Annotated in this window: 96 protein-coding genes, 1 tRNA gene and 1 pseudogene; 62 read left to right on the forward strand and 36 right to left on the reverse strand. The window is 70.0% G+C overall.

Features of this window, described 5'->3' with window-relative positions; all coding sequences use genetic code 11:
- Nucleotides 1-306 precede the first annotated feature (306 nt).
- Entirely contained in the window at nt 307-1,047 is a 741-nt protein-coding gene (locus N4G66_RS28700; protein ID WP_261707142.1) for a GntR family transcriptional regulator, read from the reverse strand.
- 202 nt (nt 1,048-1,249) lie between these two features.
- On the opposite strand from N4G66_RS28700, the gene N4G66_RS28705 reads away from it, so the two are divergent.
- From N4G66_RS28705 to N4G66_RS28735, 7 genes are all read left to right on the forward strand, one after another.
- A complete protein-coding gene (locus N4G66_RS28705) occupies nt 1,250-1,597 on the forward strand; it encodes an SCO3933 family regulatory protein (RefSeq protein WP_261707143.1) in 348 nt (115 codons plus the stop codon).
- Nucleotides 1,597-2,916 (forward strand): FtsK/SpoIIIE domain-containing protein, encoded by a 1,320-nt coding sequence (locus tag N4G66_RS28710; protein ID WP_261707144.1) that lies wholly within the window; start codon nt 1,597-1,599, stop codon nt 2,914-2,916. Before N4G66_RS28705 ends, N4G66_RS28710 begins: the two co-directional genes overlap by 1 nt.
- A gap of 12 nt (nt 2,917-2,928) precedes the next feature.
- Nucleotides 2,929-3,123: a hypothetical protein gene (locus tag N4G66_RS28715; protein ID WP_261707145.1), complete on the forward strand. Its 195-nt coding sequence runs from the start codon at nt 2,929-2,931 to the stop codon at nt 3,121-3,123.
- Between the two features lie 32 nt (nt 3,124-3,155).
- A complete protein-coding gene (locus N4G66_RS28720; RefSeq protein ID WP_261707146.1) occupies nt 3,156-3,446 on the forward strand; it encodes a hypothetical protein in 291 nt (96 codons plus the stop codon).
- Nucleotides 3,447-3,807: 361 nt separating this feature from the next.
- Entirely contained in the window at nt 3,808-5,178 is a 1,371-nt protein-coding gene (locus tag N4G66_RS28725; RefSeq protein ID WP_261707147.1) for a replication initiator, read from the forward strand.
- Complete coding sequence (locus N4G66_RS28730; RefSeq protein WP_261707148.1) at nt 5,168-5,380, forward strand: helix-turn-helix transcriptional regulator; 213 nt, start codon at nt 5,168-5,170, stop codon at nt 5,378-5,380. The genes N4G66_RS28725 and N4G66_RS28730 overlap by 11 nt, the downstream gene beginning before the upstream one ends.
- The gene (locus N4G66_RS28735; RefSeq protein WP_261707149.1) at nt 5,377-6,765 is read left to right on the forward strand and encodes a tyrosine-type recombinase/integrase; all 1,389 of its coding nucleotides are present in this window, start codon (nt 5,377-5,379) and stop codon (nt 6,763-6,765) included. Before N4G66_RS28730 ends, N4G66_RS28735 begins: the two co-directional genes overlap by 4 nt.
- A gap of 72 nt (nt 6,766-6,837) precedes the next feature.
- Here the strand turns inward: N4G66_RS28735 and N4G66_RS28740 are convergent, their stop codons facing one another.
- Together N4G66_RS28740 and N4G66_RS28745 are read right to left on the reverse strand one after the other, a co-directional pair.
- Nucleotides 6,838-7,581 carry a hypothetical protein gene (locus tag N4G66_RS28740; RefSeq protein WP_261707150.1) on the reverse strand — a complete coding sequence of 248 codons (744 nt, stop codon included), beginning with the start codon at nt 7,579-7,581 and terminating at the stop codon, nt 6,838-6,840.
- A gap of 222 nt (nt 7,582-7,803) precedes the next feature.
- A tRNA-Arg gene (locus tag N4G66_RS28745) sits at nt 7,804-7,875 on the reverse strand.
- Nucleotides 7,876-8,048: 173 nt separating this feature from the next.
- On the opposite strand from N4G66_RS28745, the gene N4G66_RS28750 reads away from it, so the two are divergent.
- The 26 genes from N4G66_RS28750 to N4G66_RS28875 all read left to right on the forward strand — a co-directional run bounded on the left by N4G66_RS28750 (nt 8,049) and on the right by N4G66_RS28875 (nt 37,342).
- Entirely contained in the window at nt 8,049-8,540 is a 492-nt protein-coding gene (locus N4G66_RS28750; RefSeq protein WP_261707151.1) for a response regulator, read from the forward strand.
- A 750-nt stretch (nt 8,541-9,290) separates the two neighbouring features.
- Complete coding sequence (nrtL, locus tag N4G66_RS28755; protein ID WP_261707152.1) at nt 9,291-10,505, forward strand: ArgS-related anticodon-binding protein NrtL; 1,215 nt, start codon at nt 9,291-9,293, stop codon at nt 10,503-10,505.
- Nucleotides 10,506-10,550: 45 nt separating this feature from the next.
- Nucleotides 10,551-11,942 (forward strand): diaminopimelate decarboxylase, encoded by a 1,392-nt coding sequence (lysA, locus tag N4G66_RS28760; protein ID WP_261707153.1) that lies wholly within the window; start codon nt 10,551-10,553, stop codon nt 11,940-11,942.
- 344 nt (nt 11,943-12,286) lie between these two features.
- Nucleotides 12,287-13,576: a homoserine dehydrogenase gene (locus tag N4G66_RS28765; RefSeq protein WP_261707224.1), complete on the forward strand. Its 1,290-nt coding sequence runs from the start codon at nt 12,287-12,289 to the stop codon at nt 13,574-13,576.
- Between the two features lie 6 nt (nt 13,577-13,582).
- Nucleotides 13,583-14,641 carry a threonine synthase gene (thrC, locus tag N4G66_RS28770; protein ID WP_261707154.1) on the forward strand — a complete coding sequence of 353 codons (1,059 nt, stop codon included), beginning with the start codon at nt 13,583-13,585 and terminating at the stop codon, nt 14,639-14,641.
- Between the two features lie 492 nt (nt 14,642-15,133).
- Nucleotides 15,134-16,063: a homoserine kinase gene (thrB, locus tag N4G66_RS28775; protein ID WP_261707155.1), complete on the forward strand. Its 930-nt coding sequence runs from the start codon at nt 15,134-15,136 to the stop codon at nt 16,061-16,063.
- 388 nt (nt 16,064-16,451) lie between these two features.
- Nucleotides 16,452-18,506, forward strand: coding sequence for a transcription termination factor Rho (gene rho / locus N4G66_RS28780; protein ID WP_261707156.1), 2,055 nt, complete (start codon nt 16,452-16,454; stop codon nt 18,504-18,506).
- A 189-nt stretch (nt 18,507-18,695) separates the two neighbouring features.
- A complete protein-coding gene (locus N4G66_RS28785; RefSeq protein ID WP_261707157.1) occupies nt 18,696-20,537 on the forward strand; it encodes a trypsin-like serine protease in 1,842 nt (613 codons plus the stop codon).
- A gap of 209 nt (nt 20,538-20,746) precedes the next feature.
- Nucleotides 20,747-21,883 (forward strand): LCP family protein, encoded by a 1,137-nt coding sequence (locus N4G66_RS28790; protein ID WP_261707158.1) that lies wholly within the window; start codon nt 20,747-20,749, stop codon nt 21,881-21,883.
- Nucleotides 21,884-22,031: 148 nt separating this feature from the next.
- Nucleotides 22,032-22,253, forward strand: coding sequence for a 50S ribosomal protein L31 (gene rpmE / locus N4G66_RS28795; protein ID WP_261707159.1), 222 nt, complete (start codon nt 22,032-22,034; stop codon nt 22,251-22,253).
- 169 nt (nt 22,254-22,422) lie between these two features.
- Nucleotides 22,423-23,499: a peptide chain release factor 1 gene (gene prfA / locus N4G66_RS28800; RefSeq protein ID WP_261707160.1), complete on the forward strand. Its 1,077-nt coding sequence runs from the start codon at nt 22,423-22,425 to the stop codon at nt 23,497-23,499.
- Nucleotides 23,500-23,577: 78 nt separating this feature from the next.
- Nucleotides 23,578-24,417, forward strand: a complete 840-nt coding sequence (gene prmC / locus N4G66_RS28805; protein ID WP_261707161.1) for a peptide chain release factor N(5)-glutamine methyltransferase — start codon at nt 23,578-23,580, stop codon at nt 24,415-24,417.
- Nucleotides 24,418-24,533: 116 nt separating this feature from the next.
- Entirely contained in the window at nt 24,534-25,181 is a 648-nt protein-coding gene (locus N4G66_RS28810) for an L-threonylcarbamoyladenylate synthase (protein WP_261707162.1), read from the forward strand.
- Complete coding sequence (locus N4G66_RS28815; RefSeq protein WP_261707163.1) at nt 25,178-25,846, forward strand: arsenate reductase/protein-tyrosine-phosphatase family protein; 669 nt, start codon at nt 25,178-25,180, stop codon at nt 25,844-25,846. The genes N4G66_RS28810 and N4G66_RS28815 overlap by 4 nt, the downstream gene beginning before the upstream one ends.
- A gap of 70 nt (nt 25,847-25,916) precedes the next feature.
- Nucleotides 25,917-27,155: a serine hydroxymethyltransferase gene (locus N4G66_RS28820; RefSeq protein ID WP_261707164.1), complete on the forward strand. Its 1,239-nt coding sequence runs from the start codon at nt 25,917-25,919 to the stop codon at nt 27,153-27,155.
- Nucleotides 27,156-27,284: 129 nt separating this feature from the next.
- Nucleotides 27,285-28,652: an MraY family glycosyltransferase gene (locus N4G66_RS28825; RefSeq protein ID WP_261707165.1), complete on the forward strand. Its 1,368-nt coding sequence runs from the start codon at nt 27,285-27,287 to the stop codon at nt 28,650-28,652.
- A 294-nt stretch (nt 28,653-28,946) separates the two neighbouring features.
- Entirely contained in the window at nt 28,947-29,384 is a 438-nt protein-coding gene (locus N4G66_RS28830) for a hypothetical protein (RefSeq protein ID WP_261707166.1), read from the forward strand.
- A 225-nt stretch (nt 29,385-29,609) separates the two neighbouring features.
- Nucleotides 29,610-30,437, forward strand: coding sequence for a F0F1 ATP synthase subunit A (gene atpB / locus N4G66_RS28835; RefSeq protein WP_261707167.1), 828 nt, complete (start codon nt 29,610-29,612; stop codon nt 30,435-30,437).
- A 74-nt stretch (nt 30,438-30,511) separates the two neighbouring features.
- Nucleotides 30,512-30,739, forward strand: a complete 228-nt coding sequence (gene atpE, locus N4G66_RS28840; RefSeq protein ID WP_391858896.1) for an ATP synthase F0 subunit C — start codon at nt 30,512-30,514, stop codon at nt 30,737-30,739.
- Nucleotides 30,740-30,781: 42 nt separating this feature from the next.
- Nucleotides 30,782-31,327 carry a F0F1 ATP synthase subunit B gene (locus N4G66_RS28845; protein ID WP_261707168.1) on the forward strand — a complete coding sequence of 182 codons (546 nt, stop codon included), beginning with the start codon at nt 30,782-30,784 and terminating at the stop codon, nt 31,325-31,327.
- The gene (locus N4G66_RS28850) at nt 31,324-32,145 is read left to right on the forward strand and encodes a F0F1 ATP synthase subunit delta (protein ID WP_261707169.1); all 822 of its coding nucleotides are present in this window, start codon (nt 31,324-31,326) and stop codon (nt 32,143-32,145) included. The genes N4G66_RS28845 and N4G66_RS28850 overlap by 4 nt, the downstream gene beginning before the upstream one ends.
- 126 nt (nt 32,146-32,271) lie before the next feature.
- Nucleotides 32,272-33,861, forward strand: a complete 1,590-nt coding sequence (gene atpA / locus N4G66_RS28855) for a F0F1 ATP synthase subunit alpha (RefSeq protein ID WP_261707170.1) — start codon at nt 32,272-32,274, stop codon at nt 33,859-33,861.
- A 21-nt stretch (nt 33,862-33,882) separates the two neighbouring features.
- Complete coding sequence (locus N4G66_RS28860; protein ID WP_261707171.1) at nt 33,883-34,797, forward strand: F0F1 ATP synthase subunit gamma; 915 nt, start codon at nt 33,883-33,885, stop codon at nt 34,795-34,797.
- Nucleotides 34,797-36,233 carry a F0F1 ATP synthase subunit beta gene (gene atpD / locus N4G66_RS28865; RefSeq protein ID WP_261707172.1) on the forward strand — a complete coding sequence of 479 codons (1,437 nt, stop codon included), beginning with the start codon at nt 34,797-34,799 and terminating at the stop codon, nt 36,231-36,233. The genes N4G66_RS28860 and atpD overlap by 1 nt, the downstream gene beginning before the upstream one ends.
- 127 nt (nt 36,234-36,360) lie before the next feature.
- Entirely contained in the window at nt 36,361-36,735 is a 375-nt protein-coding gene (locus N4G66_RS28870; protein ID WP_261707173.1) for a F0F1 ATP synthase subunit epsilon, read from the forward strand.
- A 160-nt stretch (nt 36,736-36,895) separates the two neighbouring features.
- On the forward strand, nt 36,896-37,342 hold the full coding sequence (locus N4G66_RS28875; protein WP_261707174.1) for a DUF2550 domain-containing protein: 447 nt from the start codon (nt 36,896-36,898) through the stop codon (nt 37,340-37,342).
- Nucleotides 37,343-37,982: 640 nt separating this feature from the next.
- Here N4G66_RS28875 and N4G66_RS28880 read toward each other — a convergent pair.
- Both N4G66_RS28880 and N4G66_RS28885 read right to left on the reverse strand, forming a co-directional pair.
- Nucleotides 37,983-39,809 carry a glycoside hydrolase family 18 chitinase gene (locus N4G66_RS28880; protein ID WP_261707175.1) on the reverse strand — a complete coding sequence of 609 codons (1,827 nt, stop codon included), beginning with the start codon at nt 39,807-39,809 and terminating at the stop codon, nt 37,983-37,985.
- Between the two features lie 356 nt (nt 39,810-40,165).
- On the reverse strand, nt 40,166-40,738 hold the full coding sequence (locus N4G66_RS28885; protein WP_261707176.1) for a cob(I)yrinic acid a,c-diamide adenosyltransferase: 573 nt from the start codon (nt 40,736-40,738) through the stop codon (nt 40,166-40,168).
- Nucleotides 40,739-41,070: 332 nt separating this feature from the next.
- On the opposite strand from N4G66_RS28885, the gene N4G66_RS28890 reads away from it, so the two are divergent.
- The 3 genes from N4G66_RS28890 (at nt 41,071) to N4G66_RS28900 (ending at nt 45,308) form a co-directional block, all read left to right on the forward strand.
- Complete coding sequence (locus tag N4G66_RS28890) at nt 41,071-41,919, forward strand: 3-hydroxyacyl-CoA dehydrogenase family protein (protein WP_261707177.1); 849 nt, start codon at nt 41,071-41,073, stop codon at nt 41,917-41,919.
- 214 nt (nt 41,920-42,133) lie between these two features.
- Complete coding sequence (locus tag N4G66_RS28895) at nt 42,134-42,457, forward strand: STAS domain-containing protein (protein ID WP_261707178.1); 324 nt, start codon at nt 42,134-42,136, stop codon at nt 42,455-42,457.
- 304 nt (nt 42,458-42,761) lie between these two features.
- Nucleotides 42,762-45,308 (forward strand): ATP-binding protein, encoded by a 2,547-nt coding sequence (locus tag N4G66_RS28900; protein WP_261707179.1) that lies wholly within the window; start codon nt 42,762-42,764, stop codon nt 45,306-45,308.
- Nucleotides 45,309-45,377: 69 nt separating this feature from the next.
- On the opposite strand, the gene nucS is transcribed toward N4G66_RS28900, so the two are convergent.
- A complete protein-coding gene (nucS, locus tag N4G66_RS28905) occupies nt 45,378-46,049 on the reverse strand; it encodes an endonuclease NucS (RefSeq protein WP_261707180.1) in 672 nt (223 codons plus the stop codon).
- A gap of 353 nt (nt 46,050-46,402) precedes the next feature.
- On the opposite strand from nucS, the gene N4G66_RS28910 reads away from it, so the two are divergent.
- Complete coding sequence (locus tag N4G66_RS28910; RefSeq protein ID WP_261707181.1) at nt 46,403-46,795, forward strand: SCO5389 family protein; 393 nt, start codon at nt 46,403-46,405, stop codon at nt 46,793-46,795.
- A 103-nt stretch (nt 46,796-46,898) separates the two neighbouring features.
- Here N4G66_RS28910 and N4G66_RS28915 read toward each other — a convergent pair whose 3' ends face one another.
- On the reverse strand, nt 46,899-47,927 hold the full coding sequence (locus tag N4G66_RS28915) for an LLM class flavin-dependent oxidoreductase (RefSeq protein ID WP_261707182.1): 1,029 nt from the start codon (nt 47,925-47,927) through the stop codon (nt 46,899-46,901).
- 221 nt (nt 47,928-48,148) lie between these two features.
- Between N4G66_RS28915 and N4G66_RS28920 the strand changes: the two genes are divergently transcribed.
- The gene (locus N4G66_RS28920; RefSeq protein WP_261707183.1) at nt 48,149-48,481 is read left to right on the forward strand and encodes an ATP/GTP-binding protein; all 333 of its coding nucleotides are present in this window, start codon (nt 48,149-48,151) and stop codon (nt 48,479-48,481) included.
- 106 nt (nt 48,482-48,587) lie between these two features.
- Here N4G66_RS28920 and N4G66_RS28925 read toward each other — a convergent pair whose 3' ends face one another.
- The 3 genes from N4G66_RS28925 to N4G66_RS28935 all read right to left on the reverse strand — a co-directional run bounded on the left by N4G66_RS28925 (nt 48,588) and on the right by N4G66_RS28935 (nt 51,852).
- Entirely contained in the window at nt 48,588-49,433 is an 846-nt protein-coding gene (locus N4G66_RS28925) for an ABC transporter permease (RefSeq protein ID WP_391858897.1), read from the reverse strand.
- Nucleotides 49,430-50,701: an ABC transporter ATP-binding protein gene (locus tag N4G66_RS28930; protein ID WP_261707184.1), complete on the reverse strand. Its 1,272-nt coding sequence runs from the start codon at nt 50,699-50,701 to the stop codon at nt 49,430-49,432. The genes N4G66_RS28925 and N4G66_RS28930 overlap by 4 nt, the downstream gene beginning before the upstream one ends.
- A gap of 227 nt (nt 50,702-50,928) precedes the next feature.
- A complete protein-coding gene (locus N4G66_RS28935) occupies nt 50,929-51,852 on the reverse strand; it encodes a hypothetical protein (RefSeq protein WP_261707185.1) in 924 nt (307 codons plus the stop codon).
- Nucleotides 51,853-52,139: 287 nt separating this feature from the next.
- Here N4G66_RS28935 and N4G66_RS28940 point away from each other — a divergent pair, with 287 nt between their 5' ends.
- Nucleotides 52,140-53,018 (forward strand): hypothetical protein, encoded by an 879-nt coding sequence (locus tag N4G66_RS28940; RefSeq protein WP_261707186.1) that lies wholly within the window; start codon nt 52,140-52,142, stop codon nt 53,016-53,018.
- A gap of 123 nt (nt 53,019-53,141) precedes the next feature.
- Here N4G66_RS28940 and N4G66_RS28945 read toward each other — a convergent pair whose 3' ends face one another.
- The 5 genes from N4G66_RS28945 to mce all read right to left on the reverse strand — a co-directional run bounded on the left by N4G66_RS28945 (nt 53,142) and on the right by mce (nt 60,703).
- The gene (locus N4G66_RS28945; protein WP_261707187.1) at nt 53,142-53,909 is read right to left on the reverse strand and encodes an ABC transporter permease; all 768 of its coding nucleotides are present in this window, start codon (nt 53,907-53,909) and stop codon (nt 53,142-53,144) included.
- A 2-nt stretch (nt 53,910-53,911) separates the two neighbouring features.
- Nucleotides 53,912-54,916, reverse strand: a complete 1,005-nt coding sequence (locus N4G66_RS28950; protein WP_261707188.1) for an ABC transporter ATP-binding protein — start codon at nt 54,914-54,916, stop codon at nt 53,912-53,914.
- 136 nt (nt 54,917-55,052) lie between these two features.
- Nucleotides 55,053-55,988, reverse strand: coding sequence for a cellulose-binding protein (locus N4G66_RS28955; protein WP_261707189.1), 936 nt, complete (start codon nt 55,986-55,988; stop codon nt 55,053-55,055).
- Nucleotides 55,989-56,170: 182 nt separating this feature from the next.
- On the reverse strand, nt 56,171-60,019 hold the full coding sequence (scy, locus tag N4G66_RS28960; RefSeq protein ID WP_261707190.1) for a polarized growth protein Scy: 3,849 nt from the start codon (nt 60,017-60,019) through the stop codon (nt 56,171-56,173).
- Between the two features lie 243 nt (nt 60,020-60,262).
- Nucleotides 60,263-60,703, reverse strand: coding sequence for a methylmalonyl-CoA epimerase (gene mce, locus N4G66_RS28965; protein ID WP_261707191.1), 441 nt, complete (start codon nt 60,701-60,703; stop codon nt 60,263-60,265).
- Nucleotides 60,704-60,851: 148 nt separating this feature from the next.
- Here mce and N4G66_RS28970 point away from each other — a divergent pair, with 148 nt between their 5' ends.
- From N4G66_RS28970 to N4G66_RS28980, 3 genes are all read left to right on the forward strand, one after another.
- Nucleotides 60,852-62,054 (forward strand): acetyl-CoA C-acetyltransferase, encoded by a 1,203-nt coding sequence (locus N4G66_RS28970; protein ID WP_261707192.1) that lies wholly within the window; start codon nt 60,852-60,854, stop codon nt 62,052-62,054.
- Between the two features lie 40 nt (nt 62,055-62,094).
- Entirely contained in the window at nt 62,095-63,051 is a 957-nt protein-coding gene (gene meaB, locus N4G66_RS28975; RefSeq protein WP_261707227.1) for a methylmalonyl Co-A mutase-associated GTPase MeaB, read from the forward strand.
- A 379-nt stretch (nt 63,052-63,430) separates the two neighbouring features.
- On the forward strand, nt 63,431-64,708 hold the full coding sequence (locus N4G66_RS28980) for an MFS transporter (protein WP_261707193.1): 1,278 nt from the start codon (nt 63,431-63,433) through the stop codon (nt 64,706-64,708).
- 2 nt (nt 64,709-64,710) lie between these two features.
- Here N4G66_RS28980 and N4G66_RS28985 read toward each other — a convergent pair whose 3' ends face one another.
- The 4 genes from N4G66_RS28985 to N4G66_RS29000 all read right to left on the reverse strand — a co-directional run bounded on the left by N4G66_RS28985 (nt 64,711) and on the right by N4G66_RS29000 (nt 67,373).
- Nucleotides 64,711-65,187, reverse strand: coding sequence for a MarR family winged helix-turn-helix transcriptional regulator (locus N4G66_RS28985; protein ID WP_261707194.1), 477 nt, complete (start codon nt 65,185-65,187; stop codon nt 64,711-64,713).
- A 104-nt stretch (nt 65,188-65,291) separates the two neighbouring features.
- Nucleotides 65,292-66,092 carry an AIM24 family protein gene (locus N4G66_RS28990; RefSeq protein ID WP_261707195.1) on the reverse strand — a complete coding sequence of 267 codons (801 nt, stop codon included), beginning with the start codon at nt 66,090-66,092 and terminating at the stop codon, nt 65,292-65,294.
- Nucleotides 66,089-66,739, reverse strand: coding sequence for an AIM24 family protein (locus N4G66_RS28995; protein WP_261707228.1), 651 nt, complete (start codon nt 66,737-66,739; stop codon nt 66,089-66,091). Before N4G66_RS28995 ends, N4G66_RS28990 begins: the two co-directional genes overlap by 4 nt.
- 1 nt (nt 66,740) lies before the next feature.
- Nucleotides 66,741-67,373: an AIM24 family protein gene (locus tag N4G66_RS29000; protein WP_261707229.1), complete on the reverse strand. Its 633-nt coding sequence runs from the start codon at nt 67,371-67,373 to the stop codon at nt 66,741-66,743.
- Nucleotides 67,374-67,565: 192 nt separating this feature from the next.
- On the opposite strand from N4G66_RS29000, the gene N4G66_RS29005 reads away from it, so the two are divergent.
- On the forward strand, nt 67,566-67,910 hold the full coding sequence (locus N4G66_RS29005) for a DUF3817 domain-containing protein (protein ID WP_261707196.1): 345 nt from the start codon (nt 67,566-67,568) through the stop codon (nt 67,908-67,910).
- Nucleotides 67,907-68,200 (forward strand): MTH1187 family thiamine-binding protein, encoded by a 294-nt coding sequence (locus tag N4G66_RS29010; RefSeq protein ID WP_261707197.1) that lies wholly within the window; start codon nt 67,907-67,909, stop codon nt 68,198-68,200. Before N4G66_RS29005 ends, N4G66_RS29010 begins: the two co-directional genes overlap by 4 nt.
- A 118-nt stretch (nt 68,201-68,318) precedes the next feature.
- On the opposite strand, the gene N4G66_RS29015 is transcribed toward N4G66_RS29010, so the two are convergent.
- Complete coding sequence (locus N4G66_RS29015) at nt 68,319-68,447, reverse strand: hypothetical protein (protein ID WP_261707198.1); 129 nt, start codon at nt 68,445-68,447, stop codon at nt 68,319-68,321.
- 120 nt (nt 68,448-68,567) lie between these two features.
- Between N4G66_RS29015 and N4G66_RS29020 the strand changes: the two genes are divergently transcribed.
- Nucleotides 68,568-70,352 carry a glycosyltransferase family 2 protein gene (locus N4G66_RS29020; RefSeq protein ID WP_261707230.1) on the forward strand — a complete coding sequence of 595 codons (1,785 nt, stop codon included), beginning with the start codon at nt 68,568-68,570 and terminating at the stop codon, nt 70,350-70,352.
- Between the two features lie 3 nt (nt 70,353-70,355).
- The gene (locus N4G66_RS29025; protein ID WP_261707199.1) at nt 70,356-72,311 is read left to right on the forward strand and encodes a kelch motif-containing protein; all 1,956 of its coding nucleotides are present in this window, start codon (nt 70,356-70,358) and stop codon (nt 72,309-72,311) included.
- Here the strand turns inward: N4G66_RS29025 and N4G66_RS29030 are convergent.
- The gene (locus N4G66_RS29030; RefSeq protein ID WP_261707200.1) at nt 72,304-73,296 is read right to left on the reverse strand and encodes a glycoside hydrolase family 6 protein; all 993 of its coding nucleotides are present in this window, start codon (nt 73,294-73,296) and stop codon (nt 72,304-72,306) included. The two genes, N4G66_RS29025 and N4G66_RS29030, sit on opposite strands and share 8 nt — an antisense overlap.
- 103 nt (nt 73,297-73,399) lie before the next feature.
- Complete coding sequence (locus tag N4G66_RS29035; protein ID WP_261707201.1) at nt 73,400-74,383, reverse strand: ArsR/SmtB family transcription factor; 984 nt, start codon at nt 74,381-74,383, stop codon at nt 73,400-73,402.
- A 214-nt stretch (nt 74,384-74,597) separates the two neighbouring features.
- On the opposite strand from N4G66_RS29035, the gene N4G66_RS29040 reads away from it, so the two are divergent.
- The 4 genes from N4G66_RS29040 (at nt 74,598) to N4G66_RS29055 (ending at nt 78,814) form a co-directional block, all read left to right on the forward strand.
- Nucleotides 74,598-75,923 (forward strand): MFS transporter, encoded by a 1,326-nt coding sequence (locus tag N4G66_RS29040; RefSeq protein ID WP_391858899.1) that lies wholly within the window; start codon nt 74,598-74,600, stop codon nt 75,921-75,923.
- Nucleotides 75,924-76,058: 135 nt separating this feature from the next.
- Nucleotides 76,059-76,568, forward strand: a complete 510-nt coding sequence (locus N4G66_RS29045) for a MarR family winged helix-turn-helix transcriptional regulator (protein WP_261707203.1) — start codon at nt 76,059-76,061, stop codon at nt 76,566-76,568.
- Nucleotides 76,569-76,700: 132 nt separating this feature from the next.
- On the forward strand, nt 76,701-77,039 hold the full coding sequence (locus N4G66_RS29050; RefSeq protein ID WP_261707204.1) for a DUF3817 domain-containing protein: 339 nt from the start codon (nt 76,701-76,703) through the stop codon (nt 77,037-77,039).
- A 74-nt stretch (nt 77,040-77,113) separates the two neighbouring features.
- Nucleotides 77,114-78,814 carry an acyl-CoA mutase large subunit family protein gene (locus N4G66_RS29055; protein WP_261707205.1) on the forward strand — a complete coding sequence of 567 codons (1,701 nt, stop codon included), beginning with the start codon at nt 77,114-77,116 and terminating at the stop codon, nt 78,812-78,814.
- Between the two features lie 361 nt (nt 78,815-79,175).
- On the opposite strand, the gene N4G66_RS29060 is transcribed toward N4G66_RS29055, so the two are convergent.
- Nucleotides 79,176-79,832: a TetR/AcrR family transcriptional regulator gene (locus N4G66_RS29060; RefSeq protein ID WP_261707206.1), complete on the reverse strand. Its 657-nt coding sequence runs from the start codon at nt 79,830-79,832 to the stop codon at nt 79,176-79,178.
- A 245-nt stretch (nt 79,833-80,077) separates the two neighbouring features.
- Between N4G66_RS29060 and N4G66_RS29065 the strand changes: the two genes are divergently transcribed.
- The 4 genes from N4G66_RS29065 to N4G66_RS29080 all read left to right on the forward strand — a co-directional run bounded on the left by N4G66_RS29065 (nt 80,078) and on the right by N4G66_RS29080 (nt 84,299).
- A complete protein-coding gene (locus N4G66_RS29065; protein WP_261707207.1) occupies nt 80,078-81,055 on the forward strand; it encodes a tetratricopeptide repeat protein in 978 nt (325 codons plus the stop codon).
- 621 nt (nt 81,056-81,676) lie between these two features.
- Entirely contained in the window at nt 81,677-82,312 is a 636-nt protein-coding gene (locus N4G66_RS29070; RefSeq protein ID WP_261707208.1) for a DUF6230 family protein, read from the forward strand.
- Nucleotides 82,313-82,432: 120 nt separating this feature from the next.
- On the forward strand, nt 82,433-83,008 hold the full coding sequence (locus tag N4G66_RS29075; protein ID WP_261707209.1) for a DUF6114 domain-containing protein: 576 nt from the start codon (nt 82,433-82,435) through the stop codon (nt 83,006-83,008).
- Nucleotides 82,998-84,299: a hypothetical protein gene (locus N4G66_RS29080; protein ID WP_261707210.1), complete on the forward strand. Its 1,302-nt coding sequence runs from the start codon at nt 82,998-83,000 to the stop codon at nt 84,297-84,299. The genes N4G66_RS29075 and N4G66_RS29080 overlap by 11 nt, the downstream gene beginning before the upstream one ends.
- A gap of 91 nt (nt 84,300-84,390) precedes the next feature.
- Here the strand turns inward: N4G66_RS29080 and pyk are convergent, their stop codons facing one another.
- The 3 genes from pyk to pta all read right to left on the reverse strand — a co-directional run bounded on the left by pyk (nt 84,391) and on the right by pta (nt 89,270).
- Nucleotides 84,391-85,821: a pyruvate kinase gene (gene pyk, locus N4G66_RS29085; protein WP_261707211.1), complete on the reverse strand. Its 1,431-nt coding sequence runs from the start codon at nt 85,819-85,821 to the stop codon at nt 84,391-84,393.
- Between the two features lie 96 nt (nt 85,822-85,917).
- Nucleotides 85,918-87,150 (reverse strand): acetate kinase, encoded by a 1,233-nt coding sequence (locus N4G66_RS29090; protein WP_261707231.1) that lies wholly within the window; start codon nt 87,148-87,150, stop codon nt 85,918-85,920.
- A 29-nt stretch (nt 87,151-87,179) separates the two neighbouring features.
- Nucleotides 87,180-89,270, reverse strand: a complete 2,091-nt coding sequence (pta, locus tag N4G66_RS29095) for a phosphate acetyltransferase (protein ID WP_261707212.1) — start codon at nt 89,268-89,270, stop codon at nt 87,180-87,182.
- 255 nt (nt 89,271-89,525) lie between these two features.
- Between pta and N4G66_RS29100 the strand changes: the two genes are divergently transcribed.
- Complete coding sequence (locus N4G66_RS29100) at nt 89,526-90,551, forward strand: ATP-dependent 6-phosphofructokinase (protein ID WP_261707213.1); 1,026 nt, start codon at nt 89,526-89,528, stop codon at nt 90,549-90,551.
- A gap of 105 nt (nt 90,552-90,656) precedes the next feature.
- Here N4G66_RS29100 and N4G66_RS29105 read toward each other — a convergent pair whose 3' ends face one another.
- The 6 genes from N4G66_RS29105 to N4G66_RS29130 all read right to left on the reverse strand — a co-directional run bounded on the left by N4G66_RS29105 (nt 90,657) and on the right by N4G66_RS29130 (nt 97,426).
- Nucleotides 90,657-91,394 carry an XRE family transcriptional regulator gene (locus tag N4G66_RS29105; RefSeq protein ID WP_261707232.1) on the reverse strand — a complete coding sequence of 246 codons (738 nt, stop codon included), beginning with the start codon at nt 91,392-91,394 and terminating at the stop codon, nt 90,657-90,659.
- Nucleotides 91,395-91,481: 87 nt separating this feature from the next.
- Nucleotides 91,482-92,336, reverse strand: a complete 855-nt coding sequence (locus tag N4G66_RS29110; protein ID WP_261707214.1) for a carbohydrate ABC transporter permease — start codon at nt 92,334-92,336, stop codon at nt 91,482-91,484.
- Between the two features lies 1 nt (nt 92,337).
- The gene (locus N4G66_RS29115; protein ID WP_261707233.1) at nt 92,338-93,231 is read right to left on the reverse strand and encodes a carbohydrate ABC transporter permease; all 894 of its coding nucleotides are present in this window, start codon (nt 93,229-93,231) and stop codon (nt 92,338-92,340) included.
- Between the two features lie 38 nt (nt 93,232-93,269).
- On the reverse strand, nt 93,270-94,640 hold the full coding sequence (locus N4G66_RS29120; protein ID WP_261707234.1) for an extracellular solute-binding protein: 1,371 nt from the start codon (nt 94,638-94,640) through the stop codon (nt 93,270-93,272).
- 246 nt (nt 94,641-94,886) lie between these two features.
- A complete protein-coding gene (locus N4G66_RS29125; protein ID WP_261707215.1) occupies nt 94,887-95,564 on the reverse strand; it encodes a response regulator in 678 nt (225 codons plus the stop codon).
- A complete protein-coding gene (locus tag N4G66_RS29130) occupies nt 95,561-97,426 on the reverse strand; it encodes an ATP-binding protein (RefSeq protein WP_261707216.1) in 1,866 nt (621 codons plus the stop codon). Before N4G66_RS29130 ends, N4G66_RS29125 begins: the two co-directional genes overlap by 4 nt.
- Nucleotides 97,427-97,747: 321 nt before the next feature.
- Here N4G66_RS29130 and N4G66_RS29135 point away from each other — a divergent pair, with 321 nt between their 5' ends.
- Nucleotides 97,748-99,178 (forward strand): cation:dicarboxylate symporter family transporter, encoded by a 1,431-nt coding sequence (locus N4G66_RS29135; protein ID WP_261707235.1) that lies wholly within the window; start codon nt 97,748-97,750, stop codon nt 99,176-99,178.
- Nucleotides 99,179-99,367: 189 nt separating this feature from the next.
- Here the strand turns inward: N4G66_RS29135 and N4G66_RS29140 are convergent, their stop codons facing one another.
- Entirely contained in the window at nt 99,368-99,976 is a 609-nt protein-coding gene (locus tag N4G66_RS29140) for a TetR/AcrR family transcriptional regulator (protein WP_261707217.1), read from the reverse strand.
- Nucleotides 99,977-100,161: 185 nt separating this feature from the next.
- On the opposite strand from N4G66_RS29140, the pseudogene N4G66_RS29145 reads away from it, so the two are divergent.
- Nucleotides 100,162-101,820 (forward strand): annotated as a pseudogene (locus N4G66_RS29145) (MFS transporter); the annotation flags it as partial.
- A 374-nt stretch (nt 101,821-102,194) separates the two neighbouring features.
- Entirely contained in the window at nt 102,195-102,959 is a 765-nt protein-coding gene (locus N4G66_RS29150; RefSeq protein WP_261707218.1) for a DUF2127 domain-containing protein, read from the forward strand.
- Between the two features lie 77 nt (nt 102,960-103,036).
- Here N4G66_RS29150 and N4G66_RS29155 read toward each other — a convergent pair whose 3' ends face one another.
- Entirely contained in the window at nt 103,037-103,963 is a 927-nt protein-coding gene (locus N4G66_RS29155) for an aldo/keto reductase (RefSeq protein ID WP_261707219.1), read from the reverse strand.
- A 1-nt stretch (nt 103,964) separates the two neighbouring features.
- Nucleotides 103,965-104,861, reverse strand: coding sequence for an NAD-dependent epimerase/dehydratase family protein (locus N4G66_RS29160; RefSeq protein ID WP_261707220.1), 897 nt, complete (start codon nt 104,859-104,861; stop codon nt 103,965-103,967).
- A 158-nt stretch (nt 104,862-105,019) separates the two neighbouring features.
- Between N4G66_RS29160 and N4G66_RS29165 the strand changes: the two genes are divergently transcribed.
- The 4 genes from N4G66_RS29165 to N4G66_RS29180 all read left to right on the forward strand — a co-directional run bounded on the left by N4G66_RS29165 (nt 105,020) and on the right by N4G66_RS29180 (nt 108,829).
- Nucleotides 105,020-105,541, forward strand: coding sequence for an Lrp/AsnC family transcriptional regulator (locus tag N4G66_RS29165; RefSeq protein WP_261707221.1), 522 nt, complete (start codon nt 105,020-105,022; stop codon nt 105,539-105,541).
- A gap of 71 nt (nt 105,542-105,612) precedes the next feature.
- Nucleotides 105,613-106,041, forward strand: coding sequence for a MerR family transcriptional regulator (locus N4G66_RS29170; RefSeq protein WP_261707222.1), 429 nt, complete (start codon nt 105,613-105,615; stop codon nt 106,039-106,041).
- The gene (locus tag N4G66_RS29175; RefSeq protein ID WP_315903705.1) at nt 106,038-106,370 is read left to right on the forward strand and encodes a thioredoxin family protein; all 333 of its coding nucleotides are present in this window, start codon (nt 106,038-106,040) and stop codon (nt 106,368-106,370) included. Before N4G66_RS29170 ends, N4G66_RS29175 begins: the two co-directional genes overlap by 4 nt.
- Nucleotides 106,371-106,519: 149 nt before the next feature.
- Nucleotides 106,520-108,829: a HelD family protein gene (locus tag N4G66_RS29180; RefSeq protein WP_391858898.1), complete on the forward strand. Its 2,310-nt coding sequence runs from the start codon at nt 106,520-106,522 to the stop codon at nt 108,827-108,829.
- 121 nt (nt 108,830-108,950) lie between these two features.
- Here N4G66_RS29180 and N4G66_RS29185 read toward each other — a convergent pair.
- Nucleotides 108,951-109,872 (reverse strand): alpha amylase C-terminal domain-containing protein (locus tag N4G66_RS29185; RefSeq protein WP_261707223.1); only part of this gene is annotated, 922 nt, incomplete at its 5' end.

Below are 109,872 nucleotides of genomic sequence, written 5' to 3' on the forward strand. Positions count from 1 at the left end.
TGGGCCGCGTCTGCTCGGCTCTGCCTGGGTCGACGGCGGACGGGATGAGAGCACCCCGCGCACGCCACTTCGGACCCGCAGTCGCGAACGGCGCCCCCCCATCCCGGTGCCGGCCGATCCCCCGCCGGAGGCATCGTTCTGACCGTGGCCCTGCCCGTTTAGGTTTCTACTCAGGGCCGTAACTCGCTTGCGGCCCCAGGGGCACGGCCCGGCGCCGAAGGCGCAGAGGGGCCGGGCCCAAGGGGCCTGCCCGCGCTTGCGCGGGCCCTTGATGACGTAGAGAAGGTCTGAGCCAACAGGGGTCTGCTACAGCCTGAAGGAGAGCTCCAACTCGTCGCCCGGTAGGTGGAATTCCTCCAGGGCCAAGGGCTTGTCTGCGTCCGTGAGTGTCACGCGTAGGACGTGGAGGAGCGGGACTCCCTCCGGGAGTCGGAGAGCCTGGGCCTGGTCGGGTAGGGGCATGCGAGTGCGGACGTACTCCGTGAAGTGGAGTTCGTGGCCCAGGTCGGCGAGCGCGGTGTAGAGCTCCGGGGCCGGGGGTGGGGCCTCGTCCTCGTACTTGGTGTCGATGAGTACGGAGAACGGGACGTACGTCCGGTGGAGTTGGCGCAGGCGGCCTTGGTCTGCTGTCTGTAGTGCGTCGTACGTGAACATCGGCTCGCCTGGCGGGATGCGGAGTAGGTCCGCCAGGGCCATCGGGGCGTCGGTGCGGGTGGCTACGGACGGTTCGGCGTCGGTCCAGCGGATTCCGTCGGCCTCGACGTATCGGGCCTCGGGAGTCCGGCGTACGCCGCGCGGGCGCGTGAGGCTAGGGCGGCCGTGGGGGGAGCGGGCGAAGGTGCCGCGGCCCATGATGGCCTCGACGAGACCTGACGCCCTTAGTTCCGTGAGCCCTTGACGCACTGTGGGGCGCGTCACGCCGAACTGTTTCGCCAACGCCTCTTCTGATGGGAGCGGTTGGCCGGCCGGGAACGTGCCGTTCAGGATGCCTTCGCGCAGGTAGTCGGCGATCTGCCGGTACTTCGGCTGCGTGTTCTTCGGCGGCATGTGGGCCCTCCGTGGCCGTGGCCTCTTCGGCTGTTCATCGTCGTGGACAGCTTGCCCACGATCGTGGACAGCTTCCCTCATCGCCAGACCTGTTGACAACCCGTACTACGGGTTGTCACTCTGGAGCAGGCACCCGTACTACGGGTGGTCTAGCAACCCGAAGGGGCGTCCTTCGGGTGCCAGAGATAAGGAGATCCGAACAGTGGCAAGCCTTCCGATAGACACCGCGAAGTTCACGGGGATCATCTGCGCCGTACCCCCGGCTCCGCGGGTTGCCAACCGTGAGACCGGTCAGCTCCGCGTTGACCGTGAGACCGGCAAGACCATGTACCAGGTCGGCCTTTGCCTGATGGCAGGGGCGTCGGCGGACGTCGTGAACGTGAGCGTGGTCGGTGAGCCGGCCGGAGTGCAGCTCGGCATGCCGGTGGCCGTGCGGGACCTGGTCGCCACGCCGTGGGAGAACGACGGGCGGCACGGCGTCGCGTTCCGCGCCGCGGAGATCCGGCCTCTGAACACTCCCGCTCCGGCGGGCAAGGGGGCCGGACAGTGATGAAGCTGGCCTCCACCACTTCGGCCGGTGCGACCTGGCCGAGTTGGGTTCTGGTGGTGGCCGCAGTGCTGGTGTCGGGCCTGCTGATCGCGGGCCCGGCCCTGCGCCGCCGCTACCCCGTGGCCTGGTGGCTCTTATTAGGGTTCCCGGCCACAGCGTTCCGGGTCGTGCGGACCTGGCGGCCCCTGATGGCCGGGTGCGGTCTCGCCGTGAGCCGTCGACCGGCGCTGATGGTCGTGTCCGGGCTCGTCGGCAACGGGGCGCCTCCGCCGCAGCCGCGTGTACCTCGTCGCGGTCTCATACGCCCGACCTTCGGGGGCTTCGCGGTGCTGGTGCGGCTTCTGCCGGGGCAGGTACCGAAGGACTTCGTCAAGGCCGCGCCTGCCATGGGGGAGAGCTGGCAGGTGCACACGGTGCGGGTGACCTCCTGGAAGCCGGGGGTTGTGCGGATCGTCGTGTCGGCGTCCGACCCGTTGGCTGTTCCTCGGGCGCCGAAGCAACGGGGGCCCGGCCATTTGCTCCGGGTGAGCGTGGGCGCGCTGGAGACGGGAGCTGCGTGGGTGGTCGACCTGCGGCGTGTGCCGCACTGGTTGATCGTGGGGGCCACCCGCTCCGGAAAGTCGACGCTGATCAACGCACTCGTGGCGGGGCTCGCTCCGCAACCCGTCGCCCTGGTCGGGATCGACTGCAAGGGCGGCATGGAACTGTCCCTCTATGAACCGCGGTTGTCCGCTCTGGCGACTAACCGAGAGCAAGCCGTTCGGCTGCTGACTGCCCTCGTAGACCTGACCCTCGACCGCATGACCGTCTGCCGGAAGGCCCGGGTCCGCAACATCTGGGGACTCCCGGAGAAGGAATGCCCGGTCCCCATCGTCGTGATCGTCGACGAGATCGCGGAACTGTTCCTCGTGGCGAGTCGGAACGAGAAGGACGAAGCGCAAGCGGCAGGCACGGCGCTCATTCGAATCGCACAACTCGGCGCGGCCCTCGGGGTGTTCCTCGTCGTCGCGGGCCAACGTGTCGGCTCCGACCTCGGGCCCGGTGTCACCGCCCTGCGGGCCCAGCTTGGCGGCCGGGTGTGCCACCGCGTGGCCGACCCCGGTACGGCAGAGATGGCGCTCGGCGATCTCAATCCTGACGCACTCAAGGCAGCACAGGCCATCGCCCCGGAACAGGCCGGCACGGCAGTCCTCGCCTCCGGCGACGGCTGGGAACGCGCCCGTTCGCACCTGATCACCGAGGCGGAGGCGGAAGCGGTCGCCGCCGAGTACGCGCACCTGACTCCCGTCCTGTCCGAACTGCACGTCGAAGCGCCGTGAAAGGGGCCTGCCGTGCTGGTGTCCACCTCCGCCGTTCTGCTGCTCGGACTGCTGATCTGGTTCCTCCTGCGCATCCGCTACCTGAGGTGGGCCGACGCGCTGATCTGCGGAACCTTCGGCTTCCTGCTGTCCCAGACGCTGGCCGCGCCACTCGTTCAGGCGTTCCTCGACGCCGTGAGCGGACTCCTCGGCTCACTCCGTTTCTGAGGCCACTCATCAACCCGAGAAAGGAACTCGCTGTGTCCGACTACGTCATTCGCTCCGGTGACCGTGCGGCCTTCCTGGCCGGTCTGCGGGAGCTGATCGACTTCCTGACCGCCAACCCGGCTGTCCTCGTACCCCGTAGCGCATCCGTCGCCGTCGTGGTCGATGCCACCGACTCTGATGCTCGCCGCATCGGGGTGGCGTCCGTCGCGGCTCCGCTCGGCTTACCGGCGCAGGACAACGGCCGGGGCTACTTCAGTGCACGCCGCGACTTCGGGTCGATTTCGTACGGCGTCGTCGGGGTTCCTCCCGAGGAGCGGCTGTGATCGCCCGAATGACGGGCTCCCAACGGGGCGCGAAGTCGCCAAACCCGACCCCGTCAGGAACCCACTCCATCCGCCACATGAGCAGTGAAAGGAGTACTCACACTTTGTCCAACGCGCATCATTCGCGCAAATCTCCGCTGTCCGACTGTGAACTGAGGAGGAAAGACTCCGAGAGCTCGACCTGCGCCGGACCCGAACACGTCGTCCTCGTCGGGCTCGACGGCACGGAGCAGCATCTGTGCCCGGCGCACGCTGCCGCGTTCTGGCTCACGGACCCGACACTTCGGTTCAGTGCCAAGACCCGGCCGGAGGGGATCTCGGCCGTGATGCGGCAGGCGTTCGGCGGGGGCGGTGGCCGACGATGACCACGACCTTGCCGGAGAGCGCTGCCGCCTTGGTCGCCAGGGCTTCGGCCCCCGGGTTCGCTGCCTGGCGCCGCAACATCGTCCGCCTCGGCGGCTGCACCAACCCGATTCACCTGGTCGGCGGGGCAATTATCTTCGACGCGACCACGGGTGAGGCCCTGCTGTCGCACGGGGCGGATACCTACGGCGGTCGCTTGCTGACCGCCTGCGGCAACCGGCGGGCAACGGTGTGTCCGACCTGCTCGGGCCTGTACCGGGCGGACACGTACCAACTCGTCCGCGCTGGCCTCGTGGGAGGCAAGAACGTCACGGAGGCGGTGAGCGGATATCCGCGAGTGTTCGCCACGCTCACCGCTCCCGGCTTCGGCCCGGTTCACACCCGTCGTGAACACGGCGGCCGCGTACGTGCCTGCCGTCCCCGCCGCGTTGGGGACTGTTGCCCGCACGGCGCTCCGATCGGTTGCCACGAGCGGCATGCGGCGGATGATCCCCGCCTCGGCGAACCGCTGTGCCCGCGCTGCTACGACTACGCCGGCGCCGTGCTGTGGCAGGCGTACGCCGGTCGGCTCTGGCACCGGTTCGGGTTGGAACTGCGGCGCGACGTCGCGCGGCGGGCCGGTCTGTCGCGCTCGGAGTTCGGGGAAGTCGCCCGGCTGTCGTACGCGAAAGTCGCCGAGTACCAGCGGCGGGGCCTGGTCCACTTCCATGCGGTGATCCGCCTCGACGGACCGGACGGACCCGACTCGTCGCCGCCGAGTTGGGCGACTGCGCCACTCCTGGTGGACTCGGTACCGGCCGTGGTCGGTCGGGTGAGGCTGACCGCCCTGGGTGCGGACGTCATCGGGCCGCGGGTGCTGCGGTTCGGCACACAGGTCGACGTTCGGTCGGTCACCCCGTACGAACGGGGATCGGGCGCGCGGCTGGCCTCCGCTGCTGCCGTGGCGGGATACATCGCCAAGTACGCCACGAAGGGGGCGGAGTCGGCTGGCGCGGTGGACGGGCGGATTCACGACGCGCGGGAGATGGTCATGCTGCCCGTACGCGCACACGTGCTGCGCATGATCGGCACGTGCTGGTGGCTCGGTGGCCTGCCGGAGTTCGCGTCACTGGGGCTGCGACGCTGGGCGCACATGCTTGGCTACGGCGGCCACTTCTCCAGCAAGTCGCGTCGCTATTCGACCACGCTGACCGCACTCCGGCAGGCCCGTGCCGACCATCGCGCCGAGCAACAACGGGCCTTCCTCGGCCTGGCCGACCGCCTGACGGTCACGGTCGGCGAGTGGCGCTACGCAGGGCGCGGCTACTCACCGGAAGCGGCGCTCCTGGCCGCCTCGGTACGGGAGGGCGGTGTCTCTCATGGCGCGTGACACCCGTGCGAAGTCGGCCGAACTCCTCACCGTGCGGCAGGTGCTCGACGAGCTGGGCGGCATCTCCCGGCGCACCTTCTACCGCTGGCGGGAGCTCCGTATCGCCCCGGCCTGTATACGGCTGCCGAACGGTGAGCTGCGGGTCCGGCGCGAGGTGCTCAACGACTGGCTGGAGGAGCGGGCGGAGGGGGCGGCATCGTGAAGTCGTACAAGGTCGTCATCTGGAAGCTGAGCATCAACCGCTCCGCGAAGAAACCGACGTACCTCGTCCGCTGGTCCGTGGACGGCGAGCCGTTCCACGAGTCGCACAAGACGAAGGCGCTCGCTGACCGCTTTCGGGTCAAGCTCCTTCGCGCTGCCGACAAGGGCGAACCGTTCGACACCGTCACCGGTCTGCCCGACTCGCTTCGCGGGGGAAAGGCGGCGCTGTCGTTCCTCGACCTGGCGCGGAAGTACGTGGAAGCGCGCTGGGCCGAAGTGTCCGCGAAGCAACGCGACAGCATGACCGATGCTTTGGCGACCGTCGTTCCCCTCCTCGTCAAACCGGGGCGGGGGCGGCCCGCTCCCGAGGTGCTGCGGCGGGCGCTGCGCTCGTATGTCCTGCCGGTCAACCGCCGAGAGCGGGAGCGGCCGGAGGAGATCGTCGCGGCCGTGCGGTGGATCGACAAGGCATCGCTCCCCGTGGGGGAGTTGCAAGAGATCGCCCGTGTTCACGGTTTGATCGACGGATTGGGGCGGAAGCTGGACGGCAAGCCTGCTGCCACCCAGACGTACCGCCGTCGGCGGGCGGTGGTCTTCAACGCACTGGAATTCGCAGTGGAGTTGGAATACCTCACGTCCAACCCGATGAGCCGGGTGCGCCGCAAACGGGGCAAGCGGGCGGTGCAGGAGGTTGACCGTCGGGTGGTGGTCAACCCTCGGCAGGCTCGGGAGCTGCTGACCGCGCTCACCTACGTGGGTGGTTACGAGCGGGCGAGCGGCCGGCGGCTCCGGGCGTTCTTCGGATGCCTGTACTACGCGGCCATGCGGCCGGGGGAGGCTCTCGGGCTTCGCCGCTCCGACTGCACACTTCCGGCGTCCGGCTGGGGGCGTATCGAGCTGGCGGAGACACGCCCCACTGCTGGAAAGGCGTGGACGGACTCTGGGGAGGCACACGATCGGCGCGGCCTGAAGCAGCGGGCTCACGGGGAAGTGCGCATCGTGCCGATTCCGCCTCCACTGGTGCGGCTGCTCCGGGAGCACCTGACGGAGTTCGGTACGGCCACCGACGGCCGGCTCTTCTGCAGCGAGCGGGGCAACGTGATCGCGGCCTCATCGTACTCCCGGGCGTGGAAACAGGCTCGGGAACTGGCATTCGTCCCGCACCAAGTGTCCTCGGCGCTGGCCTTCCGCCCGTACGACCTCCGTCACGCGGGCGTCTCCCAGTGGCTCAACTCCGGAGTGCCTGCGCCGGAGGTCGCTGCTCGCGCGGGTCACTCGGTGGATGTCCTGCTCAAGATCTACGCCAAGTGCATCGACGGCCAGGAGCAGGAGATGAACGACCGGATCTTGCGCGGGTTGGGAGAGGGGGAGGACAAGACCGAGTAAACCAGGCATTGCCGGAATGCGATCATGAGCCTCGGAGCAATCCGAGGCTCAGTCGTATGAGCACGTTCAGAATCAGTCGAACTCGGGTGGAGTGATGAAGCTGGCTGCGGCTCCGTCGTACCAACTCCATTCCCATCGGTGGTCAAAGCCGTTGACTGGAGTTCCGGAGGTGGCGAAGGAGCCGCCCTCCGGCACGACCGGTATCACGCGGCGCTTCCCCGCCTGGGATGTCTCGATGTTTAGCCACCAGGAGCACCGCACGGTGTCGGCACGACCAGTGACGAGAAGCGATTGGGTCTCTCCGGGCGAGAGGTTGATGACGTGATCGTCGAAGTAGGGGCGGCTGCCTGTGCGGACCGGCCGTTCAGCCAAGCTCTCGTACGTAGCGCTCCATGCCGAGGGTTGCTCCTCGTCAAGCAGGAAGTCCAGAACGAGGGCCTCTGCCGCACCTGCTGGGGGGTACCTGACCCAAGCAGCGCTTAAAGGCGCGCCTTCCTGCTCCTTGTGAACCGTGATGTTGGTGATGGTGAGTGGCTGCTCTGAGCGGTTCTCTATGAGGACTTTCGCGTTGGTGACTTTGAAGTCCGCAGCACCGCGATGATGGAGCAGCCAGTACATCGGCCAATACGAGCGCTTGTCCTCAGGTACGTGCGACGGCAGGGCGTCCGCTGTCGGTAGGGCGAGCTCCCAAGCCTTCGGCACGATGATCTCTCCCGTTACCGCAAGGGGATCCCCGCGCTTCAGCCAACGCCTAACCCCCACTACGAGCCCGATGAGCGCTGCAACAACCAAGGGAGCGATGAGATTGTCGATCACGAGGGGCTCCTTGCAGGCTCGGTTCTCGGATTCGACCATCCCATCAGAGCGTGGTCGAGGAGACATCATCTGACCAGGCGAAAGACCTGCCAAGATCATTACGTCGCCATTACGTGATCACAGGCAAACGGCTGCTTTTGGCGGCGTCTGGCTGCACATACGCGAAGACCCCGGCCTCAGCGTTTCCGCTGGTGACGGGGTCTTTGGGCACCTCATAAGGGGTGCCCCCGGCAGGATTCGAACCTGCGCACACGGCTCCGGAGGCCGTTGCTCTATCCCCTGAGCTACGGGGGCGTGTCGGGCGCGTTGTGCGGCGACGGGTAGAACCCTACCAGCTCCTTCAGGGGTGATCGCCACGTGTTTTGGTCGGGGGCGGGTGGTGTTGCGGGGGGTGCGGGAGGAAGTGGGGGAGTGCTGGGCGGGTGGGGTGCGTCTGCGGTGGGTGGCGGGGTCCGCACGGGGTGGAAGTGGGGAAAACCCGGACGCGGCGATGGGCGCGGACCTACTCTCGAGTTGTGCCAGGCGTGTCCGGTCGGGTGCTTGTTGTGGACGACAACAAGGTCATCCGGCAGCTGATCAGGGTCAACCTCGAGCTGGAGGGTCTCGAGGTCGTGACCGCGGCTGACGGTGCCGAGTGTCTGGACGTCGTCCATCAGGTTCGGCCCGATGTCGTCACCCTCGATGTCGTGATGCCTCGGCTCGACGGCCTGCGCACCGCTGCTCGGCTGCGTGCCGATCCCCGGACGCGGAACCTGCCCCTCGCCATTGTCAGCGCCTGCACGCAGTACGAGGTCGAGAGCGGGCTGGACGTCGGTGTCGACGCCTTTCTCGCCAAGCCCTTCGAGCCCTCTGAACTCGTGCGACTCGTAAGGCAGTTGATGGAGCGGCGTGAGGTAAGCGATGGTGTCGTGGGCGGCGCCGTCGAGGAGACCGAGCGGGCGGGGCGAACCGGTCACTGAGCCGTACTCGGTGTCTTGGCCGGTGGAGCGTTCCGGTCTGTTGGCCGGCCGACCCGTGTGGAGCAGCCCGGTCGCCCATCGATGTATGCCGGACCTGCCAATCGCCGGACGCACCCGTCCCTCTGCCGATGTGGGAGGGGCTGGGCCGGGACTGGGGCCGGGACTGGTCCAGCCCAAGGTATCGAGGTGTCGCCCTGGGGCGCGGCGAGCAGCAGGCACGCACGCACGCCGAGGGCCGGCCGGGTGCGTCCAGTGTCTCGGGTGAGAGCCCGGTCCCCGAGCCGGTGGCGGAGTCCGGTGCGAAGTCCGGTCCCGGAGTCCGCCCCACGCCCCCAGTCGTGCCGCCGGAGTAGTCCCGTCGAGCCGCAGGAGGGGGCTCCGTCGTGCCGCTGAAGTGCGGCCGCCGGAACACGTCCCGAGTCCACTCCCGGGTTGCGGCCCCCGGGGGTCCACGGACCCCGACCCCCGCTCCCGGACACCGGACGCCCCCAACCCCAGCGGCCGTCTCTCGGACACCGGGGTGCCGCCCCCAGCCCCAGCCACCGTCTCCCGCCGCCGGAGTGCCGCCCCCACCCCGACCCCCGACACCGGGGTGCCGCCCCTAACCCCAGCCACCGTCTCCCGCCGCCGGAGTGCCGCCCCCACCCCGACCCCCCCCAGAGACCGCGCCCCCTTCGCGCCCGTCCACATCGCGGACCATCGTCCAAACTCGCTCGCGTACCCACCCCCCTCCTCCCCTAGGCTTGTCCCGTGACCCCCGTCGAGCTCTCCCGTACCGTGCTGTGCGCGGTACGTCGTGCTGTCGACGTGGGGGAACTGAGCGTCCCCGTGCCCGCGAGCGCGGTGGTCACCCCACCGGGGCCGGGTGGGTGCGGTGACTACGCGACGAACATCGCGTTGCGGCTGGCCGGTCCGGCCGGGCGGCCCGCTCTGGAGGTCGCCGAGATCCTGCGGCCGCACATCGCGAGTGCCCCCGGTGTCGCCGACGTGGCCGTCACCGGACCGGGTTTCCTCAACGTCACCCTCGGGGGTGGAGCGTTCGCCGCCCTGGTGGAAGAGGTCCTGGAGCAGGGGACGCGGTACGGGTACGGCGACACCCTCGCCGGGCAGGTCGTCGAGTTGCGCGTGCCGCACGACACCCGGGCCGAAGTCGTCGCCGACACCCTCGTACGGATCGTGGCCACCCAGGGCGGACGTGCCGAGGTGCGTCACACCGAGCCCGTCAACCTGCGGCCCGTGCCCGCGCCCGAGGACCCCGCCCCCCTCGGCCCCGACGCCGCCCGCTGGGCGCTGCTTCACCCCGCGCCCCACGACCGGCCCCGGATCAGCGCCGACCACCTGGTTCAGCGCGAGAGCAACCCTCTCTTCCGTGTCCGTTACGCCCACGCCCGCACCCGGGCCCTGCGCCGCAACGCCGCCGCCCTCGGCCACGTCGGCGCCCCCCACGGCGTACGCCCTCCGAGCGGCTCCGGCGACCTCGGCCTCACCGAGGCCGTTCCCCATGAAGGCTCGCCCACCCTCTCGGCGGAGGACCTGCGCACCCCCGGTGACACCAGCGTCCCGACCGGTGCTCGTCGTACGGACGCCTCCCTGGAGATCTCCGCCCGCGCATCCATCCCCGCCTCTCCCGCCTCCCCTGTATCCCCCGTCTCTCTCGCCTCGGTCCCCCGCGAAGCCGTCCTTCCCAGCCCTCCCCGACAACACGAAGCCGATCTCCTCGCCGCCCTGGCCGACTATCCGCACGCCCTGTGTGTCGCCGCGCGGCATCGGGCCCCTGACAGGCTGGCGCGGCATCTTGTTGTGACCGCCGACGCTCTTCTCGGTTTCCAGCACGTCGTGCTGCCGCTCGGCGACGAGAAACCCTCGGCCGCCCACCGCACCCGGCTCGCGCTCGCCGAAGCCGCCGGGACGGTGCTGGCCGGCGGCCTGTCCCTGCTCGGCATCAGCGCACCCGAATACCTCTGACCAGCAGATGACACAGCCGAAGACACAGCAGAAAGCCCTACAGACATGAGTCGTTCCGCACATCCCGCCGGGCCCCGTCACGCCGACGTCTTCGCCGAGGGCCACTACAGCGCCCCGCCCGCCGACCTCAACGCCCTCGACCCGAAGGTGTGGTCGCACACCGTCAGCCGTACGGAAGACGGTGTCGTGAGCGTCGGCGGGCGCGAAGTCACCGCGCTGGCCGAGGAGTTCGGCACGCCCGCGTACTTTCTCGACGAGACCGACTTCCGGGAGCGGGCGCGTGCCTGGCGCACCGCGTTCGGGCACGACGCCGATGTCTTCTACGCGGGCAAGGCCTTCCTGTCGCGCGCCGTCGTGCGGTGGCTGTACGAGGAGGGGCTCAACCTGGACGTGTGTTCCGGGGGCGAGCTGACGACGGCCCTCTCCGCCGGGATGCCCGCAGACCGCATCGCCTTCCATGGCAACAACAAGTCCGAGAACGAGATCCGTACGGCTGTCGAGGCCGGGGTCGGGCGGATCGTGCTCGACTCCTTCCAGGAGATCGTGCGAGTGGCCCACATCGCGCAGTCCCTGGGCAAGCGGCAGAGGGTGCAGATCCGGGTGACGGTGGGCGTCGAGGCGCACACGCACGAGTTCATCGCGACGGCCCACGAGGACCAGAAGTTCGGCATCGCGCTCGCCGACGGGCAGGCCGCCGAGGCCGTACGGCGGGCGCTCGCGCTCGACGCGCTCGAACTCGTCGGGATCCACTCGCACATCGGGTCCCAGATCTTCGACATGGCCGGCTTCGAGGTCGCCGCCCGACGTGTGGTCGCGCTGCTGGCCGCGGTGCGGGACGAGCACGGGGTCGAGCTGCCCGAGATCGACCTCGGCGGCGGGCTCGGCATCGCGTACACCAGCGACGACGACCCCCGCGAACCGCACGAGATCGCCAAGGCGCTGGGCGAGATCGTCACGAGGGAGTGCGAGGCCGCCAAGCTGCGCACGCCGCGGATCTCCGTGGAGCCGGGGCGTGCCATCGTGGGCCCCACCGCGTTCACGCTGTACGAGGTCGGCACCATCAAGCCGCTCGACGGGCTGCGGACGTACGTCTCGGTGGACGGCGGCATGTCAGACAACATCCGGACCGCGCTGTACGACGCCGAGTACAGCGTCTCCCTCGTCTCGCGCACCTCCGACGCCGAGCCGATGCTCGTGCGCGTCGTCGGCAAGCACTGCGAGAGCGGTGACATCGTCGTGAAGGACGCCTTCCTGCCCGCCGACCTGGCCCCGGGCGACCTCATCGCGGTCCCGGCCACCGGCGCGTACTGCCGGTCCATGGCCAGCAACTACAACCACGCGCTGCGCCCGCCGGTCGTCGCCGTGAAGGACGGCGCGGCACGGGTGATCGTCCGCCGCGAGACGGAGGAGGACCTCCTGCGCCTCGATGTCGGGTGACCGGAGGGACTTGACCCGAGGGTCTTGACCGTAGGGGCTTGACCGTAGGGACTTGACCAGGGGGGCTTCCGGCGGTCCGGGTGACGCCGGGGGCCGGGGCCGGGATGACATCGGGTGTCCAGGTGTGACGTCAGGTGACAGGGGGTGACTTCGGGTGATCGGATGTACCGGATGTACCGGATGCGCCGGGTGTGTGCCGGGTGCGCGTCGGGCGGAAGATCTCCTGTCGCCACCCGGCAGGAAAATGAAATGGACGTCTCACGATCCGGACGAAGGGTAGAAACTCCCGTCCGGTGAGTGAGACTGGTCCAACCGAACGCGGTATGAGGAAACGAGGTCGGATGATGCGTACGCGTCCGCTGAAGGTGGCGCTGCTGGGCTGCGGGGTTGTCGGCTCAGAGGTGGCGCGCATCATGACGACGCACGCCGACGACCTCGCGGCCAGGATCGGCGCCCCCGTCGAGCTCGCGGGCGTGGCCGTCCGTCGGCCCTCCCGGGTGCGCGAGGGCATCGACCCCGGCCTGGTCACCACCGACGCGACAGCCCTCGTCAAACGCGGGGACATCGACGTCGTCGTCGAGGTCATCGGCGGCATCGAGCCCGCCCGTACGCTGATCACCACCGCGTTCGAGCACGGCGCCTCCGTCGTCTCCGCGAACAAGGCGCTGCTCGCCCAGGACGGTGCCGCCCTGCACGCGGCGGCCGAGGAGCACGGCAGGGACCTCTATTACGAGGCCGCCGTCGCCGGCGCCATCCCGCTGATCCGGCCGTTGCGCGAGTCCCTCGCCGGCGACAAGATCAACCGGGTGATGGGGATCGTCAACGGAACCACCAACTTCATCCTCGACAAGATGGACTCCACGGGGGCGGGTTACCAGGAGGCCCTCGACGAGGCCACCGCGCTCGGGTACGCCGAGGCCGACCCCACCGCCGACGTCGAGGCGTTCGACGCCGCCGCCAAGGCCGCCATCCTCGCCGGGATCGCCTTCCACACGCGCGTGCGCCTCGACGACGTCTACCGCGAGGGCATGACCGAGGTCACCGCCGCCGACTTCGCCTCGGCGCGGGGGATGGGCTGCACCATCAAGCTGCTCGCCATCTGTGAGCGGGCCGCCGACGGCGGGTCGGTGACGGCGCGCGTGCATCCCGCGATGATCCCGCTGACCCACCCGCTCGCCTCCGTGCGCGGCGCGTACAACGCCGTGTTCGTCGAGTCGGACGCCGCCGGTCAGCTGATGTTCTACGGGCCGGGTGCCGGCGGCGCCCCGACCGCCTCCGCCGTGCTCGGCGACCTGGTGGCCGTGTGCCGCAACAAGCTCGGCGGTGCCACCGGGCCCGGCGCCTCCGCGTACACCCAGCTGCCCGTCTCACCCATGGGTGAGGTCGTCACGCGCTATCACATCAGCCTCGACGTGGCCGACAAACCCGGTGTGCTCGCCCAGGTCGCCACCGTCTTCGCCGAGCACGGGGTGTCCATCGACACCGTGCGTCAGTCGGGCAAGGACGGCGAGGCCTCCCTCGTCGTCGTCACCCATCGTGCGTCCGACGCGTCCCTCGCCGGGACCGTCGAGGCGTTGCGCAGCCTCGACACCGTGCGGGGTGTCGCCAGCATCATGCGGGTTGAAGGAGAGTAACCAGCAATGACCCACCAGTGGCGCGGAATCATCGAGGAGTACCGGAACCGGCTTCCGGTGTCCGACAGCACGCCGGTCGTGTCGCTCCGCGAGGGCGGCACGCCGCTCGTACCCGCGCAGGTGCTCTCGGAGCGCACGGGGTGCGAGGTCCACCTCAAGGTGGAGGGCGCCAACCCGACCGGTTCCTTCAAGGACCGCGGTATGACCATGGCCATCACCCGGGCGAAGGAGGAGGGCGCGAAGGCCGTCATCTGCGCCTCCACCGGCAACACCTCGGCGAGCGCCGCGGCGTACGCGGTACGAGCCGGGATGGTCTGTGCCGTCCTCGTGCCGCAGGGCAAGATCGCGCTCGGCAAGATGGGCCAGGCGCTCATCCACGGCGCCAAGATCCTCCAGGTCGACGGCAACTTCGACGACTGTCTGACGCTGGCGCGCTCGCTGTCCGACAACTACCCGGTGGCGCTGGTCAATTCGGTCAACCCGGTGCGTATCGAGGGCCAGAAGACCGCCGCATTCGAGATCGTGGACATGCTCGGCGACGCACCCGACATCCATGTCCTTCCGGTGGGCAACGCGGGCAACATCACCGCGTACTGGAAGGGGTACACGGAGTACGCCGCCGACGGCATCGCGCGGCAGACCCCGCGCATGTGGGGATTCCAGGCGTCCGGTTCCGCGCCGATCGTGCGGGGCGAGATCGTCAAGGACCCGTCGACCATCGCCACCGCGATCCGTATCGGCAACCCGGCCTCGTGGAAGTTCGCGCTGGCCGCGCGGGACGAGTCGGGCGGTTTCATCGACGAGGTGACGGACCGTGAGATCCTGCGCGCCTACCGGCTGTTGGCCGCCCAGGAGGGCGTCTTCGTCGAGCCCGCGTCCGCCGCGTCCGTCGCCGGTCTGCTGAAGGCCGCCGAGCAGGGCAAGGTCGACCCGGGGCAGCGCATCGTCTGCACGGTCACCGGAAACGGTCTCAAGGACCCCGACTGGGCCGTCGCGGGCGCCCCGCAGCCGGTCACGGTCCCGGTGGACGCGGCGACGGCGGCGGAGCGGCTCGGTCTGGCGTAGACCGAGGCCTGGTCCGGCGTCGATCCGGGCCCGGTCCGGCCTGAATTCAGGCCTGGTCCGGCGTAAAACCAGGTTCGGTCCGGCGTGAAACCAGCTCCGGTGTGGCGTGAACCCGCCAGGCGTGAACCCGCCAGGCGGGGCCGGCCGGGCCCGCCCGATCCGGCGGAACCCGTCGAACAGGGCCGGAACGCGCCGTGGGCGGGCGGGAAACCGTCAGAAAGCCGCCGGAAACCGTCCGCTCGCGAGGGTCATCCCTGCGGCGACCCGACGGGGGGTGCACGAGGGGCTTACGACACGCATCGTGCGCCTCCTGTGCGCCCTATGTCGCCACAGAACCTTCCTTCGATAGGCTGTACCGAACCCGCCCGCCGCATATGCCGCGGTGCCGCGCCGACTTTGCGGACTCAGGGTCCTGTGCCCGTCTGTCGCGGTTCATCTCGCAGTTCTTCGAAAATCTCGTACATCACGCAGCTCAAGGAGAGTCATCGAGCGATGGCCGGTCCAGCGTTCCGCGCCGCCGCCGTCCGGGTGCGCGTCCCCGCCACCAGCGCCAACCTCGGCCCGGGTTTCGACGCCTTCGGGCTGTCACTGGGGCTGTACGACGACGTGGTCGTCCGGGTGGCCGACTCCGGGCTGCACATCGACATCGCGGGTGAGGGCAGCGAGACGCTGCCGCGCGACGAGAACCATCTCCTCGTACGTTCCCTGCGCACCGCCTTCGACCTGCTGGGCGGACAACCGCGCGGCCTCGAGATCGTCTGTGCCAACCGCATCCCGCACGGCCGGGGCCTCGGCTCCTCCTCGGCCGCCATCTGCGCCGGCATCGTCGCCGCCCGCGCGGTGACGATAGGCGGGGACAGCAGGCTCGACGACACCGCGCTCCTGGAGCTCGCGACCGAGATCGAGGGACACCCCGACAACGTCGCGGCCTGTCTGCTCGGCGGGTTCACGCTCTCCTGGATGGAGTCCGGCGCCGCGCGGGCGATCAGGATGGAACCCGCCGATTCCATCGTTCCGGTGGTCTTCGTACCGGGAAAGCCCGTGCTCACCGAGACCGCGCGCGGTCTCCTGCCGCGCACCGTCCCGCATGTCGACGCCGCCGCCAACGCGGGGCGCGCAGCACTGCTCGTCGAGGCGCTGACCCGGCGCCCCGGGCTGCTGCTGCCCGCGACCGAGGACCGGCTGCACCAGGAGTACCGAGCGCCGGCGATGCCGGAGAGCGCCGCGCTCGTCGAGCGCCTGCGCGCCGACGGCATCCCGGCGGTGATCTCCGGCGCGGGACCCACGGTCCTCGCGCTGGCGGACCGCGCGTCGGCCGACAAGGTGGCCGATCTCGCAGGTCAGGGCTGGGCCGCCAACCGTCTGGACCTCGACGCCCAGGGGGCGTGCGTGTTGCCGCTCGCACCTGTCGGGGTCAATTGACGACGCTCGGTTGCCGGATTTGGAGAGGGGGAATGTTTGTTGGATCCGGTAGTGTTAACCTCAAGTCTGCACCCGACCCCACCATGGCGAGGTGCTTCGCGTCCCCGTCCGGGACACCCATTCTTCCGGGAGCCTCCCAAACTGCTACGTGCCTTGCATTGGGTGCTATGCGCTGAGCAGTGCTGAGCACGCTCCGGAACCGGCGTGACCGAGCCGATGACACCGAACCTCAGTGCCACGGCTCCGGAATCGTCATCATCAGCAATGTCTTCCGCCGCTTTGGCGGACCACCGCCCCGGCACGGTCCACACAGCAAGGACCAATGCCGGACAGCACAACCGGTCGCCGAGCCAGACAGGCCGACGTCCGCTCCAGGGAAGGACCCTTCGTGAGCGACACCACCGATCTGATGGGCGCACGTGTCGAGGAGACCGCTGCCGCGCCCGCCACGGACGCCTCCGCGCCTGCCACCGGTGCCGGCTCCAGGCGACGCCGCGGTACCGGCCTCGAAGGCATGGTGCTGGCCGAGCTGCAGCAGGTCGCATCCGGCCTCGGAATCAGGGGCACCGCGCGTATGCGCAAGAGCCAGCTGATCGAGGTCATCAAGGAGGCGCAGGCCGGAGGGGGTGCTCCGGCCAAGACGGCGTCCGACGACGCCGCCGAGACCAAGCCGAAGCGCCGGACCACCTCGAAGGCCCGTACGGGCAACGAGGCCGCGGCGCCGGCCGAGGACAAGGCCGAGAAGGTCGCCGCCGAGAAGGCCGTGGCCCAGCAGCAGATCGAGATCCCCGGCCAGCCGCTCAGCGACGACGCTCCCGCCGAGCGCCGCCGTCGCCGTGCCACCGCCGAGGCGGGCAGCCCCGAGACGGTCGCCGCCGAGGCGAAGAGCGAGCCGAAGGCCGAGACGCAGGGCGACGCCGAGGGCGCCGACGGACGTCGTGAGCGCCGTGAGCGCCGTGACCGCGACCGGGGCGGCCGTGACCGCGACCGCCGTCCGGGCAAGGGCGACGAGCAGCAGGGCGGCCAGGGTGCCGGACAGCAGCGCCCGGACCGTCAGGAGCGCCAGGACCGTCCGGACCGTCAGCAGGACCGCCAGCAGCAGGGCGGCGGCCGTCCGGACCGCCAGCAGGACCGCCAGCAGGTCCGCGACAACGGCCCCCGCGACAACGGTCCGCGCGACAACGGCCCGCAGGACGACGACGACTTCGAGGGCGGCCGCCGCGGCCGGCGCGGCCGTTACCGCGACCGCCGTGGGCGTCGTGGACGCGACGAGATCGCCGAGCCGCAGGTCGCCGACGACGACGTGCTGATCCCCGTCGCGGGCATCCTCGACATCCTCGACAACTACGCGTTCATCCGTACGTCGGGCTACCTGCCGGGTCCCAACGACGTGTACGTCTCTCTCGCCCAGGTCCGCAAGAACGGTCTGCGCAAGGGTGACCACGTCACCGGTGCGGTCCGTCAGCCCAAGGACGGCGAGCGCCGCGAGAAGTTCAACGCGCTGGTGCGTCTGGACTCGACCAACGGCATGGCCCCCGACTCCGGGCGCGGGCGACCGGAGTTCAACAAGCTGACGCCGCTCTACCCGCAGGACCGGCTCCGCCTGGAGACCGACCCGGGTGTGCTGACGACCCGGATCATCGACCTCGTCGCGCCGATCGGCAAGGGCCAGCGCGGTCTGATCGTGGCCCCGCCGAAGACCGGCAAGACCATGATCATGCAGGCGATCGCCAACGCGATCACGCACAACAACCCCGAGTGCCACCTGATGGTCGTCCTGGTCGACGAGCGTCCGGAAGAGGTCACCGACATGCAGCGGTCGGTCAAGGGCGAGGTCATCTCCTCGACCTTCGACCGCCCGGCCGAGGACCACACCACGGTCGCCGAGCTCGCCATCGAGCGCGCCAAGCGTCTGGTGGAGCTGGGTCACGACGTCGTCGTGCTGCTCGACTCGATCACGCGTCTGGGCCGTGCGTACAACCTCGCCGCCCCGGCCTCCGGCCGCATCCTGTCCGGTGGTGTCGACTCGACCGCGCTGTACCCGCCGAAGCGCTTCTTCGGTGCCGCGCGCAACATCGAGGACGGCGGCTCGCTGACCATCCTGGCCACCGCGCTCGTCGACACCGGCTCGCGCATGGACGAGGTCATCTTCGAGGAGTTCAAGGGCACCGGCAACGCCGAGCTCAAGCTCGACCGGAAGCTCGCCGACAAGCGCGTCTTCCCGGCGGTGGACGTCGACGCGTCCGGTACCCGTAAGGAAGAGCTCCTGCTCGGCAGCGACGAGCTCGCCATCACCTGGAAGCTGCGTCGCGTGCTCCACGCGCTCGACCAGCAGCAGGCGATCGAGCTGCTGCTCGACAAGATGAAGCAGACGAAGTCGAACGCCGAGTTCCTGCTCCAGATCCAGAAGACCACGCCGTCGCCGGGCAACAGCAACGACTGAGGTCTCCGCGACCGAAGTCCGCAAAGACCGAGGTCCGCAGGGCAGGAACCACCAGGGCCGCCCCCGTCACGCACGTGACGGGGGCGGCCCTTTGCGCTGTCCGGGGCGCATGTACGATCACGCCCTCGATCTTTTGCTGAAACACATCTGAACTCTTATCTCTGAGGGGGGACTTGAGTGGACACGTCCATGTCTGGGGGCGGTCGGCACAGACGCCGCATACGGATCGCCGTCCCGGTCGCCGCGGCCGGCCTCGCCGCCGTTGTCGCCGGAGCGCTCCTGATGTCGTCGGCGAACGCCGCGCCCGGCTCGGCGCTGCCCACGCCCAGCACCCGGCCCACGAACTCCACGCCGTCCCAGGCGGTGCTGGAGGAGCGCGCCGCGGGCGCCCTCGCCGGTGACGACATCGCGGGCCGGGTGACCCGGAAGACGTCCCTGAGTGCCGCGACGACCCCGGTGCACGTCGACCCGAAGATCATCGGCGGTTCCACGACCACCATCAGCACGGCCCCGTGGATGGCGCAGCTCTGGTACTCCGACACCAAGGGCACCGCCAGCACGGCCGACGACCTCGGCTTCTTCTGCGGTGGCTCCGTCGTGTCGCCGACGAAGATCCTCACCGCCGCGCACTGCACCGTGGACGAGAACGGCAAGCCCTACGACTGGCAGGCGCACGGCGTCGTCCTGACCGGCACCTCCCAGCTGCTGAGCAGCGACGCCGACGACAACATCGACCTGCACGGTGGCACCCTCAGCGCCCCCCTGCGGCAGTGGACCCACCCGTCGTACAACCCGGACAAGATCGACAACGACATCGCGGTCATCACGCTGGCGAACCCCGTCACCGCCAAGCCGATCAACATGACGTCGTCCGGTGACACCGCCTCGTACAAGTCGGGCACCAACGCGACGCTCTACGGCTGGGGCCGCACCAGCTCCGCCTCGCAGAACATCTCCCAGGCGCTGAAGACCGCCGTGCTGCCGATCAACTCGGACACCACGTGTGCCAACGCCTACGGCAGCTGGTTCATCAAGGGCCACATGGTCTGCGCGGGCAAGCCGGCGACCGGCAGCGACACCGGCACCGTCTCGGCCTGCAACGGCGACTCCGGCGGCCCGCTGGTCGTCACCGACGCGGCCGGCGTGAGCCGCATCGTGGGCGTCGTCTCCTGGGGCGTCGAGGACTGCGTCACGAAGGGCGCGTACAGCGTCTTCTCGAAGGTCAGCACCTACGTCGGTGCCGCCTACCCGCGTGTCGAGGACACCAACCTGAGCGGCGACCACAAGGCCGACCTGTTCCTGCGCCGCGCCTCCGACGGCACCGGCTACGAGGCGGACTCCAAGGGCACCTCGTTCTCCGCGCGGCTGAACCTCGGCAGTTCCCAGTTCAAGGACCTCAACCTCGTCCTGCAGTCCGACCTGAACCGGGACGGCTACCAGGACTACGTGATCCGCCAGACCGCCACCGGCGATGTCTACTGGCTCCACTGGATGTGGTCGACGCGCGAGTGGGCCAACGACAAGATCTTCAGCGACTGGAAGACCCGCACCCGGATTGTCGCCCCCGGCGACCTCACCGGCGACGGCCTGCCCGACATCCTCTCCGTCGACTCCGCCGGCAAGATGTGGGAGTACCCGGGCGCGGGCAACGGCACCTTCCCGACGCGTGTCTACGTCGGCATGGGCTGGAACCAGTACAACTCCGTTCGCGGACATGGTGACTTCACCGGCGACGGCAAGGCCGACCTGATCGTGCGCAGCAGCACCGGCTCGTACATCTACCTGTACAAGGGCACCGGCAAGACCGGCGCCGGCGCCTTCTCCACCCGCGTCAAGGTGCGCACCTGGCCCGACTACAACGCCTTCGACGCCGTCGGTGACGTGACCGGCGACGGCAAGGCCGACTTCCTGGCCCGCACCGCCGGCGGCACGCTGTACCTGTACCCCGGGACCGGAAAGGCCACCAGCGAGATCTTCGCCACAAGGATCTCGGTAGGTACCGATTTCAAGCAGTTCGACATCTTCGGCTGACATCGCAGGTGAGCGGGTTTCCCCCGGTCCCGTCGAGCACCCGGTGTGCCCACCGCGTCACGCGGTGGGCACACTGCGTTGTGCAACCCTTTCCCGAGTTTCCCCGTCTGACCGTACGGAGTGACCATGGATCGGTACGCCTTGTCACGACCAGATGGGCCTGGCCCTGAAAGCAGGGGGTAACCGACCGCAGAGGAACTGAGGAGCACATGCCTGCCGAGAGCACGCCGGAGCCCGGGATACCGGGGGATCCCGGCAACAGCACCCAGCGCCGCCCGAAGGGCCGCCGCCGCAAGACCCGCAGCCCGCGGAGCAAGGCCCTGCTCATCACGGCCTGGAGCGCGGCGGGCATCGTGGTGCTCGGCGGTACCGGAGCCGGCTACCTGTATTTCAAGCTCAACGGCAACCTCAAGAGCGTCGACATCAACCAGGCGCTCGGCAGCGACCGGCCCACGAAGGTCGACAACGGCTCCGAGAACATCCTGGTCCTCGGCTCCGACACCCGCTCCGGCACCAACAAGAAGCTGGGCGGCGGCGCCGACGACGGCAGCGCCCGCTCCGACACCGCGATGATCGTCCACGTGTACAAGGGCCACAAGAAGGCGAGCGTGGTCTCCATCCCCCGCGACACCCTCGTCGAGCGGCCCTCCTGCGTCGACGCCCGGGGCACCGTCCACGGCGCGGTCTCCGGCGCGATGTTCAACTCCGCCTACTCCACGGGCGGCGCCGCCTGCGCGGTGAAGACCGTCGAGTCCATGACCGGCATCCGCATGGACCACTACCTCGAGGTCGACTTCAGCGGCTTCCAGAAGCTGATCGACGACCTCGGCGGCGTCACGGTCACCACGACCAAGGCCATCTCGGACCACGAGAGCCATCTGCATCTGACGGCCGGATCGCATGACCTCGACGGCAAGCAGGCGCTCGGCCTGGTCCGCACCCGGCACGGCGTCGGCGACGGCTCCGACCTCGGCCGCATCCAGCTCCAGCAGGCGTTCATGAAGGCCCTGGTCGACCAGGTCAAGCACATCGGGATCCTGTCCAACCCGAAAAAGTTGTACGACCTCGCCGACACCGCGACCAAGACGGTGACCACCGACTCCGACATCGGCAGTGTCACCCGCCTCGCCTCCTTCGCGAGCGGCCTCAAGGGCATCGGCTCGTCCCACATGAACATGGTGACGATGCCGGTCCAGTACGACCGTGCCGACGCCAACCGCGTCCTCGTCGACAAGGCCAAGGCCGAACTGGTCTGGAAGGCGCTGAAGGCCGACCGGCCGATCCCGAAGGCGGCCACCGAGGGAACCGCCACCGGCACCGCCAAGGGCGTCGTCAGCCCCGGCTGACCTGCGCGCGTACCTCCAGGGAATAGATCGTCGCGTCCCCCCGTTTTGGGGGATACGGCCAGTGCTGGCAGACTGGTACGTCGGCCCCGGTTCACGCATCCGCATCCAGCGGCGGCGACCCGGTGCCCTCCCGAAACTAGGAGACACCTTGAAGCGCGACATCCACCCCGAGTACGTCGAGACGCAGGTCAGCTGCACCTGTGGCGCGTCGTTCACCACCCACAGCACGATCTCCAGCGGCGCCATCCGCGCCGAGGTCTGCTCCGAGTGCCACCCGTTCTACACGGGCAAGCAGAAGATCCTCGACACCGGTGGCCGTGTGGCCCGCTTCGAGGCCCGCTTCGGCAAGGCTGCCGCTGCCAACAAGTAGCGAGCCCACAGCGCCGGTCTTCGGAGTTCCCGCACGGGGACGCCGGGACCGGCGCTTTGCGGTCCAGCCCCCTCCCCGGGCTCTCGATCCGTTAGAGCAGGGGAACCCCACGCCGTACCTACGTCCCCGAGCCCGTCATGGAGCGGGGGACAGTCCATTGGAGCCGGAGATGTTCGAGGCGGTCGAGGAACTGATCGGCGAGCACGCCGATCTGGAGAAGAAGCTCGCTGACCCGTCGGTCCACGCCGATCAGGCCAACGCGCGCAAGCTCAACAAGCGCTACGCCGAGCTGACCCCGATCGTCGCGACGTACCGCTCCTGGAAGCAGACCGGGGACGACATCGGCACGGCGAAGGAGTTCGCCGCCGCCGACCCCGACTTCGCCGCCGAGGTCAAGGACCTGGAGAAGCAGAAGGAGGAGCTCACCGAGAAGCTCCGCCTGCTGCTGGTCCCGCGCGACCCGAGCGACGACAAGGACGTCATCCTGGAGATCAAGGCGGGCGCCGGCGGCGACGAGTCCGCCCTGTTCGCCGGTGACCTGCTGCGCATGTACCTGCGCTACGCCGAGCGCGTCGGCTGGAAGACCGAGCTCATCGACGCCACCGAGTCCGAGCTCGGCGGCTACAAGGACGTCCAGGTCGCGGTGAAGACCAAGGGCGGCCAGGGTGCCACCGAGCCCGGCCAGGGTGTCTGGGCCCGGCTGAAGTACGAGGGCGGCGTGCACCGGGTGCAGCGCGTGCCCTCGACCGAGTCGCAGGGCCGCATCCACACGTCGGCCGCCGGTGTCCTGGTCACGCCCGAGGCCGAGGAGGTCGACGTCGAGATCCTCGCGAACGATCTCCGTATCGATGTCTACCGCTCCTCGGGCCCCGGCGGCCAGTCCGTCAACACGACCGACTCCGCGGTGCGCATCACGCACATTCCCACCGGAGTCGTCGCTTCCTGCCAGAACGAGAAGAGCCAGCTGCAGAACAAGGAGCAGGCGATGCGTATCCTGCGCTCCAGGCTCCTCGCGGCGGCGCAGGAGGAAGCGGAGCGGGAAGCCTCCGACGTCCGCCGCAGCCAGGTCCGCACGGTCGACCGCTCCGAGAAGATCCGTACGTACAACTTCCCGGAGAATCGCATCTCGGACCACCGCGTCGGCTTCAAGGCGTACAACTTGGACCAGGTCCTCGACGGTGAGCTCGACGCCGTCATCCAGGCCTGCGTCGACGCGGACTCGGCCGCCAAGCTCGCCAACGCGTAACAGCAAACGACAACAGCCCAGCCCCGGAGGACCAGCGTGCAGCAACATTTTGGGGGTCGACCCCCGAACCCCCGCAGCGTGCTGCTCGCGGAAGTGGCCCAGGCCACCCAGCGGCTGGCCGACGCCGGCGTGCCCTCGCCGCGCAACGACGCGGAGGAGCTCGCCGCCTTCGTGCACGGCGTGAAGCGGGGCGAGCTGCACAGCGTCAAGGACGCGGACTTCGACGCCCGCTACTGGGAGGTGACCGCGCGCCGCGAGGCCCGCGAGCCGCTCCAGCACATCACCGGGCGCGCCTACTTCCGCTACCTCGAACTCCAGGTGGGGCCGGGCGTGTTCGTCCCCCGCCCGGAGACCGAGTCGGTCGTCGGCTGGGCCATAGACGCCGTCCGCGCGATGGATGTCGTCGAACCGCTGATCGTCGACCTGTGCACGGGCTCGGGCGCCATCGCGCTCGCCCTCGCCCAGGAGGTCCCGCGCTCCCGTGTGCACGCCGTGGAGCTGTCCGAGGACGCCCTCCAGTGGACGCGCAAGAACGTCGACGGGTCCAGGGTCGACCTGCGCCAGGGAGACGCCCTCGCGGCCTTCCCCGACCTCGACGGCCAGGTGGACCTGGTGATCTCCAACCCTCCGTACATCCCGCTCACCGAATGGGAGTACGTGCAGCCGGAGGCCCGGGACTACGACCCCGAACTCGCCCTCTTCTCGGGCGAGGACGGACTCGACCTCATCCGCGGCATCGAGCGCACCGCGCACCGGCTGCTGCGTCCCGGCGGCGTCGTCGTCATCGAGCACGCCGACACCCAGGGCGGACAGGTGCCCTGGATCTTCACCGAGGAGCGGGGCTGGGCCGACGCGGCCGACCACCCGGACCTCAACAACCGGCCGCGGTTCGCGACCGCCCGCAAGGCGATGCCGTGAGCACCGCCCACGGGGCCTGGGCATGCGGCGCCGTCGTGCGCCCGCGCACCGCGACCCCCCGCACCGCGTTTCTTCGCACCCCCAGCCAGCAGTACGTGTATGAGGAGGCCCGCTAAATGGCACGGCGATACGACACCAACGACGCGACCGACCGCACCACGGGTCTGCGTGAGGCAGCGTCCGCCGTCCGCCGTGGCGAACTGGTGGTCCTCCCGACGGACACCGTCTACGGCATCGGTGCCGACGCGTTCACCTCGGAGGCCGTCGCCGACCTGCTGGACGCCAAGGGCCGGGGCCGCAACATGCCCACTCCTGTCCTCATCGGCTCCCCGAACACCCTGCACGGCCTCGTCACGGACTTCTCCGAGATGGCCTGGGAACTCGTCGACGCGTTCTGGCCGGGCGCCCTGACGCTCGTCGCCAAGCACCAGCCGTCCCTCCAGTGGGACCTGGGGGACACCCGGGGCACGGTGGCGATCCGTATGCCGCTGCACCCCGTCGCCATCGAGCTCCTCACGGAGGTCGGCCCGATGGCCGTCTCCTCCGCCAACCTCACGGGCCACCCGGCGCCGGAGGACTGCGACGCAGCGCAGAACATGCTCGGCGACTCCGTCTCGGTCTACCTGGACGGCGGCCCGACCCCGGGCAACGTGCCCTCCTCGATCGTCGACGTGACCGGCAAGGTGCCCGTGCTGCTGCGCGCGGGCGCACTGTCGGCGGAGGAGCTCCGGAAGGTCGTACCCGACCTCGAGGTGGCGAATTGACAGCCCCTGACACGGGGCGTGGATGGATAGGCGCGGGGATCACGGGGACCGGTGGTTCCCCTCAGGGGTCCTTCCGCATCCTCCACGTCAGCACCGGCAATGTGTGCCGCTCGCCGATCACCGAGCGGCTGACCCGGCATGCCCTGGCGGACCGGCTCGGCGACCCCCTGTGGGGCGGCCTCATCGTGGAGAGCGCAGGCACCTGGGGCCACGAGGGCGCGCCCATGGAGGCCAACGCCGCGACCGTCCTCACCGACTTCGGCGCCGACCCCTCCGGTTTCGTCGGGCGCGAGCTCCTCGACGACCACGTCATCCGGGCCGACCTGGTCCTGACGGCCACCCGCGACCACCGCGCCCAGGTCATCTCCATGGGCCACTCGGCGGGCCTGCGCACCTTCACCCTGAAGGAGTTCACCCGGCTGGTCCGCGCGATAGACACGGCGACGCTGCCGCCCCTCCAGGACGGCGTGATCGAACGCGCCGTCGCCCTGGTGCGGGCCGCCGCGGCCCTGCGCGGCTGGCTGCTGGCCCCGACCGCCGAGGCCGACGAGGTCTACGACCCCTACGGGGCGCCGCTGCCGTTCTTCCGCTCCATCGGGGACGAGATCAACGAGGCCCTGGACCCGGTCGTCACCGCCCTGACGGGGGTACCCGCACGGACGTGACACCGGGCGTCCCACCGGTCCCGGTTCTACATTGGACGTAAGCGTCCCCCGTAGATGTCCGGAGTCCACCATGCCGGTCGCCACCACACTCGAAGCGGATGTCCTGAGCCGCCAGGACCCCGAGCTCGCCGAGATCCTCATCGGTGAGCTGGACCGGCAGTCGACCACGCTGCAGCTGATCGCGGCCGAGAACTTCACCTCGCCGGCCGTGCTGGCCGCGCTCGGCTCGCCGCTGGCGAACAAGTACGCCGAGGGATATCCCGGCGCCCGCCACCACGGCGGCTGCGAGCTCGTCGACGTCGCCGAACGCGTCGCCGTCGACCGCGCCAAGGCCCTCTTCGGCGCCGACCACGCCAACGTCCAGTCCCACTCCGGGAGTTCGGCCGTCCTGGCCGCGTACGCCGCCCTGCTGCGCCCTGGTGACACCGTGCTGGCGATGGGCCTGCCCTTCGGCGGTCATCTGACCCACGGGTCGCCCGCGAACTTCTCCGGCCGCTGGTTCGACTTCGTCGGCTACGGCGTCGAGGCGGAATCCGGGCTCATCGACTACGAGCAGGTGCGCACCCTGGCCCGCGCCCGCCGGCCCAAGGCCATCGTCTGCGGATCGATCTCGTACCCCCGGCACATCGACTACGCGCTGTTCCGGGAGATCGCCGACGAGGTCGGCGCCTATCTCATCGCGGACGCCGCCCACCCCATCGGGCTCGTCGCGGGCGGCGCGGCGCCCAACCCGGTGCCGTACGCCGATGTCGTGTGCGCCACCACCCACAAGGTGCTCCGCGGGCCGCGCGGCGGGATGATCCTGTGCGGCGGCGAACTGGCCGAGCGCGTCGACCGGGCGGTCTTCCCGTTCACCCAGGGCGGCGCGCAGATGCACACCATCGCGGCCAAGGCAGTCGCGTTCGGCGAGGCCGCGACCCCCGCGTTCACGGCGTACGCCCATCAGGTGGTCGCCAACGCGCGCGTACTGGCCGAGGGGCTGGCCGCGGAGGGGCTCGCGATCACCACGGGCGGCACCGACACCCATCTGCTCGTCGCGGATCCGGCGCCGCTCGGTGTCGAGGGGCACACCGCGCGTGGACGGCTCGCCGCCGCCGGTATGGTCCTCGACACGTGTGCACTGCCTCACGGCGACGCCCGTGGCCTGCGGCTCGGCACCGCGGCACTGACCACGCAGGGGATGGGCGAGCCGGAGATGGCCCGGGTCGCCGCACTGTTCGCGGGGGTTCTGCGGGACGAGATCGACGGCCGGACGGCACGGGAGGAAGTGCGGGAATTGACCGGTAGATTTCCGCCTTATCCGGACTGACCGGGGGTACGCGTACCGAGCTGCACAGCCACTCGTGCAACCATCGTCGCTACCCGAAAGTCCTCAACCGTATGCGTGCATCGCTAGGGTGTGGGGCTGTGATGGCCAGCGAGATCTGTGGGGAAGCCCGTGCGTGAATACCTGCTGACGCTCTGCATCACGGCCGCGGTGACGTATCTGCTGACAGGGCCGGTACGGAAATTCGCGATCGTGGCCGGAGCCATGCCGGAAATCCGGGCGCGCGACGTGCACCGTGAACCCACGCCGAGGCTCGGCGGCATCGCGATGTTCTTCGGGCTGTGCGCCGGACTGCTGGTCGCCGACCATCTGAAGAACCTGAACGCGGTCTTCTCGAACTCCAACGAACCACGCGCCCTGCTCTCCGGGGCCGCGCTGATCTGGCTGATCGGCGTGCTGGACGACAAGTTCGAGATCGACGCCCTGATCAAGCTGGGCGGCCAGATGATCGCCGCGGGCGTGATGGTCATGCAGGGTCTGACGATCCTGTGGCTGCCGATCCCGGGCGTCGGCCTGGTCGCGCTGACCCAGTGGCAGGGCACGCTGCTGACGGTGGCGCTCGTCGTCATCACGATCAACGCGGTCAACTTCGTGGACGGTCTCGACGGACTGGCCGCCGGCATGGTGTGCATCGCGTCCGCCGCGTTCTTCCTCTACGCCTACCGGATCTGGTACTCGTACGGCATCGAGGCGGCCGCCCCGGCGACGCTGTTCGCGGCGATCCTGATGGGCATGTGCCTGGGCTTCCTGCCGCACAACATGCACCCCGCGCGGATCTTCATGGGCGACTCCGGTTCGATGCTCATCGGGCTGGTGCTGGCCGCCGGCGCCATCTCCATCACCGGGCAGATCGACCCCGACGTGATGAACCTCTTCTCCGGTTCCGAGCGCAACACCGTGCACCAGACGGTGCCGGTGTTCATCCCGCTGCTGCTGCCGCTGACGATCATCGCGATCCCGGCCGCCGACCTGGTGCTCGCCATCGTGCGGCGCACCTGGCGCGGGCAGTCGCCGTTCGCCGCCGACCGCGGGCATCTGCACCACCGCCTCCTGGAGGTCGGCCACTCGCACAGCCGGGCTGTCCTGATCATGTACTTCTGGTCGGCGCTGATCTCCTTCGGCGCCCTCGCCTACTCGGTCAACTCCGGGGCCATGTGGAGCGTGCTCGTCATCGCGGCACTCAGCGCGGTCGGTCTCGTGCTGCTCCTGCTGCCGCGCTTCACACCGCGTGCCCCGCGCTGGGCCGAACACCTCCTGCCGCCGCGCTACCGCCGCCGCAGGGCCGCCGCCGCGGCTGCCGGAGCGGCCGCCGAAGCGGGGGCGCCCGTCACCCACGAGGCGGCGGTGGCAGGCGAGCCGGACGAGGCGCGTGAGCACCGTGCGCCGGCGGCTGCCGGAGTCTCAGGAGTCAACGGAGCGACGGCAATTGGTGCCCGTCCGAGACTTCTGGACCGACGTGAGGCCGAGTCCTCGCGCTGAGCCGAAGGTAAGAATCTGACTAACGCGTGACCAAATCGTGGGGTAGTAAAGCGTCTCAATACCAGACAAGTTGGCGCTCGGAGTGCACAGACGCGCACCTTCACACTCATGTGTGACAGTCGGCACACCAGCCAGGTAAAGACCTCATCAAATAGTTTGTGATACGGTTCACGAGAACCCAGGGCAGAGCCGAAGGACCCGAGCACCACGGTCCCTTGGCGTGAGGTTCTCTCTCAGCCCGGGACTACGCTCGTCCATGACGACACGCCCCCCTTAGCAAGCGGAGTTGCCGCCATGCCGTCCAATGACGCCCGGATCCTCCTGCAGGCCGCTGTACCCACAGCTGCCGTCGGCGCGATTGCCGCCGTCGTCAGCGGTGTGGTCGCCGGCGGCAAAGGAGCGATCGGGGCGATCGTCGCGACGCTGGTCGTGATTCTCTTCATGGGGCTCGGGCTCTACGTTCTGCAGCGCGTTGCCAAATCGCTTCCGCACTTGTTCCAGGCGATGGGTCTCTTGCTCTACACGGCGCAGATTCTTCTGCTGTTCATCTTTGTCGCCGTGTTCAAGAACACTTCGCTGTTCAACCCCAAGTCCTTCGCGCTCACCCTGGTCGTCACCACCCTCGTGTGGATCGGCGCACAGGCGCGTGCCCATATGAAGGCCAAGATCCTCTATGTCGAGCCCGACTCCTCGAAGGGCGAAAAGCCCGAAAACAAGGGGCACTCGTCGTGAGGGGTAGGGCCGGGATAAGTGCACGTAGGAGATCCTGCTATCGTCCGGTGCCAACTGCGGCATCGCGGGCGCGGGCATCTGAGCTGACGCCTGCTCAATCGCGAGGCTTGATGCCCCACTGCCGCCCCCACATCCGTTACACCAGTCCAGTGCCGAACCGCGGCTGTGCGCCGCGCCGACACAACGAGGTTGCCGTACCTATGCGCCACGCTGAAGGAGCCCGCGGTGAGTGCTGACCCGACGCAGGTGCTCGCTTTCGAGACCGACTGCCACATCTTCGAGAACAACGGTTGTGGCTTCCCGGCACCCGGCCTGCACTCGTTCCTGTTCGAGCCCCTGTGGGGCGACGGGGACAGCAACTTGTACTTCAACAAGACGATGCTCCTGGCGCTGCTCGGCTCGGTTATCGTCGTCGCCTTCTTCTGGGCCGCCTTCCGCAAGCCGAAGGTCGTCCCGGGCAAGCTGCAGATGGTCGCCGAGGCCGGCTACGACTTCATCCGCCGCGGCGTCGTCTACGAGACGATCGGCAAGAAGGAAGGCGAGAAGTACGTACCGCTGGTCGTCTCGCTGTTCTTCTTCGTCTGGATGATGAACCTCTGGTCGATCATTCCGGTCGCCCAGTTCCCGGTCACGGCGATCATCTCGTACCCCGCGGTACTGGCCGGAATCGTCTACGTCGTCTGGGTGTCGCTGACGTTCAAGCGCCACGGATTCGTCGGAGCGTTCAAGAACATCAGCGGCTACGACAAGTCGCTGGGCCCGGTTCTCCCGCTGGCCATGTTCATCGAGCTGCTCTCGAACCTGATCGTCCGGCCGTTCACGCACGCGGTGCGACTCTTCGCGAACATGTTCGCCGGTCACACCCTGCTGCTGCTGTTCACGATCGCCACCTGGTACCTGCTCAACGGTCTCGGGATCGTCTACTCGGGCGTCTCGTTCATCATGGTCATCGTCATGACGGCCTTCGAGCTGTTCATCCAGGCCCTGCAGGCGTACGTGTTCGTGCTGCTGACCTGCACCTTCATCCAGGGCGCGCTGGCCGAGCACCACTGAGCGCCCGTCCTCTCCGCCCCGCAGTCGTCCGGTGGCCAACCCCCACCGGTCCGTAAAGAAAAGGAATAACTGGCATGCAGACCCTTGCCGCTGTCTCCGGCTCGCTCGGCTCGATCGGTTACGGCCTCGCGGCCATCGGCCCCGGCGTCGGCGTCGGCATCATCTTCGGTAACGGCACCCAGGCGCTCGCCCGTCAGCCTGAGGCCGCCGGTCTGATCCGCGCCAACCAGATCCTCGGCTTCGCCTTCTGTGAGGCGCTCGCCCTCATCGGTCTGGTCATGCCGTTCGTCTACGGCACCTGATCCACCCGATCAGCGACAGCCCACTAGACGAAAGGCACTGACATGAGCCACTTGCTCATTCTGGCGGCCGAGGAGAAGGAAAACCCTCTCATCCCGCCGATCCCCGAGCTTGTCATCGGCCTGCTCGCCTTCGTCATCGTCTTCGGTTTCCTGGCCTGGAAGCTTCTCCCGAACATCAACAAGGTTCTGGAGCAGCGCCGCGAGGCCATCGAGGGCGGTATCGAAAAGGCCGAGGCCGCGCAGACCGAGGCCCAGAGCGTTCTTGAGCAGTACAAGGCTCAGCTCGCCGAAGCCCGTCACGAGGCCGCGCGCCTGCGCCAGGAAGCAACGGAGCAGGGCGCCACGCTCATCGCCGAGATGCGCGCGGAAGGCCAGCGGCAGCGCGAGGAAATCGTCGCCGCCGGTCACACGCAGATCGAGGCCGACCGCAAGGCCGCCGCTCAGGCGCTGCGTCAGGACGTCGGCCACCTGGCCACCGACCTGGCCGGCAAGCTGGTCGGCGAGTCCCTCGAGGACCACGCCCGCCAGAGCCGCGTCATCGACCGTTTCCTCTCCGAGCTTGAGGAGAAGGCCGAGGCGGCTCGATGACTGCACACGGAGCGAGCCGCGAGGCAACCGCAGCCGCACGTGAGCGTCTCGACGCGCTGACGGACTCGACGTCCGTGGACGTGGCACAGCTCGCCGACGAGCTGGCCGCGGTCACCGCGCTGCTCCACCGCGAGGTGTCGCTGCGTCGGGTCCTCACCGACCCGGCGCAGCCCGGCGAGGCCAAGGCCGAGCTGGTCCAGCGCCTGCTCGGTGGCCAGGTGGGCGGCACCGCCGCCGACCTGGTGTCCGGCATGGTGCGTTCCCGCTGGTCGCAGCCCCGCGACCTGGTGGACGCCCTCGAGGAGCTCACCGCCACCGCCGACCTCACGGCGGCGCAGCGGACGGGCGCGCTCGACAACGTCGAGGACGAGCTGTTCCGCTTCGGCCGGATCGTGGCCTCGAACACCGGGCTGCGCGCCGCGCTGACCGACCGGGCCGCCACCACGGCGGCCAAGAGCGAGCTGCTGCGCAGCCTGCTCGGCGGCCGGGCCGACGTGACGACCGAGCGTCTGGTGACGCGCCTTGTGACCGCGCCTCGCGGACGTAGCCTGGAAGCGGGACTCGAGTCCCTGTCCCGGCTCGCCGCCGAGCGCCGCAACCGCATGGTCGCCGTGGTCACCTCGGCGGTGCCGCTGAGTGACGGACAGAAGCAGCGCCTCGGCGCCGCTCTGGCCAAGCTCTACGGCCGCCCGATGCACCTCAACCTCGACGTGGACCCCGATGTCCTCGGCGGGATCCGGGTGCAGGTCGGCGACGAGGTCATCAACGGTTCCCTCGCGGACCGTCTCGAGGACGCCGCCCGCCGCATGGCGAGCTAGTAATCCCATAAGCAGTAGGCAATTACGGCCCATGTTGGGCCGTGCAGAGGATTCACCTCTCATAGGGGGGAGTCCCCATCCCCCCAAGTGAAACTTCGGGCCCAACAAGGAGAGCAGGGAACCCAGATGGCGGAGCTCACGATCCGGCCGGAGGAGATCCGGGATGCGCTGGAGAACTTTGTCCAGTCGTACAAGCCGGACGCGGCCTCGCGCGAGGAGGTCGGTACGGTCACCGTCGCCGGCGACGGTATCGCCAAGATCGAGGGTCTGCCCTCGGCCATGGCGAACGAGCTGCTGAAGTTCGAGGACGGAACCCTCGGCCTCGCGCTGAACCTGGAAGAGCGCGAGATCGGTGCGGTCGTCCTCGGCGAGTTCAGCGGTATCGAAGAGGGCCAGCCGGTGCAGCGCACCGGTGAGGTGCTGTCCGTCGCCGTGGGCGAGGGTTACCTCGGCCGCGTCGTCGACCCGCTCGGCAACCCGATCGACGGCCTCGGCGAGATCGAGACGTCCGGCCGCCGCGCCCTCGAGCTGCAGGCCCCGGGCGTCATGGTCCGCAAGTCGGTGCACGAGCCGATGGAGACGGGCTACAAGGCCGTCGACGCGATGACCCCGATCGGCCGCGGCCAGCGTCAGCTGGTCATCGGCGACCGCCAGACCGGCAAGACCGCGCTGGCCGTCGACACGATCATCAACCAGCGCGACAACTGGCGCTCGGGCGACACCAAGAAGCAGGTCCGCTGCATCTACGTCGCCATCGGTCAGAAGGGTTCGACCATCGCCTCCGTGCGTGGCGCCCTCGAAGAGGCCGGCGCGCTGGAGTACACGACCATCGTCGCCGCCCCGGCGTCCGACCCGGCCGGCTTCAAGTACCTTGCGCCGTACACCGGTTCGGCCATCGGCCAGCAGTGGATGTACGAGGGCAAGCACGTCCTCATCATCTTCGACGACCTCTCGAAGCAGGCCGACGCCTACCGCGCCGTGTCCCTGCTGCTCCGCCGCCCGCCGGGGCGCGAGGCCTACCCCGGTGACGTCTTCTACCTGCACTCCCGTCTGCTGGAGCGCTGCGCGAAGCTCTCCGACGAGATGGGCGCCGGTTCGATGACGGGTCTGCCGATCGTCGAGACCAAGGCGAACGACGTGTCGGCGTTCATCCCGACCAACGTCATCTCCATCACCGACGGCCAGTGCTTCCTGGAGTCCGACCTGTTCAACGCCGGTCAGCGTCCGGCCCTGAACGTCGGTATCTCGGTCTCCCGCGTCGGTGGCTCCGCCCAGCACAAGGCGATGAAGCAGGTCTCCGGCCGACTGCGTCTGGACCTGGCCCAGTACCGCGAGCTGGAGGCGTTCGCCGCCTTCGGTTCCGACCTGGACGCCGCGTCGAAGGCGCAGCTGGAGCGCGGTCAGCGTCTGGTCGAGCTGCTCAAGCAGGCTCAGTACCAGCCGATGTCGACCGAGGACCAGGTCGTCTCCGTGTGGGCCGCCACCACCGGCAAGATGGACGACGTACCGGTCGCCGACATCCGCCGCTTCGAGAAGGAGCTCCTGGAGTACCTGCACCGCAAGGAGCAGGGCCTCATGACCTCCATCAAGGAGGGCGGCAAGATGTCGGACGACACTCTCACCGCCATCGCGGACGCCATCGTGGACTTCAAGAAGCAGTTCGAGACCTCGGACGGGAAGCTTCTCGGCGAGGACGCTCCGGCCGCCGCCAAGTGACGTAAGGAAGGGACCTGACTCATGGGAGCCCAGCTCCGGGTCTACAAGCGTCGCATCCGATCCGTCACCGCGACCAAGAAGATCACCAAGGCGATGGAGATGATCGCCGCCTCGCGCGTCGTCAAGGCGCAGCGCAAGGTGGCGGCCTCCGCGCCGTACGCGACCGAGCTCACCCGCGCGGTCACGGCGGTCGGTACCGGTTCGAACACCAAGCACCCGCTGACCACGGAGGCGGAGACGGCGACCCGTTCCGCGGTACTGCTCCTCACGAGCGACCGCGGACTGGCCGGCGCCTTCAACTCCAACGGCATCAAGGCCGCCGAGCAGCTGACGGCGCGCCTCGAGGCCGAGGGCAAGGAGGTCGACACGTACATCGTCGGCCGCCGCGGTCTGGCCCACTACAACTTCCGCGAGCGCAAGGTCGTGGAGTCGTGGTCGGGTTTCACCGACGAGCCCACCTACGCGGACGCGAAGAAGGTCGCGGGTCCGCTCATCGAGGCCATCGAGAAGGAGACGGCGGACGGCGGCGTGGACGAACTCCACATCGTCTACACCGAGTTCGTCTCGATGATGACGCAGACGGCCATCGACGGCCGACTGCTGCCGCTTCGCCTCGAAGAGGTCGCGGAAGAGGCGCCCAAGGGCGAGATCCTTCCGCTGTACGAGTTCGAGCCGTCGGCGGAGGACGTCCTTGACGCCCTCCTGCCGCGCTACGTCGAGAGCCGTATCTACAACGCGCTGCTCCAGTCGGCTGCCTCCAAGCACGCCGCCACGCGCCGCGCGATGAAGTCGGCGACCGACAACGCGGGAGACCTGATCACCTCGCTCTCCCGACTTGCCAATGCGGCCCGCCAGGCCGAAATCACCCAGGAAATCAGCGAGATCGTCGGTGGCTCCGCAGCCCTTGCCGACGCGACCGCGGGGAGTGACAAGTAATGACGACGACTTCTGAGACGGCCGTTGCCACGGGCCGCGTCGCCCGGGTCATCGGCCCGGTCGTCGACGTGGAGTTCCCCGTCGACGCGATGCCGGAGATTTACAACGCCCTTCACGTCGAGGTGGCCGACCCGGCCAACGCCGGCGAGAAGAAGACGCTGACCCTGGAAGTCGCCCAGCACCTGGGTGACGGCCTGGTCCGCACGATCTCCATGCAGCCCACCGACGGTCTGGTCCGCCAGGCCGCCGTCACCGACACCGGCGTGGGCATCACCGTCCCCGTCGGCGACTTCACCAAGGGCAAGGTGTTCAACACCCTCGGTGAGGTGCTGAACTCGGACGAGAAGTACTCGGGCGAGCGCTGGTCCATCCACCGCAAGGCCCCGCGCTTCGACGAGCTCGAGTCGAAGACCGAGATGTTCGAGACCGGCGTCAAGGTCATCGACCTTCTCACCCCGTACGTCAAGGGTGGAAAGATCGGTCTGTTCGGTGGTGCCGGTGTCGGCAAGACGGTGCTCATCCAGGAGATGATCTACCGCGTCGCCAACAACCACGACGGTGTCTCCGTGTTCGCCGGTGTCGGTGAGCGCACTCGTGAGGGCAACGACCTCATCGAGGAGATGTCCGAGTCCGGCGTCATCGACAAGACGGCGCTTGTCTTCGGCCAGATGGACGAGCCCCCGGGCACCCGTCTGCGCGTGGCCCTCGCGGGTCTGACCATGGCGGAGTACTTCCGCGATGTGCAGAAGCAGGACGTGCTGTTCTTCATCGACAACATCTTCCGCTTCACGCAGGCCGGTTCCGAGGTCTCGACCCTGCTCGGCCGTATGCCCTCCGCGGTGGGTTACCAGCCGAACCTGGCCGACGAGATGGGTCTCCTCCAGGAGCGCATCACCTCGACCCGTGGTCACTCGATCACCTCGATGCAGGCGATCTACGTCCCCGCGGACGACCTGACCGACCCGGCCCCGGCCACCACGTTCGCCCACCTCGACGCGACGACGGTTCTTTCCCGTCCGATCTCCGAGAAGGGCATCTACCCGGCCGTGGACCCGCTGGACTCCACGTCCCGCATCCTGGACCCCCGCTACATCGCGGCGGACCACTACGCGACCGCGATGCGCGTCAAGTCGGTTCTTCAGAAGTACAAGGACCTTCAGGACATCATCGCGATCCTCGGTATCGACGAGCTGGGCGAGGAGGACAAGCTCACCGTCCACCGTGCCCGTCGCGTGGAGCGCTTCCTGTCCCAGAACACCCACGTCGCCAAGCAGTTCACCGGCGTCGACGGGTCGGACGTCCCGCTGGACGAGTCGATCGTGGCCTTCAACGCGATCATCGACGGCGAGTACGACCACTTCCCGGAGCAGGCGTTCTTCCTGTGCGGTGGCATTGAGGACCTCAAGGCCAACGCCAAGGAGCTCGGCGTCTCCTGAACCTCGTGTTCTGAGTGAAGGGGCAGGACCGCGCCTCGCGGGGTGCGGTCCTTCCCCCTCCGTACGCCTACTAGACTTTGACCCAACACCCGGCAGCAACGCCGGGTGGTGACCCGAGGAGCCCACCTTGGCTGCTGAGCTGCACGTCGAGCTCGTCGCCGCGGACCGTAGTGTCTGGTCCGGCGAGGCCACCCTGGTCGTCGCGCGTACCACGTCCGGCGACATCGGCGTCATGCCCGGTCACCAGCCGCTGCTCGGTGTGCTGGAGTCGGGCCCGGTGACCATCCGTACGAGTGATGGTGGAACGGTCATCGCCGCGGTGCACGGCGGTTTCATCTCATTCGCTGACAACAAGCTGTCGCTGCTGGCCGAGATCGCCGAGCTGTCGGACGAGATCGATGTCCAGCGTGCGGAGCGGGCGCTCGAGCGCGCGAAGTCGGACGTCGACGCGTCCGCCGAGCGCCGCGCGGACGTCCGCCTGCGTGCGGTGGCGACCCGCTGACCATCGGTGCGACCCCAGGCCTTCAGGCGCTGGGGGCGCACTGTGTGAAGCTTTGCCTCAGCCGCGGCTGGGACCGGATCACTCCGGCCCTGGCCGCGGCTGAGGCAAATCCGGAAGTTTTTTCTTTTCCGTTACCTAGGAGACGAGGAGGTCGGTGTCGATGGTCCTCGCTCTGACTGTGTGCGGAGTACTAGTAGCGCTTGTAGTGGTGGGGCTGTTTGTCTTCGGCCTCCGCCGCCGGCTGATCCAGCGTTCCGGCGGAACGTTCGACTGCAGCCTGCGCTGGGACGTCCTCGAGAAGGGCGATCCCAGTGGCAAGGGCTGGAGCTATGGGGTCGCCCGCTACAACGGCGACCGGATCGAGTGGTACCGCGTCTTCTCGTACGCCCCCCGCCCGCGCCGCGTCCTCGAACGCTCGGCGATCGAGGTGGCCGGCCGCCGTGCCGCGGAGGGCGAGGAGGAGCTCGCGCTGCTCTCCGACGCGATCATCCTCGCCTGTGTCCATCGTGGGACGCGCCTCGAACTGGCGATGAGCGAGGACGCGCTGACCGGATTCCTCGCCTGGCTGGAGGCGGCCCCGCCCGGCCAGCGGGTGAACGTGGCCTGATCCGCCTCGCTCCTCGGCTTGCGGGACGCCTCCCGTAGCCCTGGCGTCCCGCAGTCGCGCCTCCGCGTCCGCGTCCGCACCAGGCCGTCCCCCGTCTGGCGTCCTGCCGCCCCGAGGCCCTGCGGTCGCACACCCCGAAGCCGGTTGCCCCGTGCCCGGTTGCCCGGCGCCCTGCGGCCCGGTCTCCCGCGCCTGGTTGCCCGTGCCCGGTTGCCCCGCGTCCTGTGGTCCGGTCTCCCGTGCCCGGTTGCCCGGTTGCCCGGTTGCCCGGCGTCCTGCGGTCCGGAGTCCGTCTGCCCTGCGACCCTGCAACCTCGCCCGCCCGCAGCCCCGCCCGCCTGCAGCCCCGCAGCGCCGCGTGCTGCGAGCCCGGCGTCCCCGCCCTGCGGATCCTGCGTCCCGCTGCCCACGGCTATGCGTCCGGCCCGTCCGCGGCCATGCGTCCCGCTGCCTGCGGCCGTACGTCACGCTGCCGGCGTCTCGCTGCCCCGGTGCCCCCGGCGGTCCCCGGTGTCCTGGCGCCTCCGGCGGTCTGCTGCCCCTGCCGGGTGTTCCTCGGGGGTCCAAAAAACTGTGCCGCGGGCAGACCCGGAGGTCTGCCCGCGGCGGTGGTGCGGGGTGGTGCGGGGTGGGACGGGGACTAGCTCAGGCCGCTGTTGATGGCGCCGACGAGTTCACCGTTGCTGGTGTCACCGCTGAACTCCCAGAAGAAGGCGCCGCCCAGACCCTGGCTCTTGGCCCACGACATCTTCGTTCCGATGGTGGCCGGGGTGTCGTACGACCACCAGTTGTTGCCGCAGTAGGCGTACGCCGTGCCGGCGACGAGGCCGGTGGCCGGGCAGGACGTCTTGAGGACCTTGTAGTCCTCGATGCCCTGCTCGTACGTACCGGCCGCCGGGCCGGTCGCCGTGCCGCCGGGCGCGGACTGGGTGACCCCGGTCCAGCCGCGGCCGTAGAAGCCGATGCCGATGAGCAGCTTGCTCGCGGGCACGCCCTTCGACTTGAACTTGGCGATCGCGTCGGCCGTGTCGAAGCCGGGCGTCGGGATGCCGCTGTACGAGGTGAGCGGGGAGTGCGGGGCGGTCGGACCCTGTGCGGCGAACGCGCCGAAGAAGTCGTACGACATCACGTTGTACCAGTCGACGTACTGCGAGGCGCCCGCGTAGTCCGCGGCGTCGATCTTGCCGCCGGAGGTGCCGTCGGCCGTGGTGGCCGCGGTGACCAGGTTGCCGGTGCCGAACTTGGCGCGCAGGGCCTGCATCAGGTTCTTGTAGGCCGCGGCACCGCTGGTGTCACAGGACAGACCGCAGGCGTTCGGGTACTCCCAGTCGATGTCGATGCCGTCGAAGACATCGGCCCAGCGCGGGTCCTCCACGAGGTTGTAGCAGGACTGCGCGAAGGCGGCCGGGTTGGCGGCGGCCTGGGCGAAACCGCCGGACCAGGTCCAGCCGCCGAACGACCAGAGGATCTTGATGTTCGGGTACTTGGCCTTCAGCTCGCGCAGCTGGTTGAAGTTGCCGCGCAGCGGCTGGTCCCAGGTGTCGGCGACGCCGCTGACCGACTGGTCGGCGGTGAAGGCCTTGTCGTAGTCGGCGTAGGAGTCGCCGATCGCGCACTGGCCGTTGGTGACGTTGCCGAAGGCGTAGTTGATGTGCGTGATCTTGGCGGCCGAGCCCGACGTCACCAGGTTCTTGACCTGGTAGTTGCGGCCGTAGATGCCCCACTCGGTGAAGTAGCCGAGCTTGACGGCGTTTCCGGTGGGCGGCGGGGTGGTGGTGCCACCGGTGGTGTGGACCGCGACCGCGCCGCTGACCGGTCCGGTCTGGTCGGCGGTGTCACGGGCCTGGACGGTGTACGAGTAGTCGGTGCCGGCGGTCAGACCGGTGTCCGTGTACGAGGTCGTCGTCACGGTCGCGACCTTGGTGCCGCCGCGCAGGACGTCGTAGTTCTTGACGCCCTTGTCGTCGGTGGCCGCGCTCCAGGAGAGCTTCACCGAGGTGTCGGTGATGGAGGAGGCGGTGGGGGCGCCCGCCGCGGAAGGCGGGTTGTCGCCCGGGACGGTGGTGCCGCCGTCACAACTGCCGCCGTTCAGGGTGCAGTTGGAGGGCGAGCCGGAGCCCGCGCCGTTGAAGCCGAAGGAGACGGAGGCGCCCGCGGCGAGGCTGCCGTTGTAGGACTTGTTCTTGGCGGTCCAGTGGGTGCCGGAACTGGTGACGTCCGCGTCCCAGGCCGAGGTGACGGAGGTGCCGGCGGGGAAGTCCCATTGGATCGTCCACGAACTGATCGTGGTGGTACCGGTGTTCTTGACGGTCCACTTGCCTTCGAAGCCCGTGCCCCAGTCCTGGGTCTTGGCGTACGTGGCGGTGGCGGTGTCGGCCGCGTGGGCGGGGCTCGCGAGACCGACCAGGCCGGCCAGGGGGAGCAGCAGGGTGGCGAGCCCTGCCGTAGCTCGTTGTCTGAAGCGCATTCCACGCCTCCTCGGGGGAGTTGGGGGAGGGGAGGGCGTAACTGAGCCTTCACGCCCACGGTGCCCGTGAGAATAGGAAGGTCTGGACCATAGGTCAATAGGTCTGGACCACTTGTCCATTGTTGTGCTTGATCATCAACTCCCTTGACGCTGGGGCGGGTTGATGTCCGGTTCGCACGGTCCTGGCTGTCCGGCAGGCGGATGACGTGGGCTTTCGCGTTACGTGTGCGGTCGGCCGGAGCCTCGGCGGGAACGACGAAGGGCGCCTGCGGCAGCGGGCTCGAAGGTCGTTTCGAGCCCGGCGCAGACGCCCTGGATCTGTTCGGCGTGTACGGCGTGCAGGGCCGGGAAGTCGCTCAGCGCTCCCCGCCGGGGACCCACAGCACGTCGCCCACATCCTTGTTCGCCGTGCGCGCCAGGATGAACAGGAGGTCGGAGAGCCGGTTGAGGTAGGTGGCGGTGAGCGGGTTCATCGCCTCGCCGTGCACCTCCAGCGCCGCCCAGGTGGAACGCTCGGCCCGGCGCACGACCGTGCAGGCCTGGTGGAGGAGGGCCGCGCCGGTGGTGCCGCCGGGCAGGATGAAGGAGCGGAGCTTCTCCAGCCGTTCGTTGAAGAGGTCGCAGTCCGCCTCCAGCTTGTCGACGTAGAACTGCTCCACCCGCAGCGGCGGGTACTTCGGGTCCTCGACCACCGGCGTCGACAGATCCGCACCCACGTCGAACAGGTCGTTCTGTACGCGGGTGAGGACCTGGACGACCTCCGCCTCCAGGCCGCCCAGCGCGATCGCCGTACCGATCACCGCGTTGGCCTCGTTGGCGTCGGCGTACGCCGAGATCCGCAGATCGGTCTTTGCGACCCTGCTCATGTCCCCGAGGGCGGTGGTGCCCTGGTCGCCGGTCCTGGTGTAGATGCGCGTCAGATTGACCATGGAGCCAATTTAGACGCCCCGTGCGGCCACGGGAGATGCCGTACGTCCAGCGTGTGGGTCGCGGGACGTGGAGACCTCGGCGCGAGCCGGTCCGCGGAGCGCCGGCCGGCGTGAACCCGCGAGGTGGTGGCGGTGCGGTCTCCGATGGTCGGAATCCCTCCGTCCCCGGCCGGAGAGGGGATCGCCAAGGCCGTCGTGCGGGACGTGACGGGTGTCTCACGCCCTGAGACCGTGACACGCGTTACTTACGGGTTTCCCGGCCCCTCCCGAACGCTACTCTCCGCCGAAGAGGCATACACAAGCAGCGTGTTACGCGTGTTGAGGGAGTCGGAGTGGCAGGGAAGCTCGCCGTCATCGGAGCCGGACTCATGGGGTCCGGTATTGCTCAGGTCTCCGCACAGGCGGGCTGGGACGTCGTCCTGCGCGACGTCACCGACGAGGCGTTGAACCGCGGCCTCGACGGCATCAAGGCCTCGTACGACAGGTTCGTGAGCAAGGGCAAGCTGGAAGCCGCGGACGCGGAGGCCGCGCTCGCGCGCATCACGGCGACCACCGACCTGGACGCGGCCGCCGACGCGGACATCGTCGTCGAGGCGGTCTTCGAGAAGCTCGAGGTCAAGCACGAGATCTTCCAGGCGCTCGACAAGATCGTCCGCCCGGACACCGTGCTCGCCTCCAACACCTCCGCGATCCCGATCACCAAGATCGCGGCGGCCACGGAGCGCCCGGAGCGGGTCGTCGGCGTGCACTTCTTCTCGCCGGTGCCGATGATGCAGCTCGTCGAGCTGGTCCGCGGTTACAAGACCAGCGACGAAACGCTCGCCACCGCACGGGAGTTCAGTGAGTCGGTCGGCAAGACCTGCATCGTCGTCAACCGTGACGTCGCCGGGTTCGTGACCACCCGCCTCATCTCGGCCCTCGTCGTCGAGGCGACGAAGCTGTACGAGTCGGGCGTGGCCACCGCCGAGGACATCGACCTCGCCTGCCGGCTGGGCTTCGGCCACGCCATGGGACCCCTGGCCACCGCCGATCTCACGGGCGTCGACATCCTGCTGCACGCCACCGGCAACATCTACACCGAGACCCAGGACGAGAAGTTCGCGCCGCCGGAGCTGATGCGCCGGATGGTTGACGCCGGTGACATCGGGCGCAAGAGCGGGCAGGGCTTCTACAAGCACTGAACGATCATGCGGCGACCGAAACCGGTCGCCGCACAGGGCACGGAAGCCGCATGCGCCTCTCGGGTATCACCCCATCAGGTGAATTCGGTATCGGTTCGCTTACAGACGGCAACCTCCGCGGCCCTCAGACAGTCAGACCATGCACAACATGCAGACGCGAAGACGCTGAAACAGACACACGCGGAGTTACGAGACACATTCTCGGGGAGCGCATATGTACATCAGGGGCGACCACGCCGAGCTGGTCGTCGGGGGCCGCCTCGACGTACGCAGCGCGGCGGACGCCCGTACGGTCCTGCACTCGGCCGTCGACGACGGAGCCGGCGATCTGGTGCTGGACCTGTCCGAGCTGGACTCCTGGGATGCCACCGGGCTCGGTGTCATCATGGGGGCCCACCGACGCGCCGGGCGGTGCGGCCGACGGCTCGTACTGCGCGGCGTACCACCACAGATGCAGCGCTTGCTGGTGGCCACCCGGCTGCACCGGATCCTGGCGATCGAGGGTGGTATCGGGGTCGAGTCACTGCCCCGGGTGTGACCTGAGCGCGCGCCCCGCTCGCTCCGCGTGTGTGCGACCGCGTACGCGCCCCGCTCGCTCCGCGTGTGGAGCGCGTACGTGCCCTGACCGGCGCACGAAGCGCACCACGTGCACAATCCTCACGAAGCTGTGACGGTTCGGACGGCGCGGTACCCCGCCTGTTCGTAGATACTGTGCGAAGGTTTAGGGTTCGGCTGCCCGCCGACCGAAACCCTACGAGCGGGCACCGGACCAGAAGCGACAGAGCGGTGTGCAGCCAGGCCGGGAGGGCATCGGCACACGACGCTTTTGGGGGGCTTGGAACATGGACCCGATCAACCGGGGATCCGAAGAGTACGGCCATGAGGACGACGGCCAGGCACCTCGCCCGCGCCCGCCGCGCGACCCTCTCGCAACCGACCTGGGCCAGCACAAACCCGTGGTCGTCCGCACGGTCCGTCTCGTCGCGGGCGAATTTCTGCTCACCGTCAACCCCGTCGACGGCAGCGAGATCGAGAACTGCCCGCCGCACGAGCGACCGCAGCCGCCGGTCAAGCACGGCGCCGCCGAACGCGCCGAGCTGGACCGCGCGGCCCGGCCGCCCGTTCCGCCCGGCCCGGCACAGCCCCGGCTGCCGCTCCTGGAGCGCGAGGAGGAGCGCGAGCAGCTCGTACGCCTCCTCGCGCGCGGGCGCTCGGTGCGACTGACCGGTCCTTCGGGATCGGGCCGTACCGTCCTGCTGGACGCCGTCGCCGACGACTGCGCGGACCTCGCCCCCGACGGCGTCGTCCGCCTCTCCGGCTACCGGCGCACGGCGAGCGACCTGCTCCACGACCTCTTCGCCGCCGTCTACGAAGCCCCGCTGCACCGACCGGACCGCGAGGAACTGCTCCGGCTCGTCCACGAGATCGGCGCGGTCGTCGTCCTCGACGACGTGGAGATCGGCGGCAGCGCCCTCGACGTGCTGCTCGACGCCACCCCCGAGTGCGCCTTCGTGATCGCCGCCACCCCCGACATACCGGCCCCGTCCGCCCACGCGCTCCTCGAAGAGGTCGTCCTCGGCGGCCTCGACCGCAGCGGCGGTCTCGAACTGCTGGAGCGCGCCGTCGGACGGGTCCTGACCGAGGACGAGTCGAACTGGGCGGGCGACCTCTGGTTCGAGTCCGAGGGACTCCCCCTGCGCTTCATACAGGCCGGCGCCCTGCTGCGGCAGCGCGACCGGCTGCAGGCCGGCGAGGACGCCTTCGACGACTACGGCGTCTTCCAGGAGGCCCCGGCCGACGCGCCCTTCGAGATCGGCGACGGCCACGACGTACCGCTGCCCTCCCTCGCCGAAGGCGCCGCGCCCGCCGCGCTGCTCGCCTCCCGGCTGAGCGAATCGGCGCGCAGCACCCTGCGCTTCGCCGTCGCGCTCGACGGCGAGGTGCCCCACCAGGCCCATCTGCCCGCACTCGTGGGCGACACGCACGCCGACGCGGCGCTCGCCGAACTCGCGGGCAGCGCGCTGGTCTCCCCGGTCGGCTCCCGCTACCGGCTCGCCGCCGGGGTGCAGGCGCAGCTGGAGGCCTCCGGATACGCGGACACCCTCCAGGAGCGCGCGCTCGCCGCCGCCCAGCACTACGCCTGGTGGGCCGGACACCCCTCGGTCACCCCGGAGCGGGTCTGCGCCGAGGCCGACGCGCTGCTCGCCGCGCTCGACGTGCTCGTCCCGGTCACCACCGTCCCCGAGGACGAGGAGGACGAGAGCGTCTCCGTCCAGCTCGCCCGCACGGCCGCGCCCGCTTTCGCGGCGGGGCTGCACTGGAGCGCCTGGGAACGCGCCCTGCGCTTCGGCGTCGAGGCCTCCGAGCTGGCCGAGGACGTCGGGGAACAGGCCTATTTCCACCATGAGCTGGGCGTCCTCGCGCTCTGCGGCCAGCAGTTGGACCGGGCCCGCGCCGAGCTGGAGGCCTCCGTCGGCATGCGCGGTGCGCTCGACAAGCGCGGCACCACAGTCGGCCGCCGCGCCCTCGCACTGGTCGCCGACCGCTCCGGAACCCTGCAGATCACCGCCGGGCGCACTCCGGCGGGCGAAGAGGTGCCCGACGCGCGTCACGACGAGTCGATGTCGCCTCCCGGCGGTGTACCGGCCGCCTTCTCCCGGACCGACCCGTCCGGCGACACCGTGACGGTGCTCGCCCGTCCGGCCGGCCCCGGCACCTTCGCTGCCAAGCGGCAGGGCGTCGCGGGGCGGCTGGTCGCCGGCACCAGGCGCAACCTGGTGGCCGCGGGAGCGGGCGCGCTCCTCGTCGCCGTCCTCGGCACCGTGGTGACCCTCGGCGCGACCTCGGACCACAGCAACGACACTCCCTCCGAGAAGGTGGGCGTCAACCCGTCGGCCACGCCGGGCAGCCAGGACGACAGCCTGGGCGCGGACAAGGCGAAGAAGGGTGACGACTCCGCTCCCAGCGCGGTGGCCAAGCCCACCGACCCGGGGCCCGACGGCACCTACGGCACCTCGGACGATCCGACGCCCCCGGCCACGGCCACGACCGGCCATCAGCCCTCCGACGAGCCGAGCGGGACGCACACGACCTCGGGCAAGCCCTCGAAGTCGCCGTCCGCGTCGCCCTCGAAGTCGTCCACGGTCAAGCCGTCGCCGACCGGTACGAAGCCGAGCGGTTGGCCGTCGCCGTCCGGTACGAAGCCGAGCGGTTCGGCGTCGCCGTCCGCGTCGCCCTCGACCGGCACGCCGACGGCTCCCTCCACCTCGGTCTCCGCGAGCGGTCCCGTGTCGAGCAGCGCGCCGGCGAGCACCTCGGTCGGCGTGCCGGCCGGCAGCGTGCCGGTGAGCACCGGCGTCGCCGCGTCGCCGAGCGGCGCGGTGATCTGACCGTACGGAAAGGGAGAGGGCCGGGTCCGACATCGGACCCGGCCCTCTCCCGTATACGAAACCGGGGGGTCAGAACAACCGCAGCTTGTCGTCCTCGATGCCGCGCAGGGCGTCGTAGTCCAGGACCGTGCAGCCGATGCCGCGGTCGGTGGCGAGGACGCGGGCCTGCGGCTTGATCTCCTGGGCGGCGAAGATGCCGCGGACCGGCGCGAGGTGCGGGTCGCGGTTCAACAGCTCCAGGTAGCGCGTGAGTTGCTCCACGCCGTCGATCTCGCCGCGGCGCTTGATCTCCACGGCGACGGTCCGCCCCTCGGCGTCCCGGCACAGGATGTCGACCGGGCCGATGGCCGTCATGTACTCACGGCGGATGAGCGAGTAGCCCTCGCCGAGGGTCTCGATGCGGTCGGCGAGCAGCTCCTGAAGGTGCGCTTCCACGCCGTCCTTGATCAGGCCGGGGTCCACGCCGAGCTCGTGAGAGGAGTCGTGGAGGATTTCCTCCATCGTGATGATGAGCTTCTCGCCCGCCTTGTTGATGACGGTCCAGGTGCCTTCGTCGTCGCCTGACCCCTCCTTCAGTGTGCAGGGCGGCGACATCCAGTTGAGGGGCTTGTAGGCCCGGTCGTCCGCGTGGATCGAGACGCTGCCGTCCGCCTTCACGAGGATCAGGCGGGGAGCCGACGGGAGATGGGCGGTGAGCCGGCCCGCGTAGTCCACGGAGCAGCGGGCAATGACGAGACGCATGGTCGGCAACGCTACTCGACCGGCGGTGGTGCACGCGATTCTCCCACCCGTCTCCCGCGATCACCCCCGACGGAGAATCCACGGTTCGCCCTTTTTGTTCTCCGGGCTCCGGTCGCGGCGCCCGACCGGCGTTCGTGCGGGTCACCCCATTGATCCTGAAGGTTCCCTGTTCGACCGTGGCTGATTGTCGGCCTAGTGGGCGTTCGCTATGTGCGCATTCTCCTGGTGCCGTTACCTGGCGATGCTTACCGTATGAACGGGAGGTCGCGATGCATGTACTCAGCGTGTTCGATATTGCGACCCCCGTCCCTGTCCGGCAACCCCTGAGGTATAGGGGTGCGAGAGGAGAACCCATGTCGCTCGACGTCTCACCGGCCCTACTCCAACAGGCCGAGCGAGGCGAGGTCGACGAAGCTGACTTCGTCGACTGCGTCCGGACCTCCCTGCCCTACGCGTGGGAGATGATCAGCTCCCTGGTGGCCCAGCTGAAGGTGGACGGTGGAAAGTTCGCCGACAACCAGACGCCTCCGCCGGACGAGCAGGCACGTGGCCAGCTGCTGCGTGCGCTCGCGAGTGACGCGATACGCGGCGCGCTGCAGCGGCACTTCGGAGTGCGGCTGGCCTTCCAGAACTGCCACCGGGTGGCGGTGTTCCCACTGGACGACTCGGTGGGCGACACACTGGCACGCTTCACCTCGGTCCGCAGTCAGCTGCTCAACCAGTCCCCGGAGTTCAGGGACTGCTGACGCACTGAGCCGCATTGCTTGCCGCTCCGTACGCGGGAGGTGCATTGGTACCGGGGCGGCAAGCTCCCCGCAGCTCCGGCCCACCCGGCCGGACCGCGTGCGGTCACCGCAGATGGGGCAGCACCTCGGTCCCGAGCCGTCGTACGTTCTCCTCGGTCGCCGCCAGATCGCCCGATCCCTCGACGAGCAGGGCGAAACGCGTGATGCCGGTCCGTTCCGAGGTCGCCGCGAGCCGGTCCGCGCACAGTCGAGGGGTGCCCACCGGGTGCAGCCCGCAGAGCAGTTCGGTGTACGCCACCGGGTCCCGCATCGAGCGGGCGCGGCCGTCGACCGTCACATGCGCGTCCAAGCCCTGCTTCAGCCAGCCAGGCATCGCCTTGACGAGTGTCTCGACGGCGTCGGTGCGGCGGTCCGCGATCTGGCAGACGCCGGCGGAGACATGGGCGGCCATGAGGATCTCGTCCGACGGGCGGCCCGCCGCGCGGGCGTGCTGCCGCCACAGTGCCACCATTTCGGCCTTCTCCTCGTCCCCGACGTGCATGCCGAGGAGCATCGGCAGTCCGCGCTCGGCGGCGAGCCGAACGCTCGACGGCGAGGTGCACGCGACGACGACCTCGGGGCCCGGAGCGCCGCTCAGCGCCTCCGACGGGCGTGGCACGACGGGGACTTCGCGGAACGAGAAGCGCTCGGAGGTGCCGGCGACGGACGGCTCGCGCAGCCAGCGGACCAGCAGATCGAGTGACTCCGGGAACCCTTGCTCGTACGCCGCGAGGCCCCCGCCGAAGACTTCCAGGTCGACCCAGGGGCCGCCGCGGCCGACACCCAGCGAGAACCGCCCGCCGGACGTCAGGTGCAGCAGCGCGGCCTGCTCGCCGAGCGCCACGGGATGGACGGTGGGCAGCACGCTGACCGCCGTGCCGATCCGGATACGGTGGGTGCGGCCGAGCAGATATGCGGCGAGCGTGATGGCCGACGGGCATGTCCCGTACGGCACGAAGTGGTGCTCGGCCAGCCAGACCGCGTCGAGCCCGGCCTCCTCGGCGACCTCGGCCGACCGCGCCGCGCGGTGCAGGGCCTCTCCCTGGCCCTGGCCAGGGAACTGGGCGGCCAGTACAAAGCTTCCAACGTGCATCGAACTTCCTGCTTCCTCGGCTCCGACACGGAGCTCCCCCACCCGGCATAACCGCGTGACACGTGCCGAAGACACGGCCTTGCGGAGAGATTTGCGGATTGTCTGGGAATTGGGCTGTCCGATGGGGGATCTGTGCGGGTTGGCGGGGTACGCCTACCCCCGTGCGTGCCGCGTAGGCTGGAGTTGGCCCCTGCTCCCTGTACAGCTCCGTGAGGTGTCCCTTGTCCCCGCGTCGCAACCGTCCGAAGGACGCCGGCTCGTCCGGCAGGAGCCCGGAGGAGGACTCGTCGGACCGTTACGGCGGCTGGCAGTCCACGGAGAGCTGGCGGGGCGAGGAGTGGAGCGTGCGCCATGTGGCGGGCGCGAGCGCGCAGGGCAAGACCTACCGCTGCCCCGGCTGCGACCAGTTGATCCCGTCCGGGGTTCCGCACGTGGTGGCCTGGCCGGAGCACTCGGGCGTCGACGAGCGGCGGCACTGGCACAAGGCCTGCTGGAACGCGAAGGACCGCCGCACCTCGCGGGTGCAGCGGTCTCGTAACGCGCCCAGGTTCTAGGCGACTTCGGACGGTCCGGACTCAAGCCGTCCGGTCTCGGGCTGTCCGGTGTCAGGTCGTCCGGCCCCGGGCTGTCCGGCCCCGGGCCGTCCGGTGGGCGCGGTCGTCACACGTCCCGGCGCTCAAGGAGCACGAAGGCGCCGACGATCGCCGCCGCCGTCACTCCGGCGAGCAGGCCGAGCTGCGCGCCGCCGTGGCCGTTCTCGCTGCCCAGCCGGAAGATCTTGGCGAGGGCGTTGGGGGCGTTGTACTCCTGCATCTTCTCGCCGATCGTCCGCAGGCTCTCGGACATCATCAGGAACGCGGGCATGATCGCGGGCAGCAGCACGACACCGAGCATCGTGGTGATCGCGCCGGCCGAGTGACGCAGCATCGAGCCCACCGCGAGCGCGAGCACGCCGAGCAGCGAGACGTACAGCGCGCCCATCAGGACGGTGCCGCCCCACGGGACGTCGGAGCCGTCGCTGTGCATTCCCGCGGTGAACAGGCCGACCAGCCCGATCGCGAAGGCCGAGACGGCGAACGCGACCGCGAAGAAGATGATCAGCTTCGCGGCGAGCACCCGGTGCCGCTGCGGCGAGGCCGTGAACGTCGTACGGATCATGCCCGTGCCGTACTCGGACGAGACCACCAGCACGCCCAGCGTGAGCAGGCAGATCTGTCCGAGCATCAGCCCGAAGAACGCGGTGATCGTGTACGGAACGTCCTGGAAGTCCTCGTTCGTGGTCTGCGCGGCGACCAGGAAGCCGATGCCGACCACCAGAAGCAGGAAGATGCCGAGCGTCCACATCGTGGAGCGCACCGACTTGATCTTCGTCCACTCGGAGTTGAGCGCGTGCCCGAGGTGGGTGCGGGTCACGGGGATCGGCGAGGTGTACGAAGTGCCGGGCGCCGTCTGCCAGTCGGGGGCAGCGGCGGCCTGCTGCGGCATCGGGGGCTGGGGCGTGCTCATCGGGCGTCCTCGGGCTTGGTCAGGTCGGCGGCAGGCGCGGGTGCGGGCGTGGGCTCGGATGCGGGCGCCGACGCGGGGGCAGTGGGCGCCGGGGCGCTCGCGGGGGCCTGGGCGTACGGGTTGGCGTCCGGGGCGCCGGGGGCGGCCGGAGCGCCGTACGGCCCGGGACCGCCCGCGCCGGGGGCGACGGGAGCGCCGTACGGCCCGGTCTGCGGCATCGCGAAGGGCTGCCCGCCCTGCTGGGGCGGCGGCGGCGCGTACCAGCCGGGCTGGCCCTGGCCCGCCACCGGCATCTGCGGCGGCGGCATGGCGCCCGGCGGCAGCTGCTGCTGGAGCCCGGCCTTCTGGTCGATGGTCGAGCGGTAGTCGACGGCGCCCTGCGTCATCCGCATGTACGCCTCCTCCAGCGAGGCCTGGTGCGGCGACAGCTCCCACAGCCGGACGTCGGACGAGTGCGCGAGGTCGCTGATGCGGGGGAGCGGCAGCCCGGTGACGCGCAGCGCGCCGTCCTGCTCGGGCAGCACCTGGCCGCCCGCCTCGGTCAGCGCGGCGGTCAGCTTCTCGCGCTGCTGCGGCTCGGTGTCGGGGGTGCGCACCCGGGCGAAGTCGGCCGAGTTGTGCGAGATGAAGTCCTTGATGTTCTGGTCGGCGAGCAGCTGGCCGCGGCCGATCACGATGAGGTGGTCGGCGGTCAGCGCCATCTCGCTCATGAGGTGCGAGGAGACGAAGACCGTACGGCCCTCCGCCGCGAGGGACTTCATCAGGTTGCGCACCCAGAGGATGCCCTCGGGGTCGAGACCGTTGACCGGCTCGTCGAAGAGCAGCACCTGGGGGTCGCCGAGGAGCGCGGCGGCGATGCCGAGCCGCTGGCCCATACCGAGCGAGAAGCCCTTGGAGCGCTTTCTGGCCACGTCCTGCAGACCGACGACGCCGAGCACCTCGTCCACGCGGCGGGCCGGGATGCCCGACAGCTGGGCCAGGCACAGCAGGTGGTTGCGGGCGTGCCGGCCACCGTGCACGGCCTTGGCGTCGAGGAGCGCGCCGACCTGGCGGGGGGCGTTCGGCAGCTTGCGGTAGGGGAAGCCGCCGATCGTCACCTGCCCGGAGGAGGGGTTGTCGAGGCCGAGGATCATGCGCATCGTCGTCGACTTGCCCGAGCCGTTGGGCCCGAGGAAACCGGTGACGGCACCCGGCCGGACCTGGAAGGAAAGGTTGTACACGGCCGTCTTCGCGCCGTAGCGCTTAGTCAGGCCGACTGCCTCGATCATTCTCCGCACCCATCGAAAGGTTCAGGACGTCGGGGCGCACGCCCCCGTAAGGCTTAGGAGGATATCCGGGCGCAGCTGGTTCCACTCAAGAGAAAGTAAAGTCATGCCCATCGGCCGGTGAAAGATCCAGTAGAGGGCAAGTTTTCGTACGGGTGTCCTGTCAGGTACCCGCCTTCCCTGGTCGGGCGGGAAAAGGGAATCCGCGCGCGTCCGGCCGACGGGGAATTTCAGGGCCGGTCCGGCAGGGAATGGTCCAGCGGCGGCAGGTCGTCGTACAGCCGTAGTTCGGCCGATTCGTCGAGGTACGGCAGAAAGTCGGTCTGCGGCAGCACCCAGCCCTCCTCGCCGAAGATCAGCGTGCCCGCCTCGCGCAGCGACCGTTCGGCCCCCGCCCGGCGGACCCAGGCCGCCGGGTCGGGCCCGAGCAGGTCGCGCAGGCGCGCGGAGCCGGCGAGCAGGGCCCGGAGCAGCTCGGACTGGTCGCCGCCGCCGCGGCGGGGCCGCCCGGTCTCCGGCTCGGCGAGCACGCCGTGCGCGCTGAAGTAGATGTACGCGCCGCCGAGCCGTTCCCCGGAGGGCATCGTCATCGCGAACTCGTCGCCGGGGAGTATCGCCCGCCGGTAGTCCGGGAACTCGGTGTCGTCGACGGCCTTGAGCTGCGTCGAGTCGAGCCAGGTCACCACGAGCGTCGTCTCGGCGGTCCGGTCCACGTACGGCGTCCCGGCCACGTAACCCGCCGGGCTGATGTGCCCGGAGCAGCCCACGCCGACTCCGCGCACCCGCACCGGAATCATGGGCACCGTCGCCGGGATGCCGAGCCGGGTCAGCTTGTGGGCGACCTGCCCGGGGGAGGCGTTCGAGCCGACGGCGATGACCGGGTGGCGCAGCCCGGTGCCCACCTGGCCCAGGTCGGCGAGGGCTTCGTCCAGCCGCTGCTGCTCCTGGCGCTCCTCCACGTACCACTCGCCGAGCCGCAGCGGCCGCACGTCCAGCTGGAGCAGCTCGCCGCCGGTGAGCAGGGCCGGCTCGGTGGTGGGCCGGCCGGGATAGGTGAGGGGCTTCTTCGCGGGCACGTCGTCCAGGCCCAGCGCCTCGAGGCTTCGGTCCTTCGTCGTCACGGTGACGCCCTTCGGGGGTGGTGTCGCGCGCATACGGGCACAGCCTTTCACGCGAGATGTGCCCGGGCCTTCACGCCAGATGTACCCGTCGTGGGGCCCGGTCTCTCCGGTCGGGCGGGGTTGGCCTGAACCGACACCGGGAATGATGCCGTCCCAATTGTACGAGTGGGGGCGAAGTCGGCTACGGGGAAAGCGAGTTGAGGCCGATGAGGCAAGAAGTGCGACGAGCGGGGCGATCGGGGCGGGGGTCGGCGCATCCGCGCTTTCGTACGTCCGTTCGCTGGTGGATCGCGGGACGCACCGTCCATGCCCTGCTGCTGATGGCACTGGGCGCGCTGGCCGGACTCTCGGTGGTCGTGGCGACGGCGTGGACACTGACCGAGAACTCGCCGCGTTCGATGGCGGACCGGTTCTCGGACGAGGAGCGCCTCCTCGACCTCAGCCTGGCTGTGCTGCGGGCCTGCGTCGGCACCGACAACCTCGAACCCGAACCGGACAGCACCGCTCACCAGCTGCTCGCCACGCTCGCCTCCGTGACCGGCGCGCTGGCGCCGGCGGTGCTGCTCGGCATCGTCCTGATCAAGCTGTTCGCGCTGCGGCCGTTCGTCTGGCGGCAGCGGGCCAGCATCTCGCACGCCTGGACCGCCGACTTCCCGGGCTACGCGCGACGGAACGCGGACGGCGACGACGCCGTCATCGCCGTCCGTTTCTACAACCGCTTCGACAATCTGTCGGTCGTCGACCTGCGGGCCCGCGCCCATCTGCGCTATCTGGAGCGCTCCCCGCACGACGGCAGTCTCGTCATCTACAAGCAGTGGCTGAAGGTCCTGGACGCGAACGGCGAGCCGGCCGACGAGAGGAGCTGGCTCGCGGTCGAACGGGGGGCACCCTTCACGGTCTGGATACCGGTCGAGGCGCCGGTGGCCGAACTGCCGTTCCGCAGGATTCAGGGCAAGGAGCTGTCGGGCTCGTCGGGGGTGAAGCTTCTCGTCCGGCTCACCGCGCGGACCGTCGGGCTCGGTACCGAGGTCGCGGACGAGCGCTGGTTCGACCTGGAGGCCGGGGACTTCGAGCTGGGCCGTTTCGTGCCGCTCCAGCCGGACCTCGACAAGGACGTGTGGCACTGGGAGGGGTGGTCCGACTTCGACGGGCTGATCCGCCCGAGTCCGAACGGCGACGAGCCTCCTGAGCCCTCCTGAGTCCCGGGGTCCTCGGCTCGACTCCGGTGCCCAGCCCGTCCGTGACCGGGTTGCCCGCCCGTCCGTGACCGGCGGGGGTGACCCGCCCGTCGTCCCCGGCCCGGGAGCCCTCCGTACGAAGCCTTACGCGTCCCTCTTCTTGAGCAACGCGTAGCCGCCGATCAGGGCCGCGGCCACCCACAGCACCATGATGCCGAGGCCGCCCCAGGGTCCGTAGGGGGTGTCGTCGAGGGGCGTCACCACCTGGAGGATCCTGCTGCCGGCCTGGTCGGGGAGGTATCGGCCGACCTTCTTGGTCGCGGACACGGCGCCCAGGATGTTGGAGATCAGGAAGAAGAACGGCATCAGGATGCCGAGCGAGAGCATCGGACTGCGCAGCATCGCCGCGACGCCCATCGAGAACACGGCGATGAGCGTCATGTAGAGGCCCCCGCCGATCACCGCGCGCAGCACGCCCGGATCGCTGATCGACGCCCTGTGCGTGCCGAGTGCGGCCTGGCCCACGAAGAACGTGATGAAGCTGGTGATCAGGCCGACGACGAGGGCGAGTCCGGCCGCCACCGCGATCTTGCTGAAGAGGAACGTGCCGCGCTGCGGGACCGCCGCGAGCGAGGTGCGGATCATGCCGGTGCTGTACTCGTTGCCGACGACGAGCACCCCGAACACGATCATCGCGAGCTGGCCGAGGCCCATGCCCGCGAAGCTGATGCGCGTCGGGTCGAAGGTGAGCCGGTCCCTCGCGCTCAACTTGTCCCACTGGTTGTTGGAGAGGAGCGAGATGAGGATGCCCAGGGCGATCGTGACGACCGCCGCGAGACTCAGCGTCCACACCGTGGACGACACGGACCGGATCTTGGTCCACTCGGACTTGAGGACCTGGGTGGCCGCCATCGTCAGGCCTTCTTCCAGTCGCCGCCCCATTGCGGGGCGGGGGACGGGCTCGGCGGGCTCGGCGGGCTCGGCGGTGTCGACGAGATCTGCGGACCCGGCGCGTCGGTGTGCGCGTGGTACTCCACCGACTCCGCGGTCAGCTGCATGAACGCCTCCTCCAGGGAGGCCTGCTGAGGGCTCAGCTCATGCAGCACGATCTGGTGCTGCGCGGCCAGCTCACCGATGTGCTCCGGCTTCCCGTCGTCCACTTCGAGGGCGCCGCTGCCCGTCCGGACGACGGTGATTCCCGAGCCCTGCAGTACGTCGAGCAGCCGCTCGCGCTGCGGGGAGCGGATCCGGACGTACGAGCGCGAGTTCTGCTGGATGAAGTCGGCCATCGAGGTGTCGGCGAGCAGCCTGCCCTGGCCGATGACGACGAGGTGGTCGGCGGTCAGCGCCATCTCGCTCATGAGGTGCGAGGAGACGAAGACCGTACGGCCCTGTACGGCGAGGGACTTCATCAGGTTGCGGATCCAGTGGATGCCCTCGGGGTCGAGGCCGTTGACCGGCTCGTCGAACATCAGGATCCGCGGGTCGCCGAGAAGGGCGCCCGCGATGCCGAGCCGCTGGCCCATGCCCAGCGAGAACCCCTTCGCCTTCTTCCGCGCGACCGTGGTGAGACCGACGGTGTCGAGGACCTCGTGCACACGCGCCCTCGGGATGCCGTTGCTCTGGGCGAGGCAGAGGAGATGGTTGAAGGCGCTGCGGCCGCCGTGCATGGCCTGGGCGTCCAGCAGGGCGCCGATGTACTTCAGGGGGTCCTTGAGATGGTCGTAGTGCTGTCCGTCGATCCGTACGTCGCCCGCGGTGGGGCGGTCGAGCCCGAGCATCATCCGCATCGTCGTGGACTTCCCGGCACCGTTGGGACCGAGGAAGCCGGTCACGATGCCCGGTCTGACGGAGAAGGTGAGGTTGTTGACCGCCACCTTCTCGCCGTACCGCTTGGTCAGCCCCTCGAGCTCGATCATGCGGCCACGCTAAGACGGCCCCAGGGGGCCTGCCACTTGAGCCATGACCCCCTCGCGCGCACGACAAGGCCCGCGCCCTCGGCAGAGGGAACGGGCCCTGGTGTCGTGCTGTGCGGTTACCGGAACTGCTGTGCAGTCACCGGGACTGCTGTGCCGGAACCCCGCGGGAGATCGGCTCGTCCTCGGCCGGTCCGGTGGCGGCGGCCACCGCGGCGCCCGTGAGCGTCGCGAGCATCTCGCGGACGTTCGTGAGCTGCGCGTTGATCGAGTCGCGGCGGTTGGTGAGGGCGGCCAGCTCGCGCTCGGATTCCGAGCGGATGCGGTCGGCCTTGGCGTTCGCGTCGGCCACGATGTCCTCGGCCTGGCGCTGAGCCGTCTCCACCGTCTGGCGGGCGCGGCGCTCGGCGTCCGTGCGCAGCTTCTCGGCCTCCAGGCGGAGCTGCTCCGCGCGGTGCTCGATCTCCGCGAGGCGCTTCTCGGCCTTGGCCTGCCTCGACGCCAGGTCGCGCTCGGACTGCTCGCGGCGCTTGGCCAGGTTCGTCTCGAAGTCGGCGGCGGCCTGGGCGGCCTTGGCACGGGTCTCCTCGAAGAGGGCGTCCGCCTCCTCGCGCTTGGACTGCGCGTCCTTCTGCGCCTCGCCGCGCAGCTGGGAGGCTTCGCTCTTGGCCTTTTCGACGATCCGGACGCCCTCGTCCTCCGCCTTGGACTTGCGGTCCGCGGCGAACGATTCTGCGTCGTTGCGCACCTGCTGAGCCGCCGACTCGGCGAGCTCGCGGTGCTGCTCGGACGCGCGACGGGCCTCCTCGCGCAGGTCCTTGGCCTCCTCCTCGGCGAGGCGGAGGATCTTCTCGACGCGCGCGCCGAGACCCGCGTACGACGGCTCGGCGTCGCTCACCTGGGCCTGGGCGTTCTGCGTTTCGAGATGGAGTTCTTCGATGCGCTTTTCGAGGGCGGTGATACGGGCCAGAGCGCTGTCACGGTCGGAGACGAGCTTCGAGATGCGTTCGTCCACCTGAGCGCGGTCGTATCCACGCCGCACAAGCTCGAAGCCGTAGGGGGAAGTGTCGCTCATGGGGTTCCTGTCGAATGAGACCGGTGAGGTGATAGGTGGAATCCTAGGGGTCAATGCGGTGTGTCATCGAGCGGATACGTGTTTGATCTGGAGAATGACACTCCTTTTGGGTGGCTAGCTGCCGGATGGCTTGCCAGAACCTGTGACAAACGTCCCACAAAGCACGGAATCAGTGCTTCCGGCTAGCTCTCCGCCGCCTTGCCACCCGAACGGGTAGCCCCGGCGGCAGCACCCGCCTTCACCCCGCCGTCCTTGCCACCTGTCGGGGCCTCGAAAGACTCCAACGCTTCCAGGACGTCCTGGACACGGGAGATCTCCACGTTGATGTCCTCACGCCGGCGGACCAGGACCTCCAGGTCGCGCTTGCCCTCCTCGACGGCGGCTTTCGCCTCCTGAATGGCCTCGGACCTGATCTTCTCGGCCTCGGCGACGAGCGAGGACTTCTTCTGCTCGGCCTCCTTGAGGAGCCCCTCGGCCTTGCGCACGGCGGCGATACGGACCTTGCTCGCCTCGGAGTTCGCCTCCGACAAAAGATCCTTGGCCTTCGCGTCGGCCTCGGCGAGCTGGTCCTCGGCGGCCTTGATGAGCGCGTCGCACCGGTCGCCCGCGTTCTTCATCGCCTCGGACGACTCACGGCGCGCCCGCTCGTGCAGGTCCTCGATCTCGGAGGTGACGCGGTCGCGCAGCTCCTCCGCGCGCTCCCGGATCGCCGTGGCGTCCCGGCGCGCGCCGATGAGCAGCTCGTCCGCGTCCGTACGGGCCCGCTCCACGAGGGTGTTGCCCTGGACGGTCGCCTCCGAGACGAGCCGCTCGGCCTCGCCCCGCGCCACACCGACCATCGTGTCGGCCTGCGACTCGGCGTCCGCCGTCGCCTTCTGCGCGCTCTGCTGAGCCTCGGAGAGCAGCTTGTCCGCCTCGGACGCCGTCTCGGAGATGAGCGTGTCGACCTGCTCGGCCGCCTCGGAGCGACGCTTGTTGGCTTCCTGACGGGCCGCGTCCAGCGTGCGCTCGGCCTCCTCGCGCGCCGACGCCGTGCGCCGCTCGGCCTCCTCCGTCGCCCGCGCCTTGAAGCGCTCGGCCTCGGTGCGGATCCGCTCGGAGTGCTGCTGCGCGGAACCGACCGCGTCGGCGGCCTCGGCGCGCAGCCGCTCCGCGTCACCGGTCGCGTCAGAGATGAGTTTCTCGGCCTTGGCCACGGACTCGGCGCGTACCCGCTCGGCCTCGGCCGCGGTCTCGATCCCGAGCCGTTCGGCCTCCGCCGTCGCTTCGGTGATGAGCGTGTCCACCTGAGCGGCCGCGTCCGAACGGATCCGGTTCGCGTCCTCCCGGGCGTCGGCACGGGTGCGCGCGGCGTCCTGGTCGGCGTTCGCGATGGAGTCCGACACCTCGGTGCGCACCCGCTGGGCGTGGTCGGCCGCGTCCGAACGCATCCGCTCCGCCTCGGCGATCGCCTCCGTGACCGTGCGCTCCGCGAGGGCGCGCGCGGCCTCCGTCTCCTCGTTCGCCTCGCGCCGCAGGCGCGCCGCGTCCTCGGACGCCCGCTCGCGCTCGGCGTACGCGTCGGTGCGGACCCGGTCCGCCTCCTCCTGAGCCTCGGTCCGCGTACGGTCCGCCACGTGCTCGGCGGCCGAGCGCAGCCCGGTGATCTCCTCCTGGGCCTGCTCGTGCAGCCCCGCCACCGCGTCCCGTACCTGCTGCGCGGTCTGCTCGGCGTTGGAGACCATCTCGGTCGCGCGCCGGTCGGCCTCCTCGACCAGCCGTACGGCCTCGGTCTGGGCCTCCTCGACGCGCTTGCGCGCGGAAGCGAGCAGTTCCTCGCTCTGCTCGCGGGCCCGCTCACGCTCCTGGTCGGCCTCCTGGCGCGCCGAACCGAGGGTCTCCTCGGCCTCGCGGCGGCGCCGGGCGGCCTCCTCCTGGGCGGCGGCCAGCGTCTCGGCACCCTCGGTCGCCAGGCGCTCGGCCGCGGCCTGCGCCTCGCTCCGCACCCGGTCGGCGCTGTCCTGGGCCTCCGACTTCAGCCGCTCGGCCTCCGCCGCGGCCTCCGAACGCAGCCGTACGGCGATGGCCTCGCCCTCGGCCCGGGACGCCGACGCGTCCCCCGCGGCCTCGTTGCGCAGCCGGTCGGCCTCCGTCTCGGCCTGCGCCTGGAGCGTACGGATCCGCTCGGCGGCCTCCGAACGCAGCCGATCGGTCTCCTCGGCGGCCTCGCGGCGGATCCCCTCGGCCTCCGCACGCGCGTCCGTCAGCGCCTGCTCGGCGGCGGTGAGACGCTCCTCGGCCTCCGTGTGCAGTCGCGCCAGTCCCTCGGCGGCCTCGGCCTGACGGGCCGCTATGGCCCGCTCGGTCTCCTCGCGCTGCCGCTCGGCGGCCCGCTCCGCGTCGGCCGCGATCGTCTCGGCCTGCTCGACGGCGTCCGTCCGGTGCTTCTCGGCCTCCGCGCGGGTCCGCTCCAGCGTCTCCTCGGCCTGCCGGCGCAGCGTCGTGGCGCGCTCGATGGCCTCGGTGCGGACCTTCTCGCTGTCGGCCGTGGCGGCCTGGCGCAGTTCGTCCGCGTCCGCCTTCGCCTTGCCGAGCAGCTCCTCGGCGGTCCGTGCGGCCTCCTCGATCTGCTGGACGGCCTCGCGCCGGGCCTCGGCGCGGATGCGCTCGCCCTCGGCGACCGCGTCCGAACGCAGCTGCTCGGCGTCACCGCGCAGCCGGCGCGCCTCCTCCTGGAGCTCGACCGTCTTGGCGCGGTATTCCTTGGTGTCGTCCTTCGCCGTGCCCTTGAGCTGTGCGGCGATGTCGTGCGCCTCGGCGCGCAGCCGGTCGGCCTCGGTCTCCGCCTCGGTGCGGATCCGCTCGGCCTCCTCGGCCGCCGCCTTCGTGGTCCTCTTGGCCTCGTCGGACGCGCGGTTGAGCACGTCCTCGGCGGTACGGGCGGCCTTGGCGAGCTGGGAGGCGGTCTCCTCGGCCGTGAGGCTGCGGGCGCTGTCCTCGGCCTCGGCGACGATCGTCTCGGCCTTCGCGCGGGCGTCCGCGACGATCTGCTCGGCCTCGGACTTGGTGGTCTCGGCCTCCTTGGTGGCCTCGCTGACCAGCCGGGCGACCTGCTCCTTGGCCGTGCGGGTGCGCTGCTCGTTGACCGACTCGGCGCCGGTGAGCGTCTTGGCCGCGGCTTCCTTGGCCTCGGCCAGAACCTTGTCCGCCTCGGCCTGCGCCTCGCGCAGCGCCGTCTCGGCGGCGCTCATCCGCTGCTCGGCGGCCCGGCTCAGCTCGGTGGCCTGGCGGCGGGCGTTGTCCGACTCGCTGGCGGTGGAGCTGCGCAGCTGCTCGGCGTGGTCGGTGGCCTCCTGGGCCTGTGTCGACGCCGCGTTCAGCAGCCGCTCGGCGTCCGTGCGGGCCCGGCGCAGCAGCGCCTCGGCCTCGGCCCGGGTCGCCTCGGCGTCGTTGGTGAGCCGCTGGCGCGCCTCGGCGGCGACCCGCTCGGCCTCCGCGCGGGCCGCGGCGAGTGCCTGCTCGGCCTCGGCACGCGACTCGTCCAGCAGACGGCGGGCCTGGGACTCGGAGCGGGCACGCAGCTGCTCCGCCCACGCCACGTTCTCGTTGACGTGCGATTCGACGGTCTGCCGGCGCTCGGCCAGCTCCTGGTCGAGCTGCTGGCGGCGGGTGACCGCCTCCTGGTGCAGTTCGGCCTGGAGCCGGGCGGCCTGCTCGGCGTGCTCCTGGAGGATGCGCTGGGTCTGCGCCCGTGCCTGGCTGATCTCGCGCTCGGCGTCGACGCGCAGCTGGTCGGCCTGCATCTGGGCATTACGGAGCATCTGCTCGGCCTGATAGCCGATGTCGGCCCCGTCGTAGGCAGGACGGGTCGCCAGACTGCGGCGCGCCTCATGCAGCTTGGCGCGCAGCACCTCGACCTGATAGCCGAGGTCCTCGGCGTGCTGGACGGCCTTCTCCCGCTCGGTCTTCAGCCGTTCCATCTCGGCCTCGAACCGAGAGAGGTGGTCGACGTCAGCCGCCGGCTCTCGCTCCTGGCGTTCGTAGCCCCGCACTGCGCGGTCCCATCCGTCCCCTGGTCGCAAGTAAATCCGAACGAGCACCGTTCTTCCGCCGAACGGGGCCCCCGGGGAATGGTGTCAGATCAACGGCGGAGCACGGGCTGCTGCCCCGACGCTCGCCCCCCGAAACCTGGACCCCGGCCCTTGGTCCCGCTCGCCGGAAGGCGCCGGGACCTCGGCCGTCCCCCGCAAAAGGCGACGGCCGACCCCAACCCTACCGGCCCAGATATACGGAGGTCAGTGCTCAGCTGACTCAACCGCCGCCGAAGTGACCAGTTCTGTCAGTACTCCGTGGCAATCCTTGGGGTGCAGGAACGTGATCCGGGACCCCATGGACCCGGTCCGGGGCTCGTCGTAGAGCACTCGGACGCCCTTGTTCCGGATGTCCGCGGCGTCACCGTCGACGTCCGCGGTGCCGAAGGCGATGTGATGCACGCCCTCACCGTTCTTGGCCAGCCACTTGCCCACGGCCGAGTCCTCGCGGGTGGGTTCGAGCAGTTGGAGGTAGGAGGCGCCGCCGTCGGACGTCTCGTTGATCTTGAGCATGGCCTCCCGGACGCCCTGCTCCTCGTTGATCTCGGAGTGGAAGACTTCGAAGCCGTACGTCGCACGGTAGAACTCGACAGTGGCGTCGAGGTCGAAACAGGCGATCCCGATGTGGTCGATTCGCGTCAGCATGGAGTCAGTGCAGCGCTCCTGGCGTGGTTACGCAACGTGCGCGCGATCACACTGCGGGCCGGATGACGGGTGGCCTACCGCTCAGTACATTCTCAGTAAACCCTCGTTCACTCCTCGGCTGTGCAAGCCGGTAAGGGGATCGCACCTCATGTCTGGAACGAACAGCAGTACCTCGGTGATCGTCGCGGGCGCCCGAACGCCCATGGGACGGTTGCTGGGCTCGCTGAAGTCCTTCTCCGGGGCCGACCTCGGAGGCTTCGCGATCAAGGCCGCCCTCGACCGTGCGGGCATCGGCGGCGACCAGGTGCAGTACGTGATCATGGGCCAGGTGCTCCAGGCCGGGGCAGGGCAGATCCCGGCACGCCAGGCCGCCGTCAAGGCGGGCATCCCGATGAGCGTCCCGGCCCTCACCATCAACAAGGTGTGTCTCTCCGGCCTCGACGCCATCGCCCTCGCGGACCAGCTGATCCGCGCCGGCGAGTTCGACATCGTCGTCGCCGGTGGCCAGGAGTCCATGACGAACGCCCCGCACCTGCTCCCGAAGTCCCGCGAAGGCTACAAGTACGGCGCGATCGAGATGCTCGACGCCATGGCGTACGACGGTCTGACGGACGCCTTCGAGGGCATCGCCATGGGCGAGTCCACGGAGAAGCACAACACCCGTCTCGGGATCCAGCGCCCGGCGCAGGACGAGATCGCCGCCCTCTCCCACCAGCGCGCGGCCGCCGCCCAGAAGAACGGCATCTTCGAGGCGGAGATCACACCCGTCGAGATCCCGCAGCGCAAGGGCGAGCCCGTCGTCTTCAGCAAGGACGAGGGCATCCGCGCCGAGACGACCGCCGAGTCGCTCGGCAAGCTGCGTCCCGCCTTCGCCAAGGACGGCACCATCACCGCCGGCACCTCCTCCCAGATCTCGGACGGCGCGGCCGCCGTGGTCGTGATGAGCAAGGCCAAGGCGCTGGAGCTGGGTCTGGAGTGGATCGCGGAGATCGGCGCGCACGGCAATGTGGCGGGGCCGGACAACTCCCTGCAGTCGCAGCCCTCGAACGCGATCCTGCACGCCCTGAAGAAGGAGGGCCTGGAGGTCGAGGACCTCGACCTGATCGAGATCAACGAGGCCTTCGCGGCCGTCGCGGTCCAGTCGATGAAGGACCTCGGGGTCTCCACGGAAAAGGTGAACGTCAACGGCGGCGCCATCGCCCTCGGTCACCCGATCGGCATGTCCGGCGCCCGGGTCGTGCTGCACCTCGCCCTCGAACTGAAGCGGCGCGGCGGCGGCGTGGGCGCGGCCGCCCTGTGCGGCGGCGGCGGTCAGGGCGATGCCCTGATCGTGCGGGTGGCCAAGGCCTGACCCGCGTTCGAACGACCGACCCCTCGTGAACGGAGCTGTGATGCAGGACGTCTCCTCGCTGGTGACCCAGGCCAGGGAAGGACGGCCGCGGGCGGTGGCCCGGCTGATCTCCCTCGTGGAGGGAGCGGCACCGCAGCTCCGTGAGGTCATGGCCGCGCTGGCCCCGCTGACCGGCAACGCGTACGTGGTGGGGCTCACCGGATCGCCCGGAGTCGGCAAGTCGACCTCGACGTCGGCGCTGGTGAAGGCCTACCGGCGGCAGGGCAAGCGGGTCGGTGTGCTGGCCGTCGACCCGTCCTCGCCGTTCTCCGGGGGCGCGCTGCTGGGCGACCGCGTCCGGATGTCCGACCACGCCTCGGACCCGGGCGTCTACATCCGCTCGATGGCGACGCGCGGCCACCTGGGCGGACTTGCCTGGTCGGCCCCCCAGGCGATCCGCGTCCTGGACGCGGCGGGCTGCGACGTGATCCTGGTGGAGACCGTCGGTGTCGGCCAGTCGGAGGTCGAGATCGCCTCCCAGGCGGACACCTCGGTGGTGCTGCTGGCCCCCGGCATGGGCGACGGCATCCAGGCGGCCAAGGCGGGAATCCTGGAGATCGGCGACGTGTACGTCGTCAACAAGGCCGACCGTGACGGCGCCGACGCCACCGCCCGCGAGCTCAACCACATGCTCAGCCTCGGTGAGTCCCGCGGTCCGGGGGACTGGCGCCCGCCGATCGTGAAGACCGTGGCCGCGCGCGGCGAGGGCATCGACGAGGTCGTCGAGGCCCTGGAGAAGCACCGGGCGTGGATGGAGGAGCACGGCGTGCTGGCCGAGCGCCGGCTCGCCCGGGCGTCCCAGGAGGTCGAGACGATCGCCGTCACCGCTTTGCGGCGGCGCATCGGCGACCTCCACGGCGACCGCCGCCTGAGCGCCCTCGCGGAGCGCATCGTCGCGGGCGAACTGGACCCCTACCGGGCCGCCGACTCCCTGATCGAGGGCCTCACGGAGGCCTGAGCGACGGCGAACCCGGCAGTGCGGGGCGCGCGCTCCGACGTGGTGTCGCGCGGTGCGGCGCCGCACCGCGCGGTGCGCTCCGGGGCCGACGCGTGGCTCTCGGCCGTCGTACGCGAAGGGCGCCCGTTCCCTCCTGGAACGGGCGCCCTTCGCGCTGCCCGCGGTGAACCGGAACCGGCCGGGCCAACCGTGTGGCGCGGAGCGCGGGGTTCGGGAAAACTCCTGGCCGACTCCCCGCGCCCGCTGTTACGTTGAGCGGCATGTTCCTCCTCCTGGCATAGGGCCCGCCCAGGCCCGCGACGCACACGCGGCACTGTGACCGCGGCGTCGCGGCACTCCGGCGACCCCTGTCCCGCCTCGCTGTTGAGGAACTCCACCCATGTCTGCGTCATCCTCGCGGCCGTCCTACGCCGCGCTCTTCCTCGTTCCCCATGCCCGCCGCACCTTCGTGGCGGCCATGACCGGCCGTCTGTCGTACGGCGTCGTCTCCCTGGCCATGATGCTCACCACCGCCCGCGCCACCGGGTCCTACGCCGTGGCCGGCACGGTCATGGCGCTGTTCGGTGCGATGAGCGTGTTCCTGTCGCCCGCGCGGGCGGCGCTGATCGACCGGTACGGCGCCCGCCGTGCCCTGATCCCCATGGCCTCGCTCTACGCGGGCCTGCTCACGGCCTTCGCGGCCACGGCCTGGCGGCCCGGCGCGCCCGTACCGGCGATCGGCGCGCTGGCGGTCGCCGCGGGCGCCTGCACTCCACCGCTCGGACCCACGATGCGCGCCGTGTGGGGCGAAGTGGTCCAGGACGAGCGGCTGTTGCAGCGCGCCTACAGCCTGGACGGTGTCGTGGAGGAGATCCTCTTCGTCTCCGGGCCGCTGCTCGTCGGCGCGGTCGTGCAGGCGGCGCCGCCTGCCGCGGCGGTCGCGTTGAGCGCCCTGCTGGTGTGGTCGGGAACCCTGGCATTCGTCCTCTCCCCGGTCGTGGCGGGGGTCCGTCCGGCCGCGGCGAAAGCGGCGCACGCCGGGCGCCGGTGGCGGGGTGGACGGGCGCTCGCCCAGCCGGTCGTCGTCGCGCTCGGCGTCGGCCTGTCGCTGGGCGCCGTCGACCTCCTGGTCATGGCGTTCGCCGGGCAACACCACCACGGCGCGGGCGTGGTGGCCTGGGTGCTCGCCGCGCTGTCGCTGGGCAGCGCGCTGGGGGGTCTGCTGAACGGCGCGGTCGACTGGCGCACGGCCCCCGGCGTACGGCTGCCGCTGCTGGCCGGCGCTCTGGGCCTCACGCTGCTCGCAGCGGGGCTCGCCCCCGGCCTCGGCGCGCTGACCGCGGCCGTCGCCTGTGCCGGCTTCTTCGTCTCCCCGGCCCTGACGACGTCCTATCTGATGGCCGACGCGGCCGCTCCGCCCGGCTTCCGCACCCAGGCCGGAGCCTGGGTCAACACCGCGGTGAACGCGGGGAGTTCAGGGGGCGCCGCCGGCGCGGGCCTGCTGGTGGGCAGGCTGTCGCTGGGGCTGTGCTTCGCGCTCTCGGGAACACTGGCCCTGGCCGCGGCCCTGGTCTGTGTACGGAACGCGAGAACCCCGCGTCCGGACGCGGACGCGGGGCGCCGTGCGGCCGGGGTCGCGCGCCCCGCCGAGACGGACGGCGCGCAACTCCCCGGCTAGTGCTACGGCTTGCCGCGCTGCCCGAGCAGGTGCTCGGCGATCGGCCGCAGCGACTTGTGCAGATCCTCCAGTGCCTCCGGTGACACCAGGTCGATGAAGTTCCGCCGTACGGACGCCACATGATGCGGCGAGACCTTCTTCATCGTCTCCATGCCGTGCTCGGTGAGGACCGCGTACAGCCCTCGCCGGTCGGACTCGCAGTTCTCACGGCGCACCAGGTCCGCGTTCTCCATGCGCGTGATCTGGTGCGAGAGACGGCTCTTGGACTGGAGGGTGGCGGACGCCAGGTCGCTCATCCGCATGCGAACGCCCTCCGACTCGGAGAGGTTCACCAGGATCTCGTAGTCGTTCATCGTCAGCCCGAACGGCTGAAGGTCCCTTTCGAGCTGGTACGTCAACAGCCTGTTGACCTCCAGGTGGGTGCGCCAGGCGCACTGCTCCGCATCGGTCAGCCAGCGCGTGGCCGTCTCGGTCTCCATAAATGAAGTCTACCTAAAATGTTGAAAGGCGAACTAGTGAGGGGTTGTGTGACCGTGTGCACGCGTTCGATGCACGTTCGATGTCACACTCCGCAGACTACCGCTCACAGCCCGAAGCGACGCTGGAGGTCCCCCAGCTGTCCGGGAAGGCGCGGTGCGCCGGCTTGCTGCCCGTGCTGACCGGGCACCCCTCCCGCGCCGGGTACTCCGGCCTGCTGCGGGACCGCCCCTGTGGCCTGCTCCGCCATCAGGATCTCGGTGGACTGGAGCAGTACCGTGCCTGCCCCCACGAACTCGAACTGGTGCTCCTCCCCGGAAGCCCCTCCGAGGCCCGTCATCGCACGTAGACCGCCCATTACGCCTGTCATGTACCCGTGGTCGTAGTGGTGGCACGGGGACGGGCAGTCGGCCCATCCGACGAGGGCCTGCGGGTCCACCCGGATCGGGGGTTCCATGAACACCACCGGACCGTTTGACGCAGCCACGAACTTGCCGGTTCCGATCAGTGTCAGAAAGCCCGGCACGATCGACTGCTTGAGCGCGAGACTTGGCTGAAAAGCGAGCAAGTTGCCCGAGCGAATGGTCAGGTTGCCTTCGTCGAGGTCGTACGAATTCACATCGAAGGCCCGGTCGGCGAGGAGCATCTTGCCCGAACCCTGTGCCACGACCCAGTCGCTCGCGTGCAGAGGCGAATGGAACGACGTACGGACAAGACGGTCAAGTCGGCCGTGCCCGATCCCGTTGAACTCCATCGATCCGTAGTAGGCGATCATCTTGCCCTTCTGCAGGAACCACTCGCTTCCCTTGAGCTCCACGCAGAAGGTGTAGTTGTTGACGTTGTCGTCGACCGGCAGCGACATCGGATCGTGGATCACCGGGCCGCCCGGGGCTCCGTACCCGCTCACAGCTTCTCCTCAGAGGCCTGGACGTACACCGAACCGCTCCCGCTCAGCTCCAGCTGGAACGCCTCGCCCGAACCGCGGCCCACCATGTCGCGCCAGCCCAGCGCCGTGGACAGCTTGTTGCGCACGTCGCCGTGGTGCGCCACGTACGCCTGCGGGTCGACGTGCACCGTCCGCTGCGGAGTGATCGGGACCTCGAAGACACCGCCGTGCGCCATGACGGCCACCGCTCCGTGGCCCTTGAGCGTGGTCGTGAAGAGCCCCTGACCCGTCACCTGGCCCCGCACCATGCCCATCACACCGCCCTGCGAGCCCAGGAACATCGTGCCCTGCTGCAGCGTCCCGTCGAAGGCCAGCAGCCGGTCCGCCTCGACGTACAACGTGTCACCCGTGAGGCTGATCACGTGGACATGGTGGCCGCCGTGCCCGAAGAGCACCGTGCCCGCGCCCTCGACGGTCATCAGGGGGGTCGCCTCGTTGGCCAGCCGGCGGCCGATCATCGACATCACACCGCCCTGCCCGCCCTGGATGTTGGGCGTGAACGACACCTCGCCCTTGTACGCGAGCATGGCGCCGCGCTGACTGAACAGCCGCTGACCCGGCATCACCGTCGCCTCGACCATCTTCGAGTTCACCTCGCGGAACGCCATGTCAGACATCCCCCGCGATCGTGTTGCGCTCACTGGGCTGGACGTAGACCAGCCCGTCGCCCTCGAAGCGCATCTGGAACGCCTCGCCGCCTCCCTCGCCGAGGAACGTGCGGAACGTCACACCGGACTGCAGCGACTGCCGCACATTGCCCTGATGCGCGATGTACGCCCCCGGATCGACCGTCAATGGGTACTGGGCACTGACCCGCAGCACCACCGCGGGCCCGTCCGACATGATCGCCGCCTGGCCGTGGCCCTCGACGGTGGTCGTGAACAGACCGTTGCCCTGGGAGGCGCCGCGCAGCCCCGTGAACGTCGTGCCCGTGCGCAGACCCGCGTCCGTGGCGAGCAGATTGCTCGACTCCACGTACAGCTTGTCCCCCTGAAGGGCCACCAGGTTGATTTCCGAGGCCCGGTCCGCGAACCAGCAGGTGCCGTGCCCCTTCACCTCCATCACCGTCATCTGCTCACCGGTGAGGCGCCGGGTCACCATCCCCCGGATCCCCTCACCACCCCCGCTCAGCTTCTTGAAGGCCATCTGACCGTCGTACGCGACCATGGAGCCGTTCTTCGCCTTCACGGCGTCCCCGGTCACGTCGACGGCCAGCACCTTGCTGCCCTGAAGTCGAAACATCGCCACTCTGTGAAGGTAGCCGCAGCGCCGTACCGCCGACAGAGCCCACGGGTGGATCCGACCCCTGAGCCGACCCCTAGGGGCCCCGGACCCGGGATCGCGTCCTTCGGATGCCACAATGTCCCGGACGCTTGTGCTTGCGTTCACAAGGTGAGCGTCCCCCCCGACAGCGAAACCCACCGAAGGTGACCCGTGGACATAAAGACCGCCACCGCACTCCGCCGGCTCCGTCTGGTCTCGGCGCCCGAAGCCGTTTCCTTCCTGCTGCTGCTCGTCTGCTCGGTGCTGAAGCGGACCACGGACTTCGATGCCGTGCCCGTCATGGGCCGGGTCCACGCCGCCCTCTTCGTCCTGTACGTGGTCCTCTGGGCGTTCGCCTGGTACCGCGCCCGGTGGAGCGTCGGCATCGCGGCCTTCTACTTCGTCCTCTCCGTCCTGCCCACCGGCGGCTTCTTCGCCGAGCGCAAGCTCAAGCGCGAGGCCGAGGACGCGGTCGTCGCCTCCCGCGCCCGCAAGGAAGGGGTCGTGAACGCATGATCGTCGCCTTCTCCGTGACGCCGCTCGGTGTCGGCGAGGACGTGGGGGAGTACGTCGCCGACGCCGTCCGCGTGGTCCGTGAGTCGGGCCTGCCCAACCGCACCGACGCGATGTTCACGTCGATCGAGGGTGAGTGGGACGAGGTGATGGCCGTCGTCAAGCGCGCCGTCGCCGTCGTCGAGGAACGCGCGCCCCGCGTCTCGGTCGTCCTCAAGGCGGACATCCGTCCCGGCGTGACGGACGGCCTCACCTCCAAGGTGGAGACGGTGGAACGGCACCTGTCGGCATGACGCCGTGCCGTTATGTCGGCATAACGGCATAACGGCATAACGGCATAACGGCGTGACTGCATGACCTCGGGGCGCGGGCCCCGCGCAGAGAACCCCGGTCCCCAGGGCCGGGGTTCTCTCATGTTCCGGCGGCGGTGACGGTGAGGGCGGTGGTGACGGGGCCGGTCGCCTGCGGCGCCACCGGCCCCGCGCGGGCGCGCAGTTCCACGCCCGCGGCCGAACGGCCGCCCCGGGGGCGAAAGACCACCCGCCCGCACGCCCCCGCACCCCTTCGGACGCGCCCCGTTCGACACGTCGTCAAAACTCCACTTATGTGTGGGTACCAGCCAGAACGATCACCGGGCACGTTCAACCACTGGAGGGCGATGTGCGGCCCGAGGGCTACGACTACGACACCTACAGTCGACTCGCCGGACCCCTGACCCAGCCGTCCGGCACGGACTACCGGGTGCGGTACACCAAGCTCCTGTCGCGGGGACCGCACCGAATACGCGCCATCGTGCTGATGACCCTCGCCCCGGTCCTCACCGGCGCGCTCCTCGTCTACCTCGTGTGGCCCACCCACTGGGTGGAGCGCGAAGGCGGCGAGCCCTGGCTGATCGCCCTCGACACCACCATGCTCGTCGCCATCGCTCTGATCGAGTTCTTCATGGTCGTCAACGTCATGAGCATCGCCCACGCGACGATGGTCGCGCGCGACCCCGTTCCCGTCGTCCCCGCGCAGGGCACCCGGGTCGCCTTCCTCACCACCTACGTTCCGGGAAAGGAACCCCTCGCCACGGTCCGCGCCACCCTCGAAGGCGCGGTGGGCATCACCCATACCGGGCGCCTCGACATCTGGCTGCTCGACGAGGGCGACGACACACAGGCCAGGGCCCTGTGCGCCGAGCTCGGGGTGAGGCACTTCACCCGCAAGGGGGTGCCCGAGTGGAACCGCCCCGAGGGAAGTCACAGGGCCAGGACCAAGCACGGCAACTACAACGCGTGGCTCTCCCTGTACGGTCACGCGTACGATTTCTTCGCCTCCGTCGACACCGACCATGTCCCGCTGCCCGGCTTTCTCGAGCGCATGATGGGCTACTTCCGGGACCCCGACGTCGCGTTCGTCGTCGGCCCCCAGGTGTACGGGAACTACGGGAACCCCGTCACCAAGGCCGCCGAGTCCCAGCAGTTCCTCTTCCACGCCCTGATCCAGCGCGCCGGCAACCGCTACGGGTCGCCCATGTTCGTCGGCACCAACAACGTCGTCCGCATCGCGGCCCTCAAGCAGATCGGCGGGCTGTACGACTCCATCACCGAGGACATGGCCACCGGGTTCGAACTGCACCGGCACCGGAACCCCCGGACGGGCCGGCACTGGCGGTCCGTCTACACACCGGACGTCCTCGCCGTCGGCGAAGGGCCCTCCTCCTGGACCGACTTCTTCACCCAGCAGACGCGCTGGTCGCGCGGCACCTACGAGACCCTGTTCAAGCAGTACTGGAAGGCGCCGTTCACCATGCCTTTCGGCCGGCTCTTCTCGTACACCCTGATGCTCCTCTACTACCCGATGACGGCCGTCAACTGGCTTCTGGGCATGCTCAGTTGCTTTCTGTTCCTGTGGTTCGGGGCCTCCGGGACACAGGTGACGGCCTCCGTGTGGCTGATGCTCTACAGCGACGCCGCCGCCCTGCAGATCTGCCTCTACCTGTGGAACCGGCGGCACAACGTCTCGCCGCACGAACCCGAGGGATCCGGCGGCCTTGCCGGCATGGCGATGTCGGCACTGTCGGCCCCCATCTATCTGAAGTCTCTGAGCGAGGCCCTGATCCGGCGCCCCAGCCGCTTCGTCGTCACTCCGAAGGGCCGCGACGCCAGCCCCGACCGGCTCCGGACCTTCCGTGTCCACCTCGGCTGGGCCGCGCTGCTCGCCGTCTCGCTCGGCGCGTCGGTCGTCCTCGGCCACACCCACGCGGCCATGCGGACCTGGGCGCTGCTGGCCATGGGGATCTCCCTCGCACCGGTCGCGGTCTGGGTCCTCACCCTCCTCAAGGAGCGCCGGACCCGGCTCGCCCTGCCGGCCCCCGCCCGCGCTCACGACAGCGGGGAACCGGTGCCGGCCGCGGCCGGCACCCCCATGACGGTCACCGGTTCCACGACAGGAGGCACCTAGGCCATGGCGTACCGGCCCTCGAAGAAGACGAAGAAGACGGTGCTCGGCATCGCGGGAATCGCCGTCCTCGCGGGACTCAACGCCCCGGCGGCGCTCGGCTTCGCCGGTGAGAAGTACTACGAGTACAAGATCTCCCAGCCCGCCTACCAGGCGAAGTACGGCTCCTGGAGCCGGATCGACATCCCCGCGAAGTACCGCACCAACGCGATCCACGCGGCCCTGCTGCACACCGGGAAGGTGCTCATCGTCGCCGGGTCGGGCAACGAGCAGAAGAAGTTCGACAAGGGGTCCTTCGACACGATCCTGTGGGATCCGAGGACGGACACCTTCAAGAAGGTCCCCACCCCGGACGACTTCTTCTGCTCCGGACACGCACAGCTCCCCGACGGCAGAATGCTCGTGGCCGGCGGCACCGCCCGCTATGAGCGGCTGGAAGGCGAGGTCGTACGGGCCGGCGGCGGCATGCGCGTCAAGAACGAGAACCCCGACAAGGCCATCGTCCTCAAGAAGGGCACCGTCTTCCGCTCACCGGCCGGCGTCGACTACGTCAGCAGGGTCGACGTGACGGTCCCCAGGGCCGGCCGGAACCAGATCATCACGTACGACAGGGCCGGCGTCATGCAGCCCTGGAAGACCGAGGTCACGGCCGGCGAGGCCCGTGTCTTCGTGGAGGCCGAGGAGAAGGGACCGGGGTCGGTCACCGACCGGCAGGCCCAGTACGAGATCGTCGGCCTGCGCGGCGAGGACGCCCGCAACACGTACGGCCTCTCGGAGAAGATCACGCTGGAGAAGCAGGACTTCCAGGGCATCAGGGCCGCCTACGAGTTCGACCCGAAGGCCGAGAAGTACATCCCCGTCGACCCGATGGACAAGGCCCGCTGGTACCCGACCCTCGTGGGACTCGACGACGGGCGGGTCCTCGCCGTCTCCGGCCTCGACGACGTCGGGGTCATCGACCCCGGCGACAACGAGATCTACGACCCGAGGACGAAGAAGTGGAGCCCCGGCCCGCAGCGCTACTTCCCCACCTACCCGGCCCTCTTCCTCACCAAGGGCGGCAAACTCTTCTACCCGGCCTCCAACGCCGGATACGGACCTGCCGACCGGGGCCGCGAGCCGGGCCTGTGGGACCTGCGCACCAACACGTTCCAGAAGGTGCCCGGTCTGCGGGACGCCGACCGGACGGAGACCTCCGCCTCGCTCCTGCTCCCGCCCGCCCAGGACCAGAAGGTGATGATCCTCGGCGGCGGAGGCGTCGGCGAGTCCGGGAAGTCCACCGCCCGCACCGCCGTCGTCGACCTCAAGAAGGACAGCCCGGCCTTCCAGGACGGCCCCGACCTTCCCCAGGGCACGCGCTATCTGAACAGCGTGATCATGCCGGACGACTCCGTCTTCACCACCAACGGCTCCAAGGACTACCGCGGCCGCGGCGCCAGCAACATCCTCAAGGCGCAGTTCTACGATCCCAAGGCCAACGCCTTCCACGAGGCCGCGTCCCCGAGCGTGGGCCGCAACTACCACTCCGAGGCGCTGCTCCTGCCCGACGGCCGCGTCGCCACCTTCGGCTCCGACCCGCTCTTCGACGACCGGCGGAACACCGAACTGGGCCACTTCGAACAGCGCATGGAGGTCTTCACCCCGCCCGCCCTGCACCGGAACGGCAAGAACCGTCCGGCGCTGGGCCACGGCCCCGAGGAACTCGACGGGAACCACCGGGCGACGTTCGCCACCGACCACCCGGAACGGGTCGTCAAGGCCCGGCTGATGCGCCCCAGCGCCGTCACCCACACCACGGACGTCGAGCAGCGGTCGATCGAACTGGGGCTCACGAAGACCGCGGACTCGGTCACCGTCGACGTACCGAGGGACCCGTCGCTGGTGCCGCCCGGCTGGTACATGCTCTTCGTGACGGACGGTCAGGGCACGCCGTCCGAGGCGAAATGGATCCAGGTCAGGTGACGGAGTTGCGTGCCAGTTCCAGGGCGTAGTCCGGCCACCACCGCCCGGCCGCCGGTCCGCCCCCGCATTCTCCGTCCGACTCGCCCGGCCGCTTGATCCACAGGTAGGCGTCGAGGGCGGGTTCACCGGTGGCCGTGGTCGGCGGAGTGCCCAGTGCCCGGCCCGGCGGATTGCACCAGACCCCCTCCAGCGGGCCGTTGCCGTTGCGGCTGGTGTCGACGACGAAATGCTTCCCGCCGAGCCGGTCGGAGAGGCGGACCCCGTACTGCTTGGCGGCTTCGTTCGTCTGGAAGTTGGAGACGTTGAGCGAGAAGCCGTCGGCGTTCGCGATGCCCGCGCGCTCCAGGGGCTCGACCAGTTCTCCGGAATCGAGGATCCAGGCGGGGTTCCCGGCGTCCAGGTACACCTTGGTGCGCGGCTGGCGCTTCAGCCGCACGATCGCCTCGTTCAGCAGCCGCTCGCGCTCGTCCTGGTACTCGCCGGGCGTGCAGCCGTCCACGATGTGCGCGAGCGCGTCCGGTTCCAGGACCACCAGGGCCCGGCCGTCGCCGAGGGCGTCGGCGAACCGGTCGATCCACCGCCGGTAGGCGTCCGCGTCCGCCGCCCCGCCCGCCGAGTGCTGGCCGCAGTCCCGGTGCGGGATGTCGTACGCCACGAACAGCGCCGTCCGTCCTTCCCGCGTCGCGGACGCGGTCGCCGAGCGCACCGCCGGGCCGGGGTCGAGCTCGCCGGCCGGCCACAGGGCTACGGGCTGGTCCGCGATCCGCTTCAGCAGCAGGGCGTCCCGGGTGCGGCCCTGCTGCCGCCACAGCTCGATCTGCCGGGCCGCCGGGCCGGCCGGGTCCACCCAGAAGGGGGAGCGGGCGGCGGGGCCCGCCTGTTTCGAGGCGGCACCGGCGACGGAGGCCTCGCCGACCTCGGGCGCGCAGCCCGCCATGAGCCCGAGCACCGTGAGAGCCGCGAGGGCGTGGATCAGCCGGGGCATGCTGCTCCCTTGCGCGAAGGTGACGACAAGTCACCAATCGTTGCACAAGGGGGCATATCGACAGGGAAGCGGCGTGGCGTGATGTACGCCCCCGGCCCCCGGGTCAGTCGCCGCCCGACGCCAGCGCGATCCCGAGCGGTGTCCGCTCGTACAGCACCTGGTGCCCGTACCGGCGTGAGACGAGCAGGCCCGCGTCGCGCAGGGCGGCGAGATGCGCGGAGACCGACGACGGCGCGAGGCGCAGCCGGTGGGCGAGGGCCGTCGTGCCGGCCGGTTCGTCGAGCGCGGTGAGCACGGCGGCCCGGCCGCGCCCGAGGAGTCGTACGAGCGCGTCGGGCGTACGGTCCGTCGGCTCGGCCCACAGGCCGCCGATGCCGCGCGCGGGGTAGACGAGGGTCGCCTGCCAGGGGGGTTCGAAGCCGCTGATCACGTCCGGCCAGGAGAAGACGCTCGGCATGAGGACCAGGCCCTGTCCGGCCAGGTGCCGTTCGTGCCGGCCTCCGACCTCGACGGTCAGGGTGTGCGAGCGCCAGCCGAACCGGCGGTCGATCTCCGGGAGGAGACCGCCGAGGCCGACCTCGGCGAGCCGCCGTGAATGGAAGGCGACGTCGGCCTCCAGCAGGGCGCGCAGCCGTGGCCAGTCCGGTGCTACGAGGGTGTGCCAGGCCTGTTCCAGCAGGCCGGTGAGTTCGCGCACCATGCGGGCCGGGTCGGCCAGCAGGGCCCGGCCGCGCGGCGAGGCGAGGGCGCCAGGGGTCGCGGCGAGTGAACGCGCGCTCTCCTCGCGGGCCACGTCTGGGTCGGCCGCGCGGATCGCGGCGAGCTCCTCCTCGAAGCTCGCCGCCGGGCCCAGCGGCGGCGGGCCGAGCCAGTCGGGGGAGTAGCCCCGTTGCGGCATCAGCAGCCACAGCGGGGCGAGGTCGAGTCCGGCGGCCGCCGCGCGCATACGGCGCAGCCAGTGCGCGTGATAGCCGTGCCGCGAGGGCCGGTTGAGCGTGCGCACCGCCTCCTGCGTCTCCCACAGCGGCGACACCGCGAACCGGCAGTTGAGGAGGTCGTCCTCCCCGAAGTGCAGCAGTGACGGCATGACACGACCCCAGAAGATTCGGCTGACGCCGAAACTCTACGGGTCCGGAGCGGGTCCGGGCACGCTGTCGCCCATGCCGGAAGCAGAGACGAAGGGCACGGCGACCGTGCCCGTACCGACGAGCACCGCGGACAAGACCGCGACGAGCACCGCGGACAAGACCGCGACGCCCGCCACGGAGAACACCGAGACGCCCGCCCCGGACGGCAAAGCGATGCCCGCCCCGGCGTACACCGTGACGAGCACCGCGACGCCGGCCGCGGAGGGCGCCGCGGAGACTGAGCCGGGGAGCATCCCGAGCGCCTCGAAAGATGTCCCGGAAACCGTCCCCGCGCGCACCGGGTACGGTCCCGTGTTCGCCGTGCCCGAGTTCCGCGCCGTCTTCGCCGCGCACGCGTTCTCGCTGCTCGGACTCGTCGTCAGTGAGATCGCGCTCTCCGTCCTCGTCTACGACCTGACGGGCTCTCCGCTGCTGAGCGCCCTGACGTTCGCGCTCGGCTTTCTGCCCTATCTGATCGGCGGGACCCTGCTCGCGGGCATCGCGGACCGCTTCCCGGCCCGCCGGGTCCTGGTGGTGTGCGATCTGGTGTGCGCGGGATGCGTGGCCGTGATGGTGCTGCCGGGCGCGCCCATCGCGGTGCTGCTCACGATGCGGGCCGCGCTCGCCCTGGTCGCCCCGGTGTTCCAGGGAACGCGGACGGCGACCCTCGCGGACGTCCTCGGCGACGGGGAGCTGTTCGTGCTCGGCCGTTCCCTGCTGCGGATCCTCTCGCAGAGCGCGCTGCTGGCCGGGTTCGGGACCGGCGGCCTGCTGCTCACCGTCGTGTCCCCGCGCCACGCGCTCCTCGTCACGGTCTGCACCTTCCTCGTCTCCGCCGTGCTGCTGCGGTTCGGCACCCGGCGGCGGCCCGCGCGGGCGCACGGGGGGCAGGCACTCGTGCGGGACTCCCTGCGTGGTGCCCGTCAGGTGCTCGCCGACCGCCGGATCCTCGTGCTGCTCCTGCTGTTCTGGGCGCCGTCGATGTTCGTCGTCGCGCCGGAGGCGCTGGCGGCGCCGTACGCCGAGGGGCTCGGGGCCGGTACGGCCGGGCTCGGTCTGCTGATGTGCGCGCTGCCCGTCGGCACGATCGCGGGGGAGCTGTTCGCGGGGTCGCGGCTGCGGCCGGCCACCCGGAACCGGCTCACGCTCCCGCTGGTCTGCGTCACGCTGCTGCCCTACGCCGGCTACGCGCTGCGGCCCGGTCTCGGCTGGTCGCTGGTCCTGCTGGTGCTCGCGGGCGCCGGATCGGCGTACACCCTCGGCCTGGACCAGTGGTTCGTGCGGGCGGTGCCGGACGAACTGCTCGGGCGCGCCATGACGTTGAACACGGCCGGGCTGATGACCGTTCAGGGCGTCGGAATGGCACTGTCGGGGGTGGTGGCGGAGTTCGCCGGGGTGCGGGCGACGGTCGTGGGCGCGAGCGTGCTGGGGACCGTGGTCTGCGCGGGCCTGGCGGTCGCGGCTCGGCGGACCGAACACGGCGGGGCACGGGGCGAGTAGAGAGGCGGGGGAGAGACGCGGACGGCCGGTGGATCCGGCCGGTCGACGGGGCCCGGAACCCGGCCGCCGTGGGGGCGCATACCGAAACGCGAGACGGGGCTGACCACGATGTGACCGGCCGGTAAGGTCTTTGGCGTGCCGAAGCCGCTCAGTCTTGCCTTCGATCCCATCGCCCGCGCCGACGAACACTGGCAGCAGCGCTGGGGTTCCGTCCCGTCCATGGCCGCGATCACCTCGATCATGCGCGCGCACCAGATCCTGCTGGCCGAGGTGGACGCGGTCGTCAGGCCGTACGGACTGACCTTCGCGCGCTACGAGGCGCTGGTGCTCCTCACCTTCTCCAAGGCGGGCGAGCTGCCGATGTCCAAGATCGGCGAGCGGCTCATGGTGCATCCGACGTCCGTCACCAACACGGTGGACCGGCTGGTGCGGTCCGGGCTCGTCGACAAGCGCCCGAACCCGAACGACGGGCGGGGCACCCTCGCCTCCATCACGGACAAGGGACGCGAGGTCTGCGACGCGGCCACCCGCGACCTGATGGCGATGGACTTCGGGCTCGGGGTCTACGACGCCGAGGAGTGCGCGGAGATCTTCGCGATGCTGCGGCCGCTGCGGGTCGCCGCGCACGACTTCGACGACGAGTAGTCCGACGACGAGCAGTCCGACGACGAGTGGTCCGGTGGCGGGCGGTCCGGCGGCGGGCGGAGCGTGCCGGGGTGGGCGGCGAGGCGTGGGGGCGCGTGAAGATCGCGCAAAAAGGGTGGTTACCCTCGTGCCATGAAGAAGAGCGTGTTGACCCGCTACCGCGTGATGGCCTACGTCACCGGCGTGCTGCTGGTTCTGCTGTGCCTCAGCATGATCGCCAAGTACGGCCTGGGCGTCGACGGGGCCGCGGACTTCACCCGTGTCGTCGCCATCGCGCACGGCTGGCTGTACGTCGTCTACCTGATCTTCGCCTTCGACCTGGGGTCCAAGGCGAAGTGGCCGGTCGGCAAGCAGCTCTGGGTGCTGCTGGCGGGCACGATTCCCACGGCCGCCTTCTTCGTGGAGCGCCGCATCAGCCACGAGCTGGAGTCGCAGGTCACGGAGGCTTCCCCCGAGGCTGTCAAGGCCTGATCCGCACCGCCGTACGGGACCGTACGGCGGTTTGCCATCGACATTTACTAGGACGTCCTAGTAAATTCGAGGGTATGGACGCTCACGCCATCGAGGAAGGCCGCCGACGCTGGCAGGCCCGTTACGACGCTTCGCGCAAGCGCGAGGCCGACTTCACCACGCTCTCCGGTGATTCCGTGGAGCCGGTGTACGGTCCCCGGCCCGGGGACAACTATGAGGGCTTCGAGCAGATCGGCTGGCCCGGGGAGTACCCCTTCACGCGCGGGCTGTACGCGACCGGCTACCGGGGGCGTACGTGGACCATCCGGCAGTTCGCCGGGTTCGGCAACGCCGAGCAGACCAACGAGCGCTACAAGAAGATCCTCGCCAACGGCGGCGGGGGCCTCTCCGTGGCCTTCGACATGCCCACGCTGATGGGCCGCGACTCGGACGACGCCCGTGCGCTCGGCGAGGTCGGGCACTGCGGTGTCGCGATCGACTCGGCCGCAGACATGGAGGTCCTCTTCCAGGACATCCCGCTCGGTGACGTCACGACGTCGATGACGATCAGCGGGCCCGCGGTGCCGGTCTTCTGCATGTACCTGGTCGCCGCCGAGCGCCAGGGCATCGACCCCGCCGTGCTGAACGGCACGCTCCAGACCGACATCTTCAAGGAGTACATCGCGCAGAAGGAGTGGCTCTTCCAGCCCGAGCCGCATCTGCGCCTCATCGGCGACCTGATGGAGCACTGCGCCGAGAAGATCCCCGCGTACAAGCCGCTGTCCGTCTCCGGGTACCACATCCGCGAGGCGGGCTCCACGGCCGCGCAGGAGCTCGCGTACACGCTGGCGGACGGCTTCGGCTACGTGGAACTGGGGCTCTCCCGCGGGCTCGACGTGAACGTCTTCGCCCCCGGCCTCTCCTTCTTCTTCGACGCGCACGTCGACTTCTTCGAGGAGATCGCCAAGTTCCGCGCGGCGCGCCGGATCTGGGCCCGCTGGATGCGGGACGTGTACGGCGCCACCTCCGAGAAGGCGCAGTGGCTGCGTTTCCACACGCAGACCGCCGGCGTCTCGCTGACGGCCCAGCAGCCGTACAACAACGTCGTGCGCACCGCCGTGGAGGCGCTCGCGGCGGTTCTCGGCGGTACGAACTCGCTGCACACCAACGCGCTGGACGAGACGCTCGCCCTGCCGTCCGAGCAGGCCGCGGAGATCGCCCTGCGGACGCAGCAGGTGCTCATGGAGGAGACCGGCGTCGCCAACGTCGCCGACCCGCTGGGAGGTTCCTGGTACGTCGAGCAGCTCACCGACCGGATCGAGGCCGACGCGGAGAAGATCTTCGAGCAGATCAAGGAGCGCGGACTGCGGGCGCACCCGGACGGGCGGCACCCCATCGGTCCCATCACCTCCGGCATCCTGCGCGGGATCGAGGACGGGTGGTTCACCGGGGAGATCGCCGAGTCGGCGTTCCAGTACCAGCGCTCGGTCGAGAAGGGCGACAAGCGGGTCGTCGGCGTCAACGTCCACCACGGGTCCGTGACCGGCGACCTGGAGATCCTCCGGGTCAGCCACGAGGTGGAGCGTGAGCAGGTGCGGGAGCTGGCCTCGCGCAAGGAGGGCCGTGACGAGGCCGCCGTGCGCGGTGCGCTGGACGCCATGCTCGCCGCCGCGCGCGACGGGTCCAACATGATCGCCCCCATGCTGGAGGCGGTGCGGGCCGAGGCGACGCTGGGCGAGATCTGCGGTGTCCTGCGGGACGAGTGGGGCGTCTACACGGAACCGGCGGGCTTCTGAGAAACCCGCCGGGGCCACCGGGCCACCGGGCCACCGGGCAACCGCGCCACCGGGGCGCGGGGCCGTCCGCCTGCCGGGCAACCGAGCCGCCGGGCCTCCGGTCGACCGGTCCGGCGTGGCTCCAGGGGCTCCGCAGCCCGGCGGTCCCCGGTCGCCCGGAAGCCCCGTGTGGGCATCCTGACGCCCCTGTTGCCCCCATCCCGCCCGGCGCCCCAGAGTTCACCCCCGGGCCGGCTCCTCGGGCACCGAGGAGACGCCGTCCGGCGGGGCGGCGGGGGCTCAGTACGTTCGGCCCCCGGGCCGCCGTTCCGGTCGGCTCTCGGACGCCCGCCCGGCGGGTGTCGGCCCCGTCCGACGCCGGTCAGGCGTCGGACGGGCCGTCCGTGGATACCGGGCCGGAGGCCGTCGCGCCGGTCAGGCCGAGGAGCAGGATCCGGGTGAACGAGCGCACCCACTCCTCGTCCGCGGGTTCCGCGCTGACCAGGGTGCGATGGACGACCGCTCCGGCGACCACGTCGAAGATCAGGGCTGCGGTGCGGTCGGCGGAGGCGGGGTCCGCCTCCGGCGGGAGCTCGCCGCGGACCTGGGCGCGGGCGCGGCCCTCCATGACCAGGCGCTTCTGCCGGTCGACGATGGACGTGCGGATGCGTTCGCGCAGCGGTTCGTCGCGGGTGGACTCCGCCACCACGGCCATCAGCGCCGTCTTCGCCTCCGGGCGGTCCAGGATCGCCGCGAACTGGAGCACCACGCCCTCGATGTCGGCGGCCAGACTGCCCCGGTCGGGGAGTTCCAGCTCGTCGAAGAGCTCGGCCACCGCGTCGACGACGAGTTCGTTCTTGCCCGCCCAGCGACGGTAAAGGGTCGTTTTCGCGACTCCCGCGAGGGTCGCCACGTACCCCAACGTCAGTTTGGACCAGCCCAGTTCGACCAGGGCCGTGCGCGTCGCCTCCAGGATCGCGGCGTCCGCGGCGGCGCTGCGGGGGCGGCCCGTACGGGCCGCCTGGGAGCGACATTGCATGTCAGTGACCATATCCGGCCGATTCAACAGCCATATCCGGCGGTTCTGTGAAGCCGTGAGGGAGATCACCGGGAGACGGTGCACAGGCATGCCCTCGCACAGTTACGCTACGACTCGTAGCGAAAGCTCGAACGCGGCGACAACCGCACAGGCGTCAGGTGGGGACCCGACGCCGAACACGCATGACAAGGCTTGGCTTTCACAACGCTTTTCACACGTGCGCGAGGAAGGGGGAGGATGTACTCATGCAGCCACGGAACATGTCCATGAGCGGAGTCGTCGACCTCGCCGCGGTGAAGGCGGCCCAGGAGGCCAAGTCGAAGGCGGAGCAGGCGCGCGCCGAAGCGGCCAGGCAGGGCGGCGGGGGTGGCGCCGTGACCCCCGCGAGCCTTGTCATCGACGTCGACGAGGCGGGATTCGAGCACGATGTCCTGCAACGCTCCACCGAGGTGCCCGTCGTCATCGACTTCTGGGCCGAGTGGTGCGAGCCCTGCAAGCAGCTGAGCCCGGTCCTGGAGCGGCTGGCCGTCGAGTACGACGGGCGCTTCGTGCTCGCCAAGATCGACGTCGACGCCAATCAGATGCTGATGCAGCAGTTCGGGGTCCAGGGGATTCCGGCCGTTTTCGCGGTGGTGGCCGGACAGGCCCTGCCGCTCTTCCAGGGAGCCGCCGCCGAGGCGCAGATCCGCGGGACCCTCGACCAGCTCGTCCAGGTCGCCGAGCAGCGCTTCGGTCTGACCGGCCTGACGGTCGACTCGGACGCCGGGCCGGGTGCGGCCCCCACGGAGCAGGAGCTGCCGGCCGGACCGTACGACGCGTTGCTGGAGGCCGCCGTACAGGCGCTGGACGCGGGCGACTTCGGCGGTGCCGTGCAGGCCTACAAGAACGTGCTGGGCGACGATCCGGGCAACACGGAGGCCAAGCTGGGGCTGGCCCAGGCCGAGTTGCTCCAGCGGGTGCAGAGTCTCGATCCGCAGCAGGTGCGCAAGGACGCCGCGGAGAAGCCCGGTGACGTGCGGGCGCAGATCGCGGGGGCCGACCTGGACCTCGTCGGCGGCCATGTCGAGGACGCCTTCGGGCGGCTCATCGAGACGGTGCGGCGCACGGCGGGCGACGACCGGGACGCCGTACGGCTGCGGCTGTTGGAGCTCTTCGAGGTGGTCGGGCCCGACGACCCGCGCGTGGTCGCGGCGCGCCGGGCACTGGCCCGGGCTCTGTTCTGACCAGTCCCTAAACGTCAGGGCCTGTGATGCCCGGGTGAAAGATTGACCGACAGGGGTACATGTGGCCGCGCTTTACCAAAACTTGGTAAACGCGGCCGCTGTTACTCGTAGTAAGTCGAGGGCGTTGAACTGTCTGGTTCCGTCCGGCATTTGACCGTTGTGTCACCCCCTGCGGGGCCACCCTGAGTCGCCACCCGATACCGACGGGTCGTTCTTCGGTTATCCCGCCGTTACTAGCCAGTAACGAACCCCCTTGTGCCCACGGCGAGAATGCACCACGATCGGCGACGCTCGGTCCATTCCCGCACCCCGACAGCCAATCGGGTCGGCGGACTTTCTGGGTCCCCACCGAGTAGGGCCGACAGCCAGTGCGGTCGGTTCTTGGGCAGGGGGGTCTTTGCCGTCCGGCAGAGCCTGTCCAGCAGGTTGTGCGTGATGTGTGTCAGGCGCGACCAGTGGTTGTCGCTCGGGGGTGATCGCCGGTGATTCGGGTGCAATAGCACCTCCGGGTACAGGCGCTCTCCTTCCCGAGGACGTAGCACTTCTCCCATCCCTGCCCGGCTGAGCCGCCGCAACGTGGCAGTCAGGGCCAGGAGATGTACGTCCGAGAAGGAGGAAAATATGATGTCCCAGGTGCGTGGCGGGACCAGATGGAAGCGGTTCGCCGTCGTCATGGTGCCCAGCGTGGCAGCCACGGCAGCGATAGGTGTCGCCCTCGCGCAGGGTGCCCTCGCCGCGTCGTTCAGCGTTTCCGGTCAGTCGTTCAAGGTGTCCGCGGACAAGCTTGACGGCCAGGGCTTCTCGCAGTACGGAGCTCTCGACACCGGTACCGGCCTCGACGGCAAGTCGGCGCTGCACCCCGTCGCGGTGTCGGCGTTCACGAGCGCCGACATCACCAACATGTGCCAGTCTGTCGTGACCCCGGGTATCCCGTACCTCGGTTCCGTCAGCCTCGTGCTGAAGGCCGGTGGCAGTGGTACGCCGGTTCATGCCGACAACCTGTACATCGACGTCGAGGACCTCGGCGCCGACGCGACGTTCCGTGGCATCGACATCGGTGTCGCAGCCAAGGACGCCACCAAGGGTCCCGGCATGAAGGGCGGCGGCGAGCAGGCCAACCCCTACGGGTTCGCCCAGCAGGCCACCTCGGCCACGCTGACCGACGTGAAGCAGACGGCGTGGGCGACCACCGCCGGTACGTTCAAGCTCAGCGGTCTGAAGATGTCGGTGTCCGCGGGCACCCACGAGTGCTACTGAGCACCCCAGGGGTGGGCGAGGAGGCCTAGGCCGCTTCGCCCGCCCCGCCGCTCCGCCCGTCGTACGCGGAGCACTCAACGCGTACTTCTCACAGCAATGCCGTTCCAGGGAGCTGTTTCCATGAGCGCCGAGACTCCTGCCGCGCCCGGCCAGAACGATGAGCACTACCTTCAGGTGTTCCGGCGGAACTTCCGTAACTGGAGGGGCAGCCGCCCGTTCTGGGCCGGTCTGTTCATCGCGTTCGGCGGTGTCCCCATCGCCTACTTCCCGTACGCGCACCTGCAGGTCGGCCATCTGACGCTGGCGATGTCCACCACCGCCGGAGCCGGCTCCCTGATCATCGGCGTACTTCTCGTCGTGCTCGGGATCAGCCTCTGGTTCCAGAAGCACGTACGGACGTTCGCGGGTGTCGCCGCGATCCTCCTCGGTCTGGTGTCCCTCCCGGTGGCCAATCTGGGCGGCTTCCTCATCGGCTTCCTGTTCGCCCTCATCGGCGGTGCCATGGCGGTCTCCTGGGTTCCCGGCGAACCCGACGAGGGGTACTCCACGCAGCGGTCCCTCGACAAGGACGGCCTGCCGGACAGCGCGGCGGCCGAGCCCGTCGGGCCCGAGGCGGCGGACGGTGCGGGCGACCCGAACGATCTGTCAGGAACGAGCCCGAGCAACGGGGCGAACGGGAGGCACAGTGCCGGCTGACGAGGTGACCCACGGGACTGATGTGGAGGAGTCCCGTGTGAGAACCGGGCCGCGCCACGCGGCCCCGAGGAAGCCGCTGCTCACCAGGATCCAGATGCCTGCGGGCAAGGCGATAGCCATAGCGGCGATGCCGACGGCCGTTCTCATGGGAATGGGCTTCGTCCCGACGCTCGCCCAGGCCGACGACCACTCCACTTCCAAGACCCTCACGGCGGACGAGTACCAGGCGTGCGTCGAGGCCGTGACCGGCAAGGACGCGTCGGCCACACCGACGCCGTCCGCCTCGGCGAGCGCGAGCGCGACCCCTTCCGCGTCCTCCGACCAGGCCACACCGACCCCCTCCGCGTCGTCGGAGTCCGCGGCGCCGGGCGAGACCTCTTCCTCGGATTCAGGTTCCGACGACAAGGCCACGCCCGCTCCCTCCGCGTCCTCCTCCGCGGGCACGTCGGACAAGGCGGCGGACAGCAGCGCGTCCACGCCGACCCCCGCGGCGTCCAAGAGCAGCACGAACCCGCTCGACCCGCTGGGCGTCGGCGACGCCATCAAGGACATCCTCACGCCCGACGAGACGGCGAGCTCCACCCCCGCACCGTCCGCCTCGGCGAGCACGAGTGCGCCCGCGACCGACGGCAAGAGCGCCACGGACACCGTCAAGGACACGACCGACAAGGTCACCGAGACGCTCAAGGACACCACCGAGAAGGTCACCGACACGGCCTCGAAGGCCGCCTCGGACACCACCGACGAGGCCTCGAAGGCGGCCGACGCGGTCACCGAGTCGCCCAGCCCCTCCGCGAGCGCCACCACGAACGCCGCGGACTGCCCGGTCGCGACCGACGACGAGGGCGGCGTGGACAACCCGGTCACCCTGCCGGTCGACCCCTGGTACCTCAACGCCAGTTCGCTGACCCTCAAGGGCGCCGACTACCAGGGCATCGTCAAGGTGAGGACCGCCGACGGCACCGTCAAGAAGGTGCTGAAGTACGTCATCTCCGACGGCACCGACATCGGGGACCTGCACCAGACGGTGGAGGACAAGCAGACCGGCAAGACCTACCACGTGCAGGCTGCCAAGGGCTCGACGTCCACCATTCGTGACGGCAAGACGATCATGTACACGGAGAGCATCTCCGGGAACCTGCTCGGGCTCATCCCGGTCACGTTCGACCCGGACAACCCTCCGCCGCTGAACATCCCGCTGATCTACTTCACCAAGGTGAAGGTCGTTCAGGCGGGTCAGTTCGGCGGCACCCTGACCGTACCCGGACTCCACCAGTACACGACCGGCTGAGTCGTCCAGAGCCCGTCCGGGAGCCGCACAAACGCTGAGGGCGCCCCCTGTTCGCAGGGGGCGCCCTCAGCGGCGTACGGAGGCCGGGGGATCAGGCGTGGTGGACCTCGCCCAGGTGGTGCACCCGGACCATGTTGGTGGTGCCGGGGACGCCGGGGGGCGAGCCGGCGGTCATCACGACGACGTCGCCCTCGTTGAACCGCTTGAGCTTCTGCAGCTCGCGGTCCACCAGTTCGACCATCTCGTCGGTGCTGTTCACGAACGGCACGACGTGCGACTCGACGCCCCAGCTCAGCGTCAGCTGGTTGCGGGTGCCCTCGTCCGTGGTGAAGGCCAGGATCGGCTGGGCGGCGCGGTAGCGGGAGAGCCGGCGGGCGGTGTCACCGGACTTGGTGAAGGCCACCAGGCCCTTGCCGCCGAGGAAGTCGGCGATCTCGCAGGCGGCGCGGGCGACCGAACCGCCCTGCGTGCGCGGCTTCTTGCCCGGGACCAGGGGCTGCAGGCCCTTGGAGAGCAGCTCCTCCTCGGCCGCGACGACGATCTTCGACATCGTCTTCACGGTCTCGACCGGGTACGCGCCCACGCTGGACTCGGCCGACAGCATGACCGCGTCCGCACCGTCCAGGATCGCGTTGGCCACGTCGGAGGCCTCGGCGCGCGTCGGACGGGAGTTGGTGATCATCGACTCCATCATCTGGGTCGCGACGATCACCGGCTTGGCGTTGCGGCGGCACAGCTCCACGAGGCGCTTCTGCACCATCGGGACCCGCTCCAGCGGGTACTCGACGGCCAGGTCGCCACGGGCCACCATGACGGCGTCGAACGCCGCGACGACGCCCTCCATGTTGTCGACCGCCTGCGGCTTCTCCACCTTGGCGATGACGGGGACGCGGCGGCCCTCCTCGTCCATCACCTTGTGGACGTCGTTCACGTCGTCGGCGTCGCGCACGAAGGACAGGGCGACCATGTCGCAGCCCATCCGCAGGGCGAAGCGCAGGTCCTCGACGTCCTTCTCCGACAGCGCCGGCACGTTCACGGCCGCACCGGGCAGGTTGATGCCCTTGTGGTCGGAGATCACGCCGCCCTCGATGACGACCGTCTTGACCCTGGGGCCGTCGATCTCGACGACGCGCAGCTCGACGTTGCCGTCGTTGATGAGGATCTGGTCGCCGTGGGAGACGTCCCCGGGCAGACCCTTGTAGGTCGTGCCGCAGATGTGCTTGTCACCCGGCACGTCCTCGGCCGTGATGACGAACTCGTCGCCACGCTCCAGCTCGACGGGGCCTTCGGCGAAGGTCTCCAGGCGGATCTTCGGACCCTGCAGGTCGGCGAGCACGCCGATGGCGACACCGGTCTCGGCCGAGGCGGCCCGGACACGGTCGTACCGGCCCTGGTGCTCGGCGTGGGATCCGTGGCTGAAGTTGAAGCGGGCCACATTCATGCCGGCCTGGATCAGCTCGACCAGCTTCTCGTGGGAGTCGACCGCGGGGCCGAGAGTACAGACGATTTTCGAACGGCGCATGGGGCGATCCTATCGGTTTGTTTCGCTACGGAATATTCCGTCTGGCGGAAGATACAAATGGGCGGGCGGCCGCTCAGGCGTGGCTCTCCGGCCCGCTCAGGCGTTGCCCTTTCCGACCAGCGCATACGTCTGTGTGGCGATCTCCAGTTCCTCGTCCGTCGGCACCACGGCGACCGCGACCCGCGCGTACGGCGGTGAGACGATCCGCGGCTCACCGCCGCGCACGGCGTTCAGGTCGCCGTCGACCACGAGCCCCAGTTCCTCCAGGCCCGCGATCGCCGCCTCGCGCACCGGGGCGGAGTTCTCGCCCACTCCGGCGGTGAAGACGACGGCGTCCACCCGGCCGAGGACCGCGTAGTAGGCGCCGATGTATTTCTTCAGTCGGTGGATGTAGATGTCGAAGGCGAGCCGTGCCCGCTCGTCGCCCTCGTCGACACGGCGGCGTATCTCCCGCATGTCGTTGTCGCCGCACAGACCGATCAGACCGCTCTTCTTGTTGAGCAAAGTGTCGATCTCGTCCGTGGACATTTTGCCAACGCGCTCCAAATGGAAGATGACGGCCGGATCCACGTCGCCCGAGCGCGTTCCCATCACCAGGCCCTCCAGGGGCGTGAGCCCCATCGAGGTGTCCACGCACCGCCCGCCCCTGACCGCCGACGCCGAGGCCCCGTTGCCCAGATGCAGCACGATGACGTTGACCTCCTCGGGTGCCTTGCCGAGGAGTTCGGCGGTCGCCCGGGAGACGTAGGCGTGCGAGGTGCCGTGGAAGCCGTACCGGCGGATGCGGTGCTCGTCGGCGGTCGCCACGTCGATCGCGTAGCGCGCGGCCGACTCCGGCATCGTCGTGTGGAACGCGGTGTCGAAGATCGCGACCTGGGGGAGGTCGGGGCGCAGCAGCATCGCGGTGCGGATGCCGGTGAGGTTCGCCGGGTTGTGCAGGGGCGCCACCGGGATGAGCCGCTCGATCTCCGCGATGACCGCCGCGTCGATGACCGTCGGTTCGGTGAAGGTCCGTCCGCCGTGCACCACCCGGTGGCCGATCGCGGCCAGCTCGGGGGAGTCCAGGCCGAGTCCGTCCACCGCCAGTTCCGCCGCCACCGCCTTCAGCGCGGCCTCGTGGCCGGCGAACTCGTCGGTCCTCTCGCGGGTCTCACCCGTCGTCAGCGCGGTGTGCCGCAGCAGGGAGGTCCCCTCACCGATGCGCTCCACCAGACCGACGGCGAGCCGCGAGCTGTCGCGCATGTCGAGCAGCTGGTACTTGACCGACGAGGAGCCGGAGTTGAGGACGAGGACGCGCGTGGCCGGCGGGGAAGCGGGCTCGTCGGTCACGTCGGCGGAGGAGGGGGACGGGTGGGCGCTCACTGCTGGGCAGCCTTCTGGTCGGGGGCCTGGGACTGGATCGCCGTGATGGCGACCGTGTTGACGATGTCCTGGACGAGCGCGCCGCGGGACAGGTCGTTGACGGGCTTGCGCAGACCCTGGAGCACCGGGCCGACGGCGATCGCGCCGGCCGAACGCTGCACGGCCTTGTAGGTGTTGTTGCCGGTGTTCAGGTCGGGGAAGATCAGCACGGACGCCTGCCCGGCGACCTCCGATTCCGGCAGTTTGGTCGCCGCGACCGACGGCTCGACGGCCGCGTCGTACTGGATCGGCCCCTCGATCCGCAGGTCGCCGCGGCGCTGCCGCACCAGCTCGGTGGCCTCGCGCACCTTGTCGACGTCGGCCCCCGAACCCGAGGTGCCCGTGGAGTACGACAGCATCGCGATCCGCGGCTCCACGCCGAACTGCTGCGCGGTGGCGGCCGAGGAGATGGCGATGTCGCAGAGCTGTTCGGCGTTCGGGTCGGGATTCACCGCGCAGTCGCCGTAGACCAGGACCTTGTCGGCCAGGCACATGAAGAAGACGGACGAGACGATCCTCGATTCCGGCCTGGTCTTGATGATCTCGAACGCGGGCCGGATGGTCGCGGCCGTCGAGTGCACGGCCCCCGACACCATGCCGTCGGCGAGGCCCTCCTGCACCATGAGCGTCCCGAAGTAGTTGACGTCCGCGACGACGTCGTAGGCCAGCTCGACCGTCACTCCCTTGTGCGCACGCAGCTCGGCGTACTTCTCGGCGAAGGAGTCCCGCAGCGGCGAGGTCTGCGGGTCGATGATCTGGGTGGCGCTGATGTCGATGCCGAGGTCGGCGGCCTTCTTGCGGATCTGGTCGACCGGGCCGAGCAGCGTCAGATCGCAGACACCCCGGCGCAGCAGCACCTCGGCCGCGTGCAGGACACGCTCCTCGGTCCCTTCGGGAAGCACCACACGGCGCCGGTCGGAGCGGGCCTGCTCCAGCAGCTTGTGCTCGAACATCATCGGGGTGAGCCGGTCGCTGCTGGGCGCGGAGACCCGCTTCAGCAGGTCGGTGGTGTCCACATGCCGCTCGAAGAGGCCGAGCGCGGTCTCCGCCTTGCGGGGCGTGGCCGCGTTCAGCTTGCCCTCCATGGCGAACAGCGCGGTCGCGGTGGGGAAGGAGTTCCCGGCCACCGAGACCACCGGGGTGCCGGGCGCGAGACGGGCCGCGAGCGTGAGGATCTCGCTGCTGGGCCGCTCGTCCAGGGTGAGCAGGATGCCGGCTATCGGCGGGGTGCCGGCGCTGTGCGCGGCGAGCGAGCCGATCACCAGATCGGCCCGGTCCCCCGGGGTGACCACGAGACACCCCGGGGTCAGCGCCTGCAGGAAGTTCGGCAGCATCGCGCCGCCGAAGACGAAGTCGAGCGCGTCACGGGCGAGCCCCGCGTCGTCGCCGAGGAGCACCTTGCCGCCGAGCGCGTGGGTGATCTGCGCGACGGTGGGCGCGGAGAGGGCGGGCTCGTCCGGAAGGACGTAACAGGGCACGGGGAGCCGGGAGTCGAGCCGCTCCAGGATCTGCGGCCGGTCCTCCGGGGCCACCCGGTTCACCACCATCGCGAGGACGTCGCACCCCAGCCCGTCGTACGCGCGATAGGCGTTGCGCGTCTCGGAGCGCACCGACTCGGCACTCTGGCCCCGGCCGCCGACGACCGGGATCACGGACGCGGCGAACTCGTTCGCGAGGCGGGCGTTGAGGGCCAGCTCGTCGGGGACCTGGGTGCCGGCGAAGTCGGTGCCGAGGACGAGGACGACGTCGTAGTCGCGGGCGACCAGGTGGAACCGGTCGACGAGCGTGGACACCAGCTCGTCGGTGCCCTGCTCGGCCTGGAGCGCGGACGCCTCGTGGTAGTCCATGCCGTACACCGTCGCCGGGTCCTGCGCCAGCCGGTAGCGGGCCCGCAGCAGCTCGAAGAGCCGGTCCGGACCGTCGTGCACGAGCGGACGGAACACCCCCACCCGGTCGACCTGGCGGGTCAGGAGCTCCATGACCCCCAGTTCGACGACCTGGCGGCCGTCACCTCGGTCGATCCCGGTCACGTACACGCTGCGCGTCACGCGTGCTCTCCATCCGTTTCGTCGCCAGGCGGTTTCTGGGCTCGGAAAAAGGGCCCACCAACGTGAGCAGAACCCTCTTGACAATACCTCCGGCGCTGGCTAGGACGCCCGCCAGGGCAGACGTGCCGGTCGGCCGGAACCGGCGTTCCGGCGGCCCGGCGGATGGGCCGCCGGAGGGAATCGGCGGCCCATCCCGGGCCGTGAAACAATCGAAGCGGCTCACACGAACCAGCAGGGAGCAGGAGACACAGCACGATGCGCATCGGAGTTCTCACCGCAGGCGGCGACTGCCCTGGCCTGAACGCAGTGATCCGGTCGGTCGTGCACCGAGCGGTCACCAACTTCGGGGACGAGGTCATCGGCTTCGAGGACGGCTACGCCGGGCTCCTCGACGGCCACTACCGCACCCTGGACCTCAACGCGGTCAGCGGCATCCTTGCCCGCGGCGGCACCGTCCTCGGCTCCTCGCGGCTGCAGCGCGACCGGCTCCGCGAGGCCTGTGACAACGCGCAGGACATGGCCCGCGAGTTCGGTATCGACGTGCTCATCCCGATCGGCGGCGAGGGCACGCTCACGGCGGCCCGGATGCTGTCGGACGCGGGCCTGCCCGTGGTCGGCGTGCCGAAGACCATCGACAACGACATCTCCGCGACGGACCGCACCTTCGGCTTCGACACCGCCGTCGGCGTCGCCACGGAGGCAATGGACCGGCTGAAGACCACGGCCGAGTCCCACCAGCGCGTGATGGTCGTCGAGGTCATGGGCCGGCACGCGGGCTGGATCGCCCTGGAGTCCGGCATGGCGGCCGGCGCCCACGGCATCTGCCTGCCCGAGCGTCCCTTCGACCCCTCCGACCTCGTCGCGATGGTCGAGGAGCGCTTCGCGCGCGGCAAGCGGTTCGCCGTCATCTGTGTCGCCGAGGGCGCCCACCCCGCCGAGGGCACCATGGACTACGGCCACGGCGCGATCGACAAGTTCGGCCACGAGCGCTTCCAGGGCATCGGCACGGCCCTCGCGTTCGAGCTGGAGCGCCGCCTCGGCAAGGAGGCCAAGCCGGTCATCCTCGGCCACGTCCAGCGCGGCGGCACGCCGACCGCGTACGACCGTGTCCTCGCCACCCGCTTCGGCTGGCACGCCGTCGAGGCCGCGCACCGCGGCGACTTCGGCAGGATGACCGCGCTGCGCGGCACGGAGATCGAGATGGTGCCGCTCGCGGACGCGACCACCGAACTGAAGACGGTCCCGAAGGACCGGATGGACGAGGCGGAGTCGGTCTTCTAGTCCCCTCGGGGCCGTGCTCCGGGCTGGGCCGTGCTCCGGGCTGGGCCGTGTTCCGAGCGGGGCCCGGCACCGGGCCGGGGCGGCGGCCCTGCGGCCCTGCGGCCCTCAGTACGTATTTCTCTGGACCGCCGACCAGAAGTGGTCGAGGACCCGGTCGAGGAAGTCCCGGCCGGACTCGCCCGAGCCGGTGGCGGCCGAAACACCGCCCCAGTTCAGCGTGGCGACCATCTGCCCCTGGTAGTCGGTGTGCATCTCCTCCAGCACGTTCTCCAGGAGGTTCCGGTCCAGGGGCACCACCTTTGCGACCGGGCGCACGTAGGCCTGCCAGCGCGTCGTCACGGCGCTGCGCAGCAGGTCGGCGAGCCGGCCGTCGCGGCCCGTCAAGGTGATGAAGTCGGGCAGCGAGAGTTCCAGCACCTCGGCGAGCGCGGTCGACTGCCGCTCGTTGCCGCGCCAGCTGTCGGCCTCCTCCATCCGCTGGTAGGCGAGGAGTTCGATCCCGACGGCGTGTGCCACGTCCTCCGGGGCGAGATCGCGGGCGATGCGGTGTTCGCGCAAAGTGCGCGGGGCGCCTATGAGTTCACCTGCCGAGCACCACAACACACCTGCGAGGGCCGTGAGTTCGGGGCTGCTCGGCGCGGTGAAGCCGCGCTCCCAGGCGGTGACGAGATCGGGCGTGACGTACGGCAGCCCGTACGAGGCTCTCAGTCCGTAAGCGACATGCTCGGGCCCCATTCCGAGTGCCGCCCGCAGTCTTCGGGCGGCGGGGGCGTTGAAGGGCGGGGTGGGCTGTTGGGCTTGCGGTCGGTGCACGCGCACAAGGTATGGGTCCGGGGCAACCATGACTACGGTCTGTTCGGCCACAATCACAGATTGTAGGAACATACGGTTTCGGCCGTGGCCCTGAATTCGCCGTACCGGAACGGGGGTTCATCCCTTGACGGCCCCGCCGAGAGCGAACCCCCCGCCCAGCCGCCGGGCCACCAGCACATACAGCAGGATCACCGGGGTCGAGTAGATGACCGAGAACGCCGCCAGCTGCCCGTAGACCACGGTCCCCCGGTTCCCGAAGAACTCGTTGATGCTCACCGACGCCGGCATCTGGTCCGGCGTGAGCAGCAGCATGAACGGGACGAAGAAGTTCCCCCACATCATCACGAACGAGAAGACCGTCACCACCGCCACGCCCGGCCCCATCAGCGGCAGCACGATCCGCACCAGGGACTGCAGGGACGACGCCCCGTCCGTCCAGGCCGCCTCCTCCAGCTCCTTCGGCACGCCGTCCATGAAGTTCTTCATCAGCCAGATGGCGAAAGGCAGTTGGGAGGCGGCGAAGAAGAAGACCGTGCCCTGCGTGGTGTCGATCAGATTGACCTGCACGAACAGGGCGTACACGGGGACCATGATCGCCGTGATCGGCAGGCTCGTCGCGAAGAGGATCGTCAGCAGGAAGGGGCGGTTCAGCCGGGACCGGAAGCGCGAGAGGGGATAGGCCGCGAGAGCCGCGCACACCACCGTCAGCGCGGTGCCGCCACCGCACAGGATCAGGCTGTTCAGCAGCGGGGTGAACGTGATGTCCGGTTTCAGTACGGCGTCGAAGTTGGACAGCGTCACACCGTCCGGCATTTTCACCCGCAGGTCCGCGTGCGCGTCCAGGGAGGACAGGATCACCCAGGCCAGCGGGAGCGCGAACGCGGCCGCCACCACCAGGAGGCCGGCGTCGGCCGCCAGCCGCCGCCCCGAGCGGCGGGACCTGGGCGTCGCGCGGTGCGTCAGTACGGCCATGTCACAACTCCGTCCGCAGCAGCCGCATGTACACCAACGAGAACAGCGAGCCGACCACCAGGAGCAGCAGAGCCACCGCCGTCCCGTACCCGATCATGCTGTTCTGGAAGGCCTGTTCGTACATGAACAGGGGAAGGGTCTGGCTGCGGTTTCCCGGACCGCCCCTCGTCATCACCCAGATCAGCCCGAACACCGACAGTGTCTGCAGGGTGTTCAGCATCAGGTTGGTGCCGATCGAGCGGCGGATCATCGGCAGCGTGATGTGCCACATCCGCCGCCAGCCACCGGCTCCGTCGACCTCCGCCGCCTCGGTGATCTCCTTCGGGATCTCGCCCAGCGCCGCCGAGTAGACCAGCATGGAGAAGGCCGTGCCCCGCCATACGTTCGCGAACGACACGGCCAGGATCGGCAGCGTGAACATCCAGTTCTGGGACGGCAGATGGAGCCATTGAAGGATGGCGTTCAGGGTCCCTTCACGGCGGAAGAAGGCGTAGAGCAGGAAGCCCGCGACCACCTCCGGCAGCACCCATGCCGTGATGACGACCGCGCCGACCAGTGTGCGCACCGGTTTCGACGCCCGTTCCATCAGCGCGGCCAGGGCCAGGCCCAGGGTGTTCTGGCCGACCAGCGACGACAGCACCGTGAACACCAGCGTCAGCCATACGGCGTTGATGAAGGCGTCGTCCCGGAACGCCGCCCGGAAGTTGTCGAAGCCGACGAACGACGCGTGCGCCTGGCCCGTCAACTGCAGGTCGGTGAAGGCGATGTACGCGCAGTAGACGATCGGGCCCGCGAGGAAGAGGAGCAGGAGGACGACGGCGGGGGCGAGCGGGAGCGTCCGGGTGAGGGAGCGCAGCAGGCCTCCCCGGCGCGGGGCGGCGCCCCTTGCCCCCAGCGGCCGGACCGGCGGGGACGCCGCCCTCGTGCCGGCACTCACTTCCGGGTCACCTGGCCGTCGGTGACCGTCTTCAGCTCCTCGTCGTACGCGCTCGCTGCCCTGTCCACGGAACTGTCGCCGGTGGTCACGCTCTCCATGGCCTCCTGGATGGCGGTCGATACCCTCGGGTACGCCGGGTAGGCGGGCCGGTAGTGCGTGCTGGCGACCAGGTCCGTGAAGAACTTGATGCCGGGCTGGGCCTTCACGTAGGCCGGGTCGGCGGCGACGTCGTTGCGCACCGCGATACCGGAGTTGGCGATGTACCACTTCTGGGCGTTCGCCTTCGTCTGCATCGTCTTGACGAACGTGAAGGCCAGGTCGGGGTTGGACGCCTTGGAGGGGATCGACCAGGTCCAGCCGCCGGACATGCTGACCTTGCCGGGGGCCTGGCCGTGCTGGGTGGGCATGCGGGCGAGGCCGAGCTTCTGGGACCACTCGGGCCACTCGTGGCCCGAGCCCTTCAGCCAGTCCTGCGGGAGCCAGCTGCCGTCGAGGTCGATGCCGAGCTTGCCCTTGGGCAGCAGCTCACCGCGGACACTGGTCGCGAAGTTCGGGTCGAGCGCGTCGGTGACGTCGGGGCCGAGCTTCTCCTTGTAGACCGTCTCCACGAAGCCGAGGGCGTCCTTGAAGCCCTGGCCGCCGGCGATCCACTTCTTGGAAGCGGTGTCGTACAGCGGGTCCGTCGTGCCGTCGCCGGTCCCGTACAGCAGCATCTCGAAGCCCTGCATGGTGGCGGCCTCGCCCGCGGGTTTGCCCGTGTAGACGTTCAGGGGGGTGACGTCGGGGACCTTCTTCTTGATGGTGCGGGCGGCGGCGAGGATGTCGTCCCAGGTCTTCGGCTGCCAGTCGGCCGGCAGCCCCGCCTTCGCGAAGACGCCCTTGTCGAACCAGAGGCCGCGGGTGTCCGTCCCGTCCGGGACGCCGTACGTCTTCCCGTCCTGCGCCTTGGCCGCCGCCTTCGCGGTGCCGATGAACCGGCCCCAGTCGGACCACTTGTCCAGATACGGGTCGAGCGGCTTCAAGTACCCGCTGGTGATGTCCGAGTTGATGAGGAACGTGTCCTCGTAGACCAGGTCGGGCGCCGTCTTGGGCGACCTCAGCATCTGCTGGAGCTTGGTGTAGTACTCGGAGTCCGGGGCCTTGATCGGGACGAGTTCGACCTTCTTCCCCGGGTTCGCCTTCTCGAACTGCTTCTTCATCTCGCCGAGGTAGGTGTCCATCACCCGGATCGAGTTGTCCGTGGACTGCTTGTAGGACACCTTCACGGTGTCCGGATCGCTTCCGGAACCGGATCCGCAAGCGGTGAGCGTCGTCGCGGCGAGCAGCGTGGCGAGGAGAACGGGGGCGGCGGTGGGGCGCACGGGCAGGACCTCCTACGGACCGACATCGTTGTCGTGCGAGCCGAGTTGTCTGCCCGCCGAACGTAAAGCTGTGCGGATGTCAGGTCAATGACTGTGCAGTGGTGCAAGGCGCGGAAGCGGCAGGGAAGTTGCCCGGCCGGCGGTCTCGGCGCGCTGCTCCTCGGGGCGCCCGTGACCGCCCCTGCCGGTGCTCCGGCAGGGGGTCGACCGAGGTCCTCGGCCCCGGCCTGCCGCGAGAGGCCCGCCCCAGGTTCAGCCCTTGACCCAGCGGTACTGCAACTCCGGCCGCCCGACCGTCCCGTACTGCGGAGCGCGTGCCGCCCGGCCCGCTCCCACGAGGTGTTCCAGATAGCGCCGGGCGGTGATCCGGGAGATGCCCACGGCCTCGGCGACCTTGGCCGCCGTCAGGCCGTCGGCGCGGTCCCGCAGGGTGACGGTCACGCGTTCCAGGGTCGGCGCGCTCAGGCCCTTGGGCAGCGCGGCCGGGACCGGAGCCCGCAGGGCGGCCAGCGCGCGGTCCACCTCGTCCTGGCCGCTCGCCTCGCCGGCCGCCGCGCGGAACTCCGCGTACCGGATCAGCCGGTCGCGCAGGGTGGCGAAGGTGAACGGCTTCAGCACGTACTGGACGACGCCGAGCGACACCCCCTCCCGTACGACCGCCAGGTCCCGCGCCGACGTCACCGCTATGACGTCGGCGTGATAGCCGGCGGCGCGCAGGGAGCGGGCGAGCTGGAGGCCGTGCGTGTCCGGCAGATGCAGGTCGAGCAGCAGCAGGTCCACAGGAGTGCGGTCCAGCGCGCGTCGCGCCTGCGCACCCGTGTGGGCCTTGCCGACCGCCGTGAAGCCGGGCACCCGGCCGACGTACAGGACGTGCGCGTCGGCGGCGACGGGGTCGTCCTCGACGACGAGCACACGGATCGGATCGGTCATGCGCCGCCTCCGGGCAGAGCGGGCTCGGACGGCCGCGCGGACCGGGTGGGCGGGGGCGCCTGAGCGGGCCGGGGTGGCTGAAACGTCCGGCTGGACCCGGACGCAACGGAGTCGGCGGCTGCGTACCCCGTGTCCGTGGCCGGGTCCGAGCCCGGATCCGGGCCCCGGACCGACCCCGAGCTCCGGTTCGAGCCGGAATCCGGGTTCGGGTCGGAGGCCGGGTCCGAGTTCGGGGTCTGGTGCGGGGTGGGGGTGGAGTCCGGGGGCGGCGTGGGGAGCGGTAGCCGTACCTCGAACTCCGCTCCGCCGTCGGCCCCGTCCCGTACCTCCAGCGTGCCCGCGTGACGGCTCACCGTCTGCCGGGCGAGGGCCAGACCGAGGCCGCGGCCGCCGGGGCCCGCCGGTTTCGTGGACCAGCCGCGCCGGAAGACCTGCTCGGCATGGGAGGGGTCCACTCCGGACCCGGTGTCGGCGACCCGCAGCACCAGGGCCGAGTCGTCCGTGAACGCCGTCACCGTGACGCGGGCGCCCACCGTGCCCTGCGCCGCGTCCATCGCGTTGTCGATCAGATTGCCGAGGACGGTGACCAGATCGCGCGCCGAGAGCGAGGCCGGGAGCAGTCCGTCGTCGATGCCGCTGTCCTCGGAGACGACGAGTTCCACACCGCGCTCGTTCGCCTGGGCCGCCTTGCCCAGCAGCAGCGCGGCGAGGACCGGTTCGCTGACCGCGGAGATCACCTCGTCGGTGAGGGCCTGCGCCAGCTCCAGCTCGGCGGTGGCGAAGTCGACGGCCTCCTCGGCGCGGCCCAGTTCGATGAGGGAGACCATCGTGTGCAGACGGTTCGCCGCCTCGTGCGCCTGCGAGCGCAGCGCCTGGGTGAATCCGCGCTCCGAGTCCAACTCGCCTGTCAGTGCCTGGAGTTCGGTCACGTCACGCAAGGTGACCACGGTGCCGCGGCGTTCGCCGCCGGACACCGGGGAGGTGTTCACGACCAGCACGCGCGCGTCCGTCAGATGGACCTCGTCCACGCGGGGCTCCGCCGACAGCAGCGCGCCCGTCAGCGGGGCGGGCAGCCCGAGTCCGGCCACCGAACGGCCGACCACGTCGTCCGTGACGCCGAGCAGTTCCCGCCCGCCGTCGTTCATCAGCGCCACCTTGAACTGCCCGTCCAGCATCAGCAGCCCCTCGCGCACGGCGTGCAGGGCGGCCTGGTGGTAGTCGTGCATACGGCTCAGCTCGGCCGCGTTCATGCCGTGGGTGGAGCGGCGCAGCCGGGCGTTGATGACGTACGTGCCGACGGCGCCCAGCAGCAGCGCGCCCGCCGCGACCCCGAACAGAGCCGTGACCTGGTTCTGGACGCGTTCGGTGATCGCCTCGACCTTGATGCCTGCGCTGACCAGTCCGATGGTCCGCCCGCCGTCCTGGATCGGGGTGACGGCTCGTACGGAGGCACCGAGGCTGCCCGTGAACGTCTCCGTGAAGGACCCGCCCGCCAGCGCGGGCCCGATGTGCCCGAGGAAGTGCCTGCCTATCAGCTTCTCTTTGGGGTGCGTCCAGCGGATGCCCCGCGGATTCATGATCGTCACGAAGTCCACCTCGGTGTCCCGCTGCACCCGCAGGGAGTACGGCTGGAGTTCCTCGGTGGGGTTCGCGGTGCCGATGGCCGCGTGGACGGACGGGGCGTCCGCGACCGAGCGCGCGACCGCCATCGCCTGACGGCCCGCGGCCTCCTCGGCCTGGCTGCGGTCGCTGACGTAGGTGAACAGCGCGTACCCGGCGACGAGGACCGCGATCAGTACGGCCTGCATGCCGAAGAGCTGGCCGGCCAGGCTGCGGGGGCGCGGGACACGGGGGAGACGCATGCCGTTCAGTGTGCCTCGCCCGCACGGGTGCTCATCCGGACAGCGGCAGCCGAAGGACTCCGGCCGGGGAGCGGGAGCCGGGCGGCTTCGACCGGGAGCGGGAGCCGAACGGCGCTTCCGGGGGGTGCGGATCGAGCGAGGGATCCGGGCGGCGGGCACCGGGTGGCCCCGCCGGGGCGCGTGAACTCAATGAACGGAAGGGTGACCGCCCTCACACGCCGGGAGATAGTCCCCTCATCCCCCCGGGAGCCCACGCCTCCCGGTTTCCCCGGTCGTGAGCCGCACGCCGGGTACCGCCGGTCGTGAGCCGCACGCCGGATGATGCCGAAGACGTCGTCAAGGAGGGCAGCCGTGGCCAGCACGCCGCAAACGGCACCTGCCGCACCCGCCGCCAAGCGGGACCGCACGCACTATCTGTACATCGCCGTGATCGGCGCCGTGATTCTCGGAATCGCGGTGGGCCTGATCGCCCCCGACTTCGCCGTCGAGCTCAAGCCCATCGGTACGGGCTTCGTGAACCTGATCAAGATGATGATCTCCCCGATCATCTTCTGCACGATCGTGCTGGGCATCGGCTCGGTCCGCAAGGCCGCCAAGGTCGGCGCCGTCGGCGGTATCGCGCTCGGCTACTTCCTGGTCATGTCGCTGGTCGCGCTCGCCATCGGCCTGGTCGTCGGCAACATCCTGGAGCCGGGCAGCAGCCTGGCGATGACCGACGCGGTCAAGCAGGCCGGCCAGGGCCAGGTGTCGGCGGAGGCGCTGCCGCCGGTCGACTTCGTGCTCTCGATCATCCCGACCACGATGGTTTCGGCGTTCACCGAGGGCCAGGTTCTGCAGACCCTGCTCGTCGCGCTCCTCACCGGGTTCGCGCTGCAGGCCATGGGGCCGGCCGGGCAGCCGGTCCTGCGCGGTGTGGAACACATCCAGCGGCTCGTCTTCCGTATCCTCGCCATGGTCATGTGGGCCGCCCCGCTCGGCGCCTTCGGCGCCATCGCGGCCGTGACCGGTTCCGCCGGCCTGGACGCGCTCAAGAGCCTCGCCGTGCTGATGCTCGGCTTCTACGTCACCTGCTTCCTCTTCGTCTTCATCGTGCTCGGCGCGGTGCTGCGCGTGGTGACGGGCCTGAACATCCTCACGTTCCTGAAGTACCTGGGCCGGGAGTTCCTGCTGATCCTCTCCACCTCGTCCTCCGAGTCGGCCCTGCCGCGGCTGATCGCGAAGATGGAGCACCTGGGCGTCGGCAAATCGGTCGTCGGCATCACCGTCCCGACCGGCTACTCCTTCAACCTCGACGGCACGATGATCTACATGACCATGGCCTCGCTCTACATCGCCGACGCGATGGGCACGCCGATGGCGATCGGGGAGCAGATCCCGCTCCTGCTCTTCCTCCTCGTCGCGTCCAAGGGGGCGGCGGGCGTCAGCGGGGCGGGCCTCGCCACCCTGGCCGGCGGCCTCCAGTCGCACAAGCCCGCCCTGGTGGACGGCGTCGGCCTCATCGTCGGCATCGACCGCTTCATGAGCGAGGCACGCGCGCTGACGAACTTCGCCGGCAACGCCGTGGCCACGGTCCTGATCGGAACCTGGACGAAGGAGATCGACAAGGAGCGGGTGGCCAGGGTTCTCGCCGGAGAGCTTCCCTTCGACGAGAAGACCTTGCTGGACGACGCCGACGCCGGCACCGCCGCCTCCGCCGGTGGCCACGCGGACGTGCCGGAGCAGGGCGGCGAGAAGGAACCGGCCGAGGCGTAGGAACTCCGGCTCCGCTCGGGCGGACGGGCGCACGCGGGCCGGGTGTCCCACCCCTTGAGACGGGGGTACGCGGCCTCGGGACGCCCACCCCCAGGACGCCGGGCGGCCGGGCATCCCCCACGGGCCCGGCCACCCGGTGCACCGCTGACGGCGGCCGAGTCCTCGGAGGTCCCTGACCCCTCCGAGGACTCAGTCGCTCAGCTTGGCCACGAGTTCGGTGGCGCGTGAGGCGGGTACGCCCGCCGCGGTCAGCATGGTGACCGCGGCGGAGCTGCCCGCCTCCTCCGCTGCCAGGAGGTCGTCGTTCACCGCCTCCATGAGGGCGAACAGGGTCTGCTCGTGCACGTACGCCAGCGCGTACGGAGGCAGCGGCGACGCGAACACGCCCTGTTCCAGGCCGCGTCGGAGAATCTCCGCGCAGGCCTCGCGGACCGGCGTGAGGCGTTCGCGGATGCCCTGCATGGTGACGCTGCGCTGGGCGAGGGCGACCAGCAGCCGGTAACGGTCGGCGATCTCCCAGACGGCCAGGGTCGAGCGGGCCAGGGACTCGGCCGGGTCCACGACCCCTTCGCGGCCCGCCGCGTGCGCCGCCGCGACCGCCGCCACGGCCTCGTCGGTCAGGGTGCCGACCAGTGCCTCGCGGCTGGGGAAGTGCCCGTACACCGTGCGCCGTACGACACCCGCCGCCCGGGCGATCTGGTCCATGGACGCGTCGGGGTCACGCAGCAGTTCGGCGAGTGCGACGTCCAGGATGCGGCGGCGGTTCACATCGGCGCGGCTCGGGTTACCCGTGGTCATGGCTGCCATTCTGCCCGCCCTCCGGGCGACCTCCTGTCCCGTGGTCACAGGGTCTCCACCTCCTTCATTTGCACAGTGCTGTGCAATCTCGTATCTTGCACAGAGTTGTGCAGTTGCACTCCACTGTGCAAGTCCTGGTGCGGACGATCTCCGTACCCGTCGACGAAGGAAGGGCGACCGTAGCCATGCGTCTCGTCATGAACGAACCGGTCGAGAGGATGGACCGGCCCTATGTCCGGCGCTGGTGGGCGCTCCTTGTGCTCTGCCTGAGCCTGCTGATCATCGTGATGGCGAACACCGCCCTCACGGTCGCGGCTCCCGACATGACCCAGGATCTCGGTCTGTCCAGCGCCGACCTGCAATGGGTCATCGACGGCTACACCGTCCCGTACGCCGCGCTGATGCTGCTGCTCGGCGCCATCGGGGACAAGTACAGCCGCCGCGGGGCGCTCATCCTCGGGCTCGTCGTGTTCGGCGGCGGCGCGGTGGCCGGGTCGCTCGTCGACAGCTCCACCGGGGTCATCGCGGCCCGCGCCGTCATGGGCGTCGGCGCCGCGCTGATCATGCCCGCCACCCTCTCCCTGCTCGCCGCGACCTTCCCGCGCGCAGAGCGGGCCAAGGCGATCGTCCTGTGGACCGCCACCGCCGGACTCGCCATCGCCGCCGGGCCGTTGGTCGCGGGCGCCCTGCTGGAGAACCACGGCTGGTCGTCCACGTTCCTGATCAACGTGCCGATCGCCGCCCTCGCCATCGTCGGCGCCCTCGTCCTCGTACCGCCGTCCAAGGCCGCGCACCACAACCGCATCGACTACGTCGGCGGGCTGCTCTCCGTCGTCTGGATCGGCTCGCTGGTCTACATGATCATCGAGGGCCCGCACTTCGGGTGGGGCGTGAAGGCCGTGACCGCCGCCGTGGTCGCCGGGGCCGGACTGGTCCTCTTCGTCCTGTGGGAGCTGCGCCACCCGCGCCCGGTCATCGACGTACGACGCTTCGCCCACCGTCGCTTCGCGGGCTCGAACCTCGCCGTCGCCCTCTTCTTCCTGGCCGTCTTCGGCGCCTTCTACTACCTCACCCAGCACCTCCAGTTCGTCCTCGGCTACGACGCGCTGGACACCGGGGTACGGATGCTGCCGCTCGCCGGCGCCGTGTTCGTGGGCTCGGCGCTCACCGGGTACCTCACCCCGCGCATCGGCATGAAGTTCACCGTCACCGCGGGCATGGTCGGCGGCACGGCGGCACTGGCCCTGCTCACCCGGGTGGACGCCTCGTCGGCGTACGGCGACCTCGTGCTGCCCCTCGTCATCCTCGGCCTCGCCATCGGACTCGCGCTCTCGCCCTGCACGGACGCCATCATGGGCGCGTTCCCCGAGGCCGAACTGGGCGTCGGCGGCGCGGTCAACGACACCTCGCTGGAACTCGGCGGTTCGCTCGGCATCGCCATCCTCGGCTCGGTGCTGGCGGGTTCGTACTCCTCGCACCTCGCCGACGCGACCGCGGGCAGCAAGCTTCCGGCGGGCGCCCTGGCCACGGCCCAGGACTCGGTGGGTGCCGGATACGCCGTCGCCCAGGGCATCGGCGACAAGGCCCGCGCGCTCGGTGAACAGGCCGCGCAGACGGCGGACGCCACGCAGGCGGCCCAGCTGAAGGCGCAGGCCGGTCAACTCGCCGGCGGAGCCCGGCAGATGGCGGACGCGGTCGGCTCGTCCTTCTCGGACGCGGTGGCGCACACCAGCCTCGTCGGAGCGGTGATCCTGGCTGTCGGCACCGTGCTGGTGGCGGTGCTCCTGCCGCGCAAGGGCCGTACGGAGGACGAGGCCGAGCCCGAGAATGAGCCCGAGGCTCAGCCCGGGGCCGAGACCGAGGGCGGGAACAAGTCTGCCGCCGAGAACGAGCCTGCCGCCGAGAACGAGCCTGAGGCCGAGAATGAGCCTGAGGCCGAGAACGAGGCCGGGGCCGAGCCCGAGGTCGAGAACGAGGCTGCCTCTGAAGTCGGGAACAAGGCCGCGGATGAGACCGAGGCCGGTGACAAGGCCGGCAACGAGCCCGGGGCGGAGGCCGACGAGGATGCCGCGGAGCGGGCCGGCGGTGAGGCCGGAGGTTCGGGTGGCGATTCCGCCGGAACCGTGACCCCCCGGGCCGCCGTCTCGTAGAACATGCACTACCGTGCCGTGCCGGACCGACCGGCACGGCACGGCACGTTCTGCGGAGGACACCGAGCATGAAGATCGACTGGGACCGGCGTACGTGCGCGCGCAAGGGGCACATCACCTACGCGCCGGACGACCCGCGTCTGCGGGTGCGGCTGCACGCCGAGACCGCGCTCGGCGAGGCCTGGCGCTGCCTGCGCTGCGGCGACTTCGCGCTCGGCGATCCGCACGGCTCGGGCCCCGCGGACGAGGCGCCGCTCGTGCCCCGCGGCAAGGTGCTCCGCGACCTGTTCATCCTGCGCTTCCTGGCGATCGAGCGTGCCGTGCGCGGGGTGTTCATCGTGCTGGTCGCGGCCGCCGTCTGGAAGTTCAGCAACAGCCAGTTCGCGGTGCGCCGGCTCTTCGACGAGTACCTCGACGTCCTCAGGCCGGTCTTCCGGCACTTCCACTACGACCTCGACCACTCGCCCGTGGTCGGCACCATCCAGAAGACCTTCGGCTACAAGCACTCCACGCTGCTGCTCGTCGCGGTCCTGCTGCTGGTGTACGCGCTGGTCGAGCTCGTCGAGGCGGTCGGGCTCTGGTACGCCAAGCGCTGGGCGGAGTACCTCACGGTCGTCGCCACCGCCGCGTTCCTCCCGCTGGAGATCTACGAACTCACCGAGCACATCAGCTGGCTGAAGATCGCGACGCTGGTCCTGAACATCCTCGCCGTCCTCTACATCGCCCTCGCCAAACGGCTGTTCGGCCTGCGCGGCGGACACAAGGCGTTCGAGGCCGAGCGGCAGAGCGCATCGCTTCTGGAGGTCGAGGAGTCGGCCGGGGTCATGGTCTGAACCCCGGACCCACGACCCGCTCGCGGCCGGACCCACGCCCGGCTCACGACCCGCTCGCGCCCGGACCCAGGACCGGATCAAGGCCGGTGGGCCGTCGCCGGGTCCAGGCGGGCCAGGTCCTCCGCGGTCAGGACCAGGTCCGCGGCCCCGGCCGAGTCCCGGATGCTCTCCGGGCGGCTGGCGCCCGGGATCGGGATCACGGTGGGGGAGCGGTGCGACAGCCAGGCGAGACATACCTGTTGAGGGCTCACGCCGTGTTCCCGGGCCACCGTGTGGAACGCCCCGAACCGCCCCTGGGAACCCTTTTCGGAACCGCTGCCGGACGGGCTGGACGGCCCGGACGGGCCGTCCAGCGAACTGCGGGAGATGCCGCCCAGCGGGCTCCACGGCAGGAACGCGAGCCCCAGCTCGGCACAGAGGAGCAGTTCGGGGTCGCTGTCCCGGACCGCGGGGGAGTACTGGTTCTGGACGGAGACCAGGCGGTCCCCGAGGATCGCGTGAGCCCGGCGGATCTGGTCGGCGGTGGTGTTGGAGATGCCGGCCAGCCGGATCGTGCCCGCGTCGAGAAGGTCGCGCAGCGCGCCGACCGAGTCCTCGAAGGGGACGGCGGGATCGGGCTTGTGCAGCTGGTAGAGGCCGATCGCCTCCAGGCCCAGCCGTTTCAGGGAGGCCTCGGCCGCCGCCTTGAGCCGGCGCGGGGAGCCGTTCACCGTCCAGGTGCCGTCGGCCGGTCTGCCGCGCCCGCCCTTGGTGGTCACCAGGACGTCCGCGGTGTCGCCGCCGTACGTCGCCAGAGCGCGGGCCACGAGCCGTTCGTTGTGGCCGGGTTCGTCGCCGGGCAGGTGATACGAGTCCGCCGTGTCGAGGAGGGTGACGCCCGCGTCCAGGGCGGCGTGCACCGTGGCCAGGGCCCGCGCCTCGTCCGGCCGCCCCTCGATGGACAGCGGCATCGCGCCGAGTCCCACGGCGCTGACCCGAAGACCGCCAAGTGTCCGGTATCGCATGTCAGTTGCCCTTTCCGAGGGTCTCGGCCACGGCACGCGGCAGCCATGCCCGCGCGTCACCGAAGGGGAAACCGAGCCGGGTGGCCCGGGAGTTGTCCATGCCGTAGGAACGGCTGAAGGAGAAGGGGGAGACCTCGCCCACCTGGACGGCTCCCAGGACCGCCTTGCCGTCCGGGAGGTGCGCGGTGATCGCCTCGCACAACTCCTGTGTGGTCAGCGGCCCGTGGGAAGCCGCGTTGACCGGGCCGGTGAAGTCCTCGCCGACCGTCCAGAACAGGAAGTCGGCGATCTCCTCGACGTGGATATAGGTCGCCGGGTGGTTCACGGGCGGCACGGCGATCGTCCGGCCGGTACGGATCCGGTCGGCGTAGTGCTCCAGCCGACCGGTGAAGTCGTCGTCCCCGCCCAGTACATGGGCGACGCGTACGGCCACGTAGGGGAAGCCGGGGTCGGCCGCGAACACGGCCTCGGCCTGCCGCTTGCCCTCGCCGTAGTGCGTGTCGAGGAAGTCGGCGTCGTCCCAGGGAAGGCCGGGATCGACGGCGACCGTACGGGGATCCACGGCGTCCTCGCCGACCGGGTCCGCCGTGTCCTCGTACACCTCTACGGTGGATGTCATCACATACCGGCGAGTGCGCCCCGCGAAGACCCGGCGGGCGATCTCCGCCTGCCGCGGTGTGTAGCAGACCTGGTCGACGACGACGTCGAAAGTCCGTGAACCCAGCGCCTTTTCCAGGGAGTTCTCGTCATTGCGGTCGGCGATCAGATGTATCGCCCCGGCGGGCGGCGCCGAAGAGCCGCGATTGATGACGGTGACTTGGTCTCCCGCGGCCGTCAACCGGGATATGAGACGCTTTCCGAAATACCGGTTTCCGCCGATGACACAGATCTCTCGCACGTCGCTCTCCCCTGTTTCCCCGTCACCCGTGCCCTGTGCGTCCCTGCGCTCGGGCACCCGTTTCCCCAAGCACCCGTCACCGGTCGCCAGCCGCTCACGGTGCTCCGGCCTGTGGTCATAATTCTCCCGTCGCAGGGGTCAGGTCCGAAGGGGGAGACATGGGAGATCCGGCTGTCGCACCGAAAGAAACACGGCATCCGCGCGCCGTCTCCGGCGAAACGTCGGCGGGCTTCGACACGCTGGACCGGCAGATCCTGGAACTGCTCCAGAGCGACGGCCGTATCAAGCTCAGCGAGCTGGGCCGCCGGGTCCGGCTGAGCCCGGCCGCGGTCGCGGAGCGGGTGCGCCGGCTGGAGGCGACGGGCGCGATCACCGGCTACGGTGCCCGGGTGTCCGCGCCCCGCCTCGGCTACGGCATCCAGGCCTTCATCCGCGTCAACCCGCACGGCGGCTACACCCTCAAGCATCCGCGGACCCTGGAACTGCTGGCCCGTCCCGAGGTCACCGAGGTGCACCACGTCGTCGGCGAGGACTGCTGGATCCTCAAGGTCGCCGTCGAGGACACGATCCATCTGGAGGACGTCCTGGAACAGACCTCCGCGCTGGGGCGGACGACGACCTCGATCGTGCTGTCGTCACCGGTGGACCGCAAGCCCCTGCTGCCGCGCACCTCACGCTGAGCCTCGCTGACCCGAGGCGACCGCCCGCCGCCCCTTGCCTTGACGTCGGCGTCAAGGATTACCGTCGAGGCATGCGAATCGGCGAGCTGGCGGAACGGGCCGGGACGACCACGCGGACTCTGCGCTACTACGAGTCGCGGGGACTGCTGCCCGCGCGGCGGGGCGAGAACGGGTACCGGACGTACGACGAGCACGACCTGCGGCTGCTGCGGCAGATCAGGACGCTGCAGGACTTCGGGTTCGACCTGGAGGAGACACGGCCCTTCGTGGAGTGTCTGCGGGCCGGGCATCCCGAGGGCGACTCGTGCCCGGCGTCCCTGGACGTCTACCGCCGCAAGCTCGGCGAGCTCGACGGGCTGATCGACGAGCTGCGGTCGGTGCGTGCGCAGGTGGGCGAGCAGTTGGCGCGGGCGGAACGGGCGCGCGACGAGCTGGCGGCCGACGCGGAGGTTCCGGGTGGTCCGGAACCCGTATGCGAACTGGGAGGGCAGACGCGATGATCAGGGCGGCAGGCGTGGCCGAAGTGACGGACGCGGACTTCGGGGCGGAGGTGATCGGGTCGGATCTGCCCGTGCTGGTGGAGTTCACGGCCGACTGGTGTCCGCCGTGCCGGCAGATGGGCCCGGTGCTCAGCGAGCTGGCCTTCGAGGAGGGCGACCGGTTCAAGGTGGTCCAGCTGGACGTGGACACCAATCCGGAGACGACGCTGGCGTACGGCGTGCTCTCGATGCCGACGTTCATGGTTTTCCGCGACGGTGAGCCCGTGAAGTCGATGGTGGGCGCCCGGGCCAAGCGACGGCTGCTGCAGGAGCTGTCCGACGTGCTCTGATCCCACCCGGCAGACAACTCGGCGCACAAAAAATCCCCTGGGCAATTGCGCCCGGGGGATTTCTCTGCGTATATTCAATGATTCGCGACTTCGGGGGACCGAGTCGCAAAGAAGTTCAGTAGGCGCAGTATATCTGGGTGGGAGCGGAATTGTCAAACAAGGGATCGCACACAGAATTCCCCGACGATGAACTGCGAAGCGAGCAGGAATTCATCGACGGGTTGTACGCGCGCGTGGACGCCCTGCGCGATGCCACCGAGGCCTCTGTCGGGGACGCGCTCGCCCAGGGCAACACACCCAGGCAGGCCCGGCTCGAACGGGACATCCTGGTCGCCGAACGCTCGGGACTGCTGGCCGCGCTGAACGCCGTGGACGGTTCACTCTGCTTCGGCCGTATCGACCTCGCCCCGGTGGAATCCCCCGGGGGAGGGGCGCCCTCCGCCGGCGTCACCCATCACATCGGCCGGATCGGCATCCGCGCCGACGACATCGAGCGCACCCCGATCCTCGTCGACTGGCGGGCCCCGGTCGCCCGCCCCTTCTACCTGGCAACCGGTCACACCCCGATGGGCCTGCGCCGCCGCCGGCACATCGGCACCGCGGGCCGGCACGTCACCGACCTGCACGACGAGATCCTCGACCTCGGCGACCGCGAGCGCACCGGTCACGAGGACCCGACCGGGGACGCCGTGCTGCTCGCCGCGCTCAACTCGGCCCGCACCGGCCGGATGAGCGACATCGTGCAGACCATCCAGGCCGAACAGGACCGGATCATCCGCGCGCCGCACCGGGGGATCATGGTCGTCGAGGGCGGCCCCGGCACCGGCAAGACGGCCGTCGCCCTGCACCGCGCCGCGTATCTCCTCTACGAACACCGGGAACTGCTCGCCAAGCGGGCCGTCCTGATCGTCGGCCCCAACCCGGCCTTCCTCGGCTACATCGGCGAGGTGCTGCCCTCGCTCGGCGAGACCGGCGTGCTGCTCTCGACCGTCGGCGAGCTCTTCCCCGGAGTCCACGCGACGGCCGTCGACACGCCCGACGCGGCCGCCGTGAAGGGGCGGGCCGAGATGGCCGAGGTCCTCGCCGAGGTCGTCCGGGACCGCCAGGCCCTCCCCGACCCGGTGATCGCGATCGAGCACGACCGGGACGTCCTGATGCTCGACGCGGGCCTCGTCCAGGTCGCCCGGGAACGCGCCCGCGCGGCCGACCTGCCCCACAACGTCGCCCGCGAGCACTTCGAGGGCCACATCCTCAACGCCCTCACCGACATGCTGGCCGAACGCATCGGCACGGACCCCTTCGACGGCTCCAACCTCCTCGACCCGAGCGACATCACCCAGATCCGCGACGAACTCGCCGAGAACCCCGAAGTCTGGTCGGCCGTCGATCAGTTGTGGCCGAGGCTGACCCCGCAGCGACTGGTCGCCGACTTCCTCGCCGACCCGTACGGCCATGTCCCGGACGAGGACGCGGCGGCGATCCACCGCCCGCTGACCGGGGCCGGTGACTGGACCGGCGCCGACGTTCCCCTCCTCGACGAGGCCGCCGAACTGCTGGGCGAGGACGACCGGGTCGCACGGGCGCTGGCCGACCAGGAACGCCGTACGCAGATCGCCTACGCGCAGGGCGTGCTGGACGTCTCCTACGCCTCGCGGACGTACGAGTTCGAGGACAAGGACGAGGAGGACTCCGAGATCCTGTCCGCGCACAACATCATCGACGCCGAGCGGATGGCCGAACGGCACGAGGAGGACGACCACCGCAGCGCCGCCGAACGCGCCGCCGCCGACCGGACCTGGGCCTTCGGCCACATCATCGTCGACGAGGCACAGGAGTTGTCGCCGATGGCGTGGCGGCTGCTGATGCGGCGCAGCCCCACGCGGTCGATGACGCTCGTCGGCGATCCCGCGCAGACCGCGGAGGCGGCGGGGGTCGGCTCGTGGGAGGAGATCCTCTCCCCGTACGTCGAGGACCGCTGGGAGCACACCCGGCTCGGCGTCAACTACCGCACGCCGTCGGAGATCATGGATGTCGCCGCCGGTGTGGTGCGGGCCGAACGCCCCGGGTTCGAGCCCCCGCGCTCCGTCCGCTCCACCGGGGTGCGGCCCTGGGCGCGCGATGCCGGGGACGACCTGCCCGGCGCGGTGGCCAAGGCCGTCGCCGAACTGACTCCCGCCGAGGGACGGCTCGCGGTGATCGCGCCGCGTGCCCTGCACACCGCGCTCGCCGGCCGGCTGGACGGGGTGACGGCGGCCCAGGAACCGGACCTGACCCGCACGGTGGTGCTCCTCGACCCCCGTCAGGCCAAGGGACTGGAATTCGACTCCGTACTGGTGGTCGAGCCCGCGGCGTACGGGACGAGCGACCTGTACGTGGCGCTGACCCGGGCCACCCAGACCCTGGGCGTCCTGCACACCGGGGAACTGCCCGCGTCGCTGCGCGGCACCGGGCTGGAGTGAAGGGTGCGGGGTGCGGATGAGGGGGGCCGGTCCGGAGTGACGACGGGCTCGCCGGTTCCGCCGGCTCACCCCTGACCGGTCCCCGGCGGCTGTGCCGCCGGGGACCGGGTGCGCGACGCCGCTAGGCAGGCCGCAGCCACACCGTCGCGAGGGGCGGCAGCGTCAGCTGGATGCTGGCCGGACGGCCGTGCCAGCCCTGGGGCTCCGGTTTGACGGGGTCGGGGTTGGTGATGTCGCTGCCGCCGTAGCGGAGAGTGTCGGTGTTGAGGACTTCGCGCCAGGCGGGGATGTCCTCGGGGACGCCGAGGCGGTAGTTGTGGCGGACGGCGGGGGAGAAGTGGGAGACGGCCAGGAGCGGGGTGCCGTCGGCGGCGTGGCGCAGGAAGGCGAAGACGTTGTCGTCGGCGGAGTCCCCGGTGATCCAGGTGAAGCCGGAAGGATCGGTGTCGCGCTCCCACAGGGCGGCTTCGGCGCGGTAGACGGTGTTGAGGTCGCGGACCAGGTCGCGGACGCCACGGTGGTCGGGTTCGGCGGCGTAGGCGGGGTCGAGGAGCCACCAGTCGGGGCCGTGGGCCTCGGACCATTCGGCACCCTGGGCGAACTCCTGTCCCATGAAGAGGAGTTGCTTGCCCGGGTGGGCCCACATGAAGGCGAGATAGGCGCGGAGGTTGGCGCGTTGCTGCCACCAGTCGCCGGGCATCTTGGAGACGAGTGAGCGTTTGCCGTGCACGACCTCGTCGTGGGAGATCGGCAGGACGTAGTTCTCGCTGTACGCGTACACCATCGAGAACGTCATCTCGTTGTGGTGGTACTTGCGGTGGATCGGCTCGTGGGACACATAGTCCAGCGAGTCGTGCATCCACCCCATGTTCCACTTCAGCCCGAACCCCAGACCGCCGAAGCCTCCGGGGCCGACGTGGTGGGTGGCCCGGGTGACCCCGTCCCAGGCGGTGGACTCCTCGGCGATGGTGACGACGCCGGGGTTGCGGCGGTAGACGGTGGCGTTCATCTCCTGGAGGAACGCGACGGCGTCCAGGTTCTCG

Source organism: Streptomyces rhizosphaerihabitans (assembly GCF_025399795.1).
In the GTDB taxonomy this organism is placed as follows: Bacteria; Actinomycetota; Actinomycetes; order Streptomycetales; family Streptomycetaceae; genus Streptomyces; species Streptomyces rhizosphaerihabitans.

What these genes read in the sequence shown, in the direction of transcription:
- N4G66_RS28700 (WP_261707142.1), bottom strand. Translation starts at nt 1,047, where the DNA reads ATGCCGCCGAAGAACACGCAGCCGAAGTACCGGCAGATCGCCGACTAC.
- N4G66_RS28710 (WP_261707144.1), top strand. Translation starts at nt 1,597, where the DNA reads ATGAAGCTGGCCTCCACCACTTCGGCCGGTGCGACCTGGCCGAGTTGG.
- N4G66_RS28725 (WP_261707147.1), top strand. Translation starts at nt 3,808, where the DNA reads ATGACCACGACCTTGCCGGAGAGCGCTGCCGCCTTGGTCGCCAGGGCT.
- N4G66_RS28730 (WP_261707148.1), top strand. Translation starts at nt 5,168, where the DNA reads ATGGCGCGTGACACCCGTGCGAAGTCGGCCGAACTCCTCACCGTGCGG.
- lysA (WP_261707153.1), top strand. Translation starts at nt 10,551, where the DNA reads ATGAGTCGTTCCGCACATCCCGCCGGGCCCCGTCACGCCGACGTCTTC.
- N4G66_RS28765 (WP_261707224.1), top strand. Translation starts at nt 12,287, where the DNA reads ATGCGTACGCGTCCGCTGAAGGTGGCGCTGCTGGGCTGCGGGGTTGTC.
- thrC (WP_261707154.1), top strand. Translation starts at nt 13,583, where the DNA reads ATGACCCACCAGTGGCGCGGAATCATCGAGGAGTACCGGAACCGGCTT.
- thrB (WP_261707155.1), top strand. Translation starts at nt 15,134, where the DNA reads ATGGCCGGTCCAGCGTTCCGCGCCGCCGCCGTCCGGGTGCGCGTCCCC.
- N4G66_RS28785 (WP_261707157.1), top strand. Translation starts at nt 18,696, where the DNA reads ATGTCTGGGGGCGGTCGGCACAGACGCCGCATACGGATCGCCGTCCCG.
- N4G66_RS28790 (WP_261707158.1), top strand. Translation starts at nt 20,747, where the DNA reads ATGCCTGCCGAGAGCACGCCGGAGCCCGGGATACCGGGGGATCCCGGC.
- prfA (WP_261707160.1), top strand. Translation starts at nt 22,423, where the DNA reads ATGTTCGAGGCGGTCGAGGAACTGATCGGCGAGCACGCCGATCTGGAG.
- N4G66_RS28810 (WP_261707162.1), top strand. Translation starts at nt 24,534, where the DNA reads ATGGCACGGCGATACGACACCAACGACGCGACCGACCGCACCACGGGT.
- N4G66_RS28820 (WP_261707164.1), top strand. Translation starts at nt 25,917, where the DNA reads ATGCCGGTCGCCACCACACTCGAAGCGGATGTCCTGAGCCGCCAGGAC.
- N4G66_RS28830 (WP_261707166.1), top strand. Translation starts at nt 28,947, where the DNA reads ATGCCGTCCAATGACGCCCGGATCCTCCTGCAGGCCGCTGTACCCACA.
- atpE (WP_391858896.1), top strand. Translation starts at nt 30,512, where the DNA reads ATGCAGACCCTTGCCGCTGTCTCCGGCTCGCTCGGCTCGATCGGTTAC.
- N4G66_RS28845 (WP_261707168.1), top strand. Translation starts at nt 30,782, where the DNA reads ATGAGCCACTTGCTCATTCTGGCGGCCGAGGAGAAGGAAAACCCTCTC.
- N4G66_RS28850 (WP_261707169.1), top strand. Translation starts at nt 31,324, where the DNA reads ATGACTGCACACGGAGCGAGCCGCGAGGCAACCGCAGCCGCACGTGAG.
- atpA (WP_261707170.1), top strand. Translation starts at nt 32,272, where the DNA reads ATGGCGGAGCTCACGATCCGGCCGGAGGAGATCCGGGATGCGCTGGAG.
- N4G66_RS28860 (WP_261707171.1), top strand. Translation starts at nt 33,883, where the DNA reads ATGGGAGCCCAGCTCCGGGTCTACAAGCGTCGCATCCGATCCGTCACC.
- atpD (WP_261707172.1), top strand. Translation starts at nt 34,797, where the DNA reads ATGACGACGACTTCTGAGACGGCCGTTGCCACGGGCCGCGTCGCCCGG.
- N4G66_RS28875 (WP_261707174.1), top strand. Translation starts at nt 36,896, where the DNA reads ATGGTCCTCGCTCTGACTGTGTGCGGAGTACTAGTAGCGCTTGTAGTG.
- N4G66_RS28880 (WP_261707175.1), bottom strand. Translation starts at nt 39,809, where the DNA reads ATGCGCTTCAGACAACGAGCTACGGCAGGGCTCGCCACCCTGCTGCTC.
- N4G66_RS28885 (WP_261707176.1), bottom strand. Translation starts at nt 40,738, where the DNA reads ATGGTCAATCTGACGCGCATCTACACCAGGACCGGCGACCAGGGCACC.
- N4G66_RS28895 (WP_261707178.1), top strand. Translation starts at nt 42,134, where the DNA reads ATGTACATCAGGGGCGACCACGCCGAGCTGGTCGTCGGGGGCCGCCTC.
- N4G66_RS28900 (WP_261707179.1), top strand. Translation starts at nt 42,762, where the DNA reads ATGGACCCGATCAACCGGGGATCCGAAGAGTACGGCCATGAGGACGAC.
- nucS (WP_261707180.1), bottom strand. Translation starts at nt 46,049, where the DNA reads ATGCGTCTCGTCATTGCCCGCTGCTCCGTGGACTACGCGGGCCGGCTC.
- N4G66_RS28910 (WP_261707181.1), top strand. Translation starts at nt 46,403, where the DNA reads ATGTCGCTCGACGTCTCACCGGCCCTACTCCAACAGGCCGAGCGAGGC.
- N4G66_RS28915 (WP_261707182.1), bottom strand. Translation starts at nt 47,927, where the DNA reads ATGCACGTTGGAAGCTTTGTACTGGCCGCCCAGTTCCCTGGCCAGGGC.
- N4G66_RS28925 (WP_391858897.1), bottom strand. Translation starts at nt 49,433, where the DNA reads ATGAGCACGCCCCAGCCCCCGATGCCGCAGCAGGCCGCCGCTGCCCCC.
- N4G66_RS28930 (WP_261707184.1), bottom strand. Translation starts at nt 50,701, where the DNA reads ATGATCGAGGCAGTCGGCCTGACTAAGCGCTACGGCGCGAAGACGGCC.
- N4G66_RS28935 (WP_261707185.1), bottom strand. Translation starts at nt 51,852, where the DNA reads ATGCGCGCGACACCACCCCCGAAGGGCGTCACCGTGACGACGAAGGAC.
- N4G66_RS28940 (WP_261707186.1), top strand. Translation starts at nt 52,140, where the DNA reads ATGGCACTGGGCGCGCTGGCCGGACTCTCGGTGGTCGTGGCGACGGCG.
- N4G66_RS28945 (WP_261707187.1), bottom strand. Translation starts at nt 53,909, where the DNA reads ATGGCGGCCACCCAGGTCCTCAAGTCCGAGTGGACCAAGATCCGGTCC.
- N4G66_RS28950 (WP_261707188.1), bottom strand. Translation starts at nt 54,916, where the DNA reads ATGATCGAGCTCGAGGGGCTGACCAAGCGGTACGGCGAGAAGGTGGCG.
- N4G66_RS28955 (WP_261707189.1), bottom strand. Translation starts at nt 55,988, where the DNA reads ATGAGCGACACTTCCCCCTACGGCTTCGAGCTTGTGCGGCGTGGATAC.
- mce (WP_261707191.1), bottom strand. Translation starts at nt 60,703, where the DNA reads ATGCTGACGCGAATCGACCACATCGGGATCGCCTGTTTCGACCTCGAC.
- N4G66_RS28970 (WP_261707192.1), top strand. Translation starts at nt 60,852, where the DNA reads ATGTCTGGAACGAACAGCAGTACCTCGGTGATCGTCGCGGGCGCCCGA.
- meaB (WP_261707227.1), top strand. Translation starts at nt 62,095, where the DNA reads ATGCAGGACGTCTCCTCGCTGGTGACCCAGGCCAGGGAAGGACGGCCG.
- N4G66_RS28980 (WP_261707193.1), top strand. Translation starts at nt 63,431, where the DNA reads ATGTCTGCGTCATCCTCGCGGCCGTCCTACGCCGCGCTCTTCCTCGTT.
- N4G66_RS28985 (WP_261707194.1), bottom strand. Translation starts at nt 65,187, where the DNA reads ATGGAGACCGAGACGGCCACGCGCTGGCTGACCGATGCGGAGCAGTGC.
- N4G66_RS28995 (WP_261707228.1), bottom strand. Translation starts at nt 66,739, where the DNA reads ATGGCGTTCCGCGAGGTGAACTCGAAGATGGTCGAGGCGACGGTGATG.
- N4G66_RS29000 (WP_261707229.1), bottom strand. Translation starts at nt 67,373, where the DNA reads ATGTTTCGACTTCAGGGCAGCAAGGTGCTGGCCGTCGACGTGACCGGG.
- N4G66_RS29010 (WP_261707197.1), top strand. Translation starts at nt 67,907, where the DNA reads ATGATCGTCGCCTTCTCCGTGACGCCGCTCGGTGTCGGCGAGGACGTG.
- N4G66_RS29025 (WP_261707199.1), top strand. Translation starts at nt 70,356, where the DNA reads ATGGCGTACCGGCCCTCGAAGAAGACGAAGAAGACGGTGCTCGGCATC.
- N4G66_RS29030 (WP_261707200.1), bottom strand. Translation starts at nt 73,296, where the DNA reads ATGCCCCGGCTGATCCACGCCCTCGCGGCTCTCACGGTGCTCGGGCTC.
- N4G66_RS29035 (WP_261707201.1), bottom strand. Translation starts at nt 74,383, where the DNA reads ATGCCGTCACTGCTGCACTTCGGGGAGGACGACCTCCTCAACTGCCGG.
- N4G66_RS29040 (WP_391858899.1), top strand. Translation starts at nt 74,598, where the DNA reads ATGCCCGCCCCGGCGTACACCGTGACGAGCACCGCGACGCCGGCCGCG.
- N4G66_RS29050 (WP_261707204.1), top strand. Translation starts at nt 76,701, where the DNA reads ATGAAGAAGAGCGTGTTGACCCGCTACCGCGTGATGGCCTACGTCACC.
- N4G66_RS29055 (WP_261707205.1), top strand. Translation starts at nt 77,114, where the DNA reads ATGGACGCTCACGCCATCGAGGAAGGCCGCCGACGCTGGCAGGCCCGT.
- N4G66_RS29060 (WP_261707206.1), bottom strand. Translation starts at nt 79,832, where the DNA reads ATGCAATGTCGCTCCCAGGCGGCCCGTACGGGCCGCCCCCGCAGCGCC.
- N4G66_RS29065 (WP_261707207.1), top strand. Translation starts at nt 80,078, where the DNA reads ATGCAGCCACGGAACATGTCCATGAGCGGAGTCGTCGACCTCGCCGCG.
- N4G66_RS29070 (WP_261707208.1), top strand. Translation starts at nt 81,677, where the DNA reads ATGATGTCCCAGGTGCGTGGCGGGACCAGATGGAAGCGGTTCGCCGTC.
- N4G66_RS29075 (WP_261707209.1), top strand. Translation starts at nt 82,433, where the DNA reads ATGAGCGCCGAGACTCCTGCCGCGCCCGGCCAGAACGATGAGCACTAC.
- pyk (WP_261707211.1), bottom strand. Translation starts at nt 85,821, where the DNA reads ATGCGCCGTTCGAAAATCGTCTGTACTCTCGGCCCCGCGGTCGACTCC.
- N4G66_RS29100 (WP_261707213.1), top strand. Translation starts at nt 89,526, where the DNA reads ATGCGCATCGGAGTTCTCACCGCAGGCGGCGACTGCCCTGGCCTGAAC.
- N4G66_RS29105 (WP_261707232.1), bottom strand. Translation starts at nt 91,394, where the DNA reads ATGGTTGCCCCGGACCCATACCTTGTGCGCGTGCACCGACCGCAAGCC.
- N4G66_RS29110 (WP_261707214.1), bottom strand. Translation starts at nt 92,336, where the DNA reads ATGGCCGTACTGACGCACCGCGCGACGCCCAGGTCCCGCCGCTCGGGG.
- N4G66_RS29125 (WP_261707215.1), bottom strand. Translation starts at nt 95,564, where the DNA reads ATGACCGATCCGATCCGTGTGCTCGTCGTCGAGGACGACCCCGTCGCC.
- N4G66_RS29130 (WP_261707216.1), bottom strand. Translation starts at nt 97,426, where the DNA reads ATGCGTCTCCCCCGTGTCCCGCGCCCCCGCAGCCTGGCCGGCCAGCTC.
- N4G66_RS29135 (WP_261707235.1), top strand. Translation starts at nt 97,748, where the DNA reads ATGCCGAAGACGTCGTCAAGGAGGGCAGCCGTGGCCAGCACGCCGCAA.
- N4G66_RS29140 (WP_261707217.1), bottom strand. Translation starts at nt 99,976, where the DNA reads ATGACCACGGGTAACCCGAGCCGCGCCGATGTGAACCGCCGCCGCATC.
- N4G66_RS29150 (WP_261707218.1), top strand. Translation starts at nt 102,195, where the DNA reads ATGAAGATCGACTGGGACCGGCGTACGTGCGCGCGCAAGGGGCACATC.
- N4G66_RS29155 (WP_261707219.1), bottom strand. Translation starts at nt 103,963, where the DNA reads ATGCGATACCGGACACTTGGCGGTCTTCGGGTCAGCGCCGTGGGACTC.
- N4G66_RS29165 (WP_261707221.1), top strand. Translation starts at nt 105,020, where the DNA reads ATGGGAGATCCGGCTGTCGCACCGAAAGAAACACGGCATCCGCGCGCC.
- N4G66_RS29170 (WP_261707222.1), top strand. Translation starts at nt 105,613, where the DNA reads ATGCGAATCGGCGAGCTGGCGGAACGGGCCGGGACGACCACGCGGACT.
- N4G66_RS29175 (WP_315903705.1), top strand. Translation starts at nt 106,038, where the DNA reads ATGATCAGGGCGGCAGGCGTGGCCGAAGTGACGGACGCGGACTTCGGG.